General features: G+C 71.3%; 101 protein-coding genes, 1 tRNA gene and 2 pseudogenes (1 of these 104 only partly in view). 59 read left to right on the forward strand and 45 right to left on the reverse strand.

Translation table 11 applies throughout. The features are described from left to right. The first annotated feature begins 75 nt into the window (after window positions 1–75). The 3 genes from LO762_RS21970 to LO762_RS21980 all read left to right on the forward strand — a co-directional run bounded on the left by LO762_RS21970 (window position 76) and on the right by LO762_RS21980 (window position 1,595). Window positions 76–447 (forward strand): nuclear transport factor 2 family protein, encoded by a 372-nt coding sequence (locus tag LO762_RS21970; protein ID WP_230617750.1) that lies wholly within the window; start codon window positions 76–78, stop codon window positions 445–447. A gap of 73 nt (window positions 448–520) precedes the next feature. Then, complete coding sequence (locus tag LO762_RS21975) at window positions 521–1,024, forward strand: hypothetical protein (protein WP_230617751.1); 504 nt, start codon at window positions 521–523, stop codon at window positions 1,022–1,024. Window positions 1,025–1,076: 52 nt separating this feature from the next. Continuing rightward, window positions 1,077–1,595, forward strand: a complete 519-nt coding sequence (locus tag LO762_RS21980) for a hypothetical protein (protein WP_230617752.1) — start codon at window positions 1,077–1,079, stop codon at window positions 1,593–1,595. 9 nt (window positions 1,596–1,604) lie between these two features. Here the strand turns inward: LO762_RS21980 and LO762_RS21985 are convergent, their stop codons facing one another. Continuing rightward, window positions 1,605–2,387 carry an SDR family oxidoreductase gene (locus LO762_RS21985; RefSeq protein WP_230617753.1) on the reverse strand — a complete coding sequence of 261 codons (783 nt, stop codon included), beginning with the start codon at window positions 2,385–2,387 and terminating at the stop codon, window positions 1,605–1,607. Between the two features lie 165 nt (window positions 2,388–2,552). Beyond that, the gene (locus tag LO762_RS21990) at window positions 2,553–5,039 is read right to left on the reverse strand and encodes a DNA topoisomerase (ATP-hydrolyzing) subunit A (RefSeq protein WP_230617754.1); all 2,487 of its coding nucleotides are present in this window, start codon (window positions 5,037–5,039) and stop codon (window positions 2,553–2,555) included. Between the two features lie 51 nt (window positions 5,040–5,090). Here LO762_RS21990 and LO762_RS21995 point away from each other — a divergent pair, with 51 nt between their 5' ends. The 5 genes from LO762_RS21995 to LO762_RS22015 all read left to right on the forward strand — a co-directional run bounded on the left by LO762_RS21995 (window position 5,091) and on the right by LO762_RS22015 (window position 9,371). Continuing rightward, a complete protein-coding gene (locus LO762_RS21995; RefSeq protein ID WP_230617755.1) occupies window positions 5,091–6,239 on the forward strand; it encodes a lactate 2-monooxygenase in 1,149 nt (382 codons plus the stop codon). Between the two features lie 112 nt (window positions 6,240–6,351). Continuing rightward, entirely contained in the window at window positions 6,352–6,924 is a 573-nt protein-coding gene (locus LO762_RS22000) for an ABC transporter (RefSeq protein WP_230617756.1), read from the forward strand. Window positions 6,925–6,967: 43 nt separating this feature from the next. Beyond that, entirely contained in the window at window positions 6,968–8,077 is a 1,110-nt protein-coding gene (locus LO762_RS22005) for a sensor histidine kinase (protein ID WP_230617757.1), read from the forward strand. After that, on the forward strand, window positions 8,074–8,679 hold the full coding sequence (locus LO762_RS22010; RefSeq protein WP_230617758.1) for a response regulator transcription factor: 606 nt from the start codon (window positions 8,074–8,076) through the stop codon (window positions 8,677–8,679). The genes LO762_RS22005 and LO762_RS22010 overlap by 4 nt, the downstream gene beginning before the upstream one ends. 77 nt (window positions 8,680–8,756) lie before the next feature. After that, on the forward strand, window positions 8,757–9,371 hold the full coding sequence (locus LO762_RS22015) for a hypothetical protein (protein WP_230617759.1): 615 nt from the start codon (window positions 8,757–8,759) through the stop codon (window positions 9,369–9,371). Between the two features lie 236 nt (window positions 9,372–9,607). Here LO762_RS22015 and LO762_RS22020 read toward each other — a convergent pair whose 3' ends face one another. Next, window positions 9,608–10,417 carry an MBL fold metallo-hydrolase gene (locus LO762_RS22020; RefSeq protein WP_230617760.1) on the reverse strand — a complete coding sequence of 270 codons (810 nt, stop codon included), beginning with the start codon at window positions 10,415–10,417 and terminating at the stop codon, window positions 9,608–9,610. Window positions 10,418–10,535: 118 nt separating this feature from the next. Beyond that, a complete protein-coding gene (locus tag LO762_RS22025) occupies window positions 10,536–12,590 on the reverse strand; it encodes a RecQ family ATP-dependent DNA helicase (RefSeq protein WP_230617761.1) in 2,055 nt (684 codons plus the stop codon). Between the two features lie 156 nt (window positions 12,591–12,746). Here LO762_RS22025 and LO762_RS22030 point away from each other — a divergent pair, with 156 nt between their 5' ends. From LO762_RS22030 to LO762_RS22050, 5 genes are all read left to right on the forward strand, one after another. After that, entirely contained in the window at window positions 12,747–13,679 is a 933-nt protein-coding gene (locus tag LO762_RS22030; protein WP_230617762.1) for an STM4015 family protein, read from the forward strand. A gap of 2 nt (window positions 13,680–13,681) precedes the next feature. Then, window positions 13,682–14,749 (forward strand): STM4014 family protein, encoded by a 1,068-nt coding sequence (locus LO762_RS22035; RefSeq protein WP_230617763.1) that lies wholly within the window; start codon window positions 13,682–13,684, stop codon window positions 14,747–14,749. A 64-nt stretch (window positions 14,750–14,813) separates the two neighbouring features. Further along, window positions 14,814–15,581 (forward strand): STM4013/SEN3800 family hydrolase, encoded by a 768-nt coding sequence (locus tag LO762_RS22040; RefSeq protein WP_374201589.1) that lies wholly within the window; start codon window positions 14,814–14,816, stop codon window positions 15,579–15,581. Beyond that, window positions 15,578–16,909 (forward strand): STM4012 family radical SAM protein, encoded by a 1,332-nt coding sequence (locus tag LO762_RS22045; RefSeq protein WP_230617765.1) that lies wholly within the window; start codon window positions 15,578–15,580, stop codon window positions 16,907–16,909. The genes LO762_RS22040 and LO762_RS22045 overlap by 4 nt, the downstream gene beginning before the upstream one ends. Continuing rightward, window positions 16,909–17,748 carry an STM4011 family radical SAM protein gene (locus tag LO762_RS22050; protein WP_230617766.1) on the forward strand — a complete coding sequence of 280 codons (840 nt, stop codon included), beginning with the start codon at window positions 16,909–16,911 and terminating at the stop codon, window positions 17,746–17,748. Before LO762_RS22045 ends, LO762_RS22050 begins: the two co-directional genes overlap by 1 nt. A gap of 80 nt (window positions 17,749–17,828) precedes the next feature. On the opposite strand, the gene LO762_RS22055 is transcribed toward LO762_RS22050, so the two are convergent. The 6 genes from LO762_RS22055 to LO762_RS22080 form a co-directional block, all read right to left on the reverse strand. Then, the gene (locus tag LO762_RS22055) at window positions 17,829–18,935 is read right to left on the reverse strand and encodes a DUF6745 domain-containing protein (RefSeq protein ID WP_230617767.1); all 1,107 of its coding nucleotides are present in this window, start codon (window positions 18,933–18,935) and stop codon (window positions 17,829–17,831) included. 43 nt (window positions 18,936–18,978) lie between these two features. After that, window positions 18,979–19,302 (reverse strand): hypothetical protein, encoded by a 324-nt coding sequence (locus tag LO762_RS22060; RefSeq protein ID WP_230617768.1) that lies wholly within the window; start codon window positions 19,300–19,302, stop codon window positions 18,979–18,981. 119 nt (window positions 19,303–19,421) lie between these two features. Further along, on the reverse strand, window positions 19,422–20,231 hold the full coding sequence (locus LO762_RS22065; protein WP_230617769.1) for a MetQ/NlpA family ABC transporter substrate-binding protein: 810 nt from the start codon (window positions 20,229–20,231) through the stop codon (window positions 19,422–19,424). Window positions 20,232–20,253: 22 nt separating this feature from the next. Beyond that, entirely contained in the window at window positions 20,254–20,853 is a 600-nt protein-coding gene (locus LO762_RS22070) for a methionine ABC transporter permease (protein ID WP_230618001.1), read from the reverse strand. Window positions 20,854–20,879: 26 nt separating this feature from the next. Next, window positions 20,880–21,875, reverse strand: a complete 996-nt coding sequence (locus tag LO762_RS22075; protein ID WP_230617770.1) for a methionine ABC transporter ATP-binding protein — start codon at window positions 21,873–21,875, stop codon at window positions 20,880–20,882. Window positions 21,876–22,190: 315 nt separating this feature from the next. After that, window positions 22,191–23,084 carry a carbohydrate kinase family protein gene (locus LO762_RS22080; protein WP_230617771.1) on the reverse strand — a complete coding sequence of 298 codons (894 nt, stop codon included), beginning with the start codon at window positions 23,082–23,084 and terminating at the stop codon, window positions 22,191–22,193. Window positions 23,085–23,344: 260 nt separating this feature from the next. Here LO762_RS22080 and LO762_RS22085 point away from each other — a divergent pair, with 260 nt between their 5' ends. From LO762_RS22085 to LO762_RS22100, 4 genes are all read left to right on the forward strand, one after another. After that, window positions 23,345–25,795, forward strand: coding sequence for a GNAT family N-acetyltransferase (locus LO762_RS22085; RefSeq protein WP_230617772.1), 2,451 nt, complete (start codon window positions 23,345–23,347; stop codon window positions 25,793–25,795). A gap of 77 nt (window positions 25,796–25,872) precedes the next feature. Next, the gene (locus LO762_RS22090; RefSeq protein WP_230617773.1) at window positions 25,873–26,469 is read left to right on the forward strand and encodes a DUF5998 family protein; all 597 of its coding nucleotides are present in this window, start codon (window positions 25,873–25,875) and stop codon (window positions 26,467–26,469) included. Further along, a complete protein-coding gene (locus tag LO762_RS22095; protein WP_230617774.1) occupies window positions 26,466–27,581 on the forward strand; it encodes an alkaline phosphatase family protein in 1,116 nt (371 codons plus the stop codon). Before LO762_RS22090 ends, LO762_RS22095 begins: the two co-directional genes overlap by 4 nt. A gap of 53 nt (window positions 27,582–27,634) precedes the next feature. After that, the gene (locus LO762_RS22100) at window positions 27,635–28,453 is read left to right on the forward strand and encodes a sulfurtransferase (protein WP_230617775.1); all 819 of its coding nucleotides are present in this window, start codon (window positions 27,635–27,637) and stop codon (window positions 28,451–28,453) included. 32 nt (window positions 28,454–28,485) lie between these two features. Here LO762_RS22100 and LO762_RS33620 read toward each other — a convergent pair whose 3' ends face one another. From LO762_RS33620 to LO762_RS22125, 5 genes are all read right to left on the reverse strand, one after another. Then, entirely contained in the window at window positions 28,486–30,699 is a 2,214-nt protein-coding gene (locus tag LO762_RS33620) for a CHAT domain-containing protein (RefSeq protein WP_230617776.1), read from the reverse strand. Then, window positions 30,696–31,124 (reverse strand): hypothetical protein, encoded by a 429-nt coding sequence (locus LO762_RS22110; RefSeq protein ID WP_230617777.1) that lies wholly within the window; start codon window positions 31,122–31,124, stop codon window positions 30,696–30,698. The genes LO762_RS33620 and LO762_RS22110 overlap by 4 nt, the downstream gene beginning before the upstream one ends. Before the next feature lie 15 nt (window positions 31,125–31,139). After that, complete coding sequence (locus LO762_RS22115) at window positions 31,140–31,661, reverse strand: RNA polymerase sigma factor (protein WP_230617778.1); 522 nt, start codon at window positions 31,659–31,661, stop codon at window positions 31,140–31,142. Beyond that, complete coding sequence (locus LO762_RS22120; protein ID WP_230617779.1) at window positions 31,658–32,743, reverse strand: S8 family serine peptidase; 1,086 nt, start codon at window positions 32,741–32,743, stop codon at window positions 31,658–31,660. Before LO762_RS22120 ends, LO762_RS22115 begins: the two co-directional genes overlap by 4 nt. A gap of 89 nt (window positions 32,744–32,832) precedes the next feature. Beyond that, window positions 32,833–33,246, reverse strand: coding sequence for an organic hydroperoxide resistance protein (locus tag LO762_RS22125; protein ID WP_230617780.1), 414 nt, complete (start codon window positions 33,244–33,246; stop codon window positions 32,833–32,835). A 73-nt stretch (window positions 33,247–33,319) separates the two neighbouring features. On the opposite strand from LO762_RS22125, the gene LO762_RS22130 reads away from it, so the two are divergent. The 3 genes from LO762_RS22130 to LO762_RS22140 all read left to right on the forward strand — a co-directional run bounded on the left by LO762_RS22130 (window position 33,320) and on the right by LO762_RS22140 (window position 35,626). Beyond that, on the forward strand, window positions 33,320–33,862 hold the full coding sequence (locus LO762_RS22130) for a TetR/AcrR family transcriptional regulator (RefSeq protein WP_230617781.1): 543 nt from the start codon (window positions 33,320–33,322) through the stop codon (window positions 33,860–33,862). A 39-nt stretch (window positions 33,863–33,901) separates the two neighbouring features. Then, window positions 33,902–34,930, forward strand: coding sequence for an adenosine deaminase (locus LO762_RS22135; RefSeq protein WP_230617782.1), 1,029 nt, complete (start codon window positions 33,902–33,904; stop codon window positions 34,928–34,930). 201 nt (window positions 34,931–35,131) lie between these two features. Beyond that, window positions 35,132–35,626: a DUF3145 domain-containing protein gene (locus LO762_RS22140; protein ID WP_230617783.1), complete on the forward strand. Its 495-nt coding sequence runs from the start codon at window positions 35,132–35,134 to the stop codon at window positions 35,624–35,626. 58 nt (window positions 35,627–35,684) lie between these two features. On the opposite strand, the gene LO762_RS22145 is transcribed toward LO762_RS22140, so the two are convergent. From LO762_RS22145 to LO762_RS22160, 4 genes are all read right to left on the reverse strand, one after another. Continuing rightward, on the reverse strand, window positions 35,685–37,229 hold the full coding sequence (locus LO762_RS22145; protein ID WP_230617784.1) for a substrate-binding and VWA domain-containing protein: 1,545 nt from the start codon (window positions 37,227–37,229) through the stop codon (window positions 35,685–35,687). Window positions 37,230–37,350: 121 nt separating this feature from the next. Further along, complete coding sequence (locus LO762_RS22150; protein WP_230617785.1) at window positions 37,351–37,812, reverse strand: peroxiredoxin; 462 nt, start codon at window positions 37,810–37,812, stop codon at window positions 37,351–37,353. A gap of 80 nt (window positions 37,813–37,892) precedes the next feature. Continuing rightward, window positions 37,893–38,321: a DUF3052 domain-containing protein gene (locus tag LO762_RS22155; protein WP_230617786.1), complete on the reverse strand. Its 429-nt coding sequence runs from the start codon at window positions 38,319–38,321 to the stop codon at window positions 37,893–37,895. A gap of 168 nt (window positions 38,322–38,489) precedes the next feature. Continuing rightward, complete coding sequence (locus tag LO762_RS22160) at window positions 38,490–38,894, reverse strand: YjbQ family protein (RefSeq protein ID WP_230617787.1); 405 nt, start codon at window positions 38,892–38,894, stop codon at window positions 38,490–38,492. Between the two features lie 212 nt (window positions 38,895–39,106). Here LO762_RS22160 and aceE point away from each other — a divergent pair, with 212 nt between their 5' ends. Continuing rightward, window positions 39,107–41,905 (forward strand): pyruvate dehydrogenase (acetyl-transferring), homodimeric type, encoded by a 2,799-nt coding sequence (aceE, locus tag LO762_RS22165; RefSeq protein ID WP_255687711.1) that lies wholly within the window; start codon window positions 39,107–39,109, stop codon window positions 41,903–41,905. Window positions 41,906–41,999: 94 nt separating this feature from the next. Here aceE and LO762_RS22170 read toward each other — a convergent pair whose 3' ends face one another. Continuing rightward, window positions 42,000–42,989: a sulfotransferase gene (locus tag LO762_RS22170; protein ID WP_230617788.1), complete on the reverse strand. Its 990-nt coding sequence runs from the start codon at window positions 42,987–42,989 to the stop codon at window positions 42,000–42,002. Between the two features lie 197 nt (window positions 42,990–43,186). Here LO762_RS22170 and LO762_RS22175 point away from each other — a divergent pair, with 197 nt between their 5' ends. From LO762_RS22175 to LO762_RS22200, 6 genes are all read left to right on the forward strand, one after another. Next, on the forward strand, window positions 43,187–44,371 hold the full coding sequence (locus LO762_RS22175) for a CdaR family transcriptional regulator (protein WP_230617789.1): 1,185 nt from the start codon (window positions 43,187–43,189) through the stop codon (window positions 44,369–44,371). 126 nt (window positions 44,372–44,497) lie between these two features. Beyond that, on the forward strand, window positions 44,498–45,391 hold the full coding sequence (locus LO762_RS22180; protein ID WP_230617790.1) for an ACP S-malonyltransferase: 894 nt from the start codon (window positions 44,498–44,500) through the stop codon (window positions 45,389–45,391). Continuing rightward, the gene (locus tag LO762_RS22185) at window positions 45,388–46,350 is read left to right on the forward strand and encodes a beta-ketoacyl-ACP synthase III (protein WP_230617791.1); all 963 of its coding nucleotides are present in this window, start codon (window positions 45,388–45,390) and stop codon (window positions 46,348–46,350) included. Before LO762_RS22180 ends, LO762_RS22185 begins: the two co-directional genes overlap by 4 nt. 44 nt (window positions 46,351–46,394) lie before the next feature. After that, window positions 46,395–46,652, forward strand: coding sequence for an acyl carrier protein (locus tag LO762_RS22190; RefSeq protein ID WP_106401968.1), 258 nt, complete (start codon window positions 46,395–46,397; stop codon window positions 46,650–46,652). 101 nt (window positions 46,653–46,753) lie between these two features. Continuing rightward, on the forward strand, window positions 46,754–48,019 hold the full coding sequence (fabF, locus tag LO762_RS22195; protein ID WP_230617792.1) for a beta-ketoacyl-ACP synthase II: 1,266 nt from the start codon (window positions 46,754–46,756) through the stop codon (window positions 48,017–48,019). 18 nt (window positions 48,020–48,037) lie between these two features. Next, window positions 48,038–49,459, forward strand: coding sequence for a carboxyl transferase domain-containing protein (locus LO762_RS22200; protein WP_230617793.1), 1,422 nt, complete (start codon window positions 48,038–48,040; stop codon window positions 49,457–49,459). Window positions 49,460–49,467: 8 nt separating this feature from the next. On the opposite strand, the gene LO762_RS22205 is transcribed toward LO762_RS22200, so the two are convergent. Beyond that, a complete protein-coding gene (locus LO762_RS22205) occupies window positions 49,468–50,178 on the reverse strand; it encodes a hypothetical protein (protein ID WP_230617794.1) in 711 nt (236 codons plus the stop codon). Window positions 50,179–50,659: 481 nt separating this feature from the next. Here LO762_RS22205 and pnuC point away from each other — a divergent pair, with 481 nt between their 5' ends. Continuing rightward, window positions 50,660–51,304 carry a nicotinamide riboside transporter PnuC gene (pnuC, locus tag LO762_RS22210; RefSeq protein WP_230617795.1) on the forward strand — a complete coding sequence of 215 codons (645 nt, stop codon included), beginning with the start codon at window positions 50,660–50,662 and terminating at the stop codon, window positions 51,302–51,304. Then, window positions 51,301–52,395 (forward strand): AAA family ATPase, encoded by a 1,095-nt coding sequence (locus tag LO762_RS22215; RefSeq protein WP_230617796.1) that lies wholly within the window; start codon window positions 51,301–51,303, stop codon window positions 52,393–52,395. The genes pnuC and LO762_RS22215 overlap by 4 nt, the downstream gene beginning before the upstream one ends. A 111-nt stretch (window positions 52,396–52,506) precedes the next feature. Here LO762_RS22215 and LO762_RS22220 read toward each other — a convergent pair whose 3' ends face one another. From LO762_RS22220 to LO762_RS22245, 6 genes and pseudogenes are all read right to left on the reverse strand, one after another. Further along, window positions 52,507–53,112, reverse strand: coding sequence for a TenA family protein (locus LO762_RS22220; RefSeq protein ID WP_230617797.1), 606 nt, complete (start codon window positions 53,110–53,112; stop codon window positions 52,507–52,509). 123 nt (window positions 53,113–53,235) lie between these two features. Further along, window positions 53,236–53,634, reverse strand: a pseudogene (locus tag LO762_RS22225) (DUF6069 family protein); the annotation flags it as partial. Between the two features lie 84 nt (window positions 53,635–53,718). Continuing rightward, window positions 53,719–55,002: an HD-GYP domain-containing protein gene (locus tag LO762_RS33150; RefSeq protein ID WP_304523686.1), complete on the reverse strand. Its 1,284-nt coding sequence runs from the start codon at window positions 55,000–55,002 to the stop codon at window positions 53,719–53,721. A 73-nt stretch (window positions 55,003–55,075) separates the two neighbouring features. Further along, window positions 55,076–56,014, reverse strand: a complete 939-nt coding sequence (cbbX, locus tag LO762_RS22235) for a CbbX protein (protein ID WP_230617799.1) — start codon at window positions 56,012–56,014, stop codon at window positions 55,076–55,078. A gap of 17 nt (window positions 56,015–56,031) precedes the next feature. Continuing rightward, window positions 56,032–56,448 (reverse strand): ribulose bisphosphate carboxylase small subunit, encoded by a 417-nt coding sequence (locus LO762_RS22240; RefSeq protein ID WP_230617800.1) that lies wholly within the window; start codon window positions 56,446–56,448, stop codon window positions 56,032–56,034. 18 nt (window positions 56,449–56,466) lie between these two features. After that, window positions 56,467–57,888, reverse strand: coding sequence for a form I ribulose bisphosphate carboxylase large subunit (locus LO762_RS22245; RefSeq protein WP_230617801.1), 1,422 nt, complete (start codon window positions 57,886–57,888; stop codon window positions 56,467–56,469). An 84-nt stretch (window positions 57,889–57,972) separates the two neighbouring features. Between LO762_RS22245 and LO762_RS22250 the strand changes: the two genes are divergently transcribed. Next, window positions 57,973–58,833, forward strand: coding sequence for a LysR family transcriptional regulator (locus LO762_RS22250; RefSeq protein ID WP_230617802.1), 861 nt, complete (start codon window positions 57,973–57,975; stop codon window positions 58,831–58,833). A gap of 102 nt (window positions 58,834–58,935) precedes the next feature. Here LO762_RS22250 and LO762_RS22255 read toward each other — a convergent pair whose 3' ends face one another. Then, a complete protein-coding gene (locus LO762_RS22255; RefSeq protein WP_230617803.1) occupies window positions 58,936–59,586 on the reverse strand; it encodes a sensor histidine kinase in 651 nt (216 codons plus the stop codon). Continuing rightward, window positions 59,583–60,239 (reverse strand): response regulator transcription factor, encoded by a 657-nt coding sequence (locus tag LO762_RS22260; protein ID WP_230617804.1) that lies wholly within the window; start codon window positions 60,237–60,239, stop codon window positions 59,583–59,585. The genes LO762_RS22255 and LO762_RS22260 overlap by 4 nt, the downstream gene beginning before the upstream one ends. Window positions 60,240–60,380: 141 nt before the next feature. Here LO762_RS22260 and LO762_RS22265 point away from each other — a divergent pair, with 141 nt between their 5' ends. Together LO762_RS22265 and LO762_RS22270 are read left to right on the forward strand one after the other, a co-directional pair. After that, window positions 60,381–61,328 carry a phosphoribulokinase gene (locus tag LO762_RS22265; RefSeq protein WP_230617805.1) on the forward strand — a complete coding sequence of 316 codons (948 nt, stop codon included), beginning with the start codon at window positions 60,381–60,383 and terminating at the stop codon, window positions 61,326–61,328. 116 nt (window positions 61,329–61,444) lie between these two features. Continuing rightward, window positions 61,445–62,353, forward strand: coding sequence for a PAC2 family protein (locus LO762_RS22270; RefSeq protein WP_308104344.1), 909 nt, complete (start codon window positions 61,445–61,447; stop codon window positions 62,351–62,353). A gap of 168 nt (window positions 62,354–62,521) precedes the next feature. On the opposite strand, the gene LO762_RS22275 is transcribed toward LO762_RS22270, so the two are convergent. Further along, window positions 62,522–62,971 carry a hypothetical protein gene (locus tag LO762_RS22275; protein WP_230617806.1) on the reverse strand — a complete coding sequence of 150 codons (450 nt, stop codon included), beginning with the start codon at window positions 62,969–62,971 and terminating at the stop codon, window positions 62,522–62,524. A gap of 387 nt (window positions 62,972–63,358) precedes the next feature. Between LO762_RS22275 and LO762_RS22280 the strand changes: the two genes are divergently transcribed. From LO762_RS22280 to LO762_RS22295, 4 genes are read left to right on the forward strand one after another with little or no spacing between them, the layout of a single operon-like run. After that, the gene (locus tag LO762_RS22280) at window positions 63,359–63,889 is read left to right on the forward strand and encodes an EF-hand domain-containing protein (RefSeq protein WP_230617807.1); all 531 of its coding nucleotides are present in this window, start codon (window positions 63,359–63,361) and stop codon (window positions 63,887–63,889) included. A 57-nt stretch (window positions 63,890–63,946) separates the two neighbouring features. Continuing rightward, a complete protein-coding gene (locus tag LO762_RS22285) occupies window positions 63,947–65,014 on the forward strand; it encodes an isocitrate/isopropylmalate family dehydrogenase (RefSeq protein ID WP_230617808.1) in 1,068 nt (355 codons plus the stop codon). A gap of 13 nt (window positions 65,015–65,027) precedes the next feature. Beyond that, window positions 65,028–65,675 (forward strand): cysteine hydrolase family protein, encoded by a 648-nt coding sequence (locus tag LO762_RS22290; protein ID WP_230617809.1) that lies wholly within the window; start codon window positions 65,028–65,030, stop codon window positions 65,673–65,675. Next, window positions 65,672–66,559 carry a class I SAM-dependent methyltransferase gene (locus LO762_RS22295; protein WP_230617810.1) on the forward strand — a complete coding sequence of 296 codons (888 nt, stop codon included), beginning with the start codon at window positions 65,672–65,674 and terminating at the stop codon, window positions 66,557–66,559. The genes LO762_RS22290 and LO762_RS22295 overlap by 4 nt, the downstream gene beginning before the upstream one ends. 303 nt (window positions 66,560–66,862) lie before the next feature. Here the strand turns inward: LO762_RS22295 and LO762_RS22300 are convergent. Then, window positions 66,863–66,938: transfer RNA gene (locus tag LO762_RS22300), tRNA-Val, on the reverse strand. An 84-nt stretch (window positions 66,939–67,022) separates the two neighbouring features. On the opposite strand from LO762_RS22300, the gene LO762_RS22305 reads away from it, so the two are divergent. The 7 genes from LO762_RS22305 (at window position 67,023) to LO762_RS22340 (ending at window position 76,880) form a co-directional block, all read left to right on the forward strand. Beyond that, entirely contained in the window at window positions 67,023–67,868 is an 846-nt protein-coding gene (locus LO762_RS22305; protein WP_230618004.1) for an AraC family transcriptional regulator, read from the forward strand. Window positions 67,869–67,872: 4 nt separating this feature from the next. Next, window positions 67,873–68,289: a VOC family protein gene (locus tag LO762_RS22310; protein WP_230617811.1), complete on the forward strand. Its 417-nt coding sequence runs from the start codon at window positions 67,873–67,875 to the stop codon at window positions 68,287–68,289. A gap of 127 nt (window positions 68,290–68,416) precedes the next feature. Continuing rightward, entirely contained in the window at window positions 68,417–68,911 is a 495-nt protein-coding gene (locus tag LO762_RS22315) for a hypothetical protein (RefSeq protein WP_230617812.1), read from the forward strand. A gap of 155 nt (window positions 68,912–69,066) precedes the next feature. Then, entirely contained in the window at window positions 69,067–70,080 is a 1,014-nt protein-coding gene (locus LO762_RS22320; RefSeq protein ID WP_230617813.1) for a DUF2637 domain-containing protein, read from the forward strand. A gap of 427 nt (window positions 70,081–70,507) precedes the next feature. Next, on the forward strand, window positions 70,508–71,167 hold the full coding sequence (locus LO762_RS22325; RefSeq protein ID WP_230617814.1) for a hypothetical protein: 660 nt from the start codon (window positions 70,508–70,510) through the stop codon (window positions 71,165–71,167). Continuing rightward, window positions 71,164–72,798, forward strand: coding sequence for a DNA polymerase Y family protein (locus tag LO762_RS22330; protein ID WP_230617815.1), 1,635 nt, complete (start codon window positions 71,164–71,166; stop codon window positions 72,796–72,798). Before LO762_RS22325 ends, LO762_RS22330 begins: the two co-directional genes overlap by 4 nt. A 959-nt stretch (window positions 72,799–73,757) precedes the next feature. Next, window positions 73,758–76,880, forward strand: coding sequence for an error-prone DNA polymerase (locus LO762_RS22340; protein ID WP_308104348.1), 3,123 nt, complete (start codon window positions 73,758–73,760; stop codon window positions 76,878–76,880). Window positions 76,881–77,069: 189 nt separating this feature from the next. Here the strand turns inward: LO762_RS22340 and LO762_RS32745 are convergent. The 4 genes and pseudogenes from LO762_RS32745 to LO762_RS33160 all read right to left on the reverse strand — a co-directional run. After that, a pseudogene (locus tag LO762_RS32745) lies at window positions 77,070–77,582 on the reverse strand (family 16 glycosylhydrolase); the annotation flags it as partial. A gap of 673 nt (window positions 77,583–78,255) precedes the next feature. Continuing rightward, entirely contained in the window at window positions 78,256–79,869 is a 1,614-nt protein-coding gene (locus LO762_RS33155) for a carbohydrate-binding protein (RefSeq protein WP_304523687.1), read from the reverse strand. 171 nt (window positions 79,870–80,040) lie between these two features. Then, window positions 80,041–80,601 (reverse strand): CAP domain-containing protein, encoded by a 561-nt coding sequence (locus LO762_RS22360; RefSeq protein ID WP_230617816.1) that lies wholly within the window; start codon window positions 80,599–80,601, stop codon window positions 80,041–80,043. 121 nt (window positions 80,602–80,722) lie between these two features. Continuing rightward, the gene (locus tag LO762_RS33160; protein WP_304523688.1) at window positions 80,723–81,472 is read right to left on the reverse strand and encodes a CAP domain-containing protein; all 750 of its coding nucleotides are present in this window, start codon (window positions 81,470–81,472) and stop codon (window positions 80,723–80,725) included. Window positions 81,473–81,725: 253 nt separating this feature from the next. Here LO762_RS33160 and hrpA point away from each other — a divergent pair, with 253 nt between their 5' ends. The 5 genes from hrpA (at window position 81,726) to LO762_RS22390 (ending at window position 93,680) form a co-directional block, all read left to right on the forward strand. Beyond that, window positions 81,726–85,538 (forward strand): ATP-dependent RNA helicase HrpA, encoded by a 3,813-nt coding sequence (gene hrpA / locus LO762_RS22370; protein ID WP_374201590.1) that lies wholly within the window; start codon window positions 81,726–81,728, stop codon window positions 85,536–85,538. Between the two features lie 10 nt (window positions 85,539–85,548). Further along, window positions 85,549–87,120, forward strand: a complete 1,572-nt coding sequence (locus tag LO762_RS22375; protein ID WP_230617818.1) for an ankyrin repeat domain-containing protein — start codon at window positions 85,549–85,551, stop codon at window positions 87,118–87,120. A gap of 156 nt (window positions 87,121–87,276) precedes the next feature. Beyond that, on the forward strand, window positions 87,277–90,126 hold the full coding sequence (locus LO762_RS22380) for an AAA family ATPase (RefSeq protein ID WP_230617819.1): 2,850 nt from the start codon (window positions 87,277–87,279) through the stop codon (window positions 90,124–90,126). Between the two features lie 118 nt (window positions 90,127–90,244). Then, on the forward strand, window positions 90,245–91,327 hold the full coding sequence (locus LO762_RS22385; RefSeq protein WP_230617820.1) for an alpha/beta fold hydrolase: 1,083 nt from the start codon (window positions 90,245–90,247) through the stop codon (window positions 91,325–91,327). A gap of 4 nt (window positions 91,328–91,331) precedes the next feature. Then, window positions 91,332–93,680 (forward strand): GMC oxidoreductase, encoded by a 2,349-nt coding sequence (locus LO762_RS22390; RefSeq protein WP_230617821.1) that lies wholly within the window; start codon window positions 91,332–91,334, stop codon window positions 93,678–93,680. Between the two features lie 24 nt (window positions 93,681–93,704). On the opposite strand, the gene LO762_RS22395 is transcribed toward LO762_RS22390, so the two are convergent. The 4 genes from LO762_RS22395 to LO762_RS22410 all read right to left on the reverse strand — a co-directional run bounded on the left by LO762_RS22395 (window position 93,705) and on the right by LO762_RS22410 (window position 97,044). Beyond that, window positions 93,705–93,962 (reverse strand): Txe/YoeB family addiction module toxin, encoded by a 258-nt coding sequence (locus LO762_RS22395; RefSeq protein ID WP_230617822.1) that lies wholly within the window; start codon window positions 93,960–93,962, stop codon window positions 93,705–93,707. Then, window positions 93,959–94,231, reverse strand: coding sequence for a type II toxin-antitoxin system Phd/YefM family antitoxin (locus LO762_RS22400; protein ID WP_230617823.1), 273 nt, complete (start codon window positions 94,229–94,231; stop codon window positions 93,959–93,961). Before LO762_RS22400 ends, LO762_RS22395 begins: the two co-directional genes overlap by 4 nt. Window positions 94,232–94,327: 96 nt before the next feature. Continuing rightward, complete coding sequence (locus tag LO762_RS22405; protein WP_230617824.1) at window positions 94,328–95,158, reverse strand: SAM-dependent methyltransferase; 831 nt, start codon at window positions 95,156–95,158, stop codon at window positions 94,328–94,330. A 152-nt stretch (window positions 95,159–95,310) separates the two neighbouring features. Continuing rightward, on the reverse strand, window positions 95,311–97,044 hold the full coding sequence (locus LO762_RS22410; RefSeq protein WP_230617825.1) for a bifunctional (p)ppGpp synthetase/guanosine-3',5'-bis(diphosphate) 3'-pyrophosphohydrolase: 1,734 nt from the start codon (window positions 97,042–97,044) through the stop codon (window positions 95,311–95,313). A gap of 291 nt (window positions 97,045–97,335) precedes the next feature. Here LO762_RS22410 and LO762_RS22415 point away from each other — a divergent pair, with 291 nt between their 5' ends. Then, window positions 97,336–98,427 carry an alpha/beta hydrolase gene (locus LO762_RS22415; protein ID WP_230617826.1) on the forward strand — a complete coding sequence of 364 codons (1,092 nt, stop codon included), beginning with the start codon at window positions 97,336–97,338 and terminating at the stop codon, window positions 98,425–98,427. Window positions 98,428–98,567: 140 nt separating this feature from the next. Here the strand turns inward: LO762_RS22415 and LO762_RS22420 are convergent, their stop codons facing one another. Then, window positions 98,568–98,942: a DUF6191 domain-containing protein gene (locus LO762_RS22420; protein ID WP_230617827.1), complete on the reverse strand. Its 375-nt coding sequence runs from the start codon at window positions 98,940–98,942 to the stop codon at window positions 98,568–98,570. A gap of 124 nt (window positions 98,943–99,066) precedes the next feature. Between LO762_RS22420 and LO762_RS22425 the strand changes: the two genes are divergently transcribed. Genes LO762_RS22425 through LO762_RS22440 form a run of 4 tightly spaced genes read left to right on the forward strand, consistent with a single transcriptional unit; the run spans window position 99,067 to window position 102,057 of the window. Continuing rightward, window positions 99,067–99,870: a Nif3-like dinuclear metal center hexameric protein gene (locus LO762_RS22425; RefSeq protein ID WP_230617828.1), complete on the forward strand. Its 804-nt coding sequence runs from the start codon at window positions 99,067–99,069 to the stop codon at window positions 99,868–99,870. Continuing rightward, entirely contained in the window at window positions 99,867–100,610 is a 744-nt protein-coding gene (locus LO762_RS22430) for a zinc ribbon domain-containing protein (protein WP_230617829.1), read from the forward strand. Before LO762_RS22425 ends, LO762_RS22430 begins: the two co-directional genes overlap by 4 nt. Beyond that, window positions 100,607–101,716: a bifunctional RNase H/acid phosphatase gene (locus tag LO762_RS22435; protein ID WP_230617830.1), complete on the forward strand. Its 1,110-nt coding sequence runs from the start codon at window positions 100,607–100,609 to the stop codon at window positions 101,714–101,716. The genes LO762_RS22430 and LO762_RS22435 overlap by 4 nt, the downstream gene beginning before the upstream one ends. Before the next feature lie 17 nt (window positions 101,717–101,733). Then, entirely contained in the window at window positions 101,734–102,057 is a 324-nt protein-coding gene (locus LO762_RS22440) for a hypothetical protein (protein ID WP_230617831.1), read from the forward strand. A gap of 136 nt (window positions 102,058–102,193) precedes the next feature. Here the strand turns inward: LO762_RS22440 and LO762_RS32750 are convergent, their stop codons facing one another. After that, window positions 102,194–102,328, reverse strand: coding sequence for a hypothetical protein (locus tag LO762_RS32750; protein ID WP_255687689.1), 135 nt, complete (start codon window positions 102,326–102,328; stop codon window positions 102,194–102,196). 225 nt (window positions 102,329–102,553) lie between these two features. On the opposite strand from LO762_RS32750, the gene LO762_RS22445 reads away from it, so the two are divergent. From LO762_RS22445 to LO762_RS22460, 4 genes are all read left to right on the forward strand, one after another. Continuing rightward, complete coding sequence (locus LO762_RS22445) at window positions 102,554–103,489, forward strand: helix-turn-helix transcriptional regulator (RefSeq protein WP_230617832.1); 936 nt, start codon at window positions 102,554–102,556, stop codon at window positions 103,487–103,489. 9 nt (window positions 103,490–103,498) lie between these two features. Continuing rightward, window positions 103,499–104,611 carry a CDP-glucose 4,6-dehydratase gene (gene rfbG, locus LO762_RS22450; RefSeq protein WP_230617833.1) on the forward strand — a complete coding sequence of 371 codons (1,113 nt, stop codon included), beginning with the start codon at window positions 103,499–103,501 and terminating at the stop codon, window positions 104,609–104,611. A gap of 114 nt (window positions 104,612–104,725) precedes the next feature. Next, window positions 104,726–105,232: an RNA polymerase sigma factor gene (locus LO762_RS22455; protein WP_230617834.1), complete on the forward strand. Its 507-nt coding sequence runs from the start codon at window positions 104,726–104,728 to the stop codon at window positions 105,230–105,232. Between the two features lies 1 nt (window position 105,233). Further along, on the forward strand, window positions 105,234–105,812 hold the full coding sequence (locus LO762_RS22460) for a permease-like cell division protein FtsX (RefSeq protein WP_230617835.1): 579 nt from the start codon (window positions 105,234–105,236) through the stop codon (window positions 105,810–105,812). Window positions 105,813–105,864: 52 nt separating this feature from the next. Here LO762_RS22460 and LO762_RS22465 read toward each other — a convergent pair whose 3' ends face one another. Together LO762_RS22465 and LO762_RS33625 are read right to left on the reverse strand one after the other, a co-directional pair. Further along, the gene (locus tag LO762_RS22465) at window positions 105,865–106,119 is read right to left on the reverse strand and encodes a hypothetical protein (protein ID WP_230617836.1); all 255 of its coding nucleotides are present in this window, start codon (window positions 106,117–106,119) and stop codon (window positions 105,865–105,867) included. Between the two features lie 219 nt (window positions 106,120–106,338). Continuing rightward, a complete protein-coding gene (locus LO762_RS33625) occupies window positions 106,339–108,327 on the reverse strand; it encodes an alpha/beta hydrolase fold domain-containing protein (protein ID WP_374201587.1) in 1,989 nt (662 codons plus the stop codon). 1,702 nt (window positions 108,328–110,029) lie between these two features. Between LO762_RS33625 and LO762_RS22475 the strand changes: the two genes are divergently transcribed. Next, on the forward strand, window positions 110,030–110,983 hold the full coding sequence (locus tag LO762_RS22475) for a tetratricopeptide repeat protein (protein ID WP_230617838.1): 954 nt from the start codon (window positions 110,030–110,032) through the stop codon (window positions 110,981–110,983). Window positions 110,984–111,026: 43 nt separating this feature from the next. On the opposite strand, the gene LO762_RS22480 is transcribed toward LO762_RS22475, so the two are convergent. Next, window positions 111,027–111,410, reverse strand: coding sequence for a hypothetical protein (locus LO762_RS22480; protein ID WP_230617839.1), 384 nt, complete (start codon window positions 111,408–111,410; stop codon window positions 111,027–111,029). A gap of 275 nt (window positions 111,411–111,685) precedes the next feature. On the opposite strand from LO762_RS22480, the gene LO762_RS22485 reads away from it, so the two are divergent. After that, window positions 111,686–112,348, forward strand: a complete 663-nt coding sequence (locus LO762_RS22485) for an HAD family hydrolase (protein WP_230617840.1) — start codon at window positions 111,686–111,688, stop codon at window positions 112,346–112,348. Here LO762_RS22485 and LO762_RS22490 read toward each other — a convergent pair. Beyond that, window positions 112,329–113,267, reverse strand: the 3' portion of a protein-coding gene (locus LO762_RS22490) for a transcriptional regulator (protein WP_230617841.1). The gene runs 327 nt beyond the window's last position; 939 of the gene's 1,266 nt are visible here — the last part of the coding sequence; its start codon lies off the right edge, out of view — the gene reads right to left on this strand; it ends in the stop codon at window positions 112,329–112,331. The genes LO762_RS22485 and LO762_RS22490 overlap by 20 nt on opposite strands.

Here is a 113,267-nt window from a genome sequence, read left to right on the forward strand (position 1 = left end):
ATGGTGTCATCCGTCTGGGAAGTCTGTTTCCTCCCCCCTGGGCGGTGTTACCAAGCGCTTGGTAGGCTCGCCGCCATGCCCACCCAGGAAGAGATGAAAGCGGCGCTCCGCGCTTACGTCGACGGATTCGCCAACGGTGACGCCGAGTCCGTCATCGCCCTGTTCGCCGAGGACGCCGTCGTCGAGGACCCCGTCGGCAGCCCCGAACTGCACGGGCTCGAAGCGATCGGCAAGTTCTACCGGGACGCGGTGGACTCCGGCGCCAGGCTCACCCTGGACGGCCCCGTCCGCGGCTCTCAAGGCTCCGGCGCCGCCATGGCGTTCACCATCGAACTCGCCGCCCTCAACCTCACCATCAAGGCCATCGACGTCTTCACCTTCAACGACGCGGGCAAGATCACCACGATGCGCGCCTACTGGGGACCGGACGACATGAGCCAGGGCTAGCGCGCGTCCGGGCCGGGCCGGGGTTGGGCTGGATTTATGGGGTTCTGCCTGGTTGGTCCGCTAGGGTGCGGCAATGATCGTCAAGGCGTCCGTGTGGTGGTGTGCCGTCGTGCCGGGCGCGGCCGCCGCGATCGTGCTGTACTCGCTGGCGTTCCCGGCGGGGGCGATGGGCCCGTTCGTGCTGGGCGGGATCGCCTGGCTGCTCGTCGGCGTGGTGTGGCTCGTCCGGCTGGTGCTGCGGCGGGACCGCTGGCTGCTGGCGACGCCGCTGGTCGCGGCGCTGACCGCCGGGCTCGCGTGGGCCGAGGTGCCGCTCGACGTCGCGTTCACGACGGCCAAGGGCGGGCTCGCCGAACAGGTCGCCGAGGGCAAGGCGGGACGGGCCGGGATCTACCGGATCGAGGCGGTGCGGCCCGAGGGCGGCGTCACCTACCTGCCGCTGCGTGGCGGCGGCGACGCGTTCGCCGCGGAGTCGGGCTTCGCCCACGCGCCGGACGGCATCCCCCAGGGGACGCCCGAGTACCTGTACTTCCGGCACCTGGACGGGCCCTGGTACTGGTACGACGCGAGCGAGTGACGCGGCGTAACGGATCCGGGTCGGCTTATCGCGCTCCGCTAGGGTGCCGAAGGTGATCATCAGCGCGTCGGTGTGGTGGCTGGGGGTGGTCCCCGCCGGGGCGTCGGTCGCGGTGCTGTACTCGCTGGCGTTCCCCTCCGGGAACTCGGGGCCGTTCCTGCTGGGCGGCGCGGTGTGGGCCGTGGTCGGGGTCGTCTGGCTCATCTGGTTCTGCTGGGGGCGGTCGCGGCTGCTCGCGCTCACCCCGCTCCTGGCGCTGCTGACGGCGGTGCTGGCCTGGACCGACGTGCCGCTCCGGGCGGCGTTCGCCGTCGCCGAGGGCAGACTCGACCAACAGCGCGCGTCCGGCGAAGCTGGACGGGCCGGGATCTATGAGATAGCGAAGGTCGCCCCGGTCGAGGGCACCGATGTCACGCGGTTCACCATCGCCGGGACGGGCGGGCCGTACTACGACGAGACGGGCTTCCTGCACGCGCCGTCGGGGATGCCCGCGCCGTCCCCTGAGCTCGCCGCAGTCGCGTACCGCCGGATCACCGGCCCCTGGTACTGGTACGACGTCCCGACCCGCTGAGCGGCCGCCTCAGCGCCGGAAACCGCCCTCGGTGGACAGGACCTGCCCGGTCACCCACCCGCCGTCGTCACTGACGAGCCAGCCGACGAGCCGCGCCGCGTCGTCGGGCACCCCGTACCGGCCGAGCGGGAACGCGCGGGCGAAGCCGGGAAAGTCGGCCGGGTCAGGCAGATACCCGGTGTCGACAGGGCCGGGGTTGACCGCGTTCAGGAGGACGCCCCGCTCGGCCAGCTCGGCGGCGACCGTCGGCAGCGCGCCGGTGAGCGCGCCCTTGGACGCGGTGTAGGCGACCTCGCCCGGCATCGGCCCGAGGTGCTGGCCAGAGGAGAACCACACGACACGTCCGCCGGGACGGCCGTCGTGCTGCGCGGCGAAATACCGGGTGAGCAGGAGTGTCGAGCGGGCGTTGACCTGCCAGTGCGCGTCGAGCGCGGCGGCGTCCATGGTGAGCAACGAGCCGTCGGTGCCGCTGCGCGCGTGCACGCACACGAGGATGTCCACGTGCCCGTACACGGCGACCGCCTCGGCGATGACGCGCTCGGCCGCGTCCGGCTCGGCGAGGTCGGCGGCCACGTCGTGCACCCTCGGCGCGGCCTCCCGCACCGAGGCGAGCACCGCGTCGAGGTCGTCCGCGCCCCAGGGCTGCGCCACGTCGTGCGGCCGGTGGTGCGCCACGCACAGCGCGGCGCCCATCGCGCCGAGCCGCCGCGCGACCGCGTGGCCGATCCCGCGCCGCCGACTCACCCCGGTGACCACCGCCACCCGCCCCGCGAGCCCGCCCACGCTCCCCATGCCGCCCGATCCTGCCACCCGCCCCCGAGCCCCGCACTTTCTTTTCCGGCGGCCCGCAGGGCGGCGCTCGGCGCAGCACGATCCTGTTACCGGCCCCCGCACTTCTTTTTCCGTGCGTAGGAGGGCGGCGCTTCTTGGCCCGGGTGCCGCCCTCCGGTGGCGGGGTCAGACGTCGGGGTCGGGGGTGCGGGGGCCGATGGCGCCGCCGAGGGTGGTGATGGCGGTGGGCAGGGGGGTGCCGGAGCCGTCGCGGCGGCCGAGTTCGGCCGGGAGGTCGGCGGGCTGGCCGGCGGCGGTGGCGGCGGCGACGGGCATCGGGCCCGCCCAGGCCAGCAGCACGGCGTTCTCGCCCTTGAGGAAGCGGTGCGAGCGGACGCCGCCGGTGGCGCGGCCCTTGGGCGGGAAGTCCGCGTAGTCGCTGACCTTCGCGGCGCCCGTCTGGGTGCCCTCCAGCGCCTCGGTGTCGCCCGCGACCGTCACGACGGCCGAGGGACGCGCCGGATCGACCGCGCCGAAGAAGATCACCTTGGCGCCGGGCGCCAGCTTGATGCCCGCCACGCCGCCCGCCGGACGCCCCTGGGGACGCACGTTGGACGCGGCGTAGCGCAGCAGTTGGCTGTCGTCGGCGATGAACACGAGATCCTGCTCCTCGGACTCCAACTGGACCGCCCCGACGACCCTGTCGCCCTCCTTCAGGGTGATGACCTCGAACTCGTCGCGGTTGGCCGGGTAGTCGTTCTGCACCCGCTTGACGACGCCCTGCTCGGTGCCGAGCGCCAACCCCGGGCCGTCCTCGGAGAGGTCGCCGACGCCGACGACCGTCTCGCCCGGCGCGAGGCGGACGAACTCGTCGACCGACGCGCCGCCCGCCAGCGACGGCGGCGCCGCCGACGGCGGGATCTGCGGCAGGTCGATGACGTTCGCCTTCACCAGCCGACCGGTGCTGGTGACGAGCCCGAACTCACCGCGCGCGGTGGTGGAGAGGACGGACGTCAGCACGTCGTGGGCGGCGCGGGGGCCGTCCTCGGGCAGCGGGGTCGGGTCGGTGGTGCGGGCGAGCAGGCCGGTGGACGACAGCAGCACCAGGCAGGGGTCGTCCTTGACCTCCAGCGGGATCGCGGCGACCTGCGCCTGGCCGCCCGCCTCCAGCAGCACCGTGCGGCGCGGCGTGGCGAACTCCTTGGCGACGGCGGCGAGCTCCTTGGAGACCACCGAGCGCAGCTTCGGCTGCGACTCCAGGATCGCGGTCAGCTCCGCGATCTCCCGCTCCAGGGTCTCCCGCTCCTTCTCCAGCTCCAGGCGGTCGAAGCGGGTGAGGCGGCGCAGCGGCGTGTCCAGGATGTACTGGGCCTGCGTCTCGGACAGCTCGAACACCTGCATCAGGCGGGCGCGCGCCTGCCCGGTGTCGTCCGAACTGCGGATGACCTGGATGACCTCGTCGATGTTGAGCAGCGCGATCATCAGGCCCGCGACGAGGTGCAGCCGCTCCTCACGGCGGCGGCGCCGGTAGACCGAGCGGCGGCGCACCACCTCGAGGCGGTGGTCCACGTAGACCTGGAGGAGTTCGCGCAGGCCGAGCGTCTTGGGCTGCCCGTCGACCAGGGCGACGTTGTTGATGCCGAACGTCTCCTCCATCGGGGTGAGCCGGTACAGCTCCTCAAGGACGGCCTCGGGGTGGAAGCCGTTCTTGACCTCGATGACGAGGCGCAGGCCCGTCGTGCGGTCGGTGAGGTCCTTGAGGTCGGCGATCCCGGCGAGCTTCTTCGCCTGGACCATGTCCTTGATCTTGGCGACGACCCGCTCGGGCCCGACGTTGTAGGGCAGCTCGGTGACCACGAGGCCCTTGCGGCGCGGCGTGACCGTCTCGACGTGCACCGTCGCGCGGGTCTTGAACGTGCCACGGCCCCTGGCGTAGGCGTCGCGGATGCCGTCGAGGCCGACGATCTTGCCGCCGGTGGGCAGGTCCGGGCCCGGCACGAACCGCATGAGGTCCTCGAGCGTGGCTTCCGGGTGCGTCAGGAGGTGCCGGGCGGCGGCGACGACCTCGCCGAGGTTGTGCGGCGCCATGTTGGTGGCCATGCCGACGGCGATGCCGGTGGCGCCGTTCACCAGGAGGTTGGGGAAGGCCGCGGGCAGCACCTCCGGCTCCAGCTCCTGGCCGTCGTAGTTCGGCCGGAAGTCGACGGTGTCCTCGTCGAGGCCGGAGACCATCGCCATGGCCTGCGGCGACATGCGCGCCTCGGTGTACCGCATGGCCGCCGGCGCGTCGTCGCCGCCGAGCGAGCCGAAGTTGCCGTGGCCGTCCACCATGCGCATCCGCATCGCCCACGGCTGGGCGAGGCGGACCATCGCGTCGTAGATGGCGGTGTCGCCGTGCGGGTGCAGCTTGCCCATCACCTCGCCGACGACCCGGGCGCACTTGACGTGCCCCCGGTCGGGCCGCAGGCCCATCGCGTTCATCGAGTACAGGATGCGGCGCTGGACGGGCTTGAGGCCGTCGCGCGCGTCCGGCAGAGCCCGCGAGTAGATCACCGAGTAGGCGTACTCGAGGAAGCTTCCCCGCATCTCCTCCGCGACGTCGATGTCGATGATGTTCTCTTCGAAGTCATCTGGGGGAGTCTGCGAGTTCGGGGCTGAACGACGTGCTGCCATGGCCGCTATTCTCGCGGGTCCCACCGACAGTTTTGAACCGGGAGGGCCGGGATGAGCCTCGCTGACTTCCAGAATGAGATCTACTTGAACGGCCTGGCGGACGTCCGTCCAGTACTTCCGACGGATTTGTCCAGGTTGGAGGCGTTGGCCGCGGCAAAACTCGGCGGCCAGGCTTTCGGCTACGTCGCGGGCGCGGCGGGCACGGAAGCCACCGCACGGGCCAACCGCGCCGCCTTCGACGGGTACCGCCTGGTGCCGCGCATCCTCAACGACGCCTCCACGCCCGACCTCTCCGTGACGGTCCTGGGCACGGCGATGCCCGCGCCCGTCCTCCTCGCCCCGGTCGGCGTCCTGTCGATCGTGCACCCGGAGGGCGAACTCGCCGTGGCACGCGCGGCCAAGGAACTCGACGTGCCGATGATCCTCAGCACCGCCGCCTCCCACACGATCGAGGAGGTCGCCGCGATAGGCGGGCCGCGCTGGTACCAGCTGTACTGGCCGAAGGACCGGGAGCTGGCCGAGAGCCTCGTCGGCAGGGCGGAGGCCGCTGGGTACGAGGTGCTCGTCGTCACGCTCGACACGTTCAAGCTCGCCTGGCGGCCGCGCGACCTCGACACCGCCTACCTGCCGTTCCTGCGCGGCATCGGGGTGCAGAACTACTTCAGCGACCCCGTGTTCCTGAAGGCGGTCGGCGGCGAGATCACCCCCGAGAACCGGATCAACGCGATCCTGCACTGGGTCGCCAACTTCGGGAACCCCTCGCTCACCTGGGACGACCTCGCCTGGCTGCGCGAGAGGTGGCGCGGCCCGATCGTGCTCAAGGGCGTCCAGCACCCCGACGACGCCCGGCGCGCCGCCGACGCGGGCATGGACGGCGTTGTGGTGTCCAACCACGGCGGCCGCCAGGTGGACGGCGCCGTCGCCTCCCTGGACCGGCTCCCGCTCGTCGCCGACGCCGTCGGAGACGCGCTGACCGTCCTGTTCGACAGCGGCATCCGCACCGGCGCCGACGTCGCCAAGGCGCTCGCGCTCGGCGCGGACGCCGTCCTGGTCGGCCGCCAGTACGCCTACGGGCTCGGCCTCGGCGGGGAGCCCGGCGTCCGGCACGTGCTGCGCTGCCTCCTGACCGAGCTGGAGCTGACCGTCACGCTGTGCGGCCTGAACCGGGTGGAGGAGCTGACAAGGGACGTCCTCGCCTAACGACGCCTCCGGCGGCCCATGACAGATGTCATGGGCCGTCCGTGCAAGTCTCAGGGGAGGTTCCTGACGCGTGGCACTGACCACGCGGGCCCGGCCGGGGCAGGCTGGGAACATGAGGAACCAGCCTTGCGTGATCGAGATGGCCGGGGGCCTCGCCGTCGGATCCGGCGAGGTCGTCGGGGTGTGCGGGCCGGACGCCCGCGCGACACTGGAGGCGGTCTGCGGCGAACGCGCCGGGGCGCCGGGCACGGTACTGGTCGCGGGAGCCGACCCGTACCGCGAGCGGTCCCGGGTGCTCGTCGGGACGCTCTGGGCCGACGGCGGCCTGTACGGCGAACTGAGCCTGCGCGAGGTGACGGGCGCGTGGACCCGCTGGTCGGGGCGGCCCTTCGGCCCCGCCGCGCGCACCGCCCTCGCCGCCCTCGAAGGCCGCTCCGGCGTCCCCTACGAGCGCCTCACCCAGGGCGAGCGGAAGCTGTTCGACCTGGCGCTCGCCCTGCTCGCCGAACCCGACGCCCTCGTGGTGGACGAACCCGTCACCGGCCTGGACGGCACCGAGGCCGCCGCCGTGTGGGCCGTGCTGCGGGCCCTGGACCTGCCCGTCCTGGTGGCGTCCCGGCATCCGCTGGGCGTCATGGAGGCCGACCGGATCGCCCGATCCGCGTGGTTTCCGCTGGCGGCCTGAGGAAGCACGTACCCTGTGGACCCCCGGACCAGGGAGGTGGGCCGTGCGGCCACGGCTGCCCAGGGAGACGGCGATCGTCATGTTCGTCGTCGCGCTGTCCACGGCGGCGACCTGCGGGCTCTTCCTGCAGGGCGTGGCGGACGCCGTCGCCGGGCCGCCCGCCCGCGCGACCGCCGCGACGGCGGCGGCGCTGCTCGTCGTCGTGCTCCAGGCCAGGCTGATCTGGGAGTCGGCCAACCGGCGGATCAACGCGCGCAGCCGGGCCGCCCTCGCCGTCATCGCCGTCGTGTGCTTCGCGCTGCCCCTGGCGCTCGGGCCCACGTGGAACGGCGCGATGCTGGCCGTCGCCGGGATGATCGCGGTGACACTGCCGGAACGGCTGTCGGTGCCGCTCGTCGCCTGCGCCGCGCTCCTCGCCTCCGCGATCACCCTCGGCATCGGCGCACCCGGCCTCGAAGCGCTCTTTGTCGGGCTTGGCCTGCCCGTCGCCGGTCTGTCCGCCTACGCCACGGTCTGGCTGTGCCTCGCGGTGGGTGAACTGCGCGACGCCCGCGCCGAACTCGCCAGCCGGGCGGTCGGGGAGGAGCGGATCAGGTTCGCCCGCGACCTCCACGACGTGCTCGGACACAGCCTCCAGGCCGTCGCGCTGCGCGCCGAACTCGCCGAACGGCTCCTCGACCGCGACCCCGCCCGGGTGCGCCGGGAACTCGCCGAGATCCAGGCGATGGCCAGGGGCGCCGTACAGGAGATGCGCGAGGTCGTCCGCGGATACCGGATCACCTCGCTGCGCACCGAACTCGAAGGCGCGACGGCCGTGCTGCGCGCCGCCGGGATCGACTGCGCCGGGGCGCCGCTGCCCGCCGACCTGCCCCGGCACGTCCACGAGACGCTCGGCTGGGTCGTCCGGGAGGCCGTCACCAACGTGCTGCGGCACAGCGGCGCGACCCGCTGCGCGATGGCGGTGCGCAGCGACGGGGCGCGCGCCGAACTGGAGATCGTCAACGACGGGGCGCGCCGCTCGGCGGGCGGCGGCAGCGGCCTCGCAGGGCTGCGCGAGCGGCTCGCCGCCGTCGGCGGGGCACTGCACGCCGGGCCCGCCGACGACGGCGCGTTCCGGCTGCTCGCGACGGTTCCGCTGGAGGAGACAGGGTGATCCGGGTACTGCTCGCCGACGACCACCACCTCGTCCGGGAGGCGCTCGCGCTGCTCCTGGGCACCGAGGACGGCATCGAGGTCGTCGCCGACGTGGGGCGCGGCGACGAGGCGGTGGACCGCGCGCTGGCCGAGCGGCCCGACGTCGCGGTGCTGGACATCGACATGCCCGGACTCGACGGGCTCTCGGCCGCCGAACGGCTCGCCCGCGACCTGCCGTCGTGCCGCGTCGTGATCGTCACCGGGCACGGGCGGCCCGGCAACCTGCGCCGCGCGATGGCCGCCGGCGTCCGGGGCTTCCTGGGCAAGGACGCGCCCGCCTCCCGGCTCGCGGAGGTGATCAAGCAGGTGAACGCCGGGGCTCGCTACATCGACCCGCAGCTCGCCGCCGACGCCCTCGCCGCCGAGGAATGCCCCCTGACGCCGCGCGAACTCGACGCGCTGCGGGCCGCTGCCGACGGGTCGCCCGTCAGCCGGATCGCCCGCGCCCTCGGCCTCTCTGAGGGCACCGTGCGGAACTACCTCTCCGCCGCCGTCACCAAACTGGGCGTCGGCAACCGCCACGCCGCCGTCCAGTCCGCCCGCGACCGAGGCTGGCTCTGACCCCACCCGTCCCGTCCGGGGTGGGGTTTGTGGGGGTTGGGGTCGACGTGGGGGGTGGGGTGCGGCAGGGTGGGCGCATGGGTCTGTGGCGGGTGCTCTCGGTCGGGTTGAAACTGGCGCTGGTGGTGTTGCTGGGGCTGGCGCTGGCGTTCCCCGAGTGGGAGCGGTTCGCGGACAAGGCGATGGGGGCACGGGCCGTCGCGTACCCGCTGGCGGCGCTGCTGGTGCCCGCGATCTGGTGGACCCGCCGGGCGCTGCGCAAGGCCGGGCCCTTCCCCTGGGACGTGGACGCGCTGCTGACGGCGTCCTTTGTCATCGATGTCGCGGGCAACGCCGCCGACCTCTACGACACGGTCGAGTGGTTCGACGACTTCTGCCACTTCTTCAACTGGGTGCTGCTCGTCGCCGCCGCAGGGGTGGCGCTGCGGCGCGCCCGAGTGGAGCTGCCGCGCTGGGTGCACGTCCTGCTCTGCGCCGGGATCGGGGCGATCGCCGCGATCGGCTGGGAGATCGCCGAATACGGCGCGTTCATCCTCGACACCCCCGAGTCCGTCGGCATCTACCGCGACACCCTCGGCGACGAGCTACTGGGCACCCTAGGCGCCCTCACCGCGGGCCTCCTCACCTCGTTCCTCCCCCGCCGCACCCCCACCCCGGACCCAGCCACCCCCACCCCTCCCCCCGCTTCCTGACGACGGCCCCCTCACTCCTCACCCGCCCCGTACCCCTGACCCGGCCACGTCTCTCACCTCTTGACCACCGGCAGGGGCCGACCCGGCTCACCGCGCGCACCGGTGCCGCGCGCGGTCGACTGCTTTCCTGATCGCAGGCCCCCTCATCCTCACCCGCCTCAGCCCTCTTCTGCGGGCCGGGATCACCGGCGGGGCAGAGTCGGGCGTGGGGACGGTGGTGGATGGCGGGGTGGGGGTCAGGAAAGGTGGGCGAGGGCGGTGGTGACGGCGGCGGACACCGGGCCGCGGTGGAGGGGGCCGTGGCCGGGCAGGACGGTGTCGGCGGGGAGCGGGGACAGCAGGTTCAGGGCGGTCCGGGTGGCCTGGTTGTTGTGGTTGAAGATCGGGTGCAGGAGCTGCGGGCCTGAGCGCCGTGAGGTGGGGTGCGCGGTGCACAGGGCGTCGCCGGTGACGACGGCGCCCAGGTCGGGCAGGTGGTAGCAGGTGTGGCCCGAGGTGTGGCCGGGCGTGAGGATCGGCACCGGACGGCCGGGGACGTCCAGCACCACCGGCCCCGAGGCGTTCGAGGGCTCGTCGGAGGGCTCTGCGGGGGAGGGGACGAGGTCGTCGTGGGTGTGCGGGCGGGCACCGGGGATGTGCGGGTTCTGGAGGGCGCCCGCCTTCATGATGTGCAGGGCCCAGCCCAGGAAGCCCGGACGCCACAGGTTGGCCACGACGTCCAGGGGCGTGGCCTGCTGGAGGTACTCGCGCCTGACGTGCGGCGCCTCCTCCGGCGAGGTGATCACCTCGGCCTTGGGCGCGAGCCGCAGCAGCGCCGGAATCGTCCCGATGTGATCCACGTGGGCGTGCGTGACGAGGATCGCGGTGATCTGCTCCGGCCGGTGCCCGACCGCCTCCAGGCTGTGCCGCACCGTCGCCAGATCGGCTGGATAGCCCGCGTCGATCAGCGTGACGTCGTCGCCCTCGGCGAGGATCGTCCAGTTCACCGCCGCCGCCTCGACGAAGTGGGCGCTGTCGGACAGGCGGGTGATGCGTGGGGCGCGCATGGACGTCTCCTCGGGGCACGGCGGGGCGGGTCACGGTGGTGCCAAGCACGGGCAAACACCACGACCCTATCCGGAAGACCGTCCGGAAACTACACAGCGTGACCGGGAGAACCTCCCTTCAGGTCGGGGTGGCCAGCACCAGCGGCAGCACCGCCGTTGCCCCCGCGCGGCGCAGCAGCCCGGCCGCGACGGTGAGGGTCCAGCCGGTGTCGGCGAGATCGTCCACGAGCAGCACGGGCCCCTGCGGCACCGGGAAGTCGAGGCTGAGGGCGGCCGAGACCGCGCGGAGCCGCTGCGCGCTGTTGTGCTGGGCGGGCGGCACCGGCCCGGTCGAGGAGAGCGCGCCCAGGTAAGGCAGCCGCCCCACCCGGGACAGGTACTCGGCCAGCGAGGCGACCAGGGCCGGACGGGTCCGGGAGGCCACCGAGGCGACCGCCACCGGCCGTTCGGCCCAGCCCCAGGCGGCCAGCACCTTGACCGTCTCGGCGAGCACCTCGTCGGGCACGGGGCCGTCCGGGCCGTCCAGCAGGGCGCGCAGGCGCGGGCCCCAGCCGACCCCGGTGAGCCTGCCGACGGCACGGCCAGGCTCGGCCTGGAGTTCGGCCGGGATCTTCCCGGAAAGGCCGAGATCGGCCTTGAGCCCGGTGGGCCACATCCGGCGCGGCGCGATCTCCACACCGGGACGGGTCAGCCGCTCCGTCGCCCTGGCCACCTCGTCGGCGGAGATCTCCACCGGCCAGGGCTCGCCCGTGCACACGTCGCAGCGGCCGCAGGGCACCGCCTCCGCGTCGTCCAGGGCGTGGCGCAGGAAGACCATCCGGCACTCCGGCGTCTCGGCGTAGGCGAGCATGGCCCGCTGCTCGGCCTCCCGCGCGGCGCGGACCCTGGTGTACCGCTCGGCGTCGTAGGACCAGGGCTCGCCGGTGGCGACCCACCCCCCGCGCACCCGGCGGACCGCGCCGTCCACGTCGAGGACCTTGAGCATCATCTCCAGCCGGGAGCGCGAGAGATCCACGGCGGGCTCCAACGCGCCGGTGGACAGCGGCCTGTCGCCCAGCGCGGCGAGCGTGGCGCGGACCAGCGGCTCGGGCGGGAAGGCGAGCGAGGCGAAGTAGGACCAGATCGCCTTGTCCTCCTCGCCCGGCAGCAGGATCACCTCGGCCCGCTCGACCCCGCGCCCGGCCCGCCCGATCTGCTGGTAGTAGGCGACGGGTGAGGGCGGCGCGCCCAGATGGACGACAAAGCCGAGATCCGGCTTGTCGAAGCCCATGCCGAGCGCGCTGGTGGCCACCAGCGCCTTCAGCCGGTTGCCCAGCAGATCCTCTTCGGCGCGCAGCCGCTCGGCCTGCTCCGTCTGGCCCGAATAGGCGGCCACCTCGTAGCCGCGCTCGCGCAGCGCGGCGGCGACCTCGTGCGCGGCGGCTACGGTGAGGGTGTAGATGATGCCCGAGCCAGGCAGTTCCGCGAGGCGCTCGGCGAGCCACGCCAGGCGCCGTTCCGGCGTGGGCAGGCGCACCACGGCCAGGCGCAGCGCGTCGCGCTCCAGGGTGCCGCGCAGCACGAGCGTGCCCTCGCCGAGCTGCTCGGCGACGTCGGTGGTGACGCGCGCGTTGGCGGTGGCGGTGGTGGCCAGCACCGGGACGTCCGGTGGCAGCTCCGCGAACAGCGTGCGCAGCCGCCGGTAGTCGGGCCGGAAGTCGTGCCCCCAGTCGGAGATGCAGTGCGCCTCGTCCACCACCACCAGGCCCGCCTCGCCCGCGAGCTTGGGCAGCATCCGGTCGCGGAAGTCGGGGTTGTTGAGCCGCTCCGGGCTGACCAGCAGCACGTCCACCGCGCCGGAGGCCACCTCCGCGTAGACGGCCTCCCAGTCGTCCACGTTGGCGGAGTTGACGGTGCGGGCGGTGATCCCCGCGCGGGCGGCGGCCTCGATCTGGTTGCGCATGAGCGCGAGCAGCGGCGAGACGATCACCGTCGGGCCCGCGCCGCGCGCCCGGAGCAGCGCGGTGGCCACGAAGTACACCGCCGACTTGCCCCAGCCGGTGCGCTGTACCACGAGCGTTCTGCGGCGCTGCTCGACCAGCGCCGAGATCGCCCGCCACTGGTCCTCCCGCAGCCGGGCGGCGGCCCCGGCCAACGCCCGCAGACACCGTTCGGCTTCCTCGCGCAGATCCATGGCCCCATGACTACCAGCTCGCGCCGACACTCGCTCCCGACCCTGTGGATAACTCGGGGAGGCCCAGCTCGGCGGCCGTTTCCCCGGATGACCTGCGATCTGTCGGTGGGGGCTGATAGATCTTTCGCGTCCCGTCTCCAGAGAGGCAGATCGCCGATGATCCACCAGTTCCACACGTCGTTCGCCGGACTTCCGGTCTTCGACCTCACCGACACCACGGCCGCCGGGGAGCTGCCCGCCGCCGACGCCGTCGCCTGGCGGATCAGGCTCGACGACTACGTCGACGAGTTCGACCCGTGGCGCGAGCTGTTCGGCACGTTCACCGAGCGGGTCGACACCACGCGGGTCAGGGCGCTGCTCCTCGGCAACTGGGGCAACACCTACGACGTGGAGTCCACCGAGCCGCTCGCGCTGCTGACCGGCGCGGCCGAGCGGTTCCCCGCGCTGCACGCGGTGTTCGTCGCCGAGTACCTCCAGGAGGAGACGGAGATCTCGTGGATCAACCACGGCGACCTCACCCCCCTGTTCACGGCCTTCCCGAAGCTGACCGAGGTCGTCGTGCGGGGCGGCATCGGGCTGCGGTTCGACCCGCTGAAGTCCACCGTGCTGCGGGATCTGCGGTTCGAGAGCGGCGGCCTGCCCGCCCGCGTCGTGCAGGCGCTCGGCGCGTCGGAGCTGCCCGCGCTGGAGACGCTCCAGCTGTGGCTCGGCGTGGACGAGTACGGCGGCGACAGCACGGTCGAGGATCTCGCGCCGCTGCTGAGCGGCGAGCGGCTGCCCGCGCTGCGTGACCTGGGCCTGCAGAACTCCCCGCAGGCCGACCAGATCGCCGCCGCCGTCGCGGCCGCGCCCGTCGTGGCACGGCTGGAGCGGCTGTCGCTGGCGATGGGCTCGCTCAGCGACGAGGGCGCGGAGGCGCTCCTGTCCGGGCAGCCTCTCACCCACCTGGCGGGCCTCGACCTGCACCACCACTACCTGTCGGACGCCATGATGGAGCGGATCAAGGCGGCGCTGCCCGGCGTCCAGGTGAACGTCGACGACCAGCGCGACCTGGAGGACGACTGGCGCTACGTCGAGGTGTCGGAGTAGCCGTGCGCCTCACCGTCGTCGGCACGCCGGGAGACCGCCGCGTCGCCCTGTTCGCCGCGGCCTGCCGCCGCGCCGGGCTCGCCGAACCGGCGCTCGTGCCCTGGCGGGACGTCCTGCTGGGCCGTCCCTTCACGGTGGACGGGACGCTGCGCGTCGAGTCGCCGGGAGAGGACGCGGAGGTGAACGCGCTGCTACGCGGTCCGGGTGATCCGGCCAGGGTGGGCGGGGGAGCCCGGTGGTACCGGACGTTCCGCGCCGGGCTGGAACGGCTCCGCCCGTACCCGTCCGTCAGCGACATCGACGACATCGCCGTCATGTTCGACAAGCGCGCCGCGCACGCCAGGCTGCTGGCCGCCGGGGTGCCGGTGCCGCCCGCGCTCGGGCCCGTCGCCGGGTACGCGCGGCTGCGCGCACGGATGGCCGAGCGGGGCTGGCACCGGGTGTTCGTCAAGCCCGCGCACGGCTCGTCGGCCTCCGGGGTGATCGCGCTGCGCACCGCGCAGGGCGGCGCGGTCAGGGCGCAGACGTCGGCGGCACGTGAAGGCGACGGCTGGTACAACGCGCTGCGCGTGCGCACCCTCGACACCGAGCCTGAGATCGCCTCCCTCGTGGACGCGCTCGCACCGGACGGCCTGCACGTCGAACGCTGGTTCGCCAAGGCGGGGCTCGCGCAGGAGGGCGTTCGGGACGGCGTAGGCAGGGTGTTCGACCTGCGGGTCGTCGTGGTGGCGGGGGAGCCCACCCACGCGGTGGTCCGCACGGCCGCCGTCCCGATGACCAACCTCCACCTGGGCGGACGGCGCGGGGACCTCGCGGCGGTGCGCGCGGCTATCCCGTGGGCGGAGGCGATGGACGTGTGCGCCCGCGCCGCCTCCTGCTTCCCCGGCAGCACCATGGTCGGGGTGGATCTGCTCGTCGGGGTCGGCATGCGGCGGTTCGCGGTGGCGGAGGTCAACGCGTTCGGCGACCTCCTGCCGGGCCTCGCCGGGCTGCCCGGCACGTCGGCCGAGGGCGGCGACACCTACGACGCGCAGGTCGCCGCCGTGCTGCGCGCGCCGGCGGGTGCCTGAAGTGTCGGCGGCGCCTGGTAGGACTGGGGCGTCCGCCAACCCCGGGAGGTTGCCGATGTGGAACATGCGCGAGGTCGTCGGCACCCACGACATCGTGCTGGTGACGCTCGACACGCTGCGCTACGACGTCGCGGTGAGGCTGGCCGCGCAGGGCCGCACCCCCCGGATGGCCGAGAGGTTCGCCTGGCAGGAGCGGCACGCGCCGGGCAGCTTCACGTTCGCCTCGCACATGGCGATGCTCAGCGGGTTCCTGCCCACGCCCGCCGCGCCGGGCCCACATCCGCGGCTGTTCGCGGGCGCCTTCCCCGGCAGTGAGACGACGGCCGAGGGCACCTGGACGTACGAGCGGGCCGACCTTCCGGCGGGTCTGGCCGCCGCCGGGTACCACACCGTGTGCGTCGGCGGCGTCGGGTTCTTCAACGGGCTGACGCCGCTCGGCTCGGTGCTGCCCGGCATGTTCGCCGAGGCGCACTGGGCGCGCGAGTTCGGGGTGACCGACCCGCGCTGCCTCGACCACCAGATCGATCGCGTCGAGGAGGTGCTGGCGCGGGCGGACGGGCCGGTGTTCCTCCTGCTCAACGTCGCGGCCCTGCACCAGCCGAACCACTTCTACCTGCCGGGCGCCACCGGCGACAGCCTGCGCACGCACGAGGCGGCGCTGGAGTACGTGGACGCGGGGATGGGCCGCCTGTTCACGGCGCTGCGCAGGCCCAGCTTTGTGATCGTCTGCTCCGATCACGGCACCGCATACGGAGAGGACGGATATGTCGGGCATCGCTTGGGGCACGAGGTCGTCTGGACCGTGCCGTACGGGGAGTTCGTGATCACATGACCGTCACCGCCCCCCACACCCCCCTCGCCTACGGCGACTGGTCGTACACCTCGCCTTACGAGTCGTACGTGTACGCCTACCCGCACAAGACGGCCTACCGCCCACTCGACCCCGCGCCCTCCCTCACCGACGTGTGGGCGGGCGAGGACGTCTCCGCGCTGTTCCTCTACCTGCACGTCCCGTTCTGCGAGATCCGGTGCGGCTTCTGCAACCTGTTCACCCGCACCGGCGCGCCCGAGGACCTCACGACCGCCTATCTCGGCGCCCTCGAACGGCAGGCGTCGGCAGTCCTCGAAGCCGTGGAAGGCGCCCGGTTCGCCCTCGCGGCGTTCGGCGGCGGCACCCCCACCTACCTGACGGCCGCCGAGCTGGAGCGGCTCTGCCTGCTCACCCGGCGGCTCACCGGCGGCACGGACGGCGTCGGGGTGCCGCTCGGCGTCGAGACGTCGCCGGGCACCGCCACCCCCGACCGGCTCGCCGTGCTGCGCGCGTTCGGCGCCACCCGGGTGTCGATCGGCGTGCAGAGCTTCGCCGAGGCCGAGGCGCGCGCCGCCGTCCGGCCGCAGAAGGCGGCCGAGGTCGTCGCCGCGCTCGACGCGATCAGGGACGCCGGGTTCCCCGTGCTCAACGTCGATCTCATCTACGGGATCGAGGGGCAGACCGAGCGGTCCTGGATCGCCTCGATCGACCGCGCCCTGGAGTGGGCGCCTGAGGAGCTCTACCTGTATCCGCTGTACGTCCGGCCGAAGACGGGCCTGGACAGGCTCGCCAGGGTCTGGGACGACGAGCGGCTGCGGCTGTACCGGGCCGGGCGGGATCATCTGCTGGCGCTGGGGTACGAGCAGGTGTCGATGCGGATGTTCCGGCGGCCGGGCGGGGGCGGCGGCACCGAGTACTGCTGCCAGGAGGACGGCATGGTCGGGCTCGGCTGCGGCGCCCGCTCCTACACGTCGCGGCTGCACTACTCGTTCGAGTACGCCGTCGAGCAGTCGGCAGTCCGGGCGATCATCGACGACTACGTGCTGGCCGAGGACTTCTCCCGGGCCCGCGTCGGCTTCCGCCTGGACGAGGCGGAGCGTCGCCGTAGGCATCTCCTGCAATCCCTGCTCCAGGCGGACGGCCTTGACGTCGCCGCCTACGCCGCCCGGTTCGGCACCGAGCCCGCCGCCGACTTCGATCTGGCGCCCTTCGCCGCGCGCGGATGGCTGGAGCACGTCCCCGGAAGGCTCGTGCTGACCCCTGAGGGGCTCGCCCATTCCGACGCGCTCGGCCCCGCCCTGTTCTCCCCGGAGGTGCGTACCCTCATGGCCGCCTACACGCCGCGCTGATGCTGACGATCCTCTACCGAGGCCCCCTGGCCAGCTGCGACTACGACTGCCCGTACTGCCCGTTCGCCAAGCGCCGCGACACCCCCGAGCAGCTGCGCGCCGACCGGGCGGCGCTGGCCAGGTTCGCCGCCTGGGTCGCCGCCCGCACCGACGAGACGGCCGTGCTGTTCACGCCGTGGGGCGAGGGCCTCGTCCGGTCCTGGTACCGGGAGACGATGATCGGGTTGAGCCGCCTCCCGCACGTGCGGCGGGTCGCGATCCAGACCAACCTGAGCGGCCGCACCGCGTGGACGGCCCGCGCGGACCTCGACACGCTCGCCCTGTGGACGACGTACCACCCCGGCCAGGTCACGCACGAAAGGTTCCTGGCCAAGAGCCTCGAACTGACGGCGCTGGGCGTGCGGCACAGCGTCGGCGTCGTCGGCGAGCCCGCCCACCTGGAGGCGGCCCGCCGGATGCGCGCCGACCTCGCCACCTCCACCTACCTGTGGATCAACGCGGCCGAGGGACGCACCTACACCGACGCGGAAGCCGCCGCCTGGACGGCCCTGGACCCCCTGTTCTCCTACAGCCGCCACCCACACCCCAGCCTGGGCCTACCCTGCCGCACCGGCCACGACGTCGTCTCCGTCTCCGGCGACGGCACCGTCCGCCGCTGCCACTTCGTAAAAACCCCCCTCGGCAACCTCTACGACAACACCTTCACCCCCTCCCGAACCCCCACCCCCTGCCCCAACACCCTCTGCGACTGCCACATCGGCTACCTCCACCTCGAACCCCTCAACCTCTACGACGTCTTCACCAACGGCCTCCTAGAACGCATCCCCACCCACCTCTGACTCCGTAACGGGGGACGCGGACCCGGCCAACCATGGCGCTCCGGCCCCTGTGCGGGGCGCCACGGCCGGGCTTGGGGCGGTCAGGTTTCCTTTTGGGGGTGGTACTCCTCAGCGGTCAGGCCGAAGGTCCAGGCGACGCCTTCTCGGGCGGTGCGGGTGCGTGGTGGGACGCGCAGGTAGTAGGTGCGGTGGGTGCCGTCGGGTTCCGGGGTGGAGTTGAGCACCTCGACCATGACGACCGGCTCGTCGAAGGGGAGGTCGATCCGCCACAGGGTGCCCGTCTTGTCCTTGTGGACGGGGGCGGCGCCCGTCTCGGCGAGGTAGCGGTCGTAGCCGAAGTGCTCCAGCATGACGCGGCGCAGCTCGGCGTTCTCCTCGTGCAGGATGCGGGCCGCGGTGAGGGTCGCGAGCGAGGCGACGAAGCCGGGCTCGACGGCCATGCCGCGCCAGGCGTGCAGCCCGAACCCGTCGGGGTAGGCGAGCGCGGGGCCCTCGCCGTTGTGGAGGCGGCCCGGCTCGTCCCGGTGCAGCTCCACCGGCCGCTCGGCGACGATCACGAGGCGTGCGCGGGGCCACCACCAGCCCGCCGACGCGGCGACCTCGGCGACGCCGGCGAGCGGCCCGAGCCTGCCCAGCTCGGCGAACAGGGAGAGCCACGGGGCGTCGTGCTGGCCGAGCACCGCGTCCAGCGTGGCCCGGCGCACCAGCGGCCCGTGCTCCTCGCCCGCCCGCTCGCCGATCGCCGCCCTGATCCGCTGGACGAGGCCCTGCACCGGGTCCCAGCGCGGCCCGCCCGTCCGCGCCCACGCTTCGGCGTACCCGCGCGCCCCCAGCTCCGCCGCGACCTCCTGCCGCTGCCGCTCCCAGGGCGCCGAGCGCACCTGTTCGCGGACCGGCGCGCCAGCCTCCAGCGACGGAAGCAGCGCGGCGGCCTCCTGCGGCGTGAGGACGCGCTCGGGCGCCCCCGTAGGCCGCAGCACGCAGGTGCCGGGCCCGAGCAGGGCGAGGAGCGCTGTGCGGGCCTCCGCCGCGAGGCCGGGATCGAGCAGCGCCGTCAGCAGCGCGCCGGTGAGGGGGGAGGGCACCCACAGCACGTGCGCGGGCTCGGTGAGGCCCGCCGCGCGGTAGGCGGCGGCGATCCCGGCCTCGGCGCGGGGACGGTCTGCGGGCAGGGCGGTGAAGGGCATCGTCGGATGGCCGCCGTTTCGTGTGGGGGGTCGGGGGAGGGGGTCAGTCGGCGACGGGCCGGACGGAGCCCGGCACGTACTCGCGCTGCCTGACGATCTGGTACCAGCCCTTGGGCAGCGTGATCGGCGCGTGCTCCTCGTGGACGAGGCGGCCGCCCTCGGGCAGGTGCAGGTGATCCGGGCCCGCGGGGCCGCCCTTGCGGAGCGTGCCGGGACCGGCGAGGGCGTGGGCGTGCCCGGTGGCCTCGCCGAGCGCGAGCACCATGCGGCCCCTGGCGTCGCGCGGGGCCGGAGGCAGTGCGCGGACGGCCTCGGGCACCACGGACTCGGCGATCGGACGGATGAGGATGTCTCCCTGTCGGAACATGATCCGCAAGGTAGCCGCCGCCACTGACAGAATCCGCGCGCCCGCCGCACGCGGGCCCGATCCGGGACGCGCGAAGGCCCCGCGCGGGTGAGCGCGGGGCCTTCGGACGGGCGGGGCGGTCAGGCGGAGGGCAGGACCGAGCCCTGGTACTTCTCCTCGATGAACGCGCGGGTCTCGGGCGAGCGCAGCAGTTCGAGCAGCTTCACGATCTGCGGGTCGGACTCCTTGCCGGCCTTGACGACGAGGCCGTTGGCGTACGGGTTGCCGTCGGCGGACTCCAGCGCGAGCGCGTCCTTGGCGGGGGTGAGCCCGGCCGCGAGCGCGTAGTTGCCGTTGATCACCGCGGCGTCCACGTCCTGGAGGGAGCGGGGCAGCTGGGCCGCCTCCAGCGCCTTGAACTTGAGGTTCTTGGGGTTGGCGGTGATGTCGCGCTCGGTGGCGGTGACGCCGGCGCCGTCCTTCAGCGTGATGACGTCCTGCTGGGCGAGCAGGGCGAGGGCGCGGGCGCCGTTGGTGGCGTCGTTGGGGATGGCGACGGTGGCGCCGTCCTTCAGGGCGGCGAGCGTGTTGGCCTTCTCGGAGTAGACGCCGAGTGGCTCCAGGTGCACGTCGCCGACCCAGGCGAGCTTGAGGCCCTTCTCGGAGGAGAAGTCCTGGAGGTAGGGCTTGTGCTGGAAGAAGTTGGCGTCCAGCTGCCCGTCGTTCAGCGCGAGGTTCGGCTGGACGTAGTCGGAGAACTCCTGGATCTTCAGGTCGATCCCGGCCTTTTCGGCGAGGTTGTCCTTGACGAAGGTGAGGATCTCCCCGTGCGGGGCGGGGCTGGCGCCGACGACGAGCGTGTCGGAGTCCTCGGAGGCGGTGCCGCCGCCGCACGCCGCGGTGAGGGCGAGGGCCGCGGCGGACAGGGCGACGGTGATCTTCTTGAGCACGGGGGTGCTGCCTTTCGGTGCGTTATTTGTGGGACAGGCGCCGGACGACGAGGTCGCCGAGCATCTGGATGACCTGGACCAGCACGATCAGGACCGCCACGCAGGCGATCATGGTGCCGGTCTCGAAGCGGAGGTAGCCGTAGCGGATGGCGAGGTCGCCGAGTCCGCCGCCGCCGATCGCCCCGGCCATGGCCGAGTAGCCGACGAGGGTGATCACGGTGACCGTCATCCCGGCGACGAGGCCGGGCCGCGCCTCGCGCAGCAGGACCTTCCCGACGATCTGCCGCCGGGAGGCGCCCATGGCCCGCGCGGCGGCCACGACGCCCGGGTCCACCTCGCGCAGGGCGGTCTCGGCGAGCCGCGCGTAGAACGGGATGGCGCCGATCGTCAGCGGGACGATCGCGGCGGCGGTGCCGATGGTGGTGCCCACGAGCGCGCGGGTGAGCGGGATCACGGCGATCATGAGGATGATGAACGGGAGCGACCTGCCGATGTTCACCACAAGGCCGAGCACCCGGTTGACGGGCGCGGACGGGGCGAGGCCGCCGCGGTCGGTGAGCACGAGCAGGACGCCGAGGGCGAGCCCGCCGAGCGCGGTGAGGACGGCTGAGACCCACACCATCTGGAGGGTCTCCTGGAGGGCGACGGTCAGGTGGTCGCGCACGCGGCGATCTCCAGGGTGAGGCCGCTCTCGCGCAGGTGCGCGATCTGCGGGGCGTTCAGCTCGGGGGTGCCGGGCAGCTCGATCCTGAGCCGTCCGACGCGGGTGTCGCCGACCTCCTCGATGGAACCGCCGAGCACGTTGACGTCGATCGAGTACGTGCGGGCGAGCGAGGAGATGAACGGTGTGGCGGCGTCGGCGCCGACGAAGGTGACGTCGAGGAGCGTCGTGCCGGGCCGCACGGTCGGCGGGGGCAGTGGGAACAGGCCGCGGGCCAGTTCGGAGCCGGGCGCGGCGAGCAGGTCGAGGACCTTGCCGGACTCGGTGATCCTGCCGTCGCGCATGAGGGACGTGCTGTCGCAGATCCGCTTGACGACGTTCATCTCGTGCGTGATCAGCAGGATGGTGAGGCCGAGTTCGCGGTTGAGCCGGCGCAGCAGGTCGAGGACCGAGTCGGTGGTCTCGGGGTCGAGCGCGCTGGTGGCCTCGTCGGAGAGCAGCACCTTGGGTTCGGCGGCCAGCGCGCGCGCTATCCCGACGCGCTGCTTCTGTCCGCCGGACAGCTGCGCGGGCCTGGCGTGGGCGTGCTCGCTGAGGCCGACGAGTTCGAGGAGCTCGGCGGCGCGGCGCAGCCGGTCGCGCCGGGGCACCCCGATGACCTCCAGCGGGAACGCGACGTTCCCGGTGACGTCGCGGGAGCCGAGCAGCCCGAAGTGCTGGTGGATCATGCCGATGCGGCGGCGCGCGGCGCGCAGCGCGTCCCTGGACAGCGTGAGCAGGTCGGCGCCGTCGATGCGGACGCTGCCGCCGTCGGGGCGCTCCAGCACGTTGACGCTGCGCAGGAGGGTGCTCTTGCCCGCGCCGCTGCGGCCGATCACGCCGTGGATCTCGCCTTCGGCGACGGTGAGGCTGACGCCGTCCAGGGCGGTGACGGCGCGGCCGCGGGCGCGGTACACCTTGGTGAGGTCATGGAGCTCGATCACAGGAGTCTTTCCCGGGGCGCCGCGCGAGGCGGCGGGTGAATGGAGGGCTGGAGTGCGCGGCTCGCGAGGCGAGCGTCAGGGCCTCAACAGCAACACGTGCGCCGACATGCGAAACGCATCGCCCGGTGGGGGCGGCGGCGCATGAGGTCGGCGGTCATGGACATGAGCTAATCACATGACGGACATGTCTGCCAAACCAAAAAGGTAGGAATCGTCGCGCTGCGTGACCTAAGTCACTCGTATGACGTCCCGGGAAAACGCCGAAGGCGGGGCCGGAACGCGGCCCCGCCTTCGGGCGGAGGTGTGACGAACCCGTCAGAGCGTCGGACGGGCGCCCAGGTGGGTGATCGCGCGGGCGGCCAGCCGGTTGCCCGCGGCGAGCGCCTCGGCCGGGGGCTTGCCGTCCAGCCACGCGGGCAGGAAGCCGGCGATGAAGGCGTCGCCCGCGCCGGTGCCGTCGACGACCTTCTCGACCGGGTCGGCGGGCGCCACGATCGGCTCGGGACGGCCGTTGGTGTACCAGAGGGCGCCCTCGTCGCCCATCTTGATGACGACCTGCGGGTACCAGGCGGTGAGGACCTTGGCGGCCAGCTCAGGCTCGTCCCGGCCGGTCAGCGCCTCGGCCTCGGACGTGCTGACGATCAGCAGCTTGGTGCCGTGCGTCCACTCGAAGAACGGCTCGGCGCCCGCGCGCTTGAGCGGCGAGGAGGACGCGCCGTCCACGGAGACCGACATGCCCGCCTTGCCCGCCATCCGCAGCGCGTGCAGCGCGGCGTTGCGCGAACCCTCGTTGAGCAGCGAGTACCCCGAGACGTGCAGGTGCGCGCCGGGCGTGAAGAGGTCGGCCGGGATGTCGTCGGGCAGCAGCGCGCCGTTGGCGCCCGGGTCGGACATCATGGTCCTGTCGCCCTTGTGGGTGATCAGCACGACGCAGGTGCCGGTGGGGCGCTCGGGGTCCATGACCAGCCGGGCGTCCACCCCGTAACCCATGAGCTCCATGTCGCGGTTGCGGCCGTTGATGTCGGAGCCGCGGCGGCCGACAAAAGCCACCTCGACGCCCTCGACGGCGAGCCACGCCGACACGTTGGCGCCGGAGCCGCCGCCGTGCATGGTCACGCTGGCCGGGGTGTCGCTCCCCTTGGCCAGGGGGTAGGCGGCACGGGCCACGGCGTCGGTCATCAGATCGCCGACCACGACCACGCGTGTCATGACGTTGTCACCTCGCTCTTACGACGGCCCTGCCTGGGAACAGACCCGAACCATTGTGCCTGGGCGTGCCGACGACCGTAACAGCTTCGACCCTCGGATTTGGTCTCGAACGCGCAGCGAAACGGGTAACAGCGGGGACCCGTCGGGCGGCCGGTTCACGTGCCCACTCCAGTAAACACCGGAACGGACGGCGCCGAACCGGACCGGTCCGGCCGTGACCCTCACGTGACCGATATTCGTCCGTCGCCTACGCTCGAACCGTGACCGATCATCCGTATCCCGATCACTGGGAAGCCGACGTCGTCCTGTCCGACGGCGGGACCGCCCACCTGCGCCCGATCCGTGCCGGAGACGCGGAGCTGCTGCGGGCTTTCTACTCGCGGGTCTCTGCGGAGTCGATCTACTACAGGTTCTTCTCGCCGCGGCCCCACCTGAGCGACAAGGAGATTCGGCATTTCACCACCGTGGACTATTCCGACCGTGTGGCGTTGATCGCCACGATTGGTCAGCAAATGGTGGGTGTGGTGCGTTATGACCGGACAAAGGATCCCGGACAGGCGGAGGTCGCCTTCCTCGTCGAGGACGCCCATCAGGGCCGCGGCATCGGCTCGGTGCTCCTGGAACACCTCGCCGCCGCCGCGCGCGAGCGGGGCGTCGCCCGGTTCGAGGCCAACGTGCTCCCCGACAACCGGAAGATGAGCAAGGTCTTCAAGGAGGCCGGGTACGCCGCCGTCCAGAGGTTCGAGGACGGGATCATCCAGCTCACCCTGGACCTCTCGCCTACGGAGACGTCCCGCGAGGTCATGGCCGCGCGGGAGCACCGCGCCGAGTCCCGGTCCATCGAACGGCTGCTGCACCCGTCGTCGGTGGCCGTCATCGGCGCCAGCCGGGTTTCCCACAGTGTGGGACAGACGGTCCTGCGCAACCTCCTCGGGGCCGACTTCACCGGGCCGGTCTATCCGGTGCATCCGGAGGCGCACGCCGTCGCGGGAGTGCGCGCCTACAAGGAGATCGCCGAGATCCCCGACAAGGTGGATCTCGCCGTCGTCGCCGTCCCGGCCTCGGCCGTCCAGGACGTGCTCACCCAGTGCGCGGCACAGGGCGTGCACGGCCTCATCGTCGTCTCCTCCGGCTTCGCCGAGACGGGCCAGGAGGGCCGTGCGGCGCAGCAGGAGCTCGTCAGGGTGGCCCGCGCCAATGGCATGCGTGTCGTCGGCCCCAACTGCCTCGGGATCTCCAACACCGACCCCTCGGTCCGCCTGAACGCCACGCTCGCGCCCGTCACCCCCGCGCGCGGCCCCGTCGGCTTCTTCTCGCAGTCCGGCGCGCTCGGCATCGCGATCCTCCAGCGGACGGCGGAGCGCGGCCTCGGCCTGTCCACGTTCGTCTCGGCGGGCAACCGCGCCGACGTCTCCGGCAACGACCTCCTCCAGTACTGGGAAGCCGACCCCTCGACCAACGCGGTGATGCTCCATCTGGAGTCCATCGGCAACCCGCGCAAGTTCACCCGCCTGGCGCGGCGCGTCTCCCGTAGCAAGCCCATCGTGGCGGTGAAGACAGGGCGCTCCCTCCAGGGCGTCCCGCTCGGCCACGCGGTGCGCCGCATCGACCTGCCCGACCACGCGGTGAGCGCGCTGTTCGAGCAGGCGGGCGTGCTGCGGGTGGAGGACCTCGGCGAGATGTTCGACGTGGCCCAGCTGCTCGCCTACCAGCCGCTGCCCGCCGGACGCCGGGTCGCGATCATCGACAACGCCGACTCGCTCGGCCTGCTCGCCCGCGACGCCGCGGCCGTGCACGGGCTCGTCGCCGGGCCGCTCGCCTCCCTGGGGCCGCGCGCGGACGCCGACGACTACGCGCGGGCGCTCACCGCCGCGCTGGAAGACCCGGCCGTCGACGCGGTCGTGGTCCTGTACACGCCGCCCGTCCTGGGCGGGGCGCAGCTCATGCTGTCGGGACGCCGCAGGGCGGAACCCGTCGCGGAGACCATCGCCCGGCTGGCGCGCGGCTCGGACAAGCCGGTCGTGGCGACGTACCTGGGCCAGAAGGGCATGCCGCGCGCCCTGCGGGCGCCCACGCCCGGTGGGGAACCGGGGCCCGGCTCGGTGCCCTCCTACCCGGCCCCGGACGACGCCGTCCGGGCGCTCTCCTACGCCTACCGTTACGCGGCTTGGAGGAGACGCCCTCAGGGCCGCATCCCCGACCTTGACGGGATCGACAAGGAGCGGGCGCGCGGGCTCGTCGAAGGCTGGCTGGCCGAGGGGGAGCGGGGCGACGCCGCAGAGCTGCTGGCCTGCTACGGCGTGCGCGTGGGCGGCGGTCGCGGCGGGATCGCCGTGCACATCGCCACCCAGGAGGACGCGTCCTTCGGCGCCGTCGTGTCGTTCCGCCTCGCCGACGTGGCTGCCGCCCTCCTGGACGACCGCGCCTACCGGCTCGCGCCTCTGACCGAGTTGGAGGCCGCCGACATGGTCCGCGCCATCCGGATGGCGCCGCTTCTGTTCGGCCACCAGGGCTCGGAGAAGGTCGCCGTGGAGGCGCTGGAAGAGCTGTTGATCAGGGTCGCGCTGCTCGCCAACGACCTGCCTGAGGTGGCCCGCCTCGAACTGGAGCCCGTCATGGCAGACGCCGACGGCGTGACCGTCACCGCTGCCCGGATCTCGCTCGCCCCGCCCCCGGGACCCCGCCAGGCCCTGGAGCCCCGCCGGATGTGACGGTCTCCGCGCCCCCCGGCCGGGCTTCCGCGCGGCGCCGGGATGCGCTGAGGGCTCGGTGGGGGCAGGATGGGAGGATGAGGGAAACCCGAGCGAGGGACGACCAGTCGGGGACGGCGGGGTTGCGCGGCGCCATCGAGCGCAGCGGCTACTATCCGGAGCTCGTCGCCGGCGCGGTGGAGTCCGCACTGGGCAAGGAAGACGTTCTGGCCTATGTGGTCCACCACGAGGCGGCGTTCGATCCCGGGATGGAAGTCCGCAGGCACGTCACCGTGCTTGTCCTTACCGCCAACCGGCTGCTGTTCTGCCACACCGACGAGCACCCGCCGAGCGACCTCGTGCCGCAACCGCACTGCTCGACCACCACCGAGGCCGTCAGGCTCGACCGGATCTCCTCCGTCGCCGTCACCCGCGTGGTGCCGCGGCCGGAGCGGTACGTGCCGGGCGTCCCGCCGACGGAGGTCGTGCTCACCCTGAACTGGGGCGTGAACTCCCGCATCGACCTGGAGCCCGCGGGCTGCGGCGACGAGAACTGCGACGCCGACCACGGCTACACCGGCGCCGTCACGTCCGACGACCTGTCCCTGCGGGTGAGCGAGGCGGCCGACGGCGCGGAGGCCGTCACCCAGGTCCTGGCGTTCGCCGAGGCCCTGACGGCGGTGACGACGGCATGACGGGCGGGCCCGAGGCGCCGCCCGTCCCCGGCTACGGCCAGACCGCCCTGGCCGACCTGTCCACCTCGGTGCTCGGCGCGCTCGGCGTGCCGGGCGCCGCCAACGTGCTCGACCTGCCAGAGCTGCCGCGCGCCTGCGTGCTCGTCATCGACGGCATGGGCTGGGAGCTGCTGAAGGCGCATCCGGAGGACGCGCCCTTCCTCAGTTCCCTTCCGGGCCGCCCCCTGACGGCGGGCTTCCCGGCCACCACGGTGACGAGCCTCAGCTCGCTGGCCACGGGCCTGCCTCCGGGCGAGCACGGCATGGTCGGCCTGCAGGTCGCCGTCCCCGGTGAGGGAAGGCTCCTCAACTGCCTGCGCTGGGACAACGGCCAGACCGATCCCGAGTCCTTCCAGCCGCGCCGCACCGTCTACGCGCGCGCCGCCGACGCGGGCGTCGCCTCCAGCTACATCGCGGCGGGCGCCTACAACGGCACCGGGTTCAACAGCGCCATCACCCGTGGCGTGAACTACGTGCCCGCCGACAGCCTGGGCCAGCTCGTCGCGCGCGCGGAGGAGGCGTTGGAGGGCAAGCGCGCCCACGTCACCGTGTACCACTCCGATCTGGACACCTCCGGCCACATGTACGGCGCGGGCTCCAAGACGTGGCGTTACCAGCTCCGGTTCGTCGACCTGCTGGCCGAGCGGATCGCCGAGATCCTGCCCGCGGGCACCGGCCTGTACGTCACGGCCGACCACGGCATGACCAACCCGACCGACCGGGTGAACGTCGCCGAGCACCCCTCGCTCGGCCAGGGCGTCGCCCTGCTCGGCGGGGAGGCGCGGGCCCGGCACGTCTACACCGAGGAGGGCGCCGCCGCCGACGTGCTCGCCGCCTGGACCGAGGTGCTGGGCGACCGCGCCTGGGTGATGTCCCGCGAGCACGCGATCGCGACGGGCTGCTTCGGGCGCGTCGCTCCGGAGATGCTGCCGCGCATCGGAGACGTCGTCGCCGTCGCGCGCGGCGATCTGGCGATCCTGGGCACCGACCCCTTCGAGGGCCTCCTCGTCGGCATGCACGGCTCGCTCGTGCCCGAGGAACAGCTGGTGCCGCTGCTGTGGACGACGCGATGAGCTCGGGACATACGCCCCTCCCCGAAAGGGACGGCAGGGGTCACACTGACGATGTGCGGCCCCTCATCGACGCGCGGAGCCTCGCCCGTGTCCGCGCAGACGCAGTCATCCTCGACGTCCGCTGGCGGCTGGCCGGGCCGCCGGGCCGGGAGTCCTACCGTGCCGGGCACGTGCCGGGCGCGGTGTTCGTCGACCTGGACACCGAGCTGGCGGGCCCGCCCGGCCGGGGCGGCAGACACCCGCTGCCCGCGCCCGAGGCGTTCCAGGAGGCGATGCGGCGCGCCGGGGTGTCCCGGGGGTCCCTCGTGGTCGTCTACGACGACGCGGACGCCACCAGCGCCGCCCGCGCCTGGTGGTGCCTGCGCTACTTCGGGCACGAGCGCGTCCGCGTCCTGGACGGCGGCCTGAACGCCTGGACGCGGGCGGGCCTGCCGGTCGAGACCGACGAGCGGCACCCGGCGCCCGGCGACTTCACCGCGCGGCCGGGCTGCCTGCCCGTCGTGGACGCGGACGGCGCCGCGGTGCTGGCCAAGGCCGGGGTGCTGCTGGACGCCAGGGCGGCCGAGCGGTTCCGCGGCGAGGTCGAGCCGGTGGACCCGGTGGCGGGCCACATCCCGGGCGCGGTGAACGCGCCTACCTGGGCGAACGTGGGCGGCGACGGCAGGTTCCTGGCGCCGGGGGTGCTGCGCGAGCGGTTCGCGGCGCTGGGCGCGACGGACGCCGCCGACATCGCCGTCTACTGCGGTTCGGGCGTGACGGCGGCGCACGAGGTCCTCGCGCTGACGCTCGCGGGGGTGCCCGCCGCCCTGTATCCGGGCTCGTGGTCGGACTGGGTGCGCGATCCGGCCCACCCCGTGGCCACCGGCGGCTAGGACGGACGCCCCTCCCCGCGCGGGAGCGGGTCTCAGGACCCGGCGCCGAAGGACTGGAGCCCCGGCCGCCCCGGGCGGTCGGGCAGCGCCGCCAGCGCCGCGGCGGGGGAGGCGCCCGAGGCGAGCCGGGCGTGCAGGTCGCGCATGAGCGGCGGCCCCGAGGCGTCCGGAAGCGGGGTGACCGAGGCGACGACGGTCCGCACCCCCGCCGACAGCAGGACGCCGGGCAGCCCTAGGACGTCCTCGCCCTGTCCCGCGTCGCAGGCCGACAGCACGACGAGGTCCGGGGGCGGCGCGAGCGCGTGCAGGTCGTAGCCGGTGAGCGGCCCTCCGGCGACGTCCACATGGGATGCCAGCGGGTCGTCCGGTTGGTGCGTCCCGTGCGCGCAGAGGTGGGCGATCCGCGCGCCCGCCAGGACGGACGCGTCCGCGCCGGTCCTGACGCCGTCGTGGCAGGCCGCGACAGCCGCCAGTTCGGTTTCCGCGTGCGTCAGCCCCGGCCCGGACAGCAGCGCGACGTGCCCCGGTGAAGGACGCCGCCGCTGGGCGAGCAGCCAGGCCGTCGCCGAAGGCACGACGGTGAAGGGCGCGTCGGTGACGACCCGCCAAGGCAGCCCGTAGAGCAGCCCCGTAGGCGCGACGACCAGCTCACAGCCGTCCAGGAACGCCAGCGCGGGCGCGAACCGCGCGCGCAGGGACGCCACCGCCGCGTCCGGCGAGGAGCCGCCGACCATCGCCCGGGTCAGGGCGAACCGGATAAGGCGGGTCTCCCTGACGGCGGCGTCATAGGAGCCGAGGGCGGTACGCCGCACCCGCCCGTCCCGGACGGCCAGCGCGACGAGGTGGTCGCCGCCGCGCACGAGTTCCAGCAGCCCCACCCCGTGCAGTCCCGCCAGGAGGTCGGAGGGCGCCACGACCGGGCGCGGCGGAGGCGGGCCCATCGCCCGCGCCCTGTCCCGCGCGCTGGCGACGTCGGAGGGCGGCCCCTCGGGAAGCGACGGGAACAGGATGCTCCGCCGCAGTTCCTCCAGGGCCAGCAGCTCACGATCGGTCCGGGCCAGCCGTAGGGCGAGCGGCGACAGGTCCGCGCAGGCGGCGCCGAGATAGGCGCGCAGCTCCACCGAGCCGCCCGCGCCCGCGAGGTCGGCCGCCGTACGAAGCGCCTCCCTGACGTTCCTGAGCGCCGCCGCCTCCTCGCCGCGCGCGGTGTGCACGTGCGCGGCGTTCTGGTGCGTGCGCAGGCGCAGCGCGGCCGACGCGGCCGGTGAGGCGCGGCGGGGGAGCAGGTCGCCCGCCTCCGCCGGGAAGGCGCGGGCCGCCTCCACCCGGGCGCGCAGGGCGGGCCCCGCCCAGCCGTAGGCGTCGAGCCGGGCGGCGGTGCTGCGGACCGAGCACAGCAGCGCGGCCGAGCGCTCGCCGCGCGCCGCGAGCGCGCGCAGCAGCACCCCGTGCGCCTGCGCCTCCCAGCCCGGCCGCCCCTGCGCGGCGAAGGCGGTCTCGGCCTCCCGCGCCGAGTCGGCGGCCCGTCCCGCGTCGCCGCACGCCAGTTCGGCCTCGGCGCGCAGGTGGAGGGCGTTGGCGGCGTCGGCGGCGAACCCGGACAGGGCGGCCGTAGAAGCAGCCTCGTCGAGCAGCTCCCGCGCCTCCCCGCACAGCCCTGCGTCCAGCAGCGCGGCGGCGTGGTCGAGCAGGTGCTGGGCGCGCCGCTCGCCGGTGAACTCCGGCGCCAGCTCGGCGAACAGGCCGAGCGCCCGCGCGAACCGGCCGCGCAGCGCCGCCAGGTGCGCCTGGTTGTGCCGGACCATCAGCTCCAGCCTGCGCGGCCCGTGCCGGGCGGCGAGCGCCTCGGCGGTCAGCAGGGCGCTGTCCGCCGCGGTGAACCTGCCCGCCTGGGCCAGCGCGATCCCGTTGGCCATGAGGCGTCCCGCGCGGGCCACCGGGTCGCTGCCGCCGGGCCGCGCCGGACGGTCGAGCCGGCCCAGGCTGGCCCGCGCGTAGCTGCGGTTGAGGAGCAGCCGCTCCCGGTCGGCGCCCGAAAGGTGCGGCTCGGCGGTGGCGGCGAGGGCGAGCGCGTCGGCGGTGCGCCCGCCCGCCGTCAGCAGCGCGACCATGACGGCCTGGACACGCGCCACGCCGAGCGGATCCCCGGCCGTCCTGGCGAGGGCCTCCTGGGACAGCGCCAGGCCCTCCGCAAGCCGTCCGGTCTCCTTGGCCTCCACCGCGCGGGCGAGGAGGCCGTCGATCACAGGGTGGTCCAGCTGGTGACGATCGAGGCGCCGCACGGCAGGGCGAAGTGCAGCATGACGGGCCCGGCCGGGATCCCGTCCACGAGGAAGAAGCCGGAGCCGTCCACGGCGGCCTCGGTCTCGCCGAGCCGGTGCCGGACGGTCAGCCGCGCCTCGCGCGCGGGCGTGAGCCGTCCGGTGAGGCTCATCCTGCGTGTCCCGGTGACCGCCTCCAGCTCCACCCGCAGGTCGGGCGCGGCGAACGTGAGGAGCCTGGCGGCCCCGCGCAGCCCGGCCGCCGCAGGCGTCAGCGACGTGACGAGCTCGGCGAGCGCCGCGTCCGGGTCGCGGAACGCGAAGGCGGCGCGGGCGGCCTCGGCCGACCGCTCCGACGGCGGGTCGAGCAGCGCCAGCGCGCGCTGGATCTCCTGCAGAAGCTCATGCATCGGAAGACTCCCTTCTCATTCGCCCAGGGCCGCCTTCAGCTTCCCGAGGCAGCGGGCGCGGGCGGGGCCCACGCTCCCGGGCGCAAGGCCGAGCGCGGCAGCGACCTCCGCGTAGGAGGCGGTCGCCGCGAGCAGCCGCAGGATGCGCCCGCAGGGTTCGGGCAGAGACTCCAGCGCCGCCGCCACCCTTGACAGCCGGTCGCGCTCCACGCACAGCGCCTCGGGTCCCGGCCCCGGGTCGGCGTCGTCGGCCGGGTCGCGCGGCGCGGGGACACGGGCGAGCGGCGCGCACTCGCGGCGGCAGGTCGTGGCCAGCCACGCGCCCACCGCGTCGGGCGAGCGCAGGTCCCCGAGGTGCTGGACGAGCCGCAGCCACGTCGTCTGGACGGCGTCCTCGGCCGCCGCCTTCGGCAGCCCGTACGCCCTGGCGATCGACCACAGCATCGGGTGGTAGCGGGCCACGAGGGCCTCCCAGGCGCGCGCGTCGCCGTCCCTGGCCCGCGCCACCAGGGCCCCCGGCGCGACGAGATCGCTCACCCGGCCTCGACGAGCGTCCCGAGCCCCGGCCTGACCGGACCGGAGGCGAGCACCGCGTCGGCCGCCTCAGCGGGCGCCAGACCCTCCGCGACGCGCGCCGCGACCATCCCCGCGACGACCGGCGCCGCGAACGAGGTGCCCGACCACGTCGCGTACCCGGCGAACTCGCCGAACCGGACAAAACTGCTGCGCACCGCGGTGCCCTGCGCCGCCGCGTCCACCCACCAGCCGTGATTGGAGAACCAGGCGCGGTCGGCGCCGTCCAGCGCGGCGACGGCGACGACCTGCTTGAGCGCGGCGGGCCAGAACGGCCGGTCGCACGCGGTGTTGCCCGCGCAGGCCACCACGACGGTGGCCCGGCCGAGCGCGGCGATCGCCTGCTGGAGCAGCGGCGAGGGCCGGTCGTCGAAGGTGTGGCAGCCGAGCGACAGATTGACCACGTCGGCCTTCAGCCCGTGCAGCGCGTTGATCACCTGGAGTTCGTCGCCCACGCCGTCGCCGCCGATGACGCGCCGCGCGACGATCCGCGCCGTGGGCGCCCGCTGCAGCACCACGCCCGCGACGAACGTGCCGTGCCCGGCCTGGGCGTCGAGCTCGTAGTCGAGGTCGGCGTCGGGCACCTCGCGGTGCTCCTCCTCGTGCTCGGCGAACCAGTCGGCGCCCGAGTACCACGGGTGCGGGTCGAGGCCGGTGTCCAGCACGGCGACGGTCACGTCGCGGCGGGACGGCCCCGGCTCGGGCACCGGGAACGGGTCGGCGGGTCTGGGCCGGTCGGCGGGGCCGGTCCACCACATGGGCTGGCCGTAGACCAGATGGTTGGGCGAGACGTTGATGCCGCGCTCGCGGGCGAGGAGGCTGAGCTCGCAGACATCGACGCGGGCCGTGCGGTTGAGCCGGAGCCTGGTGAGGCCGGGGCCGCGCTCGCGGCCCGCGGTCCAGCGTCGCAGGAGGTCCTCGGCGCGGGCCAGGTCCGGTTCCGCGACGAGCACCTCGTCCCTGCGCAGGAGCGCGCCGGTCTGCACGACCTGCACGTCCCGATGGCGGGCGAGCAGTCGCTCCACCCGTGCACCCTGATCGAACATGCGGCACAGTGTGCCGTCCCGCCCGGCCCCGGCCGACGGACCTGACCCGACCTTTCCCGGGCGTCGTCCGGGGGTTTACCCCTGAGGCGTCACTCTCGGACGAGGGTGACGGGGATGTTGCCCCGCGTCGCGTTGGAGTAGGGGCAGACCGAGTGGGCGGCTTCCAGGAGCTTCTGGCCGTCGGCCTCGGAGACGGTGTCGGGGAGTTCGGCGCGCAGCACGACCTCCAGGCCGAAGCCTCCGGTGCCGTTCGGCTTGAGGCCCACCTCGGCGGTGATCGAGGCGTCGCTGACGTCGAGCTTCTGCCGTCCGGCGACGAGCTTCATCGCGCTGGTGAAGCAGGCGGCGTACCCGGCGGCGAAGAGCTGCTCGGGGTTGGTGCCCGCGCCGTCGCCGCCCAGCTCGACCGGCGGCGCGAGGGTGACGTCGAGCTTGCCGTCGTTGCTGACCGCCCTGCCGTCGCGCCCGGAGGCGGTGGCCACTGCGGTGTAGAGAACGCTCATCTGGGCTCCTAGACAGACCTGTCTGTTCGGACGAGACCCAATGTAGACAGACCTGTCTGGTAATGTCAATCGCATGGCACGCGACGCGCGGAGGCGGATCCTCGACACCGCAGCCCGGCTCTTCTACGGCGAGGGCGTCCACACGGTCGGGATCGACCGGATCATCGCCGAGGCCGGAGTGGCGAAGGCCACGTTCTACCACCATTTCAAGTCCAAGGACGCCCTGGTCTGCGCCTACCTCACCGCGCACTTCGACGGGCAGCGGGCCGAGTTCGCGACGCTGCCCGGCACCGGCCGCGCCAAGCTGGAGGCGGTCTTCGCGCGGATCGCCGAGGTGTGCGCGTCACCCGGCTTCCGCGGCTGCGCCTTCCTCAACGCGGCCGCCGAGTTCGCCGACCCCGCCCATCCGGCCCGCGGCGTCGTCGCCGAGTACCGCGCCTGGTTCCGGTCGCTCATGCGCCGTCTCCTGGCCGAGGAGGGGCATCCCGACCCCGAGGCCGGCTCCCGGCTGCTCCTGCTGCTGCGCGACGCGACGGCCGTCAGCGGCGCCCTCGACCCACCGGACCAGGCGAGGGAAACCACCGAAGCCGCACTCGACCGGCTGCTGACCGCATAGGATCTTTCCGACGTAGGGGAGCATTCCGAGGGGTCGGCCATGTCACTGAGCGCGTTCATCGCGGGGATGCCGAAGGCGGAGCTGCACGTCCACCACGTGGGCTCGGCCTCGCCGGAGGTCGTCGCGCGGCTCGCCGCCAAGTACGAGGGCGACACGCGCGTCCCCGCCGACCCCGCGCTGCTCAAGGAGTTCTTCACCTTCCGCGACTTCGCGCACTTCATCGAGGTGTACGTGGCGACGGTCGACCTCCTGCGCGACGCGGAGGACATCAGGGAGCTCACCCTGGGCGTCGCGCGGGACATGGCAGGGCAGCACATCCGCTACGCGGAGCTGACCGTCACCCCCTACCTGACGCTGATCAAGGGCATCCCCGAGGAGGCGTTCGTCGAGGCGATCGAGGACGCCCGCGTCACCGCCGAACGCGATCTCGGCGTCCGGCTGCGCTGGTGCTTCGACATCCCCGGCGAGGAGGGCCTGCCAGCGGGCGAGCGCACCGTCGAGTTCGCGCTCAGGCACGCCCCCCAAGGGCTGGTGAGCTTCGGCCTCGGCGGCCCCGAGCAGGGTTGGCCCCGGCCGCGGTTCAAGCCGTTCTTCGACCGTGCGCGCGCGGCGGGCCTGCACAGCGTGCCGCACGCGGGCGAGACCACCGGGCCCGGCACCATCTGGGACGCGCTGGAGCACCTGGGCGCGGAGCGGATCGGGCACGGCATCGCCGCCGCTGCCGATCCCCGGCTGCTCGACCACCTCGCCGAGCACGCCATCGCGCTGGAGGTCTGCCCGACCTCCAACATCGCCACCCGCGCCGTCGCCAGCCTGGCGGAGCACCCGCTGCGCACCCTCTTCGACGCGGGCGTGCGGGTCACCGTCAACAGCGACGACCCCCCGATGTTCGGCACCGACCTGAACACCGAGTACCTCGTCGCCGCCCGGCTGCTCGACCTCGACGCGGCGGGCGTCACCCGGCTGGCGCTCAACGCCGTCGAGGCGTCCTTCCTGGACGACGAGGGCAAGGCCCGCCTCTCCGTCGAGATACAAGAACACCTCCGCAAGGAGACTGCGTTTCCGTAAGGCACGTCCGGAAGGCGGAGACGTCGCGGATTGTTGCCAGGAGGTTTCGTTTTGTCAATGGCGCTGGTGCGGAGGGGGTCCATCGGGCACAATGAGGACGCACGGTTCATCTTGGCCGCCCCATCTCCGGATGGAACACGCGGACGCACTGCTCCAGGCCGTAGGGGAAGACGCGCCTAGAAGCACCACCAGGAGGACCGAGTGACCGTACGCGGTGTGTTTCACGTCCACTCCGCGCCACCTGCGCTGTGCCCGCACATCGAGTGGGCGACCGCGGGTGTGCTTGGCGTTCCCGTCAAGCTGCTGTGGACCGACCAGCCCGCTGCCCCCGGCAGCCAGCGGGCCGAGCTGTGCTGGGAGGGCAAGCCCGGTATCGCCGCCGCCATCACCTCCTCGTTGCGCGCCTGGAAGCTCGCGCGGTTCGAGGTGACCGAGGAGGCGTCCCCGGGCGCCGACGGCATGCGGTACTGCTTCACGCCCACCCTCGGCGTCTTCTCCGCGACGATCGGCGCCAACGGCGACATCATGGTCCCCGAGGACCGGCTCCGCCGGGTGATGGCCGACGCCGCGAGCAACCGGACCACCCTGGAGTACGAGCTCGACAGGCTGCTCGGCACCCCGTGGGACCACGAGCTGGAACCGTTCCGCCGCGCCGGCGACGGCGCCCCCGTGCGCTGGCTGCACGCCGCGGGCTGACCCTCCCCCCGCACCGGCGGGGCGGAGGGTCAGGCGCGTCCCGCCCGCACCGCACGGCTCACTGGTAGCCGCGGATCTCCCGGAACACCGTCTCCAGCGGCTGCTTCCTGGCGTCGAACGACCTGCCTCCGGTGAGCGCGGCGAGGTCACGCATCTCGGTCTCCTTGGCTTCGCCGAACAGCACCGGGAACACCGGGACGTCGAGCGCGGCGTACCCGGCGAACCCGCCGCGGAAGTCCCCGAAGTCACGCCCCTGGGTGTTCTCGCCGTCGGTCATCAGCACGATCGAGGTGAACCGGTCGGGGTCGGCCGCGACCTTCTTCTTCACGATCTCGTAGGCGGAGGTGAGGCTGTCGTAGATCGCGGTGCCGCCGCCCACCCGCAGCGCCTCGGCGAACCTGCGGATGCGCTGCAGTTCGGCCTGCGGCCCCGACGCCGGGACGGTGAACTCCTGCGGCGTCTGCGGCTTGGTGCTGAACGGCACGACGGTCACCTCCTCCCGGTTGTAGAACCTGTCCACGCCGCTGCCGCCGTCGCCGGTGAGGGTGACGAACGCGCGCTTGAGCTGCGCGATCCGCTCGCCGGTCATCGAGCCGGACACGTCGATCACGTAGACCGTCCGCGACGGCCGCCGCAGCCTGTCGTAGAACGCGGCGATCAGCCGGTCCACGGTCTCCAGCGCGCCGGGGAACGGCAGCTCGCGCAGGTCGGCGGGGCCGGTGAACGGGACGGACGGCACGACCGGGCGGCGGTGCGTCAGCTCGCTGATCTTGCGCTGGGTTTCCGGCCGTAGCAGGTAGTCGGTCAGCGCGCGGTACGCCTTCTCCTGCTCGGGCGTGGCGCCGGGCAGTAGCGACAGGGGGTAGTCCGCGGTGACGACGCCGTCCGACGGGTACACGACGGTGAGCGGCTCGGTGAGTCGGCCCGAGGCGTTCAGCGACGTGATCACCGACTCGTAGTTGACCAGGCCGTCCACCTCGACGCCCTTGCGCACGAACACCTCCGACAGCCAGCCCGACGACCCCGACGTCAGGGTCTGCGCGGAGAAGAAGTCCTTGAGGCCGGGCGAGACCTTCTCGATGCTCGCCGGGTCGAGGTCGCTGCCGGAGTTCAGCGCCGTCGCCAGGCCCACCAGCGCGGAGAAGCCCGAGTTCGACGCGGCGGGGCTCGTCATGCCGTAGGTGAAGTCGCGGTTCACCGCTGCCCGCGCGATCTGCGCCCAGGTGGGCGCCTTGGCGTCCCAGCCGAGCCGGCGCGCCGCCTCGGGCCGCACCCCCACCACGACCGGCGAGGACATGATCGGCGTCGCCGTCGTGACCCGGCCGCCGCCGTGCAGGTCGAGGTACCGGTTGGAGGAGAACCAGATCGCCTGGTGGTCCTGGGCGGCCTGGCCGGACACGACCTGGCGGACGCCGTCGAGCGTGCCGGCGTAGGTGAAGTCGACGGTGACGCCGGTGGCCTTGGCCGCGTCGTCGAGCACGGGAGCGAGGTCGGAGAGTTCGCTGCCCGCGAGGATGGTGAGGGTGGCGTCGTCCTCGGCGGGTCCGGACGAGCAGCCCGCAAGCAGGGCGGCCGCCATGACGGCCGCGATGATCCTTCTCATGACCCGTCAGACGCCCGGCGGGCGCGCGGCGGAGGCGAACGCCGGATGAGCATCCGATGAACGCGGCGGGGCCGGACCCGTGCCGTCCGGCCCCGCCGCGTCCGTGCTCCCTAGGGCAGTCCTAGGAGAGCTCGGCCAGCGCCTTGCGGTAGGTGTCGAGGTCGCGCGCGTTCGGAATGTCGTTGTCGACCTTCCAGCGCACCACACCTGACCTGTCGATGATGAAGGTGCCGCGCCGCGCCAGCCCCTTCTCCTCGTCGAAGACGCCGTAGGCGGCGGCGACGCCGCCGTGCGGCCAGAAGTCCGACAGGAGCGGGAACTGGTAGCCCTCCTGGTCGGCCCACGCGCGGTGCGCGAAGACCGAGTCGACCGAGACGGCGAGGACCTGTACGTCCTCGCCGCCCAGGCTGGGCAGCTCGTCCCGGATGGCGCACAGCTCACCGGTGCAGATGCCGCTGAAGGCCAGCGGGTAGAAGACCAGGACGACGTCCTTCTTGCCCGCGAAGTCGGACAGTTTGACGGGAGTGCCGTGCTGGTCCTTCAGTTCGAAGTCAGGTGCCTTGTCTCCGACCTCTACGGCCATGTGGAATCCCTTCGAGGAGACGGGTGTGACCCGGGCAGGCCCAGGTCTGCCCCAGTCTGCCATCAGGGGCCCGGCCGCGCTTACATGCGCCCCTTGGGCGCCACGAGCCGGGTTCCCGACCAGTCGTCGGCGGCGCTGACGCTCTTGGTCGCCGTCAGACCCGCGGTCTGCGACGCCTCGGCGATGTCGCTGGGCTCGATGTGCCCCTCGCGGCCCGTCTTGGGGGTGAGGAGCCAGATGTGCCCGCCTCCCGTGACGTTGCTGAGCGCGTCGACGAGGCCGTCTGTCAGATCGCCGTCCTCGTCGCGCCACCACAGCACGACCACTTCCACGACGTCCTCGTAGTCCTCATCGACCATCTCGGTGCCGGTGACGGCCTCGATGGAGGTGCGGAGATCCTCGGAGACGTCCTCGTCCCAGCCGATCTCCTGCACCACCTGACCCGGCTTGAATCCGAGCCGTTCGGCCAGGCCGCGCTCCGTCTGCGCCTGACCCGCGGTCGCGCTCACTGACGTCCTCCCTGTGTCGTGTTCATGGGATGCACCGTACTGTCTCGCCGTAGGAGCACCTCAAGGTATTGCGGGACAGTCCACACAAAGGATGGCCCCCTGCGCAAGTGCCCATACCCCATAAGCATGATCCACACGTGTCCCACATGCGGTTTCGCCTTCCCTTCTTCAGGCGGGGAGAAACGACAGGCGTACGTTCCGTTCGGGATTGTCCACATTGATATCGACGAGGGCGACCGACTGCCAGGTGCCCAGCGCGAGCCGTCCGCCGAGCACGGGCACGCTCGCGTACGGCGGGACGAGGCCGGGCAGCACGTGGGACCTGCCGTGGCCCCGGCTTCCGTGCGCGTGCCTCCACCTGTCGTCGGACGGGAGCAGGTCGGCCAGCGCGGCGAGGAGGTCGTCGTCGCTGCCCGCGCCGAGTTCGATGATCGCGATTCCCGCGGTGGCGTGCGGGACGAAGACGTGCAGGAGGCCGTCGCCCTCGCCGCTGACGAATTCCGCGCATTCGCCGGTGATGTCGTGAACGGTGTCGCGGCGGCCGGTGGTCACCGAAAGGAGGGTGCTCTTCATGAGAGGATCATCACAGGTGTAGACCAATGCGCGTCGGGGAAGGCCGCCCCCCTTGACCGTCGCTGACCCGAGAGGGCGAGTGTTTACCCTTCTCCTGACGCGTCTGACAACCGCCTTGACAGCGCCGTGACCTGCGTCTTGTTACCGGGCAGTAGAGATGCGAGAGCCTCCGGTCGGCGGCAGGATGGGCAGTGAACGTCGACAAACAGCCGATGTACCCGCGTGACAAGGGGACACCAGTGCCTTCCGGACGCCAGCGCTTCTCGATCATTAGCGACGGCCTGCCGAGCCAGCTCCCGGACATCAACCCGGATGAGACCAGGGAGTGGCTCGAATCACTGGACACGGTCATCAAGACCGAGGGCCGGACAAGGGCCCGCTACGTGATGCTCAAACTCCTTGAGCGAGCCAGGGAACAGCAGGTCGGGGTGCCCGGCCTGCGCAGTACCGACTACATCAACACGATCCCCCCGGAGAAGGAGCCCTGGTTCCCCGGCGACGAGCACATCGAGCGCCGCATCCGGGCCTACATCCGGTGGAACGCCGCGATCATGGTCTCCCGGGCCAACCGGCCCGAACTGAGCGTCGGCGGGCACATCGCCACCTACGCGTCGGCGGCCTCCCTGTACGAGGTGGGCTTCAACCACTTCTTCCGGGGCAAGGACCACGGCGAGTCCGGCGACCAGGTGTTCATCCAGGGCCACGCGGCCCCCGGCGTCTACGCGCGCGCGTTCCTCGAAGGACGCCTGTCCGAGCAGCAGCTCGACGGGTTCCGGCAGGAGGTCTCGCACCCCGGAGGCGGCCTGTCGTCCTACCCGCACCCGCGGCTCATGCCCGACTTCTGGGAGTTCCCGACCGTCTCGATGGGCCTCGCCGCCATCGACTCGATCTACCAGGCGCGGTTCAACCGGTACCTGCTGTCGCGTGAGCTCAAGGACACCTCGCGCTCGCACGTGTGGGCGTTCCTCGGCGACGGCGAGATGGACGAGCCCGAGTCGCTCGGCGCGATCGGCCTGGCCGCCCGTGAGGAACTGGACAACCTCACCTTCGTGATCAACTGCAACCTGCAGCGGCTCGACGGCCCGGTGCGCGGCAACGGCAAGATCATCCAGGAGCTGGAGTCCTACTTCCGCGGCGCGGGCTGGAACGTCATCAAGGTCATCTGGGGCCGCGACTGGGACCCGCTGCTGGCCAAGGACGTCGACGGCGTGCTCGTCAACAAGATGAACAACACGCCCGACGGCCAGATGCAGACCTTCACCGTCGAGCCCGGCTCCTACACCCGCGAGCAGTTCTTCGGCGACGACCCCCGGCTGCGCAAGATCGTCGAGCACCTCAGCGACGACGACCTGACCAAGCTGTCGCGCGGCGGCCACGACTACCGCAAGCTGTTCGCGGCGTTCAAGGCGGCGCGCGAGCACGTCGGCCAGCCCACGGTGATCCTCACCCACACCATCAAGGGCTGGACCCTCGGGCCGGACTTCGAGGCCCGCATGTCCAGCCACCAGATGAAGAAGCTCACCAAGAACGAGCTCAAGGAGTTCCGGGACAGGCTGTACCTGGAGATCCCGGACTCGGCCCTGGAGGCCGACCTCCCGCCCTACTACCACCCGGGCGAGGACTCCGAGGAGATCCAGTACATGAAGGAGCGCCGCGCGGCGCTCGGCGGCTTCCTGCCCAAGCGCGTCAACCGCGCCAAGCCGCTCACCCTGCCCGGCGACGCCCCCTACGACGAGCTGCGCAAGGGTTCGGGCAAGCAGTCGGTGGCCACCACGATGGCCTTCGTCCGGCTGCTCAAGGAGCTCATGAAGGACAAGAACATCGGGCACCGCTTCGTCCCGATCATCCCGGACGAGGCGCGCACGTTCGGGATGGACGCGATGTTCCCGACGGCGAAGATCTACTCGCCGCACGGGCAGACCTACGAGTCGGCCGACCGCAAGCTGATGCTGTCCTACAAGGAGTCCGAGCAGGGCCAGATCCTGCACGAGGGCATCTCCGAGGCCGGTTCGATGGCGTCGCTCATCGCCTCCGGCACCGCCTACGCCACGCACGGCGAGCACATGATCCCGATCTACATCTTCTACTCGATGTTCGGGTGGCAGCGGACGGGCGACCAGATGTGGGCGCTGGCCGACCAGATGGGCCGCGGGTTCATGCTGGGCGCCACCGCGGGCCGCACCACGCTGACGGGCGAGGGCCTCCAGCACGCCGACGGGCACTCGCACCTGCTGGCGTCCACCAACCCCGCGACGGTCTCCTACGACCCGTCCTGGGCGTTCGAGCTGGCGCACATCATGAAGGACGCGCTGCGCCGCATGTACGGCTCCTCGCCGGAGCACCCCAAGGGCGAGGACATCAACTACTACCTGACGGTCTACAACGAGCCGTACCCGCAGCCCGTCGAGCCCGCCGGCCTCGACGTCAAGGACCTGCTGCGCGGCCTGTACAAGTTCGCCGACGGCCCGGAGCTGGGCGCCGACGCGCCCAAGGCGCAGATCATCTCCTCCGGCGTGGGCGGCCGCTGGGCGCTGGACGCGCAGCGCATCCTGGCCGAGGAGTGGGGCGTCTCGGCGGACCTCTGGTCGGCGACGTCCTGGACGGAGCTGCGCCGCGAGGCGATGAACTGCGACAGCTTCAACCTGCTCAACCCCGAGCGGGAGCAGCTCGTCCCGTTCGTCACCCGGCGCCTGGCCGACGTGCCGGGCCCGATCGTGGCGGTCAGCGACTTCATGCGCGCCGTCCAGGACCAGATCGCCCCCTGGGTGCCGGGCGACTACACGTCGCTGGGCACCGACGGCTTCGGGTTCTCCGACACCCGCGCCGCCGCCCGCCGCTTCTTCCACGTCGACGCCCAGTCGATCGTGCTGGCGGTGCTGACCAGGCTGGTCAAGCGCGGCGAGCTCAAGCACGAGGTGCTCCAGCAGGCGATCAGCCGCTACGGGCTGGACCGGGGCGTCGCCGCCGTCTCGGGCGTCAACGCGCCCGCCGAGTCCGGGGGCGCCGCCTGAGGCCCCGCGCGGCCTGAGCCGCGCTGACGCGATCCTGTGGCGGAGGGGGTCGGACGAGGTGTCCGGCCCCCTTCCGCGTGTCTGTGCGGGCCGCTCAGCCCGCTGTGGCGACCTTGTCGAGGCGGCAGGCCAGCTCGCCGTGCTCGCGCAGCCGCCGCACCGCGTCCCTGGTGTCCTTGGCGGCCCGGCTGCGGCGCATCGCGGCGACCGTCGCCAGGTAGTGCGTCGCCGCCCTGGCCGTGGGGCGCGGCGCGCCGCTCAGCTCGTAGCCGTAGCGGGCCAGCCGCTCGCCGAGGAAGTACTCGGCGAGGCTGATCTCCCAGTCCTCCAGGCGGGACTGCCAGGCGTGCACGGCGCTCGCGTCCACCGCCTCGTGGGTGCGCCGGTGGTGCTTCTTGCGCCTGGGCGTCACCGAGGCGACGGAACTGGGCTCCAGCATCGCCGGGTCGAAGTCCTCGCGCAGGAACCCGCACAGCCGCCTCAGCTCCGACTCCGGATCGGTGACGAGGCGCTCGTACTGGAGCTCGTGGTAGGAGTTCGGCGGAAGCATCCGGCGCGCCCTGTCGCCCGCGTCGATCGCGGCGGCCCACGTCGTCATCGCGAAGGTGCTGTCGTGCTCCCACCACCGCATGCCCTTGAGCGAGCCGACGCAGTCCCGGCCGTCGCGGATCAGGTGGACGACCTGGGCGTTGGGGAACAGCCGGAAGATCTCGGGCAGGAAGCGGATGTAGCCGGGCCGCTTGTCGCCCCAGCGCGCCTTGTCGTGCCCGCGCGCGTAGGCGCGGAACACGGTGCCGAGCGCCGACCCGAGCGTCGGCGGGCCCGCCTCGATCTCGGCGACGACCCGGGCGGCGTCCAGGCCGAGGTCGCGGAACTTGTGGCCCTCGGTGCCGGTGATCCAGACGCCCAGCGCCCTGCGGTTGCCGCGGTCGGTGAGGTCGCCGAACATCTCCCGGCCGAAGTAGGCGGGCAGCAGGAACCTCGTCTCGGGCGGAAGGGCGATCCGCGGATGGGCGTGCAGCATGAGCTGGAGCAGTGTGGTTCCCGACCGGGGACAGCCGACGACGAAGATGGGGCGTTCCATACCGGGGCCTTTCCGTACCGCGAGCGTGCGTGACCTCTGGAGATTACGGATAGTGTTAATTGAAGGCACGGACGGTAGTGGCCCATGGGTGAGAATTGACGCCCCGCTTACCCGGAGGGGAGATCAACAGTGGATCGTCGCGACCACACGAGGACGCGGTTTCAAGGCCGCTTCGGGGTGATGGCACCCTTGTCACCGTGACGAACGACAGCGCCGCCGACCGCGCACTCCGGGAGGCCACCACCCGCCGCCTGGAGACCGCGCTGAGCACGTTCGGCGTCGCGGCGCTCGCCCGGATGGAGGAGCGGCTCCCGTGGTTCCGGCGGATGCCCGCCGAACAGCGCTCCTGGATCGGACTCGTCGCGCAGACGTCGATCGCCGCGTTCGTCGACTGGTTCCGCGGCGGCGAACGCACCAGGGTGGCGCTCGGCGGCGAGGTGTTCGCCACCGCGCCGCGCGAGATGATGCGCACGATCCGGCTCCAGCACACCGTGGACATGATCCGGGTGATCAGCGAGGTCGTGGAGACCCGCCTGCACGACCTCGCCGAGCCCGGCGGCGAGGCCCAGCTGCGCGAGGCGATACTGCGCTACACGCGCGAGGTGGCCTTCAGCGCCGCCCAGGTCTACGCCCGCGCCGCCGAGACCAGGGGCGCCTGGGACGCGCGCCTGGAGGCCCTCGTCGTGGACTCGCTGCTGCGCGGCGACGGCGACGACGGCCTGCATTCCTGGGCCGCCGCGCTCGGCTGGACGACCAAGCCCGTCGTGGTGATCGCAGGGCACGCCCCCGAGGAGAGCTCGGAGGCCATCGCCGACCAGATCAAGCTCTCCGCCCGGCGGCTGCGCGTTGACGTGCTGTCCGGCGTGCAGGGCAGCCGCCTCATCGTCATCGTGGGCGGCGCGGAGGACCCGCTGGCGGCGGCGCGGCTGCTGTCCGCCAAGTTCGGTCAGGGCCCCGTCGTCGTCGGGCCCGAGGCGCCCGACCTGTACGGCGCGACGGCCTCCGCCCGCGCCGCGCTCGCGGGCCTGCGCGCCGCCGTCGGCTGGCCGGACGCGCCGCGCCCCGTCGCCGCCGCCGAACTGCTGCCCGAGCGGGCCCTGGACGGCGACGACGCGGCCCGCAAGTACCTTGTCGAACAGGTGTTCGCACCCATTCAGGCGGCGGGCGCGCCCTTGCTGGACACGCTGACGACGTACCTGGAGCAGGGTTCCTCCCTGGAGGCCACCGCACGGCTGCTCTACGTGCACCCGAACACCGTCAGGTACCGGCTGCGCAGGGTGAGCGAGCTGACCGGCCTGACGCCTACGGACGGCAGGGGCGCGTTCACTCTCCGGATCTCCCTCGTCCTCGGTAGGTTCACCGATCGGGGCGGCTCCTTTTAAGGAGATCTCCAAGACGATGCACTTGCGGAGTACGTCACCGTTGTCAGGGTCCTACAAAGACCGGCGATCAAACTTCGTCCCTGTCGGCATGACCCCGAACCCCTGCTAGACGGCATGGTTGGTCCCGTGCTTCTCATCACAGCTCCCGGCCAAGGCGCCCAGACCCCCGGATTCCTCTCCCCGTGGCTGGAGGTTCCCGGCGTCGGCGACCGGCTCGGTGCGTGGTCCGATCTCATCGGCCTCGACCTGATCCGGTACGGCACCACCGCGGACGCCGACGAGATCAAGGACACCGCCGTCGCCCAGCCCCTGCTGGTCGCCGCGGCGCTCGTCACCCAGCAGGCGCTCGGCCTGACGCCTGACGCCGTCGCCGGGCACAGCGTCGGCGAGCTCGGCGCGGCCGCCATCGCCGGAGTGCTCACCCCCGAGGACGCGATGCGGCTCGTCGCCGTCCGCGGCAGGGGCATGGCCGAAGCCGCCACCGTCACCAGCACCGGCATGACCGCGGTGCTCGGCGGCGACACCGACGAGGTGCTCACCGCCATCGCCAAGCACGGGCTCACCCCCGCCAACATCAACGGCGCGGGCCAGATCGTCGCGGCGGGCACGCTGGAGCAGCTCGAGGCGTTCGCCGCCGAGCCGCCCGCCAAGGCCCGGCTGCGGTCCCTCGCCGTCGCCGGGGCCTTCCACACCGAGCACATGGCGCCCGCCGTCGCCGCGCTGGACGCCGCGGCCGCGTCGGTCACCCCCAAGGACCCCGAGATCAAGCTGATCTCCAACAGGGACGGCGCCGTCGTCGACTCCGGCGCGGAGTTCCTCGCCCGGCTCGTCGGCCAGGTCAGCTCCCCGGTCCGCTGGGACCTGTGCATGAGCACGTTCGCCGACCTGGGCGTCACCGGGATCATCGAGCTGGCGCCGTCCGGGACGCTGGTGGGCCTGGCCCGCCGCGAGCTCAAGGGCGTCCAGCTGGTCGGCCTGAAGACGCCCGAGGACCTCGACAAGGCGCGGGAGCTCACATGATCCAGCTCGCCCAGGGGCGCACCGGCGCCCGCATCCTGGCCTTCGGCCACTACCAGCCCGACAACGTCGTCACCAACGACGACCTCGCCGCCCGCGGCGTGGACACCAACGACGCGTGGATCCGCTCCCGGGTCGGCATCGCCGAGCGGCGGATCGCCCTGGACAACGAGTCGGTGCTCGACCTCGCGGTCGCCGCCGGCGGCAAGGCGCTCGCCGCGAGCGGCCTGACCCCCGGCGACATCGACCTCGTCATCGTCGCGACCTGCACCGCCGAGACCCAGGTGCCCAACGCGTCGGCGACCGTCGCCTTCCGGCTCGGCATCTCCGCGCCCGGCGCCTTCGACGTCAACGCGGCCTGCGCCGGCTTCGCCTACGCGCTGTCCACCGCGAGCGACGCGATCCGCGCCGGCTCGGCGCAGAACGTGCTGGTGATCGGCGCGGAGAAGTTCTCCCCCTGGATCGACTGGAACGACCGCACGACCTGCATCATCTTCGCCGACGGCGCGGGCGCCGCGGTGGTGACGGGCTCCGACGTGCCGCAGATCGGGCCCGTGGTGTGGGGGAGCGACGGCGAGAACGCCGACAAGATCATGGTGCAGGACCGCAACTCGTTCCTGTCCCAGGACGGCCAGGCCGTCTTCCGGTGGGCGACCACCGCGCTGCACCCGGTGGCACTGGAGGCGTGCAGGCGGGCGGGCATCGCCCCGTCCGAACTGGGCGCCTTCGTGCCCCACCAGGCGAACCTCAGGATCATCCACGGCATCGCGAGGAAGCTCAACGCGCCCAACGCGGTGATCGCCGAGGACATCGTCAACGCCGGGAACACCTCGGCCGCGTCCATCCCGATGGCACTGTCGCGCATGATCGAGCGCGGCGACGTCAGGTCGGGGGAACCGGCTCTCATTATCGGGTTCGGCGCAGGTTTGACCTACGCTGCCCAGGTCATCCAGATCCCCTAAGGTCTGGGCGAAACATCCCTATCGGAACCAAGGAGCACCCAGCAATGGCTGAAGTCAGCACCCAGACGATTCTCGACGGCCTCGGCGAGATCGTCGAGGAGATCGTCGGGATTCCGGCGGCGGACGTCACCCCCGAGAAGAACTTCATCGACGACCTCGACATCGACTCCCTGTCGATGGTCGAGATCGCGGTGGCCGCCCAGGACAAGTTCGGCGTCGAGATCCCCGACGACGAGCTGAAGAACCTGCGCACCGTCCAGGACGTCGTGGACTACGTCCAGGGACTGGCCGCCAAGGCCTGACCTCACCCGCTCCGGAGTCCGGATCCGGAGCGTGGGTGCGCGGGCCGCTGCAGAGGCCCGCGCACCCCGAGCCACCCCCCAGGTACATAGGAGTAAGCGCAATGGGCAAGACCCGTGTTGTTGTGACCGGTTTGGGAGCGTCAACCCCGATCGGTGGAGACGTCGCGTCCACATGGGACGGCCTACTGGCCGGCAAGTCCGGCTCGCGCACCCTGCCCTGGGACAATCTCGACGCCCTGCCCGTCCAGTTCGCGGCGCAGGCAGCCGTCGAACCCGCCGACACCGGGGTCATCCCCAAGCCCCGGATGCGGCGGATGGACCGCTGCCAGCAGTTCGCCCTGATCGCCGCCATCGAGGCGATGAAGGACGCGGGCTACGCGCACGGCGACACCGAGGGCCTCACCATCGACTCCGACCGGCTCGGCGTCGTGCTCTCCTCCGGCATCGGCGGCCTGCACTCCGCCCTCGACAGCTACGACGTCTTCAAGGAGAAGGGCTGGAGGCGCGTCTCCCCCTTCACCGTGCCCATGCTCATGCCCAACGGCTCCGCCGCGCACGTCGGCCTCGAGTTCAACGCCACCGCGGGCATCCACGCGCTCGTGTCGGCCTGCTCCTCCAGCGCCGAGGCCATCGGCTACGGCATCGACATGATCCGCGCGGGCCGCGCCGACACCGTCATCGCGGGCGGCACCGAAGCGTGCATCCACCCGCTCCAGATGGCCTCCTTCGGCGCGATGCGCGCCATGTCCACCCGCAACGACGCCCCCGAGCTCGCCTCCCGCCCCTACGACAAGGCGCGGGACGGCTTCGTCCTCGGCGAGGGCGCCGCCGTGCTCATCCTGGAGTCCGAGGAGCACGCGCGCGCCCGCGGCGCCAAGATCTACGCCTACGCCTCCGGCGTCGGCTACTCCGCCGACGGCCACGACATGGTCCAGCCGCCCGAGGACGGGCGCGGCGCCGCCAAGGCGATGCAGCGCTGCCTGGCCGACGCGGGCCTGGAGCCCGAGCAGATCATCCACATCAACGCGCACGGCACGTCCACCCCGCAGGGCGACGTCGCCGAACTCGCGGGCATCAAGAAGGCGTTCGGCGACCACGCCTACCGCCTGAACATCACCGCCACCAAGTCCATGACCGGTCACCTCCTCGGCGGCGCGGGCGCGCTCGAAGCGCTCGTCACCGTCCTGACCCTTCGCGACGGGCTGGTTCCCCCCACGGTGAACCTGGAGAACCTGGACGACGCCGTCGACCTCGACATCGTCCACGGCGAGCCGCGCAAGCTCGCCGACGGCCCCGCCGCCGCTCTCAACAACTCGTTCGGCTTCGGCGGTCACAACGTGACCCTGGCGTTCGAGCGGGCACTCTGAGCTCTTGAAGGAGTCCCTGTGACCGTCCTCGACACCACCGGCGCACCGGCCCCACCGGTCGCCGAGGCGGACCCGCGCGACCCGCGGGTCCGCCTTGAAGCGCTTTTCGACGAGGGGACCTTCCGCCCCCTCGCGGGCGGCGACGGCAGTGGAAAGCTCGCGGGACGGGGCAGGATAGAGGGCCTTCCGGTCGTCGCCTTCGCCAGCGACCCGCGCGTCATGGGCGGGGCCATGGGCACCGAAGGCTGCGCTGCCGTCATCGCCGCCTACGACCTGGCGTTGCGGGAGCGGCTCCCGATCATCGGCCTGTGGCACTCCGGCGGGGCCCGTCTCGCCGAGGGCGTCGAGTCGCTCCACGCGGTCGGGCAGGTCTTCGCCGCGCAGACCAGGGCGTCCGGGATCGTCCCGCAGATCTCGGTGGTGCTCGGGCCCGCAGCCGGTGGTGCCGCTTACGGGCCCGCGCTTACCGACGTCGTCATCCTCTCCGAGAGCGGCAAGATCTTCGTCACCGGGCCCGACGTGGTGAAGTCGGTGACCGGCGAGGAGATCGACATGGCCGGGCTCGGCGGAACCGAGGCACACGGCCGCAAGTCGGGCGTCGCGCACATCACGACGCCCGACGACGCCTCCGCCGTCGGCACCGCACGGCGGCTCGCGGTGCTGCTCGGACACCAGGGACGGATCCGACATGACGCGGTGGAGGAACGCGACCTCTCCGGCATCCTGCCCGAGAACGTGCGGCGTGCCTACAGCGTCCACCCCCTGGTCAGGGGGATCGTGGACGACGAGGTCGTGGAACTCCAGGCGCGGTTCGCGCCCAACATCGTCACCGCGTTCGGCCGGCTCGGCGGGCGGACCGTCGGGGTCGTCGCCAACAACCCGCTGCGGCTCGGCGGCTGCCTCGACAGCAACTCGGCCGAGAAGTCCGCCCGGTTCGTCCGGCTCTGTGATGCCTTCGGGGTGCCGCTCGTGGTGCTCGTGGACGTCCCCGGATACCTGCCGGGCGTCGGGCAGGAGCACGGCGGTGTCGTCCGGCGCGGGGCGAAGCTGCTGCACGCGTTCGCCGAGGCGACCGTCCCGCGCGTCACCCTTGTGACCCGCAAAGCCTACGGCGGCGCTTACATCGCCATGAACTCACGCTCGCTCGGCGCGACGAAGGTCTTCGCCTGGCCGACGGCCGAGGTCGCCGTCATGGGCGCGCTGGCCGCCGTCCGCGTGCTGCACCGCAAGAGGATCGCCGCCGTGCCCGAGGCCGAGCGGCCCGCCTTCGAGCAGGAACTCGCCGACGAGCACGCCCGCATCGCGGGCGGCCTCGACCGGGCCATGGACCTGGGCGTCGTCGACGAACTCGTCTCCCCGTCGGCCACCCGCGCGGCCTTGGCCCGCGCGATCGCCGAAGCCACCCCGGCTCGCGGCACCCACAACAACATCCCGCTCTGACCGGTTCTTCAGGTCGGGCGGGCGGGGTCGGGGGCGCGGCGGTCGCGGCGGAAGCTCGCGACGGCGAGGGCGGCGGCGACGAGGGCGGCGACGCCGACGACGGTCTGGCCGATCGTCGTGACCACCGCGTTCCGGCCCGGCGGGAGCACGACCATCTGGAGGGCGGCGCCCACGGGCACCGTCAGCCGGGCGAGAAGGCCGATGACGCCGCCGTCGCGGGCGCGGGCGCCGACCGCGCCGAGAGGCCCGCCGAGGACGACGGCGGCGATCCACCACAGCGGCGCTTCCGACTCGTACCAGGACGAGGTGATCCCGCCGTCGCGGAGGGCGTCGGCGAGGGAGTAGGCGGCGACCGCCACCAGCAGCGAGATCGCCCCGGCCGCGCAGCCCAGGGTGAGCGGCCGGGCGGTGCCCGTTCGGCCCGGGGGTGTGCCCGCGCCGCGCGTCACGAGGAACCCGGTGAACACGGCGAGGCCCGCCCACGCCCAGCCGGAGTCCAGCACGATCGCGAGCACCTCGGCGGGCGACCACCCGCTCGTCGTGTACTCCGCGCTCTCCAGATCCGCCGACCGGTGCGACAACTCGTTGGCCCCCGACGTCCCGGCCCCGAACACCGCACCCACCAGCACGGCCAAGGCGAGCCCCGCCCCCAGCCCCCGCGTCCGCCCCTGCTCGACGCCCTCACTCCGGCCGTGCCCGCCACCCGTCACGTGCGCCACCTGCCTTATCCCGGTTCCGCTCCGATGCCCAGCAATGTGGGAATTCCACCGACCTTACCGATCAACGACGCGCTCCGGCGCGTCCGATCTGTGGCGTTTGGTTGCGTTTTGTTGCTGCACGGCGACTCTGGGTCGCAATAATGTCAGTGGCCTCTGCTTGAATCCGACGCGATGTCTCCGAACGGCGGAGACGTGCGGAGGGGGTGTGTGATGGCGCGAGGCTTGCGCTCGGTTCCGGCGGGCGTGATGTGTGCGGCCGATGGTGGCGTGCGGGGGAGGCGCGTGATGGCGCGGCTGGGGCTCGGGCGCTCGTGCTCGGTCCGGACGGATGTGATGTCTCGGTGCGATGGCTCCGGTGTGCGGGGCGGGTGCCGGGTGGTGTGGCGGGCGGTGTGGGGCTGGTGGGTGGGAGGAAGGGGGCGAAGGGGATTTACCGGGGTGCTCGCGGCTGTTATCGTCCTTCTGACGATATGGAGGGGTCGTGCTGCACGAGCTGGTGAGACCGCTGTTGGAGCCCGCGTTCACGGTGGGTGGGACGCCTACGTCGTGGGGGGAGGTCCTGGGGTTCGGCACCGGGGTGCTCACGGTCTGGCTCGTGGTGCGCCAGCACATCGCGAACTGGGGCGTCGGGATCGTCAACGTGGTGATCCTCGGGCTGATCTTCCTGGACAGCGGGCTGTACGCGGACGCGTCACTGCAGATCGTGTACGTGGTGCTCGGCCTGTACGGCTGGTGGACGTGGCTGTACGGCGGCGAGGGGCGCACGGTCCGGCTCGTCCAGCGCACGGCGGCCGCCGAATGGGCGGGCATCGCGGTGGGCGTCGTGGCGGCCACCGCGCTCATGACCTGGGTGCTCGTGGAGTTCACCGAGTCCACCGTGCCGTTCTGGGACGCGCTCACCACGGCGCTCTCGCTCGCCGCGACCTACGGGCAGTGCCGCAAGCTCGTCGAGTCCTGGATCCTGTGGATCACCGTCGACCTCATCTACGTGCCGCTCTACGCCTACAAGGGGCTCTACCTCACCGGCGCGCTTTACGTGATCTTCCTGGCGCTGTGCGTCGCGGGGCTGCGGGCCTGGCGGCGTGACCTCACGGTGCGCGCGGCGGCGCTCCCGGCGGCGGCATGACGTACCGGCACGGCCTTGTGATCGGCAAGTTCTATCCGCCGCACGCGGGCCACCACCTGCTCATCGACGCGGCGGCCGAACGGTGCGCCCGGGTCACCGTCGTCGTCGCTGCCGCGAGTGTGGAGAGCGTGCCGCTCGCCGACCGGACGGCGTGGCTGCGCGAGGCCCATCCGCAGCCGCACGTGCACTTCGCGCCCGTCATCGACGACGTCGAGATCGACTACGGCTCGGCCGAGGTGTGGGCGCGGCACATCGAGGTGTTCCGGCACGGGCTGTGCCAGTGCTGGGGCGCCGAGCCGGAGATCGACGCGGTCTTCAGCTCCGAGCCGTACGGGGCGGAGCTGGCGCGGCGCTTCGGCGCGGCCGCCGTCGCCGTCGACCCGGCGCGCGTCCGGGTGCCGGTGAGCGGCACCGCGGTGCGGGCGGATCCTGTCGCGCACTGGGATCTGCTGTCGGCGCCGGTGCGGGCCGCGCTGGTGAAGCGGGTCGTCGTGGTGGGCGCCGAGTCCTCGGGCACCACAACGCTCGCCCGCGACCTCGCCGCCGCGTACGCCGCGCGCGGCGGCGTCTGGGCGCGGACGCGCTGGGTGCCCGAGTACGGCCGCACCTACTGCGAGGAGAAGCTCGCCGCCGCCCAGCGCGCGGACCCTTCGGCGCGCCTGGAGGATCTCGCCTGGACGTCCGAGGAGTTCGCGCTCATCACCGACCGCCAGCTCGCCTGGGAGGAGGCCGCCGCCCGCGTCTCGTCACCGCTGCTCGTCTGCGACACCGACGCGTTCGCCACCGCGCTGTGGCACGAGCGCTACCTCGGCGGTGTCCCGCCCGTCCCGGCCCGCGCCCGGCACGACCTGTGGATCCTCACCGACGCGCACGACATCCCCTTCGAGCAGGACGGCTGGCGCGACGGCGAGGCCGTCCGGCACGCCATGCACGCCCGCTTCGCCGCCGAACTCACCACCCGAGCGCTCCCGCACCTCGTCGTCCAGGGCCCGCCCGCCCACCGCCTCACCCGAGCACTCGCCGAAGTGGACGCCCTTTTCTCCCAGGGCTGGCACTTCACCGAACCCCTCACCGCCCCCACCCCGACCTGACCCGGCCCCGACCTCGTCGAGCCGGCTGCCGATCCCCGCCTTCGGCCGTCGGACGGGCCGGACGTCAGACAGCCTGGGACGAGGGGACCGCGGTGGTCGTCCTGGGGCCGGTCAGGGGACGGACCAGAAGGCGAGTTCGTGGCGCATGCCCTCGAGGAAGAGGGCGCGGGCGCGGGACGGGTCGGGCGCCGCCTCGTCGATCATCTCGGCGATCCGGTCGCCGAGGGCGGCGAAGCCGGGGTCGGCGTAGGAGTCGACCCAGCGGCGGTAGCGCGGGTCGGCGGGCGGCTTCTCGGCGAGCGCCTTGCCGATCTGGGCGTACCCCCACATACAGGGGTAGAGGGCGGCGAGGCCCTCGGCGTAGTCGGCGGCCGACTCCAGCAGGAACGCCGTGTAGGCGGCGCAGGGGCCGCCCTTGACGGCGCCGTCGAGGTCCGCGCCGAACTCGGCGGACAGGCCGCGGTGCAGGCTCAGCTCCTCGTGGAACGTCGCGTGCGCGAGGTCGACGAGGTCGCCGAGGTGGGCGGCGGGCGCCTGCCACGCGAGCCGGGAGAAGACCCGCACGTAGTCGAGCAGGAACAGGTAGTCCTGCTCCAGCCACGAGCGGAACACGCGCTCGTCCAGGGTGCCTTCGGCGATGCCCCGGACCGTCGGGTGCGCCAGCTGCTCGGCCAGGAGGCCGGTGCCGAGTTCTTCGAGTTCCCGTGCGATACCCACCGGGCCATCCTGCCATGGCGCGAGAACAGGCGAGATCTCCGCTCTGTCGGGTCAGCGGGGGTCTCGCCTGTCATCGCGTTCGGGAACGCCGCTCCCTCCGGGCCCGTCGGGCGGGCCCGTCCATCACGCGGCGGCCTCGGCGGCGACCGGCTTGGTCGTGCGCAGGAACAGCGGGATGAGGACGGCCGCGACGACGACGTGCGCGAGGCCGAGCACGACCTTTGAGCCGGTGGTCGCCTCGACGTTGAGGAACGGCACGTAGGACAGCAGGAGGACGATCAGGGCGAGCGCCGTCCAGGTCACGCGGGCGTACCGCGGGAGCAGCTTCTCCAGGACGGCGAGGGCGGCCCAGCCCAGGAGGGACGAGGCGACGGTGATGAAGAGGATCTCCGCCGCGCCGAGGTCCTGCGGGTCCTGGTTCGGGGCGGTGACGACGAGATCATGGCCGAGGACCGGGTCGCCGACGACCCAGGTGAGGACCGCGGCGACGGCGGTGGCCACGACGGCGAGCGCGCGGTCGCGCCGCCGGACGGCGGGCCCTCCACGGCCTCCTCACCCGCATCAGTCAGCCCGCGCAGCCCTGAGGCCCGCCGTAAGGCGACGCGGTCAGGGGTCGGGGTCGTCGTGGTCCCTGGGAGAGGGGATCGGGGTCGGGGAGGGGAGCGGCGGGTCGGGAGGCTGGGTCCAGCCCTTGAGCGTCAGAGCGCGCAGGAACGCCTCGACCATCACGGGGTCGAACTCGGTGCCGGAGCAGCGGCGTAGCTCGGCGATGCCCTCCTCGATCGTCCGGGCGCGCCGGTAGGAGCGGGTGCTGGTGATGGCGTCGAAGGTGTCGGCCACGCCTATGATGCGGGCGAACTCGGGGATCTCCGCGCCGACGAGGCCGAGGGGGTAGCCCTGGCCGTCGAGCTTCTCGTGGTGGTGCATGATGCCGCCGAGCGCCTCGTCGAGGAAGTCGATGTGGCCGACGATCTCCAGGCCGCGCATCGGGTGCAGCTGGATCTCGGCGAACTCCCGGTCGGTGGGCCTGCCGTCCTTCTGCAGGAGTTTGGTGGAGACACCGAGTTTGCCCACGTCGTGCAGCATGCCGGCGAAACGGATCGCCTCGGTCCGCGCGGGGCTGAGGCCGAGCTCCTCGGCGATCATCACCGAGCCGCGCGAGACCCGCTCGCTGTGGCCGCGGGTGTACGGGTCCTTGGTCTCGACGGCCTGGCACAGCACGTTGAGGGTGGCCTCCTGCGCCGCCTTCTGCTCGGCGACCTGCGCCATCGCCCACGTCGCGACGAACAGCGGCAGCAGCACCAGGACGGGCGCCGCGAGCCCGATGACGTACCAGGCGGCCGCGATGAGCAGGCCGAACCAGCCGAAGCCCAGACATCCGGCGCAGAGCGTGCCGATCTCCCGGAGCAGGTCGCGCACCGCGGAGGGCTCGGTGAGCAGCAGGACGCCCGTGATGAGCGCCAGGTTCACCACGACGAAGACGCCCAGCGAGGCCGCGAACGGCGCGATGAGGCCCGCGTCGAGCCCTCCGGCGGGCCGCAGCCCCTGGAACACCAGCCCGGCCGCCCAGCCGCACACGGCGAACTGCGCGGCGTTGAACAGCCGCTTGACGGGCGGCAGCGGCTGCGGCGTGAGCAGCGCGCTCGCCGCGACCATCGCCGCGCCGCCGGGACCGAGCAGGACGACGGCGGCGAGCGTCGCCGCGTAGCTCATCGACACCTTCGCGCGGTCCACGCCGAGCCGCGCGGGCATCGCGTCGCAGACGAGGAACAGCAGCGCGAGCATCGTGTAGACGCCCCAGTCGACCGGCCCGGCGGCGGCGATCACCGCGCAGGCGAGGACGACGGTTCCGGCGACGTAGATCCGGGCCTCGATCGGGAGCTTGGCCATGATCCGAAGGTAGACGGGCGCCGTCAGCGGCGGGGGCAGCCATGCCCAAAGGGTCACCCCGGGGGCGTCCGGTTCAGGTGGCTCCGCCATGGAATACGCGCGATGCCCGGAAATCTTCGGGCAGGAGCGTTGTCAGCGCGACGAGGTCGACAGGCTCCGAGCCCGCCACGAGCCGTCCCGCGTGACGCAGCCTGGCGCGTTCGATCGCGTTGCGGACCGACCGCGCGTTCGCGAAGCGCGGCTGCTCCCGGCGCAGCCCGATGTACTCGCGGAAGACCTCCTCGGTCTCCGGCGCGAGGGTGTAGCCCTCGCCTTGCAGCATCAGCCTTCCGATCTCCTCCAACTCGGCGGTGCTGTAGTCGGGGAAGGCGATGTGGTGGGCGATACGGGAGCCCATGCCGGGATTGGAGGAGAAGAAGGCGTCCATCCTGTCGCGGTACCCGGCGAGGATCACCACGAGGTCCTCCCTCTGGTTCTCCATCACCTGCAGAAGGATCTCGATCGCCTCGACTCCGTAGTCGCGCTCGTTCTCCGCCCGGTAGAGGGAGTAAGCCTCGTCGATGAACAGGACGCCGCCCATCGCGCGCTTCAGCACCTCGCGCGTCTTGGGCGCGGTGTGGCCGACGTACTGGCCTACGAGGTCGTCGCGCGTCACCGAGACGAGGTGGCCCTTGCGGACGTGCCCGAGCCGGTGCAGCAGCTCGGCCATCCTCGTCGCGACCGTCGTCTTGCCCGTGCCGGGGCCGCCGGTGAAGCACATGTGCAGGTTGGGGCGGCCGGTCTCCACCCCGAACCGGGCGCGGACCCGGTCGACGAGCAGGAGCGCGGCGATCTCGCGGATCCGCGTCTTCACCGGGGCGAGGCCGACGAGGTCGGCGTCCAGCGCGCCCAGCACGTCCTCGATGCCCGCTTCCGCGCGCTCCCTGCCCAGGTCCACGACCGCGTCGTGGGGGAGGAGCTCCCGCGTCACTTCCTGCTCCAGGGTGGGAGGGCGCATGCCGAAGGTCGTCACAGCGGGAGCTCCCGTCTCTAGTACCGCTCGCCCTCAGGGCGGTCGGCGGCGTAGGCGTGCAGCGTGTAGCGGACCTGCCTGTCGGCCGACTCCTCACGGGTCAGCCTGAAGCCCGGCTCCTTGGCCGGCCGCTGGACGATGAAGGACAGCGCCGTCGTCTGACGGCCGTAACGCGCGTCGTAGGCGGTGAGCCTGATGTAGTGCGACGGGAACGTCTTGCGGCACTCGTTCAGCTCCAGCAGGACGCCCGCCGGGTCCTTCAGGTCGAACATCGGCAGCCCCCACATCTCCCAGTAGTCGTTCCTGGGGTGCGGGTCGTCGGTGTACTCGATCGAACAGGGCCAGTCGTTCTCCAGCGCGTACGCGATCTGAAGGGTGATCTCCGCGTCGGAGAGGTCGGGCAGGTACGAGAAGGTGCCTTGGGTGATCCTCATGTCGCCGCTGCTCCTTCCTCAAGAGGGGGTGACAAGAACGTCGGGCGTGTCAGTGGACTCGTAGGTGAAGGTGATGTCTCCCCAGGTGGACAGGGCGACGTCCAGCTCTCGGCTGTGCTTGGCGGCCGCGCGGAGGATCTCCGGACCCTCCTTGAGGAAGTCGCGGCCCTCGTTGCGCGCCTTGATCATCGCCTCCAGCGCGACCCGGTTGGCGGACGCGCCCGCCGCGATGCCCATCGGGTGGCCGATGGTGCCGCCGCCGAACTGGAGGATGACGTCCTCGTCCAGGTAGTGCAGGAGCTGGTGCATCTGGCCCGCGTGGATGCCGCCGGACGCCACGGGCATGACACCCGGCATCGACGCCCACTCCTGGTCGAAGTACAGGCCCTTGCGGGGGTCCGCCTCGATCTTGTCCTTGCGGAGCGTGTCGTAGAACCCGGCGACGCTGAAGGGGTCTCCTTCGAGCTTGCCCACGACCGTCCCGGCATGGATGTGGTCCACCCCCGCCAGGCGCATCCACTTGGAGATGACCCGGAAGCTGACGCCGTGGTTCTTCTGCCGCGTGTACGTGGAGTGACCCGCCCTGTGCAGGTGCAGGAGGACGCCGTTGGCACGCGCCCACTTGGCCATCGACTGGATCGCGGTGTACCCGATCGTCAGGTCGATCATGACGACGACGCTGCCGAGCTGCTTGGCGAACTCCGCCCGCTCGTACATGTCCTCCATCGTCGCGGCGGTGACGTTGAGGTAGTGGCCCTTGATCTCGCCGCTTACGGCCTGCGCCTTGGTGACGCCTTCCATGCAGTACAGGAAGCGGTCGCGCCAGCGCATGAAGGGCTGCGAGTTGATGTTCTCGTCGTCCTTCGTGAAGTCCAGGCCGCCGCGCAGCGCCTCGTACACGACACGGCCGTAGTTGCGGGCCGAAAGCCCGAGCTTCGGCTTGACCGTCGCGCCCAGCAGCGGCCGCCCGAACTTCGCCAGGTACTCGCGCTCCATGATGATGCCGTGCGCGGGGCCCTGGAACGTCTTCACGTAGTGCGTGGGGATCCGCATGTCCTCAAGGCGCAGCGCGCGCAGCGCCTTGAACCCGAAGACGTTGCCGATGATCGAGGACGTGAGGTTGGCGATCGAGCCTTCCTCGAAGAGGTCCAGGTCATAGGCGATGTAGGCGATGAACTGGTCCTCGGTGCCGGGGACGGGCTCCACCTTGTAGCACTTGGCCTGGTAGTTCTCGTAGGACGTCAGGCGGTCGGTCCACACGACCGTCCAGGTGGCGGTGGACGACTCGCCCGCCACCGCCGCGCCCGCCTCCTCCGGCGGCACCCCCGGCTGCGGGGTGATGCGGAAGGCGGCGAGCACGTCGCTGTCCTTGGGGACGTAGTCCGGACGCCAGTAGCCCATCTCCGCGTAGGGGATCACGCCCGCGGACCATCTGCCCATCGGTGACTCCTCTCGTTGACTCGGCAATCATGTGGGCACGACACTTGTGCCGTCTATCAAGTGTTTCGGGGTGATTCTTAAGCGATGACTGAATCGAGACTGCGCACGTTCGTCGCGCTCGCCGAGACGGGCTCGGTCCGGGCCGCCGCGGAACGGCTCTTCGTCACCGAGTCGGCGGTGTCGGCGTCCGTCACGGCGCTGGCCCGCGAGCTGGGCGTGCCGCTGCTCGCGCGGGCCGGGCGCGGCGTCGCGCTCACCCCCGCCGGGCGCGTCTACGCCGAGTACGCGCGGCGGCTGCTCGGGCTGCACGCCGAGGCGCGGGCGGCGGCGCGCGGCGAGCACGACCCGGCCACGGGACGGCTCAGGCTCGCCGCCGTCACCACCGCCGCCGACCAGGTCCTCCCGGCCCTCCTCGCCGGTTTCCGGCGCGCGTGGCCGCACGTGGACCTCGCGCTCAAGGTCGGCCCCAGCCGGCGCGTCTGGGCCAGCCTGGCGGCGCACGAGGCCGACCTGGTGCTCGCCGGCCGCCCCCCGAGCGGCGCCGAGACGAAGGTGCTGGCCACCCGCGCGAACGACCTCATCGTCGTCATCGCCCCGGACGTCCCCTTCGACCTTTTCGCCACCCCCTGGGTGCTGCGCGAGCCGGGATCCGGCACCCGCGCGACCGCGGACGCCTACCTCGCCGAGCACGACGCGACACCGCCGACCCTCGTCCTGGGCTCCAACGGCGCCGTCATCGCGGGCGCCGCCGCAGGGCTGGGCGCCGCCCTCGTCCACCGCGAAGCCGTCCAGAGGGAACTCACCGAAGGCGCCCTCGTCATAGCCGACGCCCCGGGCACCCCCCTGCACCGCCCATGGCACGCCGTCTCAGGCCCCCACCCCTCCGCCCCCACCCGCCTCTTCGTCGAACACCTCACCACCTCCCACTGGACCCCGGCCCCCTGACGGCCCGTGCAAGCCACCCCGGCAAGACCACCCCACCCGAACGGCCCCCTAAGCGCGCCTCTCCAGGGGAGATCCAAAACAAGCAAGAGCCGACCAGCAGGGTCACGGAAGAGGCAGCACCACCCGGATCGTCGTGCCGTCGTCCGGCCGGGACCGGATGGTCAGCCGCCCCCTGAGGAGTTCGGCGCGCTCCGTCATGCCGTGCAGCCCCCACGAGTCCGGGGGGACGTGGCGGGGATCGAACCCTTGTCCGTCGTCCACGACGATGAGCCTTACGCGATCGCGTTCGTATTCGAGGAGGAGCGCGGCCGAGAGGGCGCCCGCGTGACGCAGGACGTTGGCGACCGCCTCCTGGGCGATCCGGTACAGCGCCGTCTGCAGGTGGTCGGGGAGGGGGGCCTCCAGCTCGCCGGAGACGGTCACCGTGACGTCCAGGGAAGGCTCGCGGGCGCTGGCCTCCCGCGCGAGCCCGGCCAAGGCGGCGGGCAGCCCCAGATCGTCGAGGACGGGCGGACGCAGGCCCCCGATCGCGGCGCGCGTCTCGGCGAACGCCAGGTCGGCGAGTCCACGCGCGATCTCGATCTGCCGCCGCGCCTCCGAGGGGGTGTAGGGCAGGGCGCGGAGGGCCGCCGACAGATGGAAGCCGACACTGGCCAGGCGCTGCGCTATCCCGTCATGGATCTCCCGGGCCAGGCGGGCGCGCTCGGCCTCCTGGGCCTCGATGGCGCGTTCGGCGAACTCCTCGGCCGTCACCGGAACAGGCCCTCGCGAAGGGCGATCGCTATCGCGGCCGACCTGTCGGCCACCTCCAGCTTCCGGTACAGGGTGCGCAGATGGCTCTTGACCGTCTCCTCCGACAGGTGAAGGCGGCCCGCGATAGCACGATTGGACAGGCCGCCCACAAGGAGCGACAGCACCTCGCTCTCCCGTTGGGTGAGCCCTCGATTGGCGCCCGGCCAGAACTCGCCACGGTTGAGCCGAGCCACGCTCGCCGCCATACGTCCCGCGAGCGTCGGGTCCACCACGGTCTCCCCGCTTGCGACCTCCTCCAGGCGACGGACCAGCTCCACCCCGTCCACCCGTTTCAGGAGGTAGCCCGCCGCCCCCGCGCGCAGCGCCTCGAACACGTACTGCTCGTCGTCGTACACCGAAAGGAACACGACGCGGGAGGCGGGCGCCGTCGACGTCAGCGCCCTGCACAGGTCCAGGCCGCTGTGCGCGCCCAGCCTGACGTCGAGGAGCACGACGTCGGGGCGCAGCGTGGTGACGAGCCGGGTCGCCGCGTCGGGGTCGGCCGCCTGGCCGATCACCCGGACCCGGCCGCTGAACCCGGACAGCATCGCCTGGAGTCCGGCGAGGATCATCGCATGGTCGTCAACGAGCACGACACGTACTGGGGCGGCCATCCCCGCAACATAACAAGCTTCATTACCGGCCAGTAGTGAGCGGGGGTGGCCCCTTCACCCCCCGGTTCCCTCCCGAGGGTGTAGGTGCCCTCTCACGGCCGCCCTACCCTTCGCGGTGAGGCCAGACGTCGAGGAGGATGTATGCCCCACCGCATCGTGCACATGCTGCGCGCCCGCGGCGCTGGACGCCGCCCGGTGATGCTCGCGATCGCCGGTGACAGCGCCGCCGGGAAGACCACCCTGACCAGGGGGCTCGTGGAGTGCCTCGGCGAGGACAGGATGACCGCCGTCTGCGTCGACGACTACCACCGCTACGACCGGGAGGAGCGCAGGAACAAGCCGTTCACGGCGCTGCACCCCGACTGCAACCACATCGAGATCATGGAGCAGCACCTCCAGCTGCTCGCCATGGGCGAACCGATCCTCAAGCCCGTCTACGACCACGGCACCGGACGGCTCGTGCGGCCGGAACTGGTCGAGCCGAAGGACTTCGTCATCGTCGAAGGGCTGCTGCCCCTCTACAGCAAGATGGCTCGCGCCTGCTTCGACATCACCGTCTACCTCGACCCGCCTGAGGAACAGCGCTTCGCGTGGAAGGTACAGCGCGACACAACCAAGCGCGGATACACGCCCGACCAGGTGGCCGAGGAGATGCGCCGCCGGGAGGTGGAGAGCGCCGCGTTCATCCGCCCCCAGCGCCGCAACGCCGACATCGTGGTCAGGTTCGGGCCCATCGCCGGCCGTCCGGAGGCCCCGGGCGCGCCGCTACCGGCCGAACTGCTCCTGCGCCCCACCATCGACCACCCGCCCCTCACCGACGTCGTCGCCGACGCCGACGCGCTGCACCTCAAGCTGCTGCGCGACACCGACGGCAGGCCCGTCGACTCCCTGCACGTCCACGGCGACGTCCCGCACGCCGAGGCCGAGATCGTCAAGAAGGCGATCTGGGAGCGCCTGGAGGTGGACGTCCCCCTCCCGGACCGCCTGGGCACCCTCGCCGACGGGACCGTGAGCGACCCCGTCGCCATCACCCAACTCCTGCTGCTCTACCACCTCATCAACGCCGACCGACTCCGGCCGCGGACGTGAACATCCGGCCCCGCGCGCGCGGGGCCATCCCAGAGGGTGGATTTATCCGGCGGGATGAAAAGCTCCCTGCACTATGTTGGTGCTAGACAGGCCCCGACATCAGGCGATTATGGGAGGTGGGTCCGCTGCGCCCCGAAGATCTGTACCGGCTGGACGCGGAACTGCCCGAGCTGGACGGCCCGGTGCTGCTGCACTCGCTGGACGGCTTCATGGACGCCGGATCCGCGGGACGGCTCGTGCGCGACCACATCCTGGAGACGCTCGAACACCGGGTGATCGCCACGTTCGACCTGGACGAGCTGATCGACTACCGGGCGCGCCGCCCCATGATGACGTTCGACGGCGACCACTGGGAAAGCTACGACAAGCCCGTCCTCGAGCTCTACCTCGTGCACGACAGCGTCGGCCAGAGGTTCCTGCTGCTGGCCGGGCCCGAGCCCGACCGCGCCTGGGACACCTTCGTGGCCGCCGTCCAGTCACTGGTGGAGAAGCTGGGCGTGCGGCTGTCGTTGACGGTGCACGGGATCCCCATGGGGGTGCCGCACACCCGCCCGATCGGGCTCACGGCGCACGGCACCCGTCCCGAACTGCTCACCTGGCCGAAGTCACCCTTCGGCCGGGTGCAGGTGCCCGCCAGCGCGGCGGCCCTCCTGGAACTGCGGCTCGGGCAGGCGGGGCACGACGCCATGGGGTTCGCCATCCACGTGCCGCACTACCTCGCCCAGTCGTCCTATCCGGGGGCGGCCGTGACGGCCCTGGAGACGCTGGTGAACGCCACCGGCCTCGCCATCCCCGGCGAGGGGCTGCGGGAGGCGGCCGCCGAGACCGACCGGGAGATCGCCTCGCAGGTCGAGGGCTCGGACGAGGTCAAGAAGGTCGTGCAGGCGCTGGAGCAGCAGTACGACGCCTTCTCGGGCTCGCTGGACCGTGAGTCCCTCCTCGCGGAGGAGACCCCGATGCCCACGGCCGACGAACTCGCCGCCCAGTTCGAGCGCTTCCTCGCCGAACAGGACGGCGACTCCTGATCCACACGTGAAGGCCGGGCCCCCGCTCTGGGGGCCCGGCCTTCGTGTTCCCGCGCGCTCGCCCGGCCGCTGTGTCGGCGTCGCCGATCGGGCCGTGGTGACGGCCGGTCGGGTCTCCGGCGTCCCGGCCTTCGGAGCCCGACGGCGCGCGCCTCTCGGACCGTGCCGTCAGTCGCCGCCGCCCCCGCCGCCGGAGTCCGAGGACCCGCCGCCCGAGTCGGACGAACTTCCGGAGTCGAACGAACCGCCCGAGTCGGACGAGCCGCCGAAGCCCCAGCCCCCGTCATGCCCGCGGCCGCCGTCGTAGCCGCGGCCGCCGTCGTGGCCGAAGCCCGCGGGCGCGTCCCAGCCGTGTCCGTGGTGTCCCCGGTGTCCGCCGTGTCCCTGGTGCGGGTGGCCCGACACGCCCGCGTCCGCGAAGAACGCGTCGAACGGCCTGCCGTCCGAGCCGAACGGCCCGCCCCTGCCGGGACCGTGCCCCCCGCCGCCGTACCCGGCGCGGCCGCCCGAGGGCACCGCCCCGTACATGGCGCGCCGCGACTTCCGCATCAGATGCGTCACCACCAGCGCCACCACGATGATCTCCACCGGGATCAGCGCCACCAGGACAACCAGCACTACCGTATTCACCGAACCGCCTCCGCTCAGGGGGTCATACGTGTGATGTGACGCCGCCGCGCCACCCCGGGTTCGGCCGTTCCTGCGCTTTTCCTCCGCCGGGGGCGTGGTGTCGCCCCGGTCGCCAGGGGCTCGGGGTCGTCTCGGCGCACGTCGGGATATGCATCCATTTGGTGCCGAGTGGCACGCGGAGAATCGCAGGAATTCAGGTTATCGGCAGTTCTTGCGAAGCTTGTCCAAGTTGCCTTATTGGCGGTATTTGATGGAATTCAAAAAGATGAGATTCGCCCCTGGCAAATTTCGCCAAGCTCTGGTTATAGTTGCGGCGGATCGTGATGGTGATTTCCACCGTGGGTCAAGCGGTGGTCAGGAAAAGGGGTGGTGTTCATGGAGCAGGCGGCCATCGAGCGGGTAAGGCTCATCTTCGGCCTGTTCGACGCGGACGGCAGCGGCAGCCTCGAACCCGAGGACTTCGATCTCATGGCGACGCGGGTGGCGGCCGCCGCCCCGGAGTCCAGCGAGGCCGCACGGGCGGCCATGCTGGCCGCCTTCCGGAGGTACTGGACGACGCTCGCGGCCGAGCTCGACGTCAACCGCGACGGCCGGATCACGTTCGAGGAGTTCAGCGCCCTCGTGCTGTCGCCGGAGCGCTTCAGCGCCGCGCTCGCCGACTTCGCGGAGTCCCTCGCCGCGCTGGGCGACCCGGACAGCGACGGCCTCGTCGAGCGGGAGGGGTTCGTCGCCCTCATGACGGCCATCGGCTTCGCGCGGCCGAACATCGACGCGCTGTTCGACGCGTTCCAGCCGTCGGCCGCCGACAGGATCGCGGCACCGGTCTGGGTCGCCGGAATCAAGGACTACTACAGCCCGGACAAGGCGGGAATAGCGGGCGATCACCTGGTCGTGGCGCCGGGTTGAAGCCCTTCCCTTAACGGCTCGGCCCCGCACGAGCAGGTCTTCGACAAAGGAGCACAGGTGGAGCCAGCCATAGGACTCGCCGTCGGCCGGGGAACGGGCCCCGAACTCGCGGCGGCCTTCGAACGGGTACTGACGGAAATCACCGGCATCTACTCGACCGGCGTCCAGATCGTCAGGTCGGAAAGGACCTACCACTCGTACAACTCGCTGAACACCGGCGTCGGGATCGAGCGGATCCGCGAGATCACCCGCGACGACGCCGACCACTACCGGGAGTTCTGCCGCGCCCGCGCCGCCCTCGGCACCACGGCCGTCTTCCGCACCGCGATCAACGCCCAGTCGCTCTACCTCGTGCGGCAGGCCCTCCAGGCGGTGAAAGTGGACGTCATCTCCGGCCGGGGCGTGTCGCTGCTGCTGGTCCGCGACGCGGCACAGGGGTTCTACACCGGGGAGAACCTCCACGTCCCGGACGCGCTCGTCCGCACGATGACGTTCAGCCGGCAGATCACCGAGAAGGTCATCGCCTTCGCGGTGGAACGCGCCCGCCGGGAGTGGCCGGACGGCATCGACGAGATCCTCATGGCCTACAAGTTCCACCTGCTCGACGGCGCGCTGGACGCGTGGGTCGCCGAGAGCGCGGAACGGCACGGCGTCGCCATCGCCCTGTGCCAGCCGGACACGGTGAACCGGAACCTGATCGAACGCGGGCCACGGCCGCGCACCGTCGTCATCGCGGGCAACGAATGGGCCGACATCATGCACGTCATGCTGCTCGACCGGTTCGGCTCCGAGCGCCAGGAGAACCGCTGCACCGAGAACGTCTACCTGCATCCCGACGTCGCCGGGCTCGCCGAGTACCAGACGGTGCACGGCTCGGCCGACGACCTGGAGGGCAGGGACACGGTCAACCCGGTCGCGACCATCCGCGCCGCGGCGATGATCGCCGAACGGCACGCGGGCTGCGCGGGCGCCGTCCAAATGGTGGAGCGGGGCCTCGGCGCGCTGGGGCGGCACGGTATCGGCACGCCGGATCTCGGCGGGCGGCACTCGACCACGGCGGTCGTCGACGCGCTGATCGACGCCCTGGAGCCGGAGGACGCACCGGTCCTGGCGGGGGAGCCCTGAAGCGGTGGAGACCATGGCGCTCGTTGTCATCGACCTGCAGAACGACTTCTGTGCGGGGCCGACCGCCGCGGCCCGGTACCCCGGATCCCCGGAGCGGCTGCGGCGGGTCGTCGCCAACACCGCCCGCGCGGTGGCGGGGGCCAGGGCCCGCGGCGTCGAGGTGGTCTTCGTCCGGTTCACCGGCGACCCCGAGCACCAGGGGGCGAGCTGGCGGCAGCGGGACCACCTGCTGGGCAAACGGCCCAAGTGCCGGGAGGGCTCGTGGGGAGCCGAGTTCTGCGAGGTCGTGCCGCTGCCGGGGGAGGCGGTCTTCACCAAACGGGCGTGCTTCGACGCCTTCCTCAGCCCGGGGTTCGCCGAACACCTCGCCCGTACCGGTGCCGCACGGCTGGTGTTCGCCGGCCTCTTCACCGACGTCTGCGTCGACTCCACCGCCCGTACCGCCTTCCAGAGAGGCTTCCACATCACCGTCCTGACCGACTGCACCGCCGCCCTGCACCTCGCGGACGCCGACATCCTGCGCTTGATGACCACCGTCTACGGGGCCCGCACCACAACCCACGACAACCCCGACCACTGGGCGCCCACGGCCCCGTCCACCGAGTCGGGCCACGGTGCGCCGCCCACGGCTGTGCCGTTCCGCCCGGGGGAGGGGAGATGACGACAGCGGAGTCAGGCGCCGGGGTCGAGGAAGGCGTCGGCCTGACGGCGCTCATGGTCGCGGCGGCGCGGGCCATCGAGACCCACCGCGCCGACTCCCTCGCCGGCGACCCCTACGCCGAGCACTTCGTCCGCGCCGCGGCGGCGTCCGCGGCCTGGCCGACCCGTCCCGCGGACGTGCCGGACGGCGACGAGAACCCCCTGTGGGGCAGGCTGGGCCGCTATTTCGGCCTGCGCACCAGGGTCTTCGACGACTTCCTCCTCCGCTCCGCCCGATCGGGGGTCCGGCAGGTCGTGCTGCTCGGCGCGGGCCTGGACACCCGGGCCCTGCGGCTCGACTGGCCGCCCGGCCAGACGGTCTACGAACTGGATCGGGAAGGCGTCCTGGCGTTCAAACACGAGGTGCTCGACCACGTCGCCGCCACCCCGAGGGCCGCCCGCCGTCCGGTCCCGGTGGATCTGTGCGACGACTGGTCCGGGCCGCTGCTCAGCGCGGGTTTCGATCCGTCCCTGCCCACCGCCTGGCTCGCCGAAGGACTGCTGCTGTACCTCCCACCCGAAGCCGAACGCCGCCTGATCGACACCGTCGCTGACCTGAGCGCCCCCGGCAGCACCTTCGCCTACGAGGTCAAACAAGGCATGGAGTCCCCACAGATCCGCGCCCACCCGATCTACACCGCCACCCACCACCAGACCGGCATCGACCTCCTGGCCCTCTTCAACACCTCCCCCCGCCCCGACCCCGCCACCACCCTCACCACCCGAGGCTGGTCCACCACCCACACCACCCCTTTCACCTTCACCCACCACCACGGCCGAGGCCCCACCCCCCACCCCCACGACCCCCTCTCCACCAACCACTGGATCTTCACCACCACCCCCTAACAGACTGCATGCCGCCGCAAACACCACCCACAACGCACCGAAAGGAAAAATCCGGAGGCCGCCGGGTCCGGATCACACGGGTGGGGCGGAGCCCCACACCGGGGGGTGCGGGGGGCGCCCCCGCACGATAGGGCGGGCCAAGCCGAAGGCGCCCGGAAGGGAGAACGCGGAAGGGCGACGGGTCCGGATCACACGGGTGGGGCGAAGCCCCACATCGGGGAGTGCGGGGGGTCGTCCCCCCGCCCGATAGGACGGGCAGGGGCGAAGGTGTCCCGAAGGGGCGACGAGCAGGCGACGCTGGTTTGGTGGGGCTGGCCGGACTCGAACCGACGACCTACGAGGTGTAAGCTCGCCGCGCTACCAACTGCGCCACAGCCCCTTGACCGTAGAGACAATACCGTCTTCGGCGGGGTTCCCGTACTCGCGTGGGCGGTGGGTGGGTGCGTACGGTGGACGGGTGGAGATGGTCTCGTGGCGTCCGGGGCCGGGGCTGCGGCCCTACCTCGGGCCGGTGTACGGGTACCGACAGGACGGCGGGGCGCCCGGCGTCCATCGGGGGGTGGCCTCGCCCTGGCTGACGGTCATCCTCACCTGGGACGAGCCGCTGCGGCTGGCGGAGGGCGCGGGGACGCAGGGTTACGGCGACCTTGTCGGCGGGCTGCACCTGGCGCCGGAGACGATCGTGCACGACGGCAGGCAGTGCGGGATCCAGGTCGCGCTCCACCCGCGGGGCGCGCTGGCGCTGCTGGGAGTGCCCGCGGGGGAGCTGGCGTTCCGGAACGTCGCCGGCGGGGACGTCCTGCCGGGCCTCGGAGAGCTGCGAGAGCGGCTGGGCGGGGCGACGGGCTGGGCTGAGCGGTTCACGCTGCTCGAACGGTTCCTGCTGGCCCGGCTGGACGGACGGCCGCGCGGGCGGCCCGTCCTGCGGGACGAGATCGCCCAGGGCTGGCGGCGCGTCCTGGAGACCGGCGGGGCGGTCGGCGTCGCGGAGCTGGCGGCCGAGACGGGGTGGAGCGAGCGGTACCTGCGGCGCGGGTTCGTCGAGCAGGTGGGGATGCCTCCGGGCACGCTCGGCCGGGTCGTCAGGTTCGACACGGCACGGAGCGCCCTGCGCGCGCGGGCGGTGCGCGGAGAGCCGCTGCGCCTGGCCGAACTCGCACACGCGACGGGATACACCGATCAGGCGCACCTCAGCCGCGAGTTCCGCGCCTTCACCGGCCTGCCGCCCCTGCGTTACGTCAGGGCCGAGTTCTTGGACGAGGCGTTCCGATTCGTACAAGACGACGACGGCGCGGCGGGGGAAGAGTGAAGGCATGACCGACACAGCGAACACCAACGCGCCGGCGCCACAGGTCTGGCCGTCGCTCCGGGCCACCGACGCGCGCGGGCTCATCGCCTTCCTGGTCGAGGCCTTCGGCTTCGAGGAGGTCGTCTCCTACGGGGAGGGCGACGTCGTGCACCACGCCGAGCTCGCCTGGCCGCCCGGAGGCGGCATCATGCTCGGCTCCGACAGGAGGGACCCGGACGACAAGTTCGCGCTGCCTCCAGGCACGTTCGGCGCCTACGTCGTCACCGACGAGCCCGACGCGCTGTGCGAGCGCGCACTGAAGGCGGGGGCCACCCTTGTGTCCGCGCTACAGGACACCGACTACGGGTCCCGCGACTTCTCCGTCCGCGACCCCGAGGGCAACCTCTGGAACTTCGGCACCTATCGAGGCCATCCGCGCTGATCCGAGGCCGTTCGGCGCCCTTCCGGCGCGCGGATTCACGCGGGGGCCGTCCGCGCGTCGCCGGGGAGTCGGACGGCGGCCGTCGCGAGGGCGTTAACGGGAAGTCTCCCGGGCGCGATGTACGGGTATGAGTGTGACGAACATGGCACAGGTCGCGGTGGCGACCGAAGCGGTCAAAGCGGAAACCGACGGCCGCACCCGGCTCTCTCCGGAATACACCAAGGACACCGCGCTGAACAGGGTCGCGGCGTTCATCCCCTCCGAGGCGGTCGCCGTCTATCTGGCGTTGTGGGCGTTCATCGACCCGCGCGCCGCCGTCGCCAAGTGGACGGTGTTCGGCGTCGGACTCGTCCTTGTCATCGCCTTCTATCTGCTGGCCTACCTACAGCGGCGCAGGGCCGTCACCTCCGGGGGCGGAGATAGCCCCGCGCGCAGCCTGCGCGTCACGCTGCTCCTGCTGCTGTTCGCGATGGTCGCGTTCACGGCGTGGGCGGCGGCGATGCCGGGCAACCCGTTCACCCAGTTCGGCGACGGGGCGATGAAGGTGGGCGGCGGCGCCATCATCGTGCTGGGCGTCCTCCTGCCGCGCGTCGCCGACGTGCTGGGGCTCAGCGAGGTCTGACGGCCCGGCTACGGGACGGTGAAGATCCGCAAGTGGCGCGGCGTGGGCGACGTCTCGGCAACGAAGTGAACAAAGGCCGGGAAGTCAACTCCTGAGGGCCGTGGTGAGGGCTATTCTCCTTCAAGGTCATCTCAAGAGTGAGAGTGGAGCCCCCGATGAGCACCGCCGTTAAGGCCAAGACCGTAACTCGATGGGCTGCGGTGGGCCTGATGGCCGCCGCGGTCCTCACCGCGACCGGTGGCGGTTTCGCCCAGTCCTATTCCGGCCTCTACCAGTGGGCGATCGAGCACGGGCTGACCGGCTGGAAGGCCGCGTCGTTCCCGCTGCTGGTCGACCTGTTCATCATCGTCGGCGAGCTCGGCCTGTTCCTGCTCGCCCTCGACGCCTACGCCATCCGCAAGACCCTCCTGTCCTGGCTCGACTTCATGCTGCCGCTGTTCATCGCGCTCGCCGGATGGACGGCGTCGCTGGTGTTCAACGTCGGCCACGTGCTGAACAAGGACTTCTCCTACCAGGCGACGGCCGCCGTCCCGCCGATAGTGTCCATGCTCGGCCTGTTCGTGCTGCTGCGGACCCTGCACCGCTACGTCGTCGTCGACCTCACCCGCGCCGAGGACGACGACATCAAGGCCCTCGAAGGGGCGGACGAACCCCGTCAGATCACCGCCAGCGCCGTCCGCGTCGCGCAGCTTGAGGCGCCCGCCGAGCAGCTCGCCGACCCGCTGGTGAACACCGCGACCGCGAAGGCGCCCGCCGAGCAGCCCGCGCCGGCCCAGGCCGCCGCGTCCGAGGCCGCCCCCGCCAAGGCCGCCGCGCCGGGCTCGGGCGAGTCGGAGGCCGAGCAGACGTTCGTGGACCTGCTGGAGCCGGTCTCCGACCTCAAGGCGCAGCCGGACCCGGGCAGCATGCGCACCATCGTCACCGAGGCGCTGAACAAGCACAACGGCGACGTCACCAGGACCTGCGCCGACCTGGCCGCCGAGGGCTACGCCATCGACGAGACCGAGGTCAGCAAGATCCGCGAGAACCACTGGTTCCCCTACTTCGCCTACCGCCTGGTCGCCAAGCACGGCCCGGACGGCAAGCTCGTCGCCCAGGAGCTCACCGACCTCGGCGTCGAGTTCGACCGCGTCGCGCTGCGCGACCTCGTCCGCAACTGGCGCGCCTAGACCCTCATCCCCAGGGGCGAAAGCCGGACGTTCCCCCGAACGTCCGGCTTTCGCCCTTTCTGCGTCTGTGGCGGGTGTTTGACGAACCCGTACTGGCCGCCGCCGGGGGCCGCAGCACGTCCGTATTCGATGTGGCCCGGGGTTAGGCGAGTGTGGCCGGAAGGTCAGGCGAAAAGATCCGCCCGGATGAACGGCAGGCGTGCCCGCAAAGCCCTTTGATGTCCGGACTGTCCGGTGGTGTTCGTGGCGGGGTGTGGGTGGGTTGGTGGAGCGGTGGCGGGTTTGTGGTTGGTGGGGGGCTTGGGTAGGGGATCGGCGGTGATGCGGGGGGTGGAGCGGCGGGATTTGGGTGGGGTTGGGGGTGGGGGAGTCATTCGAAAGGATGATCGACTTGCCGTGAGTCGAAATCTTGTTCGATGATGGGGGAGTGGGTGCGTGGGACGGGCTACGAGTCGAGGGACTCGTGGGGTCGTTGGGAACGCCGGAAGAACTTCTGGAAGAGCTGGTTCCGGTGCTCGCGCCCCTGCGTCCGGTGGTGCCGCAGTTGAGAGGAGGCAGTGTGGTGACGGTCGGCGGGAGTGCCGCGCTGGGAACGGCGCTGGTCGCGGGGGCGGCCCGGGGCGAGGAGTGGGCGGCCGTCGTCGGGGTGCCGGAGTTCGGGGTGGCGGCGGCGGTCGGGATGGGGGCCGACCCGGATCGGCTGCTGCTGGCCGACGCGCCCGGCGGGAGATGGACGGAGGTGGTCGCCGCCCTGGCGGAGGGGGTGCGGCTGGTGCTGGTGCGTCCCCCCGCGCGGCCCGCGCCCGCGCAGGCCAGGCGGCTCGTCGCGGTGGCGCGCAAGCACGGGTGCGCCCTCGCCGTGCTCGGGCCCTGGGAGGGCGCCCACCTGCGGCTGACGGTCTCCGACGCGTCCTGGGAGGGGCTCGGGCAGGGGCACGGGCTGCTGCGCGCCCGTCGTGCCCGCGTCACCGCCACCGGGCGCACCGCACCGGGCCGGGGCAGGTCCGCCTGGCTGTTCCTCCCCGGCCCCGACGGAAGGGTCGCTTCGGCGCCCACCCCCTTCCGCCGCCTGGGGGTGGTCGCGTGACGGCCGCGCGCCCCGGCGGTCCCGAGGGCCGTGCGACGACCGGTGCCGCCGTGCCGGCCGGGGGCGGTCGTGTGCGGCGGGTCGCCGTCGTCTGGTGTGCGGACTGGCCGTTGGTGGCGGTGGGGATCGAGGCGGCGGTGCCCGGGGCCGTCCTGGAGAAGCACGGGTCGTCGGAGAAGGTGGCGGCCTGTACGGCGGCGGCCAGGGCGGCGGGGGTACGGCGCGGGCAGCGCAGGAGGGACGCGCAGCGGCTCTGCCCCGAGCTCGTTGTGGTGGAGCGGGATCTGGACGCGGAAGGGAGGGCGTTCGAAGGGGTGGCGGCCGCGGTGGCGGAGCTGACGCCGCGCGTCGAGGTGGTCAGGCCCGGCGTGTGCGCGATCCCGGCGCGGGGGGCGGCGCGGTTCCACGGCGGGGAGGAGGCGTTGCGGATCACCGTGCAGGACGCGGTGGTGGAGGCGGGGCACGACTGCGGCGTCGGCATAGCCGACGGGCTGTTCACCGCCGAGTTGGCGGCCCGCAACGGCGGCGGCGGGCTCATCGTGCCCGAGGGCGGGTCGGTGGCGTTCCTCGACGGGTTCCCGCTGGGGGTGCTGGCGGGGGCTGTTCCCGGCTGGGACGTCCTCGCGGAGGTGCTGGTGCGGCTCGGCGTCCGGACGCTGGGCGAGCTGGCCCGGCTGCCCGCGGGGGACGTCGCGGGCAGGTTCGGCGCGGCGGGCACGCTGGCGCACCGGCTGGCCGGGGGCGTCGAGCCGCGCGACGTGGCGCCGCACGCGGGCCTGCCCGACCTCACGGTGGTCCGCCCGTTCGACCCGCCCGCGGCGCGCTCGGACGAGGTCGTGTTCGCGGCCAAGGCCCTGGCCGACCGGCTGCACGCGGGCCTCGCCGCCGAGGGCCTGGCGTGCGTGCGGCTGGGCGTCGAGGTCGAGTTCGCCGACGGCGGGGTGTCGGAGCGGCTGTGGCGGCACGAGGGGCTGCTGTCGGCGCAGGCGGTCGCCGAACGGGTGCGGTGGCAGCTGTCGGGGTGGCGGCCCGCCGACGCGGACGCGGTCTGGGGCGGGGTGAGCGCGCTGCTCCTGGTGCCCGACCAGGTCGTCACCGACACCGGCGTCCAGCGCGCGCTGTGGGGCCGGGACGGCACGGGTGCGCGGGGCGAGCTGCCCGAACGTGTCGCGAGGGCCGCCGACAGGGTTCAGGCGATGCTGGGGCACGGCGCGCTCACCCGCCCCCACCTGACGGGCGGGCGCGGGCCCGGCGAGCGGGTGTTGCGCGTCCCGGTGGGCGACCTGCCGTTGGAGACGCGCCCGGAGGGCCCGTGGCCGGGCGCGCTGCCTACACCCGCCCCCTCGGTGGTGCTACCGGAGGCGAAGCCGGTCGAGCTGCGTGACGCGGAGGGCGCGCTGGTCAGGGTGACGGCGCGCTGTGTCCCGTCCGCGCCGCCCGCCCTGCTCGTCATGCCCGACGGGGCAAGACACCGCGTCGTCTCCTGGACGGGCCCCTGGCCCGCCCACGAACGCTGGTGGGATCCGAACGCGTCCCGCCGCCTCGTCCGCCTCCAGGTCCTCACCCCCCGCGCCGCCCACCTCCTCACCCTGGAACACAGCACCTGGACCCTGGAAGCCACCTATGACTAACCCCAGAACCAAGAACCACAGGCCACCGCCAACGACCAACCACAGAAACACACCCCGAGAAGCACACATATGTACGGGCGCGACCGGAGCACAGCTTAAGGACAGGCATCGGAAGGAGGGTCGCGGGGCACCGTTGACGGGCGGCCGTAGGAGCACGCACCCAGAGGCGGATGTGCGTAGAGGGCGTGGTCGGAGTGCAGGCACAAGGACGGGCGCCGGAGGGGGCCGTGGAATGCCGATGACGGGCGACTACGGGAGCACGTGCGGGGAGGGCGGCGTGCGTAGGAGAGCGATCAGAGCGCGGCGTAAGGACGGGCGCCGGAAGGAGGGTCGCGGGGTGCTGTTGGCGGGCGGCCGCAGGAGCACACGCCGGGAAGCGCACGTGGTCGGAGTGCGGCGTAAGGACGGGTGCCGGGAGGAGGGTCGTGGGGTGCTGTTGGCGGGCGGCCGTGGGAGCACACGCCGGGAAGTGGGCGTGTGTGCGGGCGTGGTCGGAGTGCAGCTTGGGGACGGGCATTGGAAGGAGGGTCGTGGGGTGCTGTTGGCGGGCGGCCGTGGGAACACGCGTCGGGAGGTGGGCGTGTGTGGGGGTGTGGTCGGAGTGCGGCGTAAGGGCGGGCGCTGGGAGGAGGGGCGTGGGGTGTTGTTGGTGGGCGGCTGTGGGAGTAGGTGCTGGGAGGGAGACATGTGTAGGGGTGTGGTCAGAGTGCGGGGTAGGGCCGGGCGTCGGAAGGCGCCGTTGGCGGGTGGCCGTGGGGACACGCGTCGGGAGGTGGGTGTGTGTGGGGGTGTGGTCGGAGTGTGGTGTGAGGACGGGTGTTGGGGGGAGGGGGTGGGTTGTGGGGTTTGGTAATCCGGGGGTTTCTTGGAAGGAGTTTGTTCGGCGGTCTACTTGGGGGACGGGTGGGGGTGAGGGGACGGTTGTGGAGGCGGGGGTTGGGGAGGAAGGGCGGGGGTTTGTGGCTGGGGAGGTGGGTTGGGCGGAGTTGCACTGTCACTCGTCGTTCAGTTTTCTGGACGGGGCTAGTGATCCGGCGGCGTTGGCGCGGGAGGCGGCGCGGCTGGGGGTCGGGTATGTGGCGATCACCGACCATGACGGGATGTACGGGGCCGTCCAGTTCGCCGACGCCGTCCGGGCGGCGGGCATCCGCGGCGTGTACGGGGCGGAGCTGAGCCTGGACATGCCGGGCAGACGGGCGGGTGAGGCCGATCCGGGCGGCTGGCACCTGCTGGTGCTCGCCCGCGGCGCGGAAGGCTACCGGCGGCTGTGCGCGGCGATCACGAAGGCGCAGCTGCGCGGCGGCGAGAAGGGCCGCCCCCGCTACGACCTGGACGAGCTGAGCGAGGCGCACGACGGCCACTGGGCGGTGCTCACGGGCTGCCGGAAAGGCCCGCTGAGCCGGGGCGTCGGCCTCGCCGAGCTGGGCGAACGGTTCGGGCGGGGCAACGTGTTCGCCGAACTCATCGACCACCGGATGCCCGGCGACGACCCGCGCAACGACGCCCTCCACGCCGAGGCGAGGAAGCTGGGCTTCGGGGTCGTCGCCTCCAACAACGCGCACTACGCGACGCCGGGCCCGGAGGCGAGGCTGGCCCAGACGCTCGCCGCGATCCGCGCCCGCACCCCGCTGGACCAGATGGAGGGCTGGCTGCACGCGGCCGGCACCGCGCATCTGCGGACGGGCGCGGAGATGGCCGTCCGGCTGGCCCGCTTCCCCGGCGTCCGGGAGGCGACGGTCGAGCTCGCGGAGGCGTGCTCGTTCGACTTCAAGGCAGATCCGCCGGGGCTGCCGCGCTGGCCCGTCCCGGACGGCCACACCGAGGCGTCGTACCTGCGCGAGCTGACGTACAAGGGCGCGGTGCGCAGGTACGGCCCGCGTGACGCCGAACGCGTACCCGGCGCGTGGAAGCAGATCGACCACGAGCTGGACGTCATCGAGCGGATGAAGTTCCCCGGCTACTTCCTCATCGTGCACGACATCGTGGAGTTCTGCCGCGAGAAGGGCATCCTGTGCCAGGGCAGGGGGTCGGCCGCCAACTCGGCCGCCTGCTTCGCGCTGGGCATCACCGGGGTGGACGCCGTCCACCACCGGCTGCTGTTCGAGCGGTTCCTGTCGCCGGGACGGGACGGACCCCCCGATATCGACCTGGACATCGAGCACAAACGCCGCGAGGAGGCGATCCAGTACGTCTACCGCAAGTACGGCCGCGAGTGCACCGCCCAGGTCGCGAACGTCATCTCCTACCGGCCCAAGATGGCAGTCCGGGACGCGGCCCGCGCGCTCGGCTACTCGCCCGGCCAGCAGGACGCCTGGTCCAAGCAGGTGGACTGGCGCGACCCGGTGAACATCGACCTCGTGCCGCCGCAGGTCATGGAGCTGGCCGAGCAGATGAGCAGGCTGCCCCGGCACCTGGGCATCCACTCGGGCGGCATGGTCATCTGCGAGCGCCCGGTCGGCGAGGTGTGCCCGATCGAATGGGCCGCGCGCGAAGGCCGGAGCGTCCTGCAGTGGGACAAGGACGACTGCGCCTCGGCCGGCCTCGTGAAGTTCGACCTGCTCGGCCTCGGGATGCTCTCCGCCCTCGCCGACTGCTTCCGGCTCGTCGCCGCCCACCACGGCGAGCACTACGACCTCGCGACGCTCCCGCAGGACGACCCGGCCGTCTACGCGATGCTGTGCGACGCCGACTCGGTCGGGGTGTTCCAGGTCGAGTCACGCGCCCAGATGGCGACGCTCCCCAGGCTCAGACCCAGGAAGTTCTACGACCTGGTGATCGAGGTGGCGCTGATCCGTCCCGGGCCGATCCAGGGCGGCTCCGTCCACCCGTACCTGAAACGCCGCAGCGGCGACGAGGAGGCGACCATCCCGCATCCGCTCATGCGGAACGCGCTGGAGCGCACCCTGGGCGTTCCACTCTTCCAGGAGCAGATGATGCAGCTCGCCGTCGACTGCGCGGGGTTCACGCCGCAGGAGTCCGACGCGCTGCGCCAGGCGATGAGCTCCAAACGCGCGCCCGAACGGATCGAGCGGCTGCGCGCCCGGCTGCTGGCCGGCATGACCGAACGCGGCATCCCGCGGGACGTCGCCCTCGACGTCTACGACAAGATCCTCGGCTTCTCCAGCTTCGGGTTCCCCGAGTCGCACTCCCAGTCGTTCGCGCACCTCGTGTACGCGAGCTCCTGGCTGAAGCGGCACTTCCCGGCGGCGTTCACCGCGGCGCTGCTGCGCAACCAGCCGATGGGGTTCTACAGCCCGCAGTCCCTGCTCGGCGACGCCAAACGGCACGGGGTGACGGTCCGGCCCGTCGACGTCAACGCCTCGGCCGCCCAGGCGACGCTGGAGGAGCCGCTCCCGCCCACGACGAGGCACCCGCACGGCCCGGAACGGCGGCAGCCGGCGATCCGGATCGGCCTGGACGCCGTCCGCGACCTCGGCGACGAGGCGGCACAACGCATAGCGGAAGGGAGACCCTATACGTCCATGGAGGACCTGGCCCTGCGCGTCCCGCTGTCGGCGGCGGCGTTGGAGGCCCTCGCGACGGCGGGGGCGTTCGACCGCTTCGGCCTGTCACGCCGGGAGGCGATCTGGACGGCGGGCGCGCTGGCGGGCACCCGTCCCGGCCAGCTGCCCGGCACCACGCCCGGCCTGCGGGCGCCCGGCCTGCCGGAGATGTCGGTGGTCGAGGAGACCCTCGCCGACCTGTGGTCCACCGGGATCTCCGCGGTCCACCCGATGGCGCATGTCAGACCGCTGCTGGAGGAGTACCGGGCGCTGACCGCCGTCGCGCTGCGCACCGCCCGCGACGCGTCCAACGTCGTCGTCGGCGGGCTCGTGACGCACCGGCAGCGGCCCCCGACGGCGGGCGGCGTCGTCTTCCTCAGCCTTGAGGACGAGACGGGCACCACCAACGTGATCTGCCCGGCGCCGGTGTGGGACCGGCACCGGGCGGTGGGGCTGTCAGCGCAGGGACTTCTGGTCAACGGCAGGCTGGAGCGGCGGGAGGGTGTCGTCCACGTGCACGCGACCAGGCTCCGGCGCCTGCCCGTCCCCGGGAAGGTCCGCAGCAGGGACTTCCACTGACACCGTCACCCTGTCCACGAGCATGGGGTGGCCGGGCTCGGTGGCGGGGCCGACGTCGCCGCCGTTGCCGCGCGGCATCGCGCCGCCCATCGCCATCGTGAAGATGACGAAGAAGCCGTCGCCTTCGGTCATGTTGTCCCAGGCGCGTTTCCACCGGCGCTCGGAGACGCCGCGCGGCGGGTCGTCGCGGGTGAGGCGGTGCACCCGCCTGCCGTCGAGGTACCAGCGGATCTCCTCGGCGTCGGTGCGGCGGTCGAACTCCAGCCGGTAGGTGTGGAAGCCGTCGCCGCAGCCGACCGGCGCGCACTCGGCCGACGTGCCCCGGCCCACGGGTTCGCGGCACGGGCCGCCGGAGCTGCCCTCGCCGCGGATGCCGCAGTGCAGGGTGAAATACGCCCGGTTCTTCCCGTTGACGTGTTCGACGATGTCGATCTCGCCGCCGGACGGCCAGTTGCCGTCCTCCGGGTGGCGGCGCTGCGCCTGGTTGAGCAGCCAGAACGACGGCCAGTAGCCGTTCGCGCGGACCCCGGTGATGCCGGGCATCTTGATCTCGGCCTCGAAGGCGGTGCGGGTGCCGTCGGCGAACCTGAAGACCTTCGCGCTGTTGATGCGGGCGGACGTCCACTCGGTGCCGTTGCGGCGCGGGGTGAGCGCGAGCCTGCCCTTGCCGTCCTTGGCGACGTTGGCGGGGTCCGCCGTCATCCTGGCGATCTCCCCGGTCCCGAAGTTCTGCGGCCCCTTCCCGCCGAGCGGCGACACCGTCCGGTGCCCGAGATCGGGGATCCACTCGGCCCCCGGCCCCGCCCCCTTCTCGCCCGAAAAATCATCATGGAACAGAACTTTCCACCCGGGCGGCACCGGCACGTCCCGGGGTGTCCCGGACAACGCGGGCCTCGGCGCCGGCCGCTGCTCCCCGCCCTTCCCCGCCACCCCAACCACTCCGGGTTCCTTGGAAGGCCCAGACGCGGGCCGCTGCTCTCCGGCCGTCGCGGAGCCCTTTGTGTCGGGGTGTTGTGCTGGGGGAGTCTGGGAGGTGGGCTTTTTTGGGGGGGTTTGGGGGGAGTCGCGGGGGTTGCTGGAGGGGAGTTCGGCCAGGGGGGTTGGTGGGGGGAGGGGGCGGGTGTGGGCGGCTGCGGCGGTGGGGGCGTAGAGGGAGGTTGAGCAGAGGGCGACGGCGAGGGCCTGGTGTATCCGGTGTCGGGTGGCCTCGGGTGAAGGGGGGGCGGGGCGCTCGGCGGAGGGGTGTCGGGCGAGCGCGGCCGATGGGGTGGGCTTGGGTGGGGTGGGGCGGGTGTTGATGGTTCCTCCCGGGCGCGGGTGGTGGCGTGTGGGACGCCTTCACCGTGCCCGGGAGTGATCGTGCTGACACGTCGCGTCAGGGAAGGAACGTGAACCAGTTGACGTTCACGAACTCCTGCTTGTGGTCGGCGGTGAACCTGAGGTGCACGTCGTGGACGCCCGTCGTGGCCGGGATCTCGACGAGGACGTCGGCCCAGTCCTGCCAGCCGCCCGTGTTGGGCACCTTGACCGTCGCGACCGGCGCGGAGTCGGCCGAGTCGAGCCGCACCTCGATCGCGCCGCCCGCGCCGCCGCCCGCCCCGCCGGAGATCCGGGCGAGGAACTTGGTGGAGCCGCCGGGGCCGAAGGCGATGTCGTCGTAGCGGGCCCAGTCGCCGTCGGCGATCCAGCCGATGAACTCGGTCTTGCCGATGTCGTCGGCGTCGGCGGTCCGCAGCCCCGACTGCGCCGAGAACCCCTCGGCCTGGACGAACGGCGGACTCCACGCGGCGGGAGAGTCAGGGTCGAGTGGGGGCGGCGAAGATGTCGCGGGGGCTTCGGGCGCGGGGGAGTCCTCCGCCGGGGGGCTTTCCGGCTCTTCAGCGGGACTCTCCGTAGCCGTCGGCGAAGGCGAGGGCGTCGGGTCGGCAGGCACGGCGGGTGCGACGTCCTCGTCGGGCGCCCCGGCGCCACGGGCCATGACCTTCACGTAGTCGACGAGCATCGGGTGCCCGGGTTCGGTGGAGTCGGCGATGTCGCCGCCGTTGCCGCGCGGCATGTCGCCGCCCATGGCGACGACGAAGATGATGAAGAATCCGTCGCCGCCGGTCATGTTGTCCCATGCCTGGCGCCACTGGCCGCCGTCGGTGCCGCCGGGCGGGTTGTTGCGCTCCAGCCGGTGGGTGAGGCGGCCGTCGAGGTACCAGCGCATCTCCTCGGCGGCGGTGCGGCGGTCGAACTCGAACCGGTAGGTGTGGTATCCGGCCTGGCAGGTGACGGGCGCGCACTCGACGGAGGTGCCTTGGCCGGTGTGTTCGTTGCAGGGGCCGCCCTGGTCGCCCGCGCCCTTGATGCCGCAGTGCAGGGTGAAGTGGGCGCGGTTGTGGCCGTTGACGTTCTCGACGATGTCGATTTCGCCGCCGGAGGGCCAGTTGTCCTGTTCGGGGTGGAGGCGTTGTTGCTGGTTGAGCAGCCAGAACGAGGGCCAGTAGCCGAGTGCCTGGGCGCCCGCGACGTCGGGCATCTTGATGCGGGCCTCGAAGGCGGTCTGCCCGCCGTCGGCGAACTTGAAGACCTGTTCGCTGTTGATCCGGGCCGACGTCCAGCCGCCCGCGCCGTCCTTGCGGGGGGTGATGGCGAGGTTGCCCTTGCCGTCGGTGGCGACGTTGGCGGGGTCGCGGGTCATCGCGGCGATCTCGGTGGTGCCGAAGTTCATCGGTCCGGTGCCGCCGAGGGGTGAGACGGTGTGGTGGCCGATGTCGGGGAGCCAGTGGTCGCCGGGGTAGACGCCGTTGGCGCCGCCGAATCCATCCTCAAAGAGGACTTTCCACCCGTCGTCGGGTGCCGCGGCGGCGCTGAGCGTGAACCCGCCGGCGCGTTCGACGACGCTCCACGCGCCGAAGACTCCCGCGAGGACGCCGAAGGCCATCCCCGCGGCGATCATGAAGTGGTAGCGGTCCCGGCTCCGCAGCGCGGAGAGGAGTCCGGCCATGGGCTCTCCCGACGATCCGGCCAAGCGCAGGGGGAGCAGGGCGCCTCCCCGGCCCCAACTATGCCCGGATGACAGCGGCAACACGCCGAGAATTGCCGATGTCAATAAATGTCGGCATTCGGGATGGCCGAAACCGTGCGGGGACGGACGGACCGCCCCCGCACGACGCGGCTACTTCCAGCCGAAGTCCTGCGTCCAGTACCGCTTGTGGTGCCCGACGCCGAGGGTCTTCAGCTTGCAGTTGAGGATGTTGGCGCGGTGGCCCTTGCTGTTCATCCACGCCTTGACGACCGAGGCCGCCGTCGGGTACCCGGCCGCGATGTTCTCCGCGCCGGGGTACTTGTAGCCCTCGGCCTTGATGCGGTCCCAGGGCGAGCGGCCGTCCTTGGAGTCATGGGAGAAGTAGTTCTTCACCTTCATGTCCTTGGAGTGCTTGCGCGCGGCCCGCGTCAGCTTGGCGTTCGCCTTGAGGGGCTTGCACCCGGCCTTGGCGCGCGCCTTGTTCGTGAGCTGGAGCACCTTGTACTCCTTGGGGCCCATGCCGCCCTTGGCGGGTGCCTTGGCCGCGACGGGGGTGACGGCGAAGGCGGGGTCGGTGAAGTCGATCTCCTGGGCGGTGTGCTCGGTGTTCTGGGTGCTCTTCCCGGTGGCGTCCACGACGGAGCCCGACCCACATCCGGTGAGCAGGACGAGGGCGGAGACCGAGATGATGAGCGGGAGCTTGGGGGTCATATCATCTCCAATTGCAACGAAGCGGTAACACCATAGTGGGACCAAGGTGATGCTTGTGCCGCTTGGTGCAAATCGCCCTTAAAGGTGCGTCAGGGATGATCTGTGCAGGTGGGACGGGGGGTCAGGTCCAGCCGAAGTTCTGGGTCCAGTACCGCTGGTGCTCGCCGACGCCCAGCGCCTTGAGCTTGCAGTTGAGGATGTTGGCCCGGTGTCCGTCGCTGTTCATCCAGCCCTTCACCACGGCCTCCGGCGTCGGGTACCCGGCGGCGATGTTCTCCGCGCCGGGGTCCAGGTAGCCCTCGGCCTTGATCCGGTCCCACGGCGACCTGCCGTCCTGCGAGTCGTGCGCGAAGTACCCGTTGACCGCCATGTCCGTCGAGTGCTTGCGTGCCGCCCGCACCAGCCGCGCGTCCGCCCGCAGCGCCGGACACCCGGCCTTGGCCCGCTCGGCGTTCGTCAGCGCGAACACCTTCGCCTCGACGGCCGTCATCCCGCCTCCTCCGGGCGCCTGCCCCGTCGGCTTGGGCTTCGGCTTGGGCTTCGGTGAACTGGGCTTCGGCTTGGGCGTGGGCGACCCCTGGGTGGGCTTCGGTTTCACGGCCGTCGGCGTCGCCGGCTTCGGCTTGGCCGTCCTGGTCTTCGTCACGGACTTCGTCGGGCGCGGCCGCTTCGTCTTCGTCGGCGACGGCGCGACGCTCGGCGACTCCCCGACGTCGTCCCCGCCCGGCCCCGCAACCGTCCCCCCGCCCGGCGTCGCCGCCCCCGAAGCCCCGGGTCGCGACGCCGCCGCGTCCTCCGTCCCCCCGGCCGCACACCCACCCGTCAGCACAAGCGCGGCGACCGCGACAACAAGCCCGACCCTGACGTCCATGGCATCTCCCACAGCAACACGACGGCATCCCACTGGTCAGGCAAGTGTGATGTTTGTGTCCTGTGTTGCAAATCCCCTTAAACAAGATTTATGCCAGCCCCCACCCCACCCGCCCCGTCGGGCGATCAAGACCGAAGTCGCCTCCTTGACCCGGGCCTGGTCCCGGCAGACTCACCAGGGGTGTGGGGGAGGGCTCATTAATGCTTTGCGCCGGGGGGTTGGGGGGCGCTTATCCTTGGCGGTTGTGAGTGGTGTGTTCGTTTCTGCCGGTGAGCTGCGTCGACGTCTGGGCGGGGTGATGGTGCGGGATGCCGTGCGGTTGGGGCGGCGGTGGGAGGGGACGCGGAAGATCAGGGACGAGGGGCGGCGGGCGAAGGTCCAGGGGGAGGTGCTGCGGCAGCTTGAGGCGGCTGAGCTGAAGGTCGCCACCAGGGCTGCGGCGGTGCCGGAGCTCAGGTATCCGGAGCAGTTGCCGGTCAGCCAGAAGAAGGACGACATCGCGGCGGCGATCAGGGACCACCAGGTCGTCATCGTGGCGGGCGAGACGGGCTCGGGGAAGACGACGCAGCTACCGAAGATCTGCCTGGAGCTGGGCCGGGGCGTCAAGGGGCTGATCGGGCACACGCAGCCCAGAAGGCTCGCGGCCCGGACGGTCGCGGAGCGGATCGCCGAAGAGCTGGACACCCCGTTCGGCGGCGTCGTCGGCTACAAGGTCAGGTTCACCGACCACTCCAGCGACGACACGCTCGTCCGCCTCATGACGGACGGCATCCTGCTCGCCGAACTCCAGCACGACCGCGCACTGGAGGGCTACGACACGCTGATCATCGACGAGGCGCACGAGCGCAGCCTGAACATCGACTTCATCCTCGGCTACGTCAAGCAGCTCCTCCCGAGGCGCCCGGATCTCAAGGTGGTCATCACCTCCGCGACGATCGACCCCGAGCGGTTCTCCCGGCACTTCGACGACGCCCCGATCATCGAGGTGTCCGGGCGGACGTACCCCGTCGAGGTCCGCTACCGTCCGCCGGAGGACGACGTGGACCAGGCCGAGGCGATCTGCGACGCCGTGGACGAGCTCAGCCTTGAGGCTCCGGGCGACATCCTGGTGTTCCTGTCCGGTGAGCGGGAGATCCGGGACGCCGCCGACGCCCTCGCGAAGAAGCAGTACCGCAACACCGAGATCCTGCCGCTGTACGCGCGGCTGTCGAACGCCGAGCAGCACCGGGTGTTCCAGCCGCACCGGGGCCGCCGGATCGTGCTGGCCACGAACGTCGCGGAGACGTCCCTGACCGTTCCGGGCATCAAGTACGTGATCGACCCGGGCACGGCGCGGATCTCCCGCTACAGCACGCGGTTGAAGGTGCAGCGGCTGCCTATCGAGGCCGTCTCGCAGGCGAGCGCGAACCAGCGCAAGGGCCGCTGCGGCCGCACCTCGGACGGCATCTGCGTCCGCCTGTACGACGAGGACGACTTCGTCTCGCGGCCGGAGTTCACCGACCCGGAGATCCTGCGCACCAACCTGGCGTCGGTCATCCTCCAGATGACGAGCCTGGGCCTGGGCGACGTGGCGAAGTTCCCGTTCATCGACCCGCCGGACCGCCGCGCCGTCAAGGACGGCTTCGACCTGCTGCACGAGCTGCACGCGCTGGACGGCGAGCGCACCCTCACCGAGATCGGCCGCAAGCTGGCCCGCCTGCCGGTGGACCCCAGGATGGGCCGGATGATCCTGGAGGCGGACGCCAACGGCTGCGTCAACGAGGTCATGGTCATCGCGGCGGCCCTCTCGATCCAGGATCCGCGTGAGCGCCCGTCGGACAAACAGCAGGCGGCCGACGAGAGGCACGCCAGGTTCAAGGACCCGACGAGCGACTTCGCGGCCTACCTGAACCTGTGGAACCACGTGCGGGAGCAGCAGCGGGAGCTTTCGGGCAGCCAGTTCCGGCGCGGCCTGAAGAACGACTTCCTGCACTATCTGCGCATCCGTGAGTGGCAGGACCTCGTGGGCCAGCTCAAGCAGGTCGGCCGGGATCTGGGCATCACCGCCAACACAACACCGGGCGACCCGTACAAGATCCATGTGTCGCTTCTGTCCGGCCTGCTCTCGCACATCGGCCTCTATGACGCCGAGAAGCGCGACTATTCAGGCGCGAGAGGGGCGAGGTTCGCGATCTTCCCCGGCTCGGGCCTGTTCAAGAAGAACCCCCGCTGGGTGGTCTCGGCCGAGCTGGTCGAGACGTCGCGGCTGTGGGCCCGCGTCAACGCCAAGATAGAGCCGGACTGGGTGGAGCCGCTCGCCCAGCACCTGGTGAAGCGCTCCTACAGCGAGCCGCACTGGGAGAAGAACCAGGCGGCCGTGATGGCGTTGGAGAAGGTGACGCTTTACGGCGTCCCGCTGGTGACGAACCGCAAGGTCAACTACGGGCGGATCGACCCGGAGCTGTCCCGCGACCTGTTCATCAGGCACGCCCTGGTCGAGGGCGACTGGGAGACCCACCACCGCTTCTTCCACGCCAACCGCAAGCTCCTCGCGGAGGTCGGCGAACTGGAGGAGCGGGCCCGCCGCCGCGACATCGTGGTGGACGACGAGACCCTCGTCGACTTCTACGACCAGCGCGTCCCGGCCGACGTCGTCTCCGGCGCCCACTTCGACGCCTGGTGGAAGACGGAGCAGCGGGTCCAGCCGGATCTGCTCGCCTTCGAGAAGTCCATGCTGGTGCACGAGACGGCCGCCGAGGTCACCGAGCAGGACTACCCCGACACGTGGCGGCAGGGCGACCTGACGTTCAAGCTCACCTACCAGTTCGAGCCCGGCGCCGACGCGGACGGCGTCACCGCGCACATCCCGCTGCACCTGCTCAACCAGGTGTCCGAGGACGGTTTTGACTGGATGGTCCCCGGCCTGCGCCAGGATCTCGTGACGGCCCTGATCCGGGCGCTGCCGAAGCAGACCCGCGTCAACTTTGTCCCGGCGCCCGACTTCGCCCGCCGTGTCCTGGAACGGCTCGTCCCCTATCAGGGCTCCCTCGTGGACGCCCTGAGCGCGGAACTCAAGGCGATGACGGGCGTCACGGTCGCCTCCGAGTCGTGGCAGCCCGGCCAGATATCCGACCACCTCCGGATGACCTTCCGCGTCATCGACAAACGCCGCAAACGCCTCGCCGAAGGCAAGGATCTCGCCAAGCTCAAACGCGACCTCGCCCCCCGCCAGCAGCAGACCCTCGCGAGGTCGTCCGGCATCGAGCGCACCGGCCTCACCACCTGGGACTTCCCGGAGCTGCCCCGCCTCCACGAACAGGGCAGGCTCCGGGCCTACCCCGCCCTGGTCGACCAGGGCGAAACGGTGGCGATCCGGACGTTCGGCACCGAGGACGAGCAGCGGGCCGCGATGTGGCCCGGCGTCCGCCGGATGCTCCTGCTCAACGCCCCCTCCCCGGCCAAACACCTGCAGAATGGGCTGACGAACCAGGCGAAACTCACCCTCGCGCACACCCCGCACGGGTCCGTCGCGAAGCTGTTCGCCGACGTCACCGATGCGGCCGCCGACAAGCTGATGGCCGACCACGGCGGCGTCCCCTGGACCGAGGACGGCTACCGGAAGCTGTACGACGCCGTCCGGGCCGATCTCGCCGACACCGCCGCCCAGATCCTCGGCTGGACCGAACGGGTCCTCGGCTCCCACCAGGCCGTCCAGCGCAGGCTCAAGACCACGAACAGCCTCGTGCTGGTGCCGTCGCTCACCGACGTCAGGGCCCAGCTGGACGAGCTGGTGCATCCCGGGTTCGTCACCGAGACGGGCCTGGCCCGGCTGCCGGACCTGCTGCGCTACCTGCGGGCGATCGAGCACCGGCTGGAGCGGCTGCCCGAGAACCCCAACCGCGACAGGCTCCTGATGGCCCAGGTGGCGGGGGTGCGCGGCGACTGGGAGCGGGCCGGCCGCCCCGCCGACGTGCGCTGGATGATCGAGGAGTACCGGGTCAGCCTGTTCGCGCAGTCGCTCGGCACCAGGTACCCGGTCTCCGACAAACGGATCAGGAAGGCGATTACCGAAGCGCGCCCCCGGTAATGACACTTGCATGTCGGGGGACGAAGCGCTGGTCGACGCCGCACGGGCGGGAAAGCTCGACCGGGTGAGCGAGCTGCTCGCCGAGGGCGTGCCGCCCGACCTGCCCGATTCCGAGGGCACCACGGCGCTGTACGCGGCGGCGGTCGCCGGGCACGGCGAGGCGGTCCGGGCGCTGCTGGAGGCAGGCGCCGACCCGAACCGGGCGAGCCTGGGCGACAGCGACGGCCTGCCGCTGTGCGGGGCCGCCTGCTGGGGCCACGACCAGACGGTCGCCGCGCTGCTGGAGGGCGGAGCCGAGCCCGACCGCACCGAGTCGTTCGACTGGACGCCGCTGAAGTGGGCGGCGACGGGCGGGCACACCGCCGTGGTGTCGCTGCTGCTCCGGCACGGCGCCGACCCGAACGTCGCGACCCGCACCCCGCCGCTGCACCTGGCCGCCGAACGCGGGGCCGTGGACGTCGTCAGGCTGCTGCTCGGCCACGGCGCCGACCCGGCCGCCACGGACGCCGAGGGCCGCACCGCCCTGGATCTGGCGCTGCGCTGGACGGGCGTGGACATCGAGGCCGAGCTGCGCCGCCGCCAGCGGGAGACGTTCGACGAGCCGGGCCACGAGGTCGTCGTCACCCGCACCGAGCAGGACGACGAGACGGAGCTGATCAGCGTGGCGGCCGGGCGCCGGGGCGAGTTCGACGGCGCCGAGTGCGAGCTCCAGACGGGCCACGGCGCGATCGCCACGATCCTGGAGCAGCGGATGGGCATCAGGACTCCGGTGGACGAGCTGGTCCGCCGCGCGATGGAGTTCCGCTATCTGCGTCCGACGGCCGCCGAGTCCCGCAGGCATCCGACGGAGCGTCCCGGCTGGGCCGAGACGGTCCGGGTGCTGCGTGAGCGCGACGACGCCGAGGCGCTCGACCAGGCGCTCGCGCTGGCCAACGATCCCGATCCGCTGCACCGCACGCTCGGCGTGGGGGTGCTGGCCGATCCGGCGCACCGGAGCCGGGCGCTGCCGCTGCTGCGCCGGATGGCCCGTGAGGAGGCCGATCCGGTGCTGCTCAGGGCGGTCGTGCTGGCGCTCAGCGACCACGGCGACGTCGTCGCGCTGCCCGAGCTGCTCGGGCACGCCCGGCACCCCGACCACCGGGTCCGTGACGCCGTCGGCTACGCGCTCACCCGGGTGCTGCCGCCTGAGGACCCGATGGAGACGGCCGAGCTGATCCGGCTCACCGAGGACGACCACGAGTACGTGCGCGACTGGGCCACGATGTCGCTCGGCCTGCTGGAGGCCGACGGGCCGGAGATCCGCGACGCGCTGGCCCGCAGGCTGGCGGACCCGTCCCTGGTCGTGCTGGCCGAGGCGGCGCGCGGCCTGGCCGAGCGCGGCGACCCCAGGGCCAAGGCGGGCATCCGCAGGCTGCTCACCGACCCGAACCTCGACAACTACACGCTCGACGTCGCGCTGGAGTCGGCGGCCCGGCTCGGCGATCGGGAGCTGCACGCCGACGTGCTGCGCTGCCGCCCGCTCGCCGAGTCGCACAAGCTGCACGGGGTCTGGCGGGAGGCGTTCCTCGCCACCTCGGGGTGACGTTTCGGGCACGGCTGCTTAACGCGAACCGCCCGGCGCTCTGCGTCGTGTGACACTACTCGCGGATCACCGATGAAGATAGATTGAACGTTCATCCTCCGTTGTCGCACTCCGTGCGTCGCATGTCCCCCCTCCCGGAGCCCTCAGGTGTCGCCCGTGTCCGACCTCCCGCCCCCGACGCCGACGCCGGACCGCCTGGTCGGACGAGCCGAGACCCTCGCCGCCTTCGCCGAGATCCTCGCCCGGCCGGACTTCTCCTTCCTGTCGCTGGTCGGTGAGCCGGGCGTCGGCAAGTCCCGGCTGCTCGCCGAACTGGCCGCCGCCGCGCGCGGCAAAGGCCGGCTCACCCTGTGGGGCCGCGCCGCCGAGTTCGACGAGGAGATGCCCTACGGGGCCGTCGTGGACGCGCTGGACGACCACCTGGAGTCGTCTCCGGAGGTGCCGCGCAGGCTCGGTCCCGGCGCCGTCCGGCTGCTCGGCACCGTCTTCCCGGCGCTGGAGGACGCGGCGGCGGGCGAGGCGACGGGCGCGCCGGGCCGCTACCGGCTGCACAAGGCGGTCCGGCAGCTTCTGGACGAGCTGGCCCGCGACGACGGCCTCGTGCTCATCCTGGACGACCTGCACTGGGCCGACCACGCGACGGTCGAACTCCTCGACCACCTCGTCCGGCACCCGCCGCGCGGCCGGGTCCTCGTCGCGATCGCCTACCGGCCCGTCCAGGCGATGCCGAGGCTGGGCGCGCTGGCCGAGGCGGGTGAACAGGTGACCGTCGGGCCGCTCAGCCTGGAGGAGGCCGCCCAGTTGCTCGGCGGCGACCCTTCGGCCGAGCGTTGCCGCCGCCTGTATGACGCGAGCGGAGGCAACCCCTTCTACCTGGACGCCCTCGCGCGCGGCGAACGGGCGCAGGAGGACGCCGACGAGGCCGACGAGCTGCCTCGGGCCGTGCGGGCGGCGCTGCTGCTTGAGGTGAGCCGCCTCTCGGCGGGGGCGCAGGTCGCCGCCCAGGGCGCCGCCGTCGCGGCCGACGAGTTCGACCCGGTGCTCGTCGCCGTCGCCGCCGACATCAGCGAGGAGTTCGCCCTGTCGGCGATCGACGAGCTCGTCGCGCGGGACGTGGTGCGGCCTTCGGCGCCCGGCCGGTTCCGGTTCCGGCACCCGCTCGTCAGGCAGGCCGTCTACCTCCAGGCCGCCGCGGGCTGGCGCCTGGCCGCGCACGGCAGGGTCGCCGCCCACCTGACGGCGCTGGGCGCGCCCGCGAGCGTCCGGGCCCGGCACGTAGAACGTTCCGCGCGGTTCGGCGACCAGACGGCGATCGACGTGCTCGTCGCGGCCGCCCGCGCCGCCGCCGGGCCCGCCCCGGCCACCGCGGTGCACCGGCTGCGCGCCGCGCTGCGGCTGATGCCGCCGAGTGAGCCGCGCCGGTTCGGGCTGCTCGTGGAGCTGGTCCGGGCGCAGCTGTCCAGCGGCAGGCTGGAGGACGCCCGGCGCACCGCGATCGAGGTGCTCGGCCTGCTGCCCGAGGACGACCAGATCATGCGGGCCATCGCCGTCCGCGCGCTGGCCCTGGTGGAACGCCAGCTCGACCGGCCGCAGCAGGCGCGCGCGGTGCTGCTCGCCGAGCTGAAGCGGCTGCCGGTGCGGCAGTCGGCGATCGCGATACCGCTGCGGCTGCGCCTGGTGGCCGAGAGCCTTTTGCGCAACGACAGCAGGGCCGCCCAGGCCGTTCTCGACCTCATCCCCGACATCAGCCGCGACTGGCCGCCCGGCCTCGACGTCGCGGTCGCCGCGCTGCGGGGGCTGCCCGCGCACGCGGCGGGCCGGACGGGCGAGGCGTACCGGTTCCTGGAGACGGCCGCGCAGCAGCTCGCGCTGACCCCCGACGAGCACCTCGTCGACTGGATGGACATCCTCACCTGGCTCGGCTGGACCGAGGTGCTCATCGGACGGCCCGACCGCTCCGTCCGGCACTTCACCCGGCTCGTCGCGATCGCCAGGCCGCACGAGATGGGCTACGTCGTCTCGAACATGCTCGCCGGGCAGGCCCGCGCGTCGGCGATGGCGGGCGCGCTCGGCGCCGCCTCCGCCGCCGCCGAGGAGGCGGCCGACCTCGCCCGGATGATCGGCTCCGGCATGCAGCTCGTGTTCGCGCAGACGCAGGGCTGCCTAGCCGCCGCCTGGGCGGGCGACACAGCGCGCGCGCTGGCCTGCGCCGAAGAAGCGCGCGCGACGGGCACCGGCGAGGGCGAGGTGTGGGGCTCGATGTCCCGGCACGCGCACGGCGTGGCGCTGCTCGCCGACGGACGGCCGGAGGAGGGCGTCCGCGAGCTGCGGGCCGCCTGCCGCGACTTCGACGACCCCGTGCTCGACCCGGCGACGCTGCTGTCGTGCGCCGAACTGCTCGCGGGCGCCGAGGCGGCGCGCGGCGATCTGGGCGAGGCGCGGCGCTGGGCAGGGCTCGCGGCGGGCTCGCTCCAGGAGGAGTGGGAGTTCGGCGCCGGGCTCGCGGAACTCGCCGGGGCGCACGCCGAGCTGTCGGCGTCACGGGCGCGGCGGGCCGCGGAGCTGCTGGACGGGCATCCGATCGAGCGGGGCAGGGCGCGGCTCACCGCCGGCGTCCTTGAGGCGGACCGGGAGACGGCGCTGGCCGACCTGTCCGTCGCCGCGTCGCTGTTCGCGGAGCACGGGGCCGAGGGGCTGCACGCCCAGGCCGTCCGGGAGCAGCGGGCGCGGGGGGTGCGGGTGCCGGTCGCGCGGGCCAAGGGGCGCGGCGGCCCCGGCGGGCTGTCGCGGCGCGAGCTCGAGGTCGCGCTGCTCGTCGCCGAGGACTACACGAACCAGCAGATCGCGGACAAGCTCGTGATCAGTGTGCGGACCGTCGAGACGCACCTGTCGAACATCTTCAGCAAGCTGGAGGTCGCCTCGCGGGTGGGGGTGGCCGGCGCGGTCCGTGGTCTCGGGGATCCGGGCACGGACGGACGCGAGGCTACGGGTTCCGTCTCGGGGTGACCCGTACCGCACACCTACGGGGGAACCTCCGTGTTTCCCACGATGTCCGATAAGTGGGGCTTGCGGGAGAGTTGGTGTCGGCGGGACACCGCCGCGGCGCCGCGGAAGGGCAAGGAAGATGACCGACAGGATTCCCAGGTTCACCCTCAAAGGGGTGACCGGCACGGAGATGTCGGAGCGACTGTTCGCCACCGAGGACGGGCTCGGGCTCAGCCTGACCCGCTTCCACCGGGCGGACTGCGACGACGTCGTGCTCCTGATCCACGGGCTCACCCTGTCGCGGGACATGTTCATCATGCCCGAGCACACCAACCTGGTGACCCACCTGCTCGACCACGGGTTCACCGACGTGTGGACGCTCGACTACCGGATGAGCAACCGGTTCCCCTACGACATGGAGACCCACCGGTTCACCCTCGACGACGTCGCCGCCTACGACCACCCGGCCGCCCTCGAAGCGCTCCGGGAGGTCGTCGGAGACCGCAGGATCCACGTCATCGCGCACTGCCTCGGCTCGGTGACGTTCATGGCGAGCCTCTTCGGCGGACTCGTCGACGGGATCAGCAGCGTCGTCGCCAACAGCGTCTCGCTGCACCCGCGCGTCTCCAGGTGGGCGTCGCTGAAACTGCGGTTCGGGCCCGCGCTCGCCGAGTACGGGCTCGGCATGCCGGTCCTCGACCCCAGGTTCGGGGACGCGCCCTGGTTCACCCGGCGCAAGATCTTCTCCCGGGTGGTCTCGCTGTTCCATCCCGAATGCCGGGACTCCGCGTGCCACATGCTCAGCTTCATGTGGGGCGACGGCAAACCCGCGATGTTCTCCCACGAGACGCTGCACGAGGTCACGCACGCGCGGATGGCCGACCTGTGCGGGGCCAGCGGCGTCCACTACTACCGGCACGTCCACAAGATGATCGACGCCGGACACATCGTGCCGTTCTCCGCCGAGGAGACCCGCCTCCCCGACGTCACGGCCGACCTCGCGTCGGTCCAGACCCCGATCCTGTTCCTGGCCGGGACGGAGAACCACGTCTTCACCGACTCCAACATCGTCACCCACGCCGCCCTGGAACAGGCGGCACCCGGCAGGCACGAACTGGAGCTGCTCCCCGGTTACGGCCACGTCGATCCGTTCGTCGGGAAGAAGGCGCATGAGGACGTCTTCCCGCGCATCGTCGAGTTCCTCAAGAAAAAGGCGGTCTGAACCGATGTCCGGGGTGGTGGAGACGGTCGACGCCGTCGTCATCGGGTCAGGGTTCGGCGGATCCGTCGCCGCGCTCCGGCTCGCCGAAGCGGGACAGACGACCGTCGTGCTGGAACGCGGGCGGCCCTACGCGCCGGGCGACTTCCCGCGCACCCCCGCCGACCTCGGCCGGGCCTTCTGGGACCCGGACGAGAACCTCTACGGGATGTTCGACGTCTGGCGCTTCAAAGGATTCGACGCGGTCGTCTCCTCGGGGCTGGGCGGCGGCTCCCTCATCTACGCGAACGTGCTCCTGCGCAAGGACGAGAAGTGGTTCGTCCACGAGCAGCGGCTGCCGGGGGGCGGCTACGAGCACTGGCCCGTGACGCGGAAGGAGCTCGACCCGTACTACCAACTGGCCGAGGACACCATCGGCGTCGAACCGTACCCGGTGCAGCACCCGCCGTACGCCCAGACCCCCAAGACCCTCGCGATGCAGGACGCGGCAGCCGAGCTGGGGCTCGACTGGTTCCGTCCGCCGCTCGCCGTCAGCTTCGGCACGCACACAGGGGCCGTGCCGGAGCCCGGGAAGCCCATCGCGGACCGGGGGTACCCCAACCTGCACGGGGTGCAACGGCGCACCTGCAGGCTGAGCGGCGAGTGCGACATCGGCTGCAACGCCGGCGCCAAGAACACCCTCGACCACACCTACCTGTCGGCGGCGGCCCATCGGGGGGCGGACCTGCGGACGCTGCACGAGGCGCTCCGGATCAGGCGCCGCGACGGCGGGGGCTACCTCGTCGACTACCGGCGGCACGATCCGGCGACCGGCGGGACGGCGACCGGGACGCTGGGCTGCGCCCGGCTCGTCCTGGCCGCCGGCACGTTCGGGACCACACGGCTGCTGCTGCGCTCGAAGCTGCCGGGCATCAGCTCCGCGCTCGGCACGCGGCTGTGTGGGAACGGCGACCTGCTCACGTTCCTCACCGGCGTCAAGAACAGCGCCCGCACCGGGCCGCTCGACGTCGCCAAGGGGCCGGTGATCACCAGCGCGATCCGGCTGCCCGACCAGCTCGACGGCATCGGCACCGAACGCGGCGCCTACATCGAGGAAGGCGGCTACCCGGGGTTCGTCGACTGGATGACGGCGGGGCTCGACGTGCCCGGCCAGATCACGCGCGCCGTCCGGCTGCTGTGGGACAGGTTCACCGACTTCCTGTCCGGCGAGCGCGACACCAACCTCTCGGCCGAGATCTCCGAGCTGCTCACCGGCAAGTCCGTCTCGGCGCACGCGCTGCCGCTGCTCGGCATGGGCCGCGACATCCCCGACGGGGTGCTGCGCCTGGACCGCGACGGACGGCTCACCGCCGACTGGACCGTCGAGACCAGCCGCGCCTACTTCGAACGGGTCCGCGCCACCATGCGGCGGATCGGCGACGTGCTCGGCGCGGACTACGCCGACAGTCCGCTCTGGCTGCGCAAACGCGTCGTCAGCGTGCACCCGCTCGGCGGCGCGCCGCTGGGCCGCCACCCCGGCGAGGGCGTGTGCGACCCGTTCGGCGAGGTCTTCGGGCTGCCCGGAATGTACATCGCGGACGGGTCCGCGATGCCGGGTCCGGTGGGGGCGAACCCGTCACTGACCATCGCGGCGCTCGCGGAGCGGATGAGCCGCCAGATGCTCCACGGGGACGTCGAGAGCCTGGCGGGCGCCGGGACGGGGGCGGGGGCGGCCGGGGGGGCCGCCACGCCGCCTCGTCCGCGCGGGGCGACGGGCCTGTCGTTCACCGAGGAGATGAAGGGCGGCTACGTCGCGGGGGCGACCGAGCCGCACGGCGGGGAGGCGGGCGAGCGGCTGTCGTTCCGCCTGACCATCACCGCCGACGACGTCGAACGCTTCCTGCGCGACCCGGCGCGGCTGGCCCGCGCCGAGGGCTGGATCGAGGCGGCGTCCTTCGGCGGCCGCCGCCGCGTCGAACACGGCTCCTTCAACCTTTTTGTCACCCCCGGTGGTGACGCCGACCGCCGCGAGATGCGCTACCTCCTGCACTTCACCGACGTGCACGGCGCCCCCCGCACCCTCGCGGGCTGGAAGGACATCCAGGTCGGCCCCCCCACCCACATCTGGCCCGACACCACAACCCTCTACTACCGCGTCCTGGACGGCCACGTCCCCGCCCCGGACCCCGACCACCCGGCCCCCACCTCCGTCCTGGGCGCCGGCACCCTCCACATCCGCCTCGCCGACTTCCTGGAACAACTCACCACCTTCCGCACCGACGGCCCCGACGACCTCAAAGCCCTCACCCGCTTCGGCCGCTTCTTCCTCGGCGAACTCTGGGACGTCTACGGCCCCACCAACCACACCCCCGCCTAACCCCGTCCCGGCCGGCTCGGCTGGTCACTCGTAGTGCGTGCGACAGGCGATGATCTGGACGGTGTCAGCCTGCACGGCGTAGACGACGCGGTGTTCCGCGGTGATGCGACGTGACCAGAAGCCCGCCAGGTTCTGCCGGAGCGGCTCGGGCTTGCCGATGCCTTCGTAGCCGTTGCGGCAGATGTCTTCGATGAGCCGGTTCAGTCGCCTGAGAGTGGCACGGTCGTTCCGCTGCCACCAGAGATAGTCGTCCCAGGCTTCGGGCGTGAAAAGGATCTTCACTCGGCGTCCTGGTCCTCTTCCTCAAGGAGTTCGTGCGGCTCGACCTGCCCTACGCGCAGGCTCTGGATGGAAGCCGCGAGGTGTCGGGCGTTGGCGGGGACGCCGAGGAGGAACGCGGTCTCCTTCAACGATTCGTATTCGCGCAGGCTGATCACAACAGCCGGTTCGCGGCCCGCCCGGGTCACCACGATCTCGTCAAGATCCTCGGTGACACGGTCCAGGGCGGCCGCCAGGTTCGAGCGGAACTCGCTCGCGGACATCGGGTGCATCTGTCCCCCTCTTTTCCACAAAGCGTACGTGATCACGTACATAGGACGCAAGCTCCGGACGAACAGCGACGGCCGGTGGGACGGGACGCGGGGGTGTCAGGGTTTTCTGGCGAGGCCGCAGGCGGCGTCGACGTTCTGGGGGGTGCCGACCTCGGTGGGGTTGGGGCGCCATTGGGAGGTGGACACGACGCCGGGGTCGAGGAGTTGGAGTCCGTCGAGGAAGCCGGCCAGTTCGTCGGGGGTGCGGGCCACGTACGGGGTGGAGCCCTGTTCGATGGCGATGCGGATGGCTTCTTCGCGGCCTTCCTTGTCCAGGACGCCGGTGCCGTCGTTGAGCGCCACGAAGCTGCCCGACGGCAGCGCGTCCACCAGGGTCCGGACGATCTCGGCGGCCTCGGCGTCGTCGATCACGTTCCCCAGGATCCCGAAGAGGATGAGGCCGATCGGCCGCGTGAAGTCCAGGGTCTTCGCGGCGGCTTCGAGGATGCGGGCCGGGTCGCGGACGTCGCATTCGAGGTAGGCGGTCCGCCCCTCGTCGGTTCCGGTGAGCAGGGCTCGGGCGTGCACCAGCACCAGGGGATCGTGGTCGACGTAGACGACCCGGCATTCGGGCGCGACCCGCTGGGCGACCTCATGGGTGTTGTCATGGGTCGGCAGGCCCGTGCCGATGTCGAGGAACTGCCGGATGCCCTCCTGCCCGGCGAGGTGCGCCACCATGCGCCCCAGGCACGCCCGCGACTGCCGGGCCACGTCCCGGATACCGGGGAACTCGTTGATGATCTGGTCGCCGACGATCTTGTCGATCGCGTAGTAGTCCCGGCCCCCCAGCCAGTAGTTCCACATCCGCGCCGAATGCGGCACCGACTCGTCAATCCTCGCCCCGGCGTCCACCGCAGCGGACACCTCCTCATCACGGCCAGCAGACATAAAGCGCCATCCCTCCCAGAACACCCAAAACAAAACCCAACAAAGATCACCTTGCAGCCGTCCGCCGCCCCACGCAAGCGGTTCACCCCATCCCGCACCTGAACCCGAGAGCCCGTCAAGTGGCTGGAGGGGTTGGGGTTGGGGGTTGTTGGTTAGGAGGGGAGGTGGCGGGTGGTGAAGTGGGGGAGGGCGGTGGGGAGGGGGAGGGTGCCGGAGGCTATGGCGAGGTAGAGGGATTCGGGGGTGCTGTGGCCTAGGGAGCGGGCTATCGCCAGGGAGTCGCCGGCGGTTTCGGCGGTTAGGAGGTCGATGCCTTGGGTGGCTAGGGCCTTGCGGAGGGCTTCTCGGCCGGTGAGGGCGGCTTCGTCGGTGGCCTGGGCGTCCAGGAAGCGTTGGATGTGGACTCGGGCCTGGGCGGTGCGGGCGAAGGAGAGCCAGTCGGGGCCCGGACAGGCGTCGGGGGCGGTGAGGACCTCGACGACGTTGCCCAGGCGGACCTCGGCGGAGAGGGGGGCGAGTCTGCCGTTGATGAGGGCGCCGATGCTGTGCTCGCCCGTCTCGGGATCGAGGGCGTAGGCGTAGTCCAAAGCCGTCGAACGCGGGGGGAGTGGGACGATCATCCCTTCGGGGGTGAAGACCGGCATGTTGCCTTCGGCGAGGTCGGTGCGCAGGCCGTCCAGGAAGGTCGCGGACGGGGCGTCGGACTGCCAGGCGAGTAGCCGGGCCAGCCACGCTAGGTCGCGGCGGCCCGCGAACTCGCCCACCGGGGCCTCGCCCTTGTCGCCCTGCCTGATGTGCGCGATCACCCCGTACTCGGCGACCTCGTGCATCTGCCGGGTCCTGATCATGACGTCCAGCATGTCGCCCTCGGGGCCGATCAGCACCGTGTGCAGCGCCCGGTACAGGTTGAACCGGGGGATCGCTATGTAGTCCTTCACCCTTCCGGTGATCGGGTGCAGCGCCGCGTGGACGGCGCCCAGAGCGACGTAGCAGTCCTGCTCCGAGCCGTCCACGAGGACGAGGAACCGGATGACCTCGCTGGTGCGCAGGCCGTCCAGGTCGCCGGGCAGGGTGCGGTGCACGCTGTACAGGTGGCGCGGGCGCAGCTCGACCTTTGCGCGCACCCCGTGCTCGGCCAGCGCGGCGCGCATCATCTCGGCGGCGGGCCCCAGCTCTGCTTCGACGCGCGGAAGCACCTCGGCCACCTTCGCCTGCGTCTCGGTGAACGCGTCGGGGTCGAGGGTGGCGAACGCGAGGTCGTCCATCTCGCGTTTGAGGACGTGCAGGCCGAGCCGGTCGGCGAACGGGATGAGCAGGTCGAGCGTCGCGCGGGCGATCCGCTCGCGCTTGTGCGGCGGCTGCGCGCCCAGCGTCCGCAGGTTGTGCAGGCGGTCGGCGAGCTTGATGATGAGGACCCGCAGGTCGGCGGCGGCGGCCAGCACGATCTTGCGGAACGTCTCGGCCTCGGCGGTCTCCTTGCCCCAGCGGGCGCCGTCGAGCTTCGTCACGCCGTCCACGATGACGGCGACCTCGTCGCCGAAGTCCACGCGGACCTCGCCCAGCGTGTAGGCGGTGTCCTCGACGGTGTCGTGCAGCAGCGCGGCGACGAGGCAGGTGCGGTCCATGCCGAGCCCGGCCAGGATCGTCGCCACCGCCAACGGATGGGTGATGTACGGATTGCCGGACTTGCGCATCTGGCCGCGGTGCATCCGCTCCGCCACCTCGTACGCCCGGCGCAGCTCCGCCGGATCCGACGCCGGATGCGCCGCGCGGAACGCCGCGACGAGCGGCTCCACCGCGTCCACGGGGCCGGATCCGGCCCGTCCCGGCGGGCGCGGCACCCGCGCCCACGTCCGCCAACCCGCCGCCGCGCGGCGTCCCGTCAAAGGCCAGCTCGTCGTCAACCTACCGCCCGGAACATGATCAGTGACCGAATGTAGCTGCCATTATGGGGGTGCGCGGGCGGCTGTCCAGGGCGGACCGGCCGGTAGGTTCCCGGTCCGGGCCGCACCGCGCGGGCATTCGTCACTCCGTGTGCCCGGAGTCTGATTTAACGTTTCCGACATCACGATGTGATAATCGACACCCGATCGTCTGCTACGGCAGAATCGACGCAGGTCAAAGATGTCCGAGTCCGGTCCTTGAAATCGGGTCGTGATTCACCGTGAAATACTGATGTGGTGTTTCCCTCCCCGAAAAAGATCCGGAACGCGGCCGCGCTCACCGCGCACCGACTCGCGCACGGGGCCGTCGCCGACCTCACGCCCACCCCCGCCGACCCGCTCGGCACCGGCCTGATCCGGTACCGCCCGGCCGGCTCGGTGATCGCCACCGGGCCGCCCGTCCTGCTCGTCCCGCCGCCCGTCCCCGGCGCCTCGACCGCCTTCGACCTCCGCCGCGACGGAAGCCTCGCCGCCCACCTCGTCGGCACCGGAAGGCGCGTCTACCTGCTGGACTTCTGCGCCGGAGACAGGGAGCAGAGCCTCACCGCGTGGGTCGGCGAGACGCTCCCGGACGCCGTCCGCCGGGTCAGCCTCGACGCGGGGGAGCGGCCCGTCCAGCTCGTCGGCTGGTCCCTCGGCGGGGCGCTCGCACTGCTCGCCGCGGCCGCCGACCCGGGGCTCCCGGTGGCCTCCGTCGCCACCCTCGCCACCCCCGCCGACCCCGCCGCGGCACCCCCCGGAAGCGCGCTCGGCCCCCTCGACACACTCACCGGCGGCGCCGATCCGGTATTGCTCGGCGCGTTCGGGAGAATTTCTCCGCCGCTCGCCCGGCGCGGATATGAGATGCTCGGAATCGACACTTGTCTGAGGCGTCCGATAACACTTCTCGCACATCTCGCCGACCCCGACTTCCTGGCCGACCGGGAGGCCGTCGACGCGTTCACCCACGATCTGGGCGAGCCGGGACGCGCCGCCGCCCGCGCCTACGAGCGGTTCTACCGGCGCGGGGATCTCGCGTCGGGCGAACCCAGGGTCGGGGGGAAGCCGGTGCCGCTCTCACGGATCCGGATACCCGTGCTCGTGGTGGCCGGGCGGGACGACGCGTTGGCGCCGTTGCGGGCGGTTTACCCGTTGACGCGGCTGCTGACGGGAACCCGCGAGGTCCGGTTCACCACCGCCGCCGGGGGGCACCTGGGGGCGCTGACGGCCCGGACGGCGCGACGGACTACCTGGACGCGGCTCGGGGCTTGGCTCGACGAGGCGACGCTGCAGCACGGGATGCGGCCCACGCGGAAGGACAGGGACACGGCGCTGCACCGGAGGTGAGGGCGCGCTGTCGCCCCGGGGAGAGCGGGTACGCCTTGAGTTCTGACACCGGGCTGCCGGCCACCTGTGACGCCTGTGCGGGGCGCTCTGATCTGAGCGGCCTGGCACGGGCCGTCAAAAGGGCGGCGCGGCGGCCGGGGTCAGTCGTCGGTGTTCTGCGGCGGGGTCGGCTTGCGCGGGGTGATCCGGATACGGCCCGAATCCAGGTCGGGACGGACGTTGCGGGGGGCGTCGCCCGCCTGCTCGTGGTCGTCCACCCGGCGCAGCTTCTCCGCCTCCTGCTCCTGCAGCTGGATCTTCTTCGCGCCGCTGAACGCCGCGTGCAGATCCTCGAAGATCCCGGCGCCGAACCCGGCCCCGGCCTCGCCGTCGCCGCGCAACGACTGCATCAGGCCCCCGCCGCCGGTGCCCTCACGGGCCCACTCAGGCACCGCCATCTTGGCCTCGAGCTTGGCCTTGCGGGCCATCTCCTCGGCCTTCTTCGACCGCTTGCGGCGGCGGAAAGGTGACTTCACAGACTCTCCAACGATTGCGCGGCCGAGTTTGATCCCCTTGATCGCGTGCGGCCGCCCACCGCACGCTAGCGCCCCGGCCTCGGATCCAGGAAGACCGGTGCGAAACCACGATAACCTTTCGGACGTGCGTCTCTCCGAACTGATCCAGGAGATCGAGGGCCGATACGACCCGTCCTGGGCGGAGTCCTGGGACGCGGTGGGGCTCGTGTGCGGTGATCCCGAGGCCGAGGTCGCCTCGGTGCTCCTCGCCGTCGATCCCGTCGCCGCCGTGATCGACGAGGCGCTCGCCGAGGGCGTCCAACTCGTGATCACCCACCATCCGCTCCTGCTGCGCGGCATCAACGGGGTACCGGCGAGCACGCCCAAGGGCCGCACCGTGCACCGGCTGATCCGCGCCGGCACCGCCCTGTACACCGCGCACACCAACGCCGACGTCGCCGACCCGGGCGTGTCGGACGCGCTGGCGCGGGCCGTCGGCGTCGTCGGCGCGCTGCGGCCGCTGGAGCCGTCCCCCGCCGACCCCCGGCGCGGCCACGGCCGGATCGGCGAACTGCCCGAGCCGCTTCCGCTGCGCGAGTTCACCGCGCGGGCCGCCGCCGCCCTGCCCCGGACGGCCTGGGGCGTGCGCGCCGCGGGCGACCCCGAGCAGACCGTGCGCACCGTCGCCGTCTGCGGCGGAGCGGGCGACTCGCTGATCGAGACCGCACGGCGCGCCGGAGCCGACGTCTATCTCACGTCGGACCTACGCCACCACCCCGTCTCCGAATCCCTGGAGACGAGCCCCATGGCGCTCGTGGACGCCGCCCACTGGGCCACCGAATGGCCCTGGCTGGCCGACCTCGCCGCCCTCCTCAGCCCACACGTCAAGACCCGGGTGTCCACGCTCGTCACCGACGCGTGGACCCACGCCGCCGAAGGAGTCCAGTGAAAGCCGCACCCCGAGACCAGCTGCGCCTGCTCGACCTGCAGGAACTGGACACCAGCCTCAACCGCCTCGCCCACCGGCGGCGCACCCTCCCCGAACTGGCCGAACTCGCCGCCCTCGAAGGCAGGATCGGCGAACTGCGCGACAAGCTCGTCCGCGCCCGCACCGACCTCGCCGACCTCGACCGCGAGCAGGCCAAGGCCGAGCAGGACGTCGACCAGGTCCGCGCGCGCGCGGACCGCGACCGCAAGCGGCTCGACTCCGGCCTGGTCACCTCCGCCAAGGACCTCTCCAGCCTCCAGTCCGAGATCACCTCGCTCGAACGCAGGCAGAGCGACCTGGAGGAGGTCGTCCTGGAGATCATGGAACGGCGTGAGGAGGCGGAGGCGCGCGTCACCGCCGTCGAGGCCGAGCAGCGTGAGCTGGACGTCACCCTCACCGACCTGAACGAGCGCAAGGCCAAGGCCGAGCAGGAGATCTCCGGCCAGTCCGGGCTCACCACCGACGCGCGCAAGGGCGTCGCCGCCGACATCCCCGGCGACCTCCTCGCCCTGTACGAGAAGCTCCGCGAGCAGTTCGACGGCGTCGCGGCCGCCGCGCTCACCCGCGGCCAGTGCCAGGGCTGCCGCCTCGCCCTCAACACCTCCGACCTGAACCGGATCAGGGCCGCCGCGGCCGACGACATCGTCCGCTGCGAGGAGTGCCGCCGCATCCTCGTCCGCACCCCCGAGTCCGGGCTGTGAGCCGCAAACTCGTCGTCGAGGCCGACGGCGGGTCGCGCGGCAACCCCGGGCCCGCCGGGTACGGCGCCGCCGTCGTGGACGCGCTGACGGGCGAGGTGCTCGCCGAGGCGGCCGAGGCCATCGGACGGGCCACCAACAACGTCGCCGAGTACCGGGGGCTCATCGCGGGCCTGCGGGCCGCCGCCACCGTCGATCCGGGGGCGCGGGTCGAGGTGCGGATGGACTCCAAGCTCGTCGTCGAGCAGATGTCGGGACGCTGGCAGATCAAGCACCCCGACATGAAGCCGCTCGCCCTGGAGGCGCGCGATGCCGCGTCCGGCTTCTCGGCCGTCGTCTACACGTGGGTGCCGCGCGCGCGCAACACCCGCGCGGACGCGCTCGCCAACGCGGCGATGGACGCGGCGGCCCGGGGGGAGACGTGGTCGCCCTCCCCTCCCGTCGCCGCCCCTGAGCCCGCTCCGGCGCCGCCCAAGGGCGGCTGGCTGCCTCCGTCCACCGAACCGACCCGCACCCTCCTGCTCCGGCACGGGCAGACGCCCCTGTCGGTGGAGCGGCGCTTCGCGGGCGTCGGCGACATCCCCCTGACGGACGTGGGACGCGCCCAGGCCGAGGCCGCCGCCCGTCACCTGGAGCCTGCGGGGATCGACGTCATCGTGGCGTCCCCCCTGCGGCGGGCCCAGGACACGGCGAAGGCCGTCGCGGCCGTCACGGGCGCGGAGATCCGCACCGAGGAGGGGTTCCGCGAGACGGACTTCGGCGCCTGGGAGGGCCACTCCTTCGCCGAGGTCGCCGAGCGCTGGCCGGACGACCTCGCGGCGTGGCTCTCGGACTCCGGGCACGCCCCGCCGGGCGGTGAGAGCTTCACAGCGGTCGCGAAACGGGTCGCGACGGCCCGGGACAAGGTCCTCGTGCGCTACCGCCGCCAGACGGTCCTCGTCGTCTCCCACGTGACGCCGATCAAGACCCTGGTGCAGCTCGCGCTCGAAGCACCCGACACCATCCTCTACCGGGTCCATCTGGACACGGCGTCGCTGTGCACCGTCGACTGGTACGACGACGGGCCCGCCGTCGTACGGTCGTTGAACGAGACGCACTACTTGACGTGATACGGGAGGATGGGGCCATGGTGAGCATGACGTTCGACGCCGGGCGGGACATGGACCCGGTCGCCACGGTGACACTGCGGTCCGAGGCTTGGGAGATCAACATCCGCGCGATCCCCGCCGAATTCGCCAGGCTGGCCGCCATTCGCGACACCGACTGGGAGACCTCCGGCTCCATCGGCGCCGGCACCTGCGCGGGCGCCCCCGCCTTCTGGGTCCACCACCAGGGCAACGCCGTCATCCTCGTGGGCCAGGACGACGAGACCTGGGACTTCGCCGTCACCATCCCCCTCTCCCTCACCGACGAGATAGCCCAGGCCGCCTCCACCGCCGTCCCCGCCTGACCCACCCACCCCACACCCGTGGGGTCCCACTTCCCGGACCTTCGTTGTGCGCGCACTCGGAGGTATCCAGAGTTCTCACTCTCGGCAGGACGGGTCGCCGGGCCCGAGACCCGTCCCTGAGGCGAGTGGGCGGGTCTCAGCGGCTGCGGACTATTTCGAAAACGATCTTGATCGTGGTCCAGATGGTGAGTTTGATCAGTTCGATGGCGATCTGCAGACGCAGCATGATGCTCCGGTCGCTGCGGTTGTTCTTCGGTTCCGGCTGGGTCATTGTGTCGGCTCCTCGTAAACTGTTCCGGCGGTGCCCTGTGGGCGTTGGCAATGTTTCCTTGCAGTCTTGGCGGCCAAGTGGACGTCCTACAGAGCCGAGCGCTAGATCCCTCCGACATCACGTCTGCGCAGAGGGTTTGTGATGCGGATGTAGGACGCTTTCGGACGCGTGCTTGCATGCCTGTCTACACTCGTAGGACATCGTCGGACACGGACGGACGACTTGATGCACGCTGCCGACCCGCCCCATACCAGTGATCTTGAACTTGCCAGTGTTAGCTCGGTGGAAGAGTTGGCGAGGGTGCTTCGGGTCCTGCGTATTCGCGCAGGAAAAGTACCGCTTCGAAGACTGGAAGTGGCGACGAAGTTCAAGAGAGTTCCTCTTTCCAGATCTACTCTTTCGGACATGTTGGCTGGCCGAAGACTGCCAAGTAAAGCAATCGTGCTCGCCTTCGTTGAAGAATGCGGGATTTCCGGAGTGGGCCTTGTTGAGTGGCGCTTGGCATGGGAACGCGCTGCCTCCGCAGCCGAATTTCCGGCCGTAGCCAATATTGAGACTTCCGGGATGGGCGTGGTGACGGCTCCGCTGGTCACTTATGAAAGTTTTGGCCTCGTTGGCATGGAGGTCAGGGGCTCCGAATTCCATTCTGTGCCTCCCGGAAGATTCATCCGAGAGGCGTCCAGCGAGGTGGTGATCTCTGGAGTCACGGCGAAAAGTACACTCACGCTATTGGCGAGAGATCTCGATCATATTCTTTCGCGAGGAGTATGCGTCGGTGTTCTCATTCTTCATCCGCGTTCAGACGACGTCGCTCGCCTTCGGCAGCAGGAACTCATCGACGTCGGTGCCGAGCTCGAAGAGGTGGAGGCTCTGTTGAGGGGCAAGTACACGGTGTCGTACGGTAGCTCCTTCTATTACCGATTCTTGAGGAATATACCGCCCTTTACGGCCATAATGCGGGATGGTGCCCTCCTGACGAGGGCGACCGGTGTGGCAGAGGATGGGGCTTCGTTGATCCGTGTGCAACCCCGTTCCGCCCATCACAGCCAGCACCGCGGAGTTGTGTTCACCTTCCGGTCGGGTCATGCGGATGCCGCCTCCGCCTTCAACTTCTTTGCTGATGATCTTCGACTGCAATGGGAACAGGGATTGAGGCCGTAGTGTTTCTGGATGGGGTCGCCGACGATGTCGGGTAATATGCTAGACGGGGAGGTGGTCAGTTTTTATGCGGGAAAGCGGGTACTGATCACTGGGCATACGGGCTTCAAGGGGTCATGGCTGTACGTGATCCTCGAATCCATCGGTTGTGATGTGTATGGAATCGCTCTCCCGCCGACGACGAGGCCAAGCCACTTTCTAGAGATGGGTATCGACCAAAAACCGGGAAGCTTCATCGGCAATGTCCTCGACTATCCCATGCTGGTGGAACTTATCGATTCGGTCAGGCCGCAGGTAGTGTTTCATCTGGCTGCTCAGGCATTGGTTCGAGAGGCGCAGGATCTTCCCAGAGAGACTTTTGAGACGAATGTCATGGGCACCGTGAATATTTTGGAGGCCGCGCGAAGGTCGGATTCGGTGGAAGCCATTATTTGTGTAACTAGTGACAAGAGTTATGCCCCAGGTAGCTCCGTGAAGACGGAGGAAAGCAGACTCGGTGGAGGGGATCCGCTTACTGGTTCCAAGGCTGCTGCAGAGATGGTCATATCCTCCTATCAGGTTGCGTCGCCTTCCTTCTGGGGTCGGAATAATTCCCGCCATGCACTCATGGGCGTCGCGTCGGCCCGGGCTGGTAATTCAATCGGAGGAGGAGATTGGACTCCGGGACGCCTTCTCCCGGATATTGCTGTCGCATTGGTAAGTGCTGGCAGTCTACCGCTCAGGTCTCCACGCGCAGTAAGGCCGTGGCAGCATGTGCTTGATCCGCTTTTCGGCTATCTCCGGCTTGGTGTTCACCTTGCCCGAGAGCCAGAGCGCTATAGTGGTCCGTTCAATTTCGGCCCCGAGGCCCGCGATGCGCTGACAGTCGACGGAATAGTAAATGAGGCATTTTCGGTCTGGGGAAGAGAAGTTCCTGTGTATCCTGTCGATGTAGACTTCACTGAAGACGCCATCCTGCTCATAGACTCTTCGCGGGCCAGGCAAGAACTTGGATGGTCTCCCCATTGGAACGCGTCTGAGGCGGTCGAGCGAACCGTGGATTGGTATCGGCGTTTCTATTCTGGAACACCCGCCAGAGAGCTCACTCTGGCGCAAATAGCGGATTACCTCGGTTCGATTCGGTAGAGTGAGCCGTACCCCGTGCCTCCTGCATCGTGGGGTCTCGCGCCCTTTCCGCAGCTCTCTCGAAATTCCCGCCTCGTGCAGGCAACCTCCTGCCTTCCCGTGCGTCTCTGAGGCATGACCGCTGACACGGCGCCCCCGCGCCGCGTGGACGAGCGCACCTTCTCCGCGCTCTACCGAGACCACGCCCTGGGCCTCACCCGCCTCGCGTACCTGATGCTCGCCGACCGCGAAGCGGCCCAGGACGTCGTCCAGGAGGCGTTCCTCGGCCTCTACCGCCGCTGGCCGTCACTCCGCGACAAGGACAAGGCGCTCACCTACGCCCGCTCCGCCGTCCTCAACCGGTGCCGCTCCCTCCTGCGGGCCCGCCGGCTCCCCCTGCGGCGCACCCACGAGCCGCCCGCCTGGTCCGCCGAGTCCGAGGCACTCCTCAGTGAGGACCGCCGCCAGGTCCTCACCGCCCTGCACCGGCTGCCTCCCCGTCAGCGCGAAGCCCTCGTCCTGCGCTACTTCCTCGACCTCACCGAGGAGGAGACGGCGCAGGCCATGGGCGTCACCCGGGGCACCGCCAAGTCCACGGTCTCCCGCGCCCTCACCGCCCTCTCCCGTCACCTGGAGCCCTGAGATGACGCCCACCGAAAGCCGTCTCCGCGACGCCCTCGCCTCCGCCGCCCACGGCATCGACAAGGTCCCGGACTTCGCGATGCCCGCCCGTTCCCGCTTCTCGCGTCCCCTTGCGGCGGCCCTGGTCGCGGCTGCCACTGTCGGCGCGCTTACGTACCTCACCCAGGACCTCGACCCCCGTCCGGCTCCCGGGACGCAGGCGCTCACCCCCGCGCGGTCCGGCTACAACCTCACGGCCTACCTGTGCGTTCCTACGTCCGTCGAGCCGGGCTGCCACCGGCGCGCCGCCACGCCCGCCGACCACGAGGCCATCACGGCGACGCTTACGGATCACCCCGGTGTCGAGACCTTCACGTACGAGTCCCAGGAGGCCGTGTACGCGCGGTTCCGTGCGCTCTTCAAGGACACGCCGGGGCTTCTGCGGGGCGCCAAGCCCGGCGACGTCCCCGACTCGTATCGGATCCAGGCCAGGCAGGACGCTCTTCCGGACGTCAGAGCCGCCCTCGCCACGCTTCCCGGCATCGACACCGTCGTGGACGAGCCCGCCCGGCCCGGCGCCTGGCCGGGCGACGTCCCCTGAGCGTCCGGGACCCCACGGCTCCGCGCGCGTGGGGTCCCGGCCTCGCTCCGGTTCATTCGTGGAGGGAGACCCGGAAATAGCCGTAGATGCCCGCGATGACGGCTCCCGCGAACCACCCCGGGTCGCCGAACAGGACGATCGCGGCCAGCGCGATGCCCACCGGGATGAGGAAGTCCGCGACCGTCCGCAGGTAGATCGCGAGCCCGATCCCGCCGAACAGGAAGCCCACCACCGCCGCGACGTTCGCGCTCGCCCCGTACCGCGGCTCCGGCAGCGCCCGGATCAACCGCTCGATCCCACCGATCATCGCCCGTGCTCCTCGCTCTGTGACGCATCCCCGATCCGACGCGAAGAGCATCCGCCACCCTGACGCCGCAAACCCCCTCACACCAGGGAAACCGCCGCATCCCCCGGCGCCGTCGCGCGCTGACGACATGGGGTGCGCGCCAGACCGTCCCTCAGGCGTCTCCGGGCGCGGTTCAGCCGCCGGTCGCGGACAGGGCGGCCGGCGGCTTGGGGCAGTTGACTAAAGGACGCCCTTCTGGGTGCCCAGGGCGTGCCTGAGGGCGTCCGTGGCCAGGGTGATGGCGGCGGACGCGGCGTTGGTGGAGCGCACAGGGTTGAGCATCATGAAGTCGTGCAGGATGCCGTTGAACCTGACGCACGTCACCGGGACGCCGGCCTCGGTGAGCTTGCGCGCGTACGCCTCTCCCTCGTCCCGGAGCACGTCGTTCTCGTCGACGATGACGAGCGTCGGAGGCAGACCGGCCAGTTGCTCCACGGAGGCGCGCAGCGGTGAGACGGTGATCTCGTCGCGGAGCGCCTTGTCCGGGCAGTAGCAGTCCCAGAACCAGGCCATCGCCTTGGCGGTGAGGAACGGGCCGTCAGCGAACTCCCGGTAGCTGTCGGTGTTCTGGGCGGCGTCGGTGACGGGGTAGTACAGCGACTGGTGGACGAACGTCACGTCGCCGCGGTCCTTGGCGAGGATCGCGATCACCGCGGTCATGTCGCCGCCTACCGAGTCGCCCGCGATGGCCATGCGGGACGCGTCGATGCCCTCCTCCTGGCCGTGCTCGATGAGCCACCGGGCCGTCGCGTAGGACTGCTCGATCGCTGTCGGGTACTGCGCTTCCGGCGACCTGTCGTACTCGGGGAACGCGACGGCGCAGTGCGCGCCGACGGCGAGTTCGCGGACGAGCCGGTCGTGGGTGCCCGCGTTGCCCAGCACCCAGCCCCCGCCGTGCACGTACAGCAGCACGGGCAGCGATCCGCCCAGGCCGAACGGCTTGATGAGCCGGACCCTGACGTCGCCGACCGCGGTGGGCACCGTCACCCACTTCTCCTCGACCGGGAGCTTCTCGAACGGCGCGGCCTGGATGTCGTCGAGTACCTTGCGCGCCTTCTCCGGCCCCACCTCGTACAGGAACGGAGGCTTGGACGTGGCGTCCGCGAGCTCCTGCGCCGCGGGCTCCAGTACGTGCTTCGTCATCGTTCTCGCCTTCCCTTCGGAGTCTTTCCTGCTGTTCCTTAGGGGGTTTGTCGGTTGACGTTCGGATTCGAGCCATTCGGCGAGGGTGACCCCGCCCAGCTCGGGCCGCCCCTCGGGGACGAGACTGCGCTCCTGGAGCCGCGAGCCGAAGTACCGGGCCTCGGGGTCGGCGACGACCTCCCGGCGGTCGTCGCGCGCCCTGAGCGCCTTCCGGACCACCTCGTCGAACCGGAACCGCTCGGGCCCGGCGATCTCCACGTCCCCGTTCACCGGCGGCCCGAGCGCCGCCTCCGCGACGACGGCCGCCACGTCGTCCGCCGCGATCGGCTGGAACGCCACGGGCGGCACCCGCACCACACCGTCCTTCCCCTCCGCCGCGTCCGCGATCCCCCCGAGGAACTCGAAGAACTGCGTCGCACGCACGATCGTGTACGGCACTCCCGACGCCGCCACAAGATCCTCCTGCGCCCCCTTGGCCCGCAGATACCCGTTGTCCGGCAACCCCCGCCCCGTCCCCACCACCGACAACACCACGTGATGCCGCACCCCGACCTCTTCCTCCGCCTCCAACAGATTCCGAGTGGAAGCCGTGAAGAACCCCATGACCGCACCGTCCTCGAACGACGGCGAGTTACTCACGTCCACCACCACATCCGCCCCCCGCAACGCCCCCACAACCCCCGCCCCCGTCACGACATCCACCCCACTCCGCCGAGACGCCACCTCCACCTCACACCCCAACCCCTCAAGCCTCCCCACCACCTTCTTCCCGACGAGCCCAGCCCCGCCCACCACCACAACCTTCATGCCTCCCCCTCCCAAGCCTCGTCCCCTCACCCAACCCACGCTAGACACCCCCTCCCACCCCCACTCCCCCCAAACCGCAATAACTCCCCCAACCCTGGCAGCGGGCTTCCGGGGGAGAGCTGGGAGGGCGGACGAGGCGGCCTGTAAGCCGGGAACGGAGACCCCCAACCCCCTGACCAGCCAAAACACCCCCTGACCAGCCCGAACCCTCCTCTTCATTTCGGGCCAGTTCTCATCGTTTCCCGCCTCCTCGCACCCTCATGTGCACGAAATGTGCACTGATCTTGGTCGGTCGGCTCCCCGCGGTGGAATGCTGGTCGGGTCCCGACAACAGGCACCGCCGGGGTGCCCGAGGCCGGGTGCCGAACCGCTGGGAGTTAAGAGGCGCCTCACGGGGCGGTCGCACGCGTGGCGCACGATCGGCGTCCTGCGTAGACCCCAACGGAACCCGGCACGAACCTTCCCGGGCCCAGTCCTAGGTCCAGAGCGCTCATCCGCGCAACGGCGAGAAGCCGTGACAGAGGGCAGAGCGCGGATGAGCGCTCTGGGATGGCGGGGTCTGGGGGCGCCTGAGCCCCCAGCGAGGATCTCGCGTCCGTAGTCCCCTGCGCCTCGGTCCACCGGCCCTGAGACGAGCTGGGCCGCCCCCGTCCGCCGCTGAGGGACCGGCGCCCACGCCGCACGCCCGAAGCGGCGTGCGGGGGCGGCCGGCGGCGGCGAAGCCGCCGCCCTTGATCCCAAACAGCACAACTCGGCAGCAGCCAGCCTGCTATTACGAGCCAGCCGGATCCTGCCGCAGTTGGGTCAGATGCACTACCAAGCCCGCGTGGTCAGCCTCTACGGTGGCCGGATTTGTTCGGACTCGTTTTGGCAATCGGTAGCGATACCGTCGCTAATGCCGGTATAAATAGTGCTATGCACATGAGATGCCAATAGGACTTTGTGATCTTGAACAGGGTGTTAGCTCAGTCGAGAGAAATGACTCGGCAACCCTAATGACGCGCAGTCCCACTGTGATCAATGAGGGCTGGAAAGTTATGGCACTAGTGGTTTCTGGGCAGATCCGTCACGGAAAAAGGCAGCCATCGGACGTAGAGAATGATCTTAAAGATTATTTTCCGAGTTTGGTGAATATTACAGCATATGACTTCGTTGTCGATCGCATAAATTGTAGGATTAAATTTACTTACAATAATTCTTCAACACTTGATTTCAGTGTAACGGTAACCAGTCCGGAAGTTACCGCTCCGGCTGCTGTAGCGCTGTTGATTCGAGAGACGGATAGCCTTAACTTGGTTCTGGCTAAAGCGCTAAGTAGTCGATTTAATAGAGCACGAATGCAATATTGCTTTCTTGAGGATGACCCTTCCATGGCACAGCTTCTGAGTTGGACGGACGATCGCCCGCTCAAAACGTCTGCTGCTAGTTTTTCATATGTTCTAACGTTTCTCTTGGCAATTCTCTGTTTCTTCTTGATCAAGGGTCAGTTGGGTCAACCACCTAGCGATACGCGTACGTATAACATTATCTCGCTGGCCGTTGGAATAGCGATTCCAGCAATAGCCATACCGTTGCCGTTCCTCTTCGAGCATCTACGTAGAAAAGAAAGCGGCCGATGGTACTTTGAGAGTAGGACGTAGGGGGCGTTGTGCGATTTAGGACAACTACAGAAGGTCAAGCATTCTCGGAGGATCTGGCCCGAATACTGCAAAGCCGTGGTTGGCTAGTGAATCAAAATATATTTCCAGCCGGCTGGCTTCCCGATCTTTCAGCAATCTTCGATAGTCGAATCCTCCTCTTCATAAGCTTGGAATTTGGGCAACAGTTTCTCCACTCAAGGACTGTGGACAAGCTTGCTAGGGCCCAGGGCGATATGGAATCTTTTTGGCCTGGCCGATCTATCCTGGTTCTTCTAAGCAACATGCCGATCAGTCCGCGTGTGCAATCGGCGCTGTCTTCAAGCGGAATAGACTTTTATGATCTGGCTAGATTCTCTAATATTGAGCAAATTATTGACGCTATTGAGAGCGTTTCTGGAATTCTTCCTAATTCTAATATTTCGCTTTCGGGTCAAGCAGATGCCGCGCTCAAGTCGGGCAATTTTGATGATGCAATTCGGCTATATGATAAGGTCATCAGGGAGCGTCGTGAAATTTTGGGGGCTGATCACCCCAGAACTCTAGAAGCGATTTATCGAATTGCTGCCATAAAATCAAAAATTGGCGATAGGTCTGGAGCTATTGCGACATATAGTGATCTGATTGTTGGCCAGCAGATTAGCCTCGGTGAGGATCATCCGGATACGTTGACGAGCCGGAGTAACCTGGCCGCGTTGCTCCATGACATGGGTCGGCTGGAAGAGGCCGAGTTCGAAGCGAGGAATGTTCTCGAAGCGCGTCTCAGAGTGCTGGGGCCTGATCATCCGGATACGTTGACGAGCCGAAATAACCTGGCCGCGCTGCTCCATGACATGGGTCGGCTGGAAGAGGCCGAGTTCGAAGCGAGGCATGTTCTCGAAGCGAGTATTCGGGTGCTGGGGCCTGATCATCCGGATACGTTGACGAGCCGAAATAGCCTCACGGTATTGTTGCGCGACATGGGTCGGCTGGAAGAGGCCGAGTTCGAAGCGAGGAATGTTCTCGAAGCGCGTCTCAGAGTGCTGGGGCCTGATCATCCGGATACGCTGACGAGCCGAAATAACCTGGCCGCGCTGCTCTACGATGTGGGTCGGTTCGAAGAGGCTGAATGGGAGTTCCGTTCCGTTCTTGAGGCTCGGCGTAGATTGTTCAGTGAGGGGCACCCATCGCTTATAGCGAGCCGACAGAACCATGAAATGGTCTTGCAAGCTCTGAACTCGAGTCGTGGAAGCGAATGAGGATACTGGAGTGGGCTGCTAGAGAAGAGTCCTGCTGTAGACGCTACTCGGGGTTCTTCCGTAGATCGGTCTCTCCGCCGATAGTTATGTCTCCACCGCTTTGGTAAATGCGACCCGAGTCGGATGCCCTGGCCCTCTGCTGGATATTCGTGGCATGATCCGCTGTAGACACGATTCCGTGGATATCTCCACCTACTGCAATACCGCCCGAGCTGGCTACGCCCCTACCCGGCGCGGGATATTCGCGCTTCCTTAGTAGGTAGCCATAGGTTGATACTGCGAGTCCTGTAAGGCCGATAAGGGCTCCAATGATGGACGCTAGCTTGTCAGCCTGATTTATCCCTACAGACAAAAGGTACACGGCAAGGCCAAAAATTGTAGCGGCTACAACCAGGATGCCCGACCATATGATCGTTCGTAGGCTCATGGTTCCATCATCTAACTTCACGCCACCTGTGCCAAGCCGACGAGAGGAACTAGTAGGTCGTTCATCCATGTATGGGGGAGGCCTCCCCCATAGTTGAGGTCTTGCTAGCGACCCGAGCGACCCGGTTGGCTGAAGCCGAGTAGGCCCGGGGAGGTCACAGGCTCAGCTTGAGCTAGCGGGTACCTGGCCGCAGAGCCGGTCGGCTTGAGCAGTAACGAAGGTCTTCACCAGGTCGTACCGTTGGGCGGGTGGCAGGCGCGACGTAAGCTGACTCCATGGTGATCAAGGCTGTTGTGTTTGATGTGGGTGAGTGTCTGGTTGATGAGTCCAGGGAGTATGGGACGTGGGCGGACTGGTTGGGGGTGCCTCGGCATACGTTCGGGGCGGTGTTCGGGGCGGTGATCGCGAGGGGGTTGGACTACCGGGAGGCGTTTCAGGTGTTCCGGCCTGGGTTTGAGCTTTATGAGGAGCGGGAGAAGAGGGCGGAGGCGGGGCAGCCCGAGTGGTTCGGGGAGGGGGATCTGTACCCGGACGTGCGGTCGGCGTTGGGGAAGTTGCGGGAGGCTGGGCTGTGGGTGGGGATCGCAGGGAACCAGACAGTGAGGGCGGGGGGCATCCTGCGGGGGTTGGAGCTTCCGGCGGACTTCTTGGCGACGTCGGATGACTGGGGGGTGTCGAAGCCTGATCCGGATTTCTTTCGGCGGTTGGTGGAGGTGGCGCCGTGTGAGGCTGGCGAGATCTTGTATGTGGGGGATCGGCTGGACAACGACATTCGGCCGGCGGTGGAGGTGGGGTTGAAGACGGCGTTGATCCGGCGGGGGCCTTGGGGGTTGATCCAATGGGAGGACCCGGAAGCTCGGAGTGTTCCGACGATGCGGATTCACTCGCTGGAGGAGCTTCCGGGTCTGGTGGAGGCGTTTAACGCTGGAGGGTGCTGAGGGTGGTCTGCCAGCCGTAGAGGCGGTCGTCCAGGCGTTGGACGCATTCGTGGTCGGTCCAGGGCTGGAGGGCTCGGCGGACATCGTGGATGCGCTCCATACCGGTCGCATACCAAGTCAGGGCCAACTGATCCAGGGCCTGTTCGGCGTGGGTGCAGGCGGCTTCGGGGTTCTTGCGGGCGGCTTCGACTGCGGCCAGGTCGCCTAGGACCACTACGCGCTGCTTGCCGGCTTCCTCGGGGAGGTCGGCCAGGACGGCGGTGAGGGTCTCGTGGGCCTGGGGGTAGTGGCCGGCTACGAGCTGGGTGTTGCCCTTGAAGGCGGCCAGACGGACGGGGGAGAACCAGTCGAACCAGGCCGGGTCCTCGTGGTGCGGGGCCGTGGTGAGGATCTGTTCGCCGTGGTCGATGAGGCGGAGGGCTTCGCGGGGGTGGCCTGAGCGGGTTTCGCACTCGGCTTCGACTGCGTCGAGCCATGCGAGGAATTGGGCGCTGGCGTTGCCTCGGCGGGCGTAGGTGCGGGCTGCGCGCATGCGTTCGGTGGCTTCTTCGCGGCGGGCTGCCCAGCCGGGGACGAATGCGGCGTGGGCGAGGATGGCGGCGCCTAGGAGGGCATCGTCGGCTTCGCCTGCGGCTTGGAGGGCGCGGACCAAGGTTGCGTCGGCCTCGTCGGGCTGGCGGAGGTCGAAGAACTCGATGCGGCCGGCCATGAGGAGGGACTCGGCCAACGCGGTGGCGAGGATGCGGCGGGACACTCCGCTGGTCTCGCCGAGGAGCTGGGTACCGAGACGGGCGTGTTCGGCGACGGCGGGATGCATCTGGGCCGGCTGGACCGTCCAGTAGAGGCGGCGGTGCGCGGTCGTGATGGCGGCGTAGTCGCTGCCCGCGGTGGAGGGCTGCACACCGGTCGACGCCTGGGG

Source organism: Actinocorallia sp. API 0066 (assembly GCF_020991275.1).
In the GTDB taxonomy this organism is placed as follows: Bacteria; Actinomycetota; Actinomycetes; order Streptosporangiales; family Streptosporangiaceae; genus Actinocorallia.

Excerpts from the sequence above, each read along its gene's own strand:
- LO762_RS21970 (WP_230617750.1), top strand. The coding sequence starts at position 76 with ATGCCCACCCAGGAAGAGATGAAAGCGGCGCTCCGCGCTTACGTCGAC.
- LO762_RS21975 (WP_230617751.1), top strand. The coding sequence starts at position 521 with ATGATCGTCAAGGCGTCCGTGTGGTGGTGTGCCGTCGTGCCGGGCGCG.
- LO762_RS21985 (WP_230617753.1), bottom strand. The coding sequence starts at position 2,387 with ATGGGGAGCGTGGGCGGGCTCGCGGGGCGGGTGGCGGTGGTCACCGGG.
- LO762_RS21990 (WP_230617754.1), bottom strand. The coding sequence starts at position 5,039 with ATGGCAGCACGTCGTTCAGCCCCGAACTCGCAGACTCCCCCAGATGAC.
- LO762_RS21995 (WP_230617755.1), top strand. The coding sequence starts at position 5,091 with ATGAGCCTCGCTGACTTCCAGAATGAGATCTACTTGAACGGCCTGGCG.
- LO762_RS22000 (WP_230617756.1), top strand. The coding sequence starts at position 6,352 with ATGAGGAACCAGCCTTGCGTGATCGAGATGGCCGGGGGCCTCGCCGTC.
- LO762_RS22015 (WP_230617759.1), top strand. The coding sequence starts at position 8,757 with ATGGGTCTGTGGCGGGTGCTCTCGGTCGGGTTGAAACTGGCGCTGGTG.
- LO762_RS22020 (WP_230617760.1), bottom strand. The coding sequence starts at position 10,417 with ATGCGCGCCCCACGCATCACCCGCCTGTCCGACAGCGCCCACTTCGTC.
- LO762_RS22025 (WP_230617761.1), bottom strand. The coding sequence starts at position 12,590 with ATGGATCTGCGCGAGGAAGCCGAACGGTGTCTGCGGGCGTTGGCCGGG.
- LO762_RS22030 (WP_230617762.1), top strand. The coding sequence starts at position 12,747 with ATGATCCACCAGTTCCACACGTCGTTCGCCGGACTTCCGGTCTTCGAC.
- LO762_RS22040 (WP_374201589.1), top strand. The coding sequence starts at position 14,814 with ATGCGCGAGGTCGTCGGCACCCACGACATCGTGCTGGTGACGCTCGAC.
- LO762_RS22045 (WP_230617765.1), top strand. The coding sequence starts at position 15,578 with ATGACCGTCACCGCCCCCCACACCCCCCTCGCCTACGGCGACTGGTCG.
- LO762_RS22050 (WP_230617766.1), top strand. The coding sequence starts at position 16,909 with ATGCTGACGATCCTCTACCGAGGCCCCCTGGCCAGCTGCGACTACGAC.
- LO762_RS22055 (WP_230617767.1), bottom strand. The coding sequence starts at position 18,935 with ATGCCCTTCACCGCCCTGCCCGCAGACCGTCCCCGCGCCGAGGCCGGG.
- LO762_RS22060 (WP_230617768.1), bottom strand. The coding sequence starts at position 19,302 with ATGTTCCGACAGGGAGACATCCTCATCCGTCCGATCGCCGAGTCCGTG.
- LO762_RS22070 (WP_230618001.1), bottom strand. The coding sequence starts at position 20,853 with ATGGTGTGGGTCTCAGCCGTCCTCACCGCGCTCGGCGGGCTCGCCCTC.
- LO762_RS22080 (WP_230617771.1), bottom strand. The coding sequence starts at position 23,084 with ATGACACGCGTGGTCGTGGTCGGCGATCTGATGACCGACGCCGTGGCC.
- LO762_RS22090 (WP_230617773.1), top strand. The coding sequence starts at position 25,873 with ATGAGGGAAACCCGAGCGAGGGACGACCAGTCGGGGACGGCGGGGTTG.
- LO762_RS22095 (WP_230617774.1), top strand. The coding sequence starts at position 26,466 with ATGACGGGCGGGCCCGAGGCGCCGCCCGTCCCCGGCTACGGCCAGACC.
- LO762_RS22110 (WP_230617777.1), bottom strand. The coding sequence starts at position 31,124 with ATGCATGAGCTTCTGCAGGAGATCCAGCGCGCGCTGGCGCTGCTCGAC.
- LO762_RS22120 (WP_230617779.1), bottom strand. The coding sequence starts at position 32,743 with ATGTTCGATCAGGGTGCACGGGTGGAGCGACTGCTCGCCCGCCATCGG.
- LO762_RS22125 (WP_230617780.1), bottom strand. The coding sequence starts at position 33,246 with ATGAGCGTTCTCTACACCGCAGTGGCCACCGCCTCCGGGCGCGACGGC.
- LO762_RS22130 (WP_230617781.1), top strand. The coding sequence starts at position 33,320 with ATGGCACGCGACGCGCGGAGGCGGATCCTCGACACCGCAGCCCGGCTC.
- LO762_RS22135 (WP_230617782.1), top strand. The coding sequence starts at position 33,902 with ATGTCACTGAGCGCGTTCATCGCGGGGATGCCGAAGGCGGAGCTGCAC.
- LO762_RS22145 (WP_230617784.1), bottom strand. The coding sequence starts at position 37,229 with ATGAGAAGGATCATCGCGGCCGTCATGGCGGCCGCCCTGCTTGCGGGC.
- LO762_RS22150 (WP_230617785.1), bottom strand. The coding sequence starts at position 37,812 with ATGGCCGTAGAGGTCGGAGACAAGGCACCTGACTTCGAACTGAAGGAC.
- LO762_RS22160 (WP_230617787.1), bottom strand. The coding sequence starts at position 38,894 with ATGAAGAGCACCCTCCTTTCGGTGACCACCGGCCGCCGCGACACCGTT.
- aceE (WP_255687711.1), top strand. The coding sequence starts at position 39,107 with ATGTACCCGCGTGACAAGGGGACACCAGTGCCTTCCGGACGCCAGCGC.
- LO762_RS22170 (WP_230617788.1), bottom strand. The coding sequence starts at position 42,989 with ATGGAACGCCCCATCTTCGTCGTCGGCTGTCCCCGGTCGGGAACCACA.
- LO762_RS22185 (WP_230617791.1), top strand. The coding sequence starts at position 45,388 with ATGATCCAGCTCGCCCAGGGGCGCACCGGCGCCCGCATCCTGGCCTTC.
- LO762_RS22190 (WP_106401968.1), top strand. The coding sequence starts at position 46,395 with ATGGCTGAAGTCAGCACCCAGACGATTCTCGACGGCCTCGGCGAGATC.
- fabF (WP_230617792.1), top strand. The coding sequence starts at position 46,754 with ATGGGCAAGACCCGTGTTGTTGTGACCGGTTTGGGAGCGTCAACCCCG.
- LO762_RS22215 (WP_230617796.1), top strand. The coding sequence starts at position 51,301 with ATGACGTACCGGCACGGCCTTGTGATCGGCAAGTTCTATCCGCCGCAC.
- LO762_RS33150 (WP_304523686.1), bottom strand. The coding sequence starts at position 55,002 with ATGGCCAAGCTCCCGATCGAGGCCCGGATCTACGTCGCCGGAACCGTC.
- LO762_RS22240 (WP_230617800.1), bottom strand. The coding sequence starts at position 56,448 with ATGAGGATCACCCAAGGCACCTTCTCGTACCTGCCCGACCTCTCCGAC.
- LO762_RS22245 (WP_230617801.1), bottom strand. The coding sequence starts at position 57,888 with ATGGGCAGATGGTCCGCGGGCGTGATCCCCTACGCGGAGATGGGCTAC.
- LO762_RS22250 (WP_230617802.1), top strand. The coding sequence starts at position 57,973 with ATGACTGAATCGAGACTGCGCACGTTCGTCGCGCTCGCCGAGACGGGC.
- LO762_RS22260 (WP_230617804.1), bottom strand. The coding sequence starts at position 60,239 with ATGGCCGCCCCAGTACGTGTCGTGCTCGTTGACGACCATGCGATGATC.
- LO762_RS22265 (WP_230617805.1), top strand. The coding sequence starts at position 60,381 with ATGCCCCACCGCATCGTGCACATGCTGCGCGCCCGCGGCGCTGGACGC.
- LO762_RS22280 (WP_230617807.1), top strand. The coding sequence starts at position 63,359 with ATGGAGCAGGCGGCCATCGAGCGGGTAAGGCTCATCTTCGGCCTGTTC.
- LO762_RS22290 (WP_230617809.1), top strand. The coding sequence starts at position 65,028 with ATGGCGCTCGTTGTCATCGACCTGCAGAACGACTTCTGTGCGGGGCCG.
- LO762_RS22295 (WP_230617810.1), top strand. The coding sequence starts at position 65,672 with ATGACGACAGCGGAGTCAGGCGCCGGGGTCGAGGAAGGCGTCGGCCTG.
- LO762_RS22305 (WP_230618004.1), top strand. The coding sequence starts at position 67,023 with ATGGTCTCGTGGCGTCCGGGGCCGGGGCTGCGGCCCTACCTCGGGCCG.
- LO762_RS22310 (WP_230617811.1), top strand. The coding sequence starts at position 67,873 with ATGACCGACACAGCGAACACCAACGCGCCGGCGCCACAGGTCTGGCCG.
- LO762_RS22315 (WP_230617812.1), top strand. The coding sequence starts at position 68,417 with ATGAGTGTGACGAACATGGCACAGGTCGCGGTGGCGACCGAAGCGGTC.
- LO762_RS22320 (WP_230617813.1), top strand. The coding sequence starts at position 69,067 with ATGAGCACCGCCGTTAAGGCCAAGACCGTAACTCGATGGGCTGCGGTG.
- LO762_RS33155 (WP_304523687.1), bottom strand. The coding sequence starts at position 79,869 with ATGGCCGGACTCCTCTCCGCGCTGCGGAGCCGGGACCGCTACCACTTC.
- LO762_RS22360 (WP_230617816.1), bottom strand. The coding sequence starts at position 80,601 with ATGACCCCCAAGCTCCCGCTCATCATCTCGGTCTCCGCCCTCGTCCTG.
- LO762_RS33160 (WP_304523688.1), bottom strand. The coding sequence starts at position 81,472 with ATGGACGTCAGGGTCGGGCTTGTTGTCGCGGTCGCCGCGCTTGTGCTG.
- LO762_RS22375 (WP_230617818.1), top strand. The coding sequence starts at position 85,549 with ATGTCGGGGGACGAAGCGCTGGTCGACGCCGCACGGGCGGGAAAGCTC.
- LO762_RS22385 (WP_230617820.1), top strand. The coding sequence starts at position 90,245 with ATGACCGACAGGATTCCCAGGTTCACCCTCAAAGGGGTGACCGGCACG.
- LO762_RS22390 (WP_230617821.1), top strand. The coding sequence starts at position 91,332 with ATGTCCGGGGTGGTGGAGACGGTCGACGCCGTCGTCATCGGGTCAGGG.
- LO762_RS22400 (WP_230617823.1), bottom strand. The coding sequence starts at position 94,231 with ATGCACCCGATGTCCGCGAGCGAGTTCCGCTCGAACCTGGCGGCCGCC.
- LO762_RS22405 (WP_230617824.1), bottom strand. The coding sequence starts at position 95,158 with ATGTCTGCTGGCCGTGATGAGGAGGTGTCCGCTGCGGTGGACGCCGGG.
- LO762_RS22440 (WP_230617831.1), top strand. The coding sequence starts at position 101,734 with ATGGTGAGCATGACGTTCGACGCCGGGCGGGACATGGACCCGGTCGCC.
- LO762_RS32750 (WP_255687689.1), bottom strand. The coding sequence starts at position 102,328 with ATGACCCAGCCGGAACCGAAGAACAACCGCAGCGACCGGAGCATCATG.
- LO762_RS22445 (WP_230617832.1), top strand. The coding sequence starts at position 102,554 with ATGCACGCTGCCGACCCGCCCCATACCAGTGATCTTGAACTTGCCAGT.
- rfbG (WP_230617833.1), top strand. The coding sequence starts at position 103,499 with ATGGGGTCGCCGACGATGTCGGGTAATATGCTAGACGGGGAGGTGGTC.
- LO762_RS22455 (WP_230617834.1), top strand. The coding sequence starts at position 104,726 with ATGACCGCTGACACGGCGCCCCCGCGCCGCGTGGACGAGCGCACCTTC.
- LO762_RS22460 (WP_230617835.1), top strand. The coding sequence starts at position 105,234 with ATGACGCCCACCGAAAGCCGTCTCCGCGACGCCCTCGCCTCCGCCGCC.
- LO762_RS22465 (WP_230617836.1), bottom strand. The coding sequence starts at position 106,119 with ATGATCGGTGGGATCGAGCGGTTGATCCGGGCGCTGCCGGAGCCGCGG.
- LO762_RS33625 (WP_374201587.1), bottom strand. The coding sequence starts at position 108,327 with ATGAAGAGGAGGGTTCGGGCTGGTCAGGGGGTGTTTTGGCTGGTCAGG.
- LO762_RS22475 (WP_230617838.1), top strand. The coding sequence starts at position 110,030 with ATGCCGATCAGTCCGCGTGTGCAATCGGCGCTGTCTTCAAGCGGAATA.
- LO762_RS22480 (WP_230617839.1), bottom strand. The coding sequence starts at position 111,410 with ATGAGCCTACGAACGATCATATGGTCGGGCATCCTGGTTGTAGCCGCT.
- LO762_RS22485 (WP_230617840.1), top strand. The coding sequence starts at position 111,686 with ATGGTGATCAAGGCTGTTGTGTTTGATGTGGGTGAGTGTCTGGTTGAT.